This is a genomic window from Methylobacterium sp. E-066 (assembly GCF_022829635.1).
In the GTDB taxonomy this organism is placed as follows: Bacteria; Pseudomonadota; Alphaproteobacteria; order Rhizobiales; family Beijerinckiaceae; genus Methylobacterium.
Window position 1 is genome coordinate 1 of the sequence record NZ_JAKSYO010000042.1, and the last position, 103,889, is coordinate 103,889.

A 103,889-nucleotide genomic window follows, 5' to 3' on the forward strand; every position below is an offset into this window, starting at 1 on the left:
CGCATGCAGCGTCAGCGGAATGCGACCCGGGACCCAGCACACGACGGCGCGCAGCGTCCGTTTGATCAACCTGTGCCGCTGGCGCGGCACTTCATGTGCTGGGTCCCGGATCAGGTTCCGCTTCGCTTCACCTGTCCGGGACAGGGGCGCGCGTGATCTGCTCGGGAGCGCTGATTCCACGACGCGCACAGGGCCAAACACCTGAAAGGGCTGGGTCTCGACCATTTGCGGGTGCAGGGCAGAGCCCTGCAAGCCTCCGGGCTCCGCCCCGGAACCCCGCAAAAGGGCTGAGCCCTTTGGAGACCCGATGTCTCCTGCGCGCGATCAAGATCGCTCCTACACCGTCACCTGCGTCCCGACCTCGACCACGCGCCCGGTGGGGATCTGGAAGAAGTCCGTCGCGTCGTTGGCATTCTTGGCGAGGGTGATGAAAATCCGGTCCTGCCAGAGCGGCATGCCAGAATGGGTCGCCGGGCGGATCGAGCGGCGGGACAGGAAGAACGACGTCGCCATGATGTCGAACTTGAAGCCCTGGCGGCGCAGCAGCACCAGGGTTTTTGGGATGTTCGGCGTCTCCATGTAGCCGAACTTCATCACGACCTTGAAGAAATGCGGCCCCACCGGCTCCAGCCGGACCTTGTCGGCTTCGTTCGAGCGGGGGGTGTCCACCGTCTCGACGGTGAGGATCACGTTCTTCTCGTGCAGCACCTTGTTGTGCTTCAGGTTGTGCAGGAGCGCGGCCGGGGCGATCTCGGGGTCGCTCGTCAGGAACACCGCGGTGCCGCGCACGTGATGGGGCGGGCTCTTCTCCAGCATGCCGACCAGCTCGACCAGCGGCACGTCGGTCTTGCGGGTCTTGTTGAACAGGATCGTGACCCCGCGCACCCAGGTCCACATCAGCACGATGAGGGCCCCGGCCAGGATCAGGGGTACGTAGCCGCCCTCGACCACCTTGATCAGGTTGGAGAGCAGGAACAGGAACTCCAGCACGATGAAGGGCAGCATCACCAGGGCGGCTGCCACCGGCGACCAGCCCCACATCCGCCAGATCACCAGGAAGGTCATCGAGGCGGTGAGCAGCATCGTCCCGGTCACCGCGATGCCGTAGGCCGAGGCCAGCGACGACGAGGTCTTGAACAGCACCGCCAGCAGCACGACGCCGACCATCAGGAGGCCGTTGATCTGCGGCAGGTAGATCTGGCCGGCATGCGATTCGGAGGTGTGCCGGATCTCGAGGCGCGGCAGCAGGCCGAGCTGGATCGCCTGCCGGGACAATGAGAAGGCGCCGGTGATCACCGCCTGGCTCGCGACCACGGTGGCCAGCGTCGCCAGCACCACCATCGGCAGCAGGCCCCAGGCCGGGACGAGCTGGAAGAACGGGTCGGCGGTGTCGGGCTTCTCCAGCACCAGGGCCGCCTGGCCGAGATAATTCAAGGCGAGCGCCGGGAAGACCAGGCAGACCCAGGCGACCTGGATCGGCTTGCGGCCGAAATGCCCGAGATCGGCGAACAGGGCCTCGGCGCCGGTCACCGCCAGGAACACGGCGCCGAGCGCCACCAGCGCCCCGGTGCCGTGGCCGAGCAGGTAATGCACCGCGTACCAGGGGTTGGCGGCGCGAAAAACCTCCGGGTGCAGGCCGATATGCGGCAGGGCCGCGAGCGCCATGGCGACGAACCACACCACGGTCATCGGCCCGAAGAACGCCGCGACCTTGGCGGTGCCGCGATTCTGCACGAGGAACAGGACGATGATGATCGTCACCGTGATCGGCAGCACGTAGTCGTTCAGGGCCGGGGTGACGAGCTTCAGCCCCTCCACGGCCGAGAGCACCGAGATCGCCGGGGTGATCACCGCGTCGCCGTAGAACAGCGAGGCGCCGAGCAGCCCGAGCATGAACACGATGCGGGAGCCGCCGAGCGCCTTCCGGGCGAGCGCCATCAGCGAGAGGATGCCGCCCTCGCCGTTGTTGTCCATGCGCAGCAGGATCAGGACGTACTTGACCGTCACGATCAGGAACAGCGCCCAGAGGATCAGCGAGACGGTGCCGATCACCTCCTCGGGCAGCAGGATGCCGTCGGTGCGGGCCGGGACCAGCGCCTCGCGGAAGGCGTAGAGCGGGCTGGTGCCGATATCGCCGTAGACGACGCCGACCGAGCCGACCAGCAGCGTCCAGAAACCGGCATGGCCGTGCCGGGTCTCCGCCTTCTCGGGAGAATCGAGGGCGCCGCCGGGCGCAGGCCCCTGCGCCGGCCCGGTGCCGCCGGTCTCGCCCGCCGCCGCGGCGGAATCGGGCGCGGCGTCAGAGGCCGCGGGCACGGGCTGGGCTGCTACGCCGGGTGCGAAGGTTTGGCTCATGCGGAATGTCGGAGGCTCGGGCGTGGCCGGCGTTTCGCGGGTCGGCTCAGGGGCCTGGTGGGGCCGGGCAGGAGGACGCGAAAACTCCGCCGAACCACGCGGGCCGGCCACCGGGCCGACCGCTCACGGGATCGTGCGGCCTTGCTATCACGGCCTCAGGCGGCCGGGAACCGGGGGCACCGCGAAGATCAGGGCTTCGGTGGGAGCAGGGGCGCGCGGTGGTGGGGGCAACGTTCGCTTTGGGGGAGGCCCTACGCGTCCGATCACCCGCCTCGTCATTCCGGGGCGCCGCAGGCGAGCCCGGAATCCAGATCCGCCGACGACGCCAGACCTTGATCTGTCGGAGGCTATGGATCCCGGGTTCCGCTGCGCGGCCCCGGGATGACAAGGTGATTCTTCCGGCGCTGTTCCGCGACCCGGCCTATTCAGCCGCGGTGCGCGTGCCGCCGCCCTGCTGGCCGAAGCGGCGCTCGATGTACTCGATCACGACCGTCTCGAAATCCTTGGCGAGCGTCGCACCGCGCAGCGTCATGGCCTTCTTGCCGTCGATGAACACCGGCGCGGTCGGGGTCTCGCCGGTGCCCGGCAGGGAGATACCGATATCGGCATGCTTCGATTCGCCCGGGCCGTTGACGATGCAGCCCATCACGGCGACGTTCAGGCCCTCGACCCCCGGATAAGTCTTCTTCCACTCGGGCATGGAGGTGACGATCCAGTTCTGGATGTCGCGGGCCAGCTCCTGGAAGGTGGTCGAGGTGGTGCGGCCGCAGCCGGGGCAGGCCGCGACCATCGGCACGAAGGTGCGGAAGCCCATGGTCTGCAGCAGTTCCTGGCTCGCCTTGACCTCGACGCTGCGGTCGCCGCCCGGCTCGGGGGTGAGCGAGTAGCGGATCGTGTCGCCGATCCCCTCCTGCAACAGCACGCCGATCGCCGCCGAGGCCGCCACCAGGCCCTTGGAGCCCATGCCGGCCTCGGTGAGGCCGAGATGGATCGCGTAGTCCGAGCGGCGCGCCACCTCGCGGTAGACCGCGATCAGGTCCTGCACCGCCGAGACCTTGGCCGACAGGATGATCTTGTTCTGCGGCAGGCCGAGTTCCACCGCCCGGTCGGCCGAGCCGATCGCCGAGCGCACCATCGCCTCGCGCATCACCGCGCGGGCATCGATCGGCCGCGGCAGCTTGGCGTTCTCGTCCATCAGATGGGTGAGCAACTCGCCGTCGAGCGAGCCCCAGTTGGCACCGATCCGCACGGTCTTGCCGTACTTGATCGCCTGCTCGATGATCGAGGAGAACTGGGTATCCTTCTTGTCCTTGAACCCGACATTGCCGGGGTTGATCCGGTACTTCGCCAGGGCCTCGGCGCAGGCCGGATGGTCGGCGAGCAGCTTGTGGCCGATATAGTGGAAGTCGCCGACCAGCGGCACGTGCACGCCGATCCGGTCGAGGCGCTCGCGGATCTTCGGCACCGCGGCTGCGGCCTCGTCCCGGTCGACCGTGATGCGGACCAGCTCCGAGCCGACCCGGGCGAGCTGGGCCACCTGCGCCACCGTGCCGTCGATGTCGGCGGTGTCGGTGTTGGTCATCGACTGCACGACGATCGGGGCGCCGCCGCCGACCATGACCGCGCCTTCGCCTTCGCCGACCGTGACGCCGACGGTGCGGTGGCGCGGTGCCGGGCCGGCGACCTCCGGGCCCCCGTAGGCCAGGATGGTCTCGGGAGCGGGATTTTCGGAGCGGATGGCTTCCATGACTTCCATCGTGGACCTTCGCGTGCGCGCGCTTCGCGAAAAAGCGCCGGGGCCTTATCGGGCCGGCCGGGCGTTTCGCGGCGCGCGCCTCGCCGGAGCTTCAGGGCTGCGGGCCGCCCGCGGGTTAGCTGCGGACGACGCCGCGCAGCGTCAAGCCGACGCCGCGCATGACAGCATCGCGGCTGTCATGTCGTATCCGGATGCGGATGTCGAGTTTGCCGCGTGCGCAACATCGGTTTTCGTCCGGCCCTGTTGCCGAATCGCGCGTCGTGACCGGGGTCTCGGATGTGCCGTAAGCCCGGCGCATGGTTGATGTTGCACTGCACCATCCCATCTAGGGGATCCTGATTTTGGAGGCCGACATGAGCGAGCACCCCCACGGCGGTGAGCCGCACAACCCGGTGACCGTGGTTCCCGAAATTCCGCCCGAAGTCCCGGTCTCGGACGGGATCGAGCCCAATCCCGTGCATCCGCCCCGCCAGATCCTTGCGGGGCCCCGGGCCGAGAAGCCGGTCGCGCTGGCCTTGCAGGGCGGCGGTGCGCATGGCGCCTTCACCTGGGGCGTGCTCGACGCGCTGATCGAGGACGGACGTCTGGCCTTCGAGGCGGTGACCGGGGCCAGCGCCGGGGCCATGAACGGCGTCGTGATGGTGGACGGCTGGCTCAAGGGCGGCCCGGACGGCGCCCGGGAGGGACTGGAGCGGTTCTGGCGCGAGGTCAGCCTCGACGGCGATCTCGGGCCGGCGCAGCGCAACTTCGTGAGCGGGTTATTCAACCTGTGGAAGGGCAACCCGGTGGCCGAGTTCTGGTCCAAGCTGCTCTCGCCGAGCCCCTACGTGTCGAACCCGCTCAACATCAACCCGCTGCGCAAGGCGCTGGCCGAGCAGATCGATTTCGAGCGCCTGCGCGAGGCCGAGACCGCGGGCCTGTTCGTCTCGGCCACCAATGTCTGGACCGGCAAGCTCGCGGTGTTCGAGCGCGAGCGCCTCACCGTCGACCACCTGATGGCCTCGGCCTGTCTGCCCACGGTGTTCCAGGCGGTGGAGATCGACGGCGTGCCCTATTGGGACGGCGGCTATCTCGGCAACCCGCCGCTCTACCCGCTGCACCGGGGCGCCCGGACCCGCGACATCGTGCTGGTCCAGATCAACCCGGTCGAGCGGCGCGAGACCCCGCGCACGGAGAGCGAGATCCGCGACCGGCTCAACGAGATCACCTTCAACGCCAACCTGATGCGGGAATTGCGGGCGATCGACTTCCTCGACGGCCTGATCGAGGACGGCACCCTGGGCCAGGGCGGCTACCAGCGGGTCCTCGTGCACCGGATCGACGGCACCGACGCGCTGGAGGATTACAACGCCGCTTCCAAGCTCGACGCGCGCTGGACCGTGTTCAAGCGCCTGCGCGACAAGGGCCGTGCCGCCGCGCAGGTCTGGCTCGCCGAGACCTACGGGACGATCGGGCAGGCTTGTACACTCAACCTGCGGGATGCGTATCAGTAAAACGCCGTACGTCCGACGCGAGGATCGTCATCCGGCAAGATGTGATACGATCGATATCGCGTCGAAATCCGGATGATCGTGATGTTCTTTGTAAGATCAAGGCGTTTATCTCCGGCTAAAGACTGAATTTAAAGTAGAAAATCCCAGGCGTAAGATATCTTTCACGGGGCTCCGTTAGCTCGGCCCTTTCACCGAAGACCGAGCGGGCGCGGTGATTCTGATTCCTGGGAGGGCTGGCCATGAGATTTCGTCTGATCGACCTCAAGACCGGCGTGAAGATCGCGCTCATCATGGCGCTGATGCTGGCGATCACCGCCGGCGTCACGGCGATCTCGCTCCGCAATACCGGGCTGATCGAGGACGCCGAAGAGTGGACGGTCCATACCCACGAGGTGCTGGCCGAAGTCGGCCGGATGACCAACGCCATGGTCGACCGGGAGACCGCCCTGCGCGGCTACCTGATCTCCGCCGATCCGCGCTTCCTCGAACCCGAAGAGGCCGGGCGAAAAACCTTCGCGGCGTCCTGGGATGCGGCGCGGACCCTCACGGCCGGCAATCCCACGACGCAGGCCATGCTCGCGGACGTGAAGGTCCTCGCCGACCGCTGGAGCACGGAGGTCGCGGATCGTGAACGTGCCCTGATGAAGGAGCCCGCCACCCAGGAGGAGGCGCGCCGGCTCGAAAGCTCGGGCGCCGGCAAGGCGGCGATGGACGGCCTGCGCGCCAAGGCGGCCGAGATCACGCGGTTCGAACGGGGCCTCCTGAAGGAGCGGAGCGCCGCTTCGGCGGCGGCCATCGCGTCGTCGCGGGCGGCCAACCTGATCGGCCTCGGCTTGATCGTGCTCACGGCCCTGCTCGGGTCGCTGGCCCTGCATAAGGGCATCGGCAAGCCGATCCACCAAATGACCCAGGCCATGACCCGGCTCGCCGCCAACGACCTCTCCGTCGAGATCCCCGGAATCGGGCGCCGCGACGAGATCGGCGCCATGGCCGGCGCCGTGCAGGTGTTCCGGGACGGGCTCGCCCGGGCAAAGGCCCTCGAGGAGGAGGCCGCCCAGGCCCGGGCCGAGCTGGAGGCGCAGCGCAAGGCGGCGATGCACGAGATGGCCGTCAGCTTCGAGGGCGCCGTCGGCGGCATCATCCGCGCCGTCGCCACGGCCTCGGCGAATCTGAAATCCACGGCCGAGACCATGAGCGCCGCGGCGGCCGAGACCGCCAGCCAGTCGACCACGGTGGCGTCGGCGGCCGAGCAGGCGGCCTCGAACGTCAACACCGTGGCGGCGGCGGCCGAGGAACTCGGCGTCTCCGTCAACGAGATCGGCCGCCAGGTCCAGGCCTCGGCCGACCTCGCCGACGCCGCGGTGCTGGAGGCCGGGAAGTCCGCGGACCTCGTGCGCAACCTGCGCGACGGCGCCGTCAAGATCGGTGCCGTGGTCGACCTGATCAGCGGCATCGCCGGCCAGACCAACCTCCTGGCCTTGAACGCCACCATCGAGGCCGCCCGGGCCGGCGAGGCGGGGCGGGGCTTCGCGGTGGTCGCCACGGAGGTGAAGGAGCTGGCCGGCCAGACCGCCAAGGCCACCGACGAGATCGCCCGGCAGATCAGCGAGATCCAGTCCTGGACCGGGGAGACGGTGGACGCGATCGGAATTATCGTCGGCCGCATCACCGAGATGAGCGGGCTCTCCACCGGTATCGCCGCGGCGATCGAGGAGCAGGGCTCGGCGACCCAGGAGATCGTCCGGAATGTCGGGCAGGCGGCGGTCGGGGCCGGCGAGGTGACGGCTAACATCGCCGGGGTCGCCAACGCCGCCGAGGGCGCCGGGGCCGCTGCCGTGCAGGTGCTCGGCTCGGCCTCCGAACTCTCGGTCCAGGCGGAGCGGCTCGACGCGGAGGTCCATCGCTTCCTCGACACGGTGCGAGCGGCGTAAGCGAAGCGCGGGGCTGCGCGCCCCGAACCCCGCCAAAGGGCCGCAGGCCCTTTGGGATCCCGGTGTTGAGATCTCCGCGGCGGGCGCCCTAAATTCGGTTCGGGCGTGAGCGCCCGTGACCCTGCGAGGCCGCCATGACGTTGTTGCGCCGCGAGGCCCTGATCCTGCTCGGTGCCGGGATTGCCGGCGCTGCCCGGGCCGCGCCATCCGGGCGGGCCACCGATTTCGCCTTCGAGCATCCGGAGGGCGGCGCGATGCCGCTCTCGGCCTATGCCGGGCGGCCGATCCTCGTGGTCAACACCGCCACCGCCTGCGGCTACGCCGGGCAACTCGCCGGGCTCCAGACCCTGTGGACCCGCTTCGGCGACCGGGGGCTCACAGTGATCGGCGTGCCGTCGCCGGATTTCGGCAACCAGGAGCCGCTCGACGGCCCCGCCATCGCCGAGGCCGCGCGGAAGAACCACGGCGTGACCTTCCCGCTGACCGCCAAGACCCGGGTGAAGATGCCGGGCGCGCACCCGTTCTACCAATGGGCGGCGGCGGAGCGGCCGGGCGAGACGCCGCGCTGGAACTTCCACAAATACCTGATCGCCCGGGACGGCTCGCTCGCCGCCGCCTTCGCCACGCAGGTGGAGCCCACCGACCCCAGGATGGTCTCGGGCATCGCCGCCACCCTCGACCAGGCCTGACTGGCCGCGGGAATCCGGGCGCCGGGATTAAACCCCCGGCCTGCCGCGTTCACACCCCATGGCCTCAGACAAGCACACGCATCCGGACATCGTCGACCTGCTGGTGCCCCTGCGGCGCTACGCGCGGTCGCTGACCCGCGACGCCCTGCGGGCGGACGATCTGGTGCACGACACCTTGGTGCGCGCCCTGGAGATGCAGGGTTCCCTGCGCCCCAACACCAACCTGCGCACCTGGATGATGACGGTGCTGCACAACGCCTTCATCGACGAGCAGCGCCGCCGCCAGGTCGAGGCGCGTCACGCCGACGCGCTGGTGCGGATGAGCGAGGACATGGCGCCCCCCGCCCAGGAGGGACGGGTGCGCCTCGCCCAGATCCGGCAGGCCTTCCTGACCCTGCCGGAGGAGCAGCGCGCCGCCCTCCACCTCGTGACCCTGGAAGGCATGGCCTATGCCGACGCCGCCGCGGTGCTCGGCATCCCGATCGGCACCCTGATGTCGCGCCTCGGCCGCGGCCGGGCTGCGCTCCGGGCCTTCGAGGAGGGCAGCCGGGCCAAGACCGAGGCCGAGCCCGAGGCGAGCCGACCGGATCCCCGGCGCGGTACCTATACCGGCCTGCGCCTCGTCGCCTCCGACGAGACCCGGGACCGGCCGCCGATGAGACGCGCCTCAGGCGACGCCTGAGGCATCCGCCAACACCGCACAGATGATGATGACGACCGGCGGATCCGCCCCGGCGGCACGCTGGAATCGAGGACTTCACCGATGATGGATCCGATCACAGACGACGATCTCATCGCCTTCGTCGACGGGCAGATCGACCCGATGCGCCGCCTCGATGTCGAGGCGCACTTGGCCGCTCATCCCGGGGCCGCCGCCCAGGTGATGGCCGATCTGCACGATCGCGACGCCCTCCGGGCCGCTTTCGGGCGCCTGCCCGGCCCGGGACCCGACCGGACCCTCGTCCTGGCGCGCCGCTTCGACCGCAACCAGCGCTGGCGCCGGGTCGGGGCGCGGCTCAAGCGCGCCGCCGCGATCGCGGTGCTGGTCGGCGCGGGCTGGCTCGCCCATGACGAGATCGGCCGGTTCGGCGTGCCCGACACCCTGGCCGCGACCCCCGATCCGGCCCTGATCGCGGATGCCCGGCAGGCCCGCGCCGTGGCGCAGCTGCGCAAGAACATCGCCAACCAGGGCGACCACCCGGTCTACGACCGGGCCCGTCTCCAATCGGTCACCGGCATCGACCTGCCGCCGCTCCCGGCCGGCTGGCAGGTGCGCGACATCCAGATCTTCCCCGGGCGCCACGGCACCGGCATCGAGATCGCCTTCGAGGCCGGCCCCCTCGGCGAGGCCTCCCTGTTCGCCACGCGCGGCCTGCGCGGCGGCCCGGCGGCGCTCACCGGCTCGGACGACGGCACCCTCCTGTCCTGGAATGCGGGCGACACCGCCTACGCGCTGAGCGGCCCGCAGGACGATCGGGTCCTGCGACAGGCCGCGGGGATGCTGGGGGCGGGCGCGGCGACGCGCTGAGACAAACAGAACGCACGTCGCGGACAGCGTCTCAGTCCGCGCGGCCCTTTTCCCGGGCGCATGCAGCGACAGCGGAATGCGACCCGGGACCCAGCGCGAGACGACGCGAAGCGTCCGCCCGAAGCGACGTTGCCACGGATCGTGCCGCTGCGCGGCGCTTTCTCTGCTGGGTCCCGGATCACCGTCCACTGACGTTCCCGGTGTCCGGGAAAGGGGCCGTTCAACCGCCAAGCGCGATTTCAGCCGGCGCGCCGCAGCCGTTCTGGAGCGCTCGCGGAAACCGGTATCCGATCCGCGTGGGCGCCCCCCGCCCCTCGACAGGCCGCCCCGGCGGGTGCCAAAGATCGGCCATGCAGGCTGCCGATTCAGCGCAAGAGAATGATGGGCTCAGCGCCCTGTTCGAGGCCGCGCGGGCGGTGCGCGAGCGGGCGCATGCGCCCTATTCCCGGTTCCGGGTCGGGGCGGCGGTCCGCGACGAGCGGGGCGCGATCCATGCCGGCTGCAACGTCGAGAACGCGGCCTATCCGGTCGGCACCTGCGCGGAGGCCGGGGCGATCGCCGCGATGATCGCGGGCGGCGGCCGGCGCATCGCGGAGATCCTGGTCTGCGGCGACGGCGCGGGCCTGGTGACGCCCTGCGGCGCCTGCCGCCAGCGCATCCGCGAATTCGCCGGTCCCGACACGCCGATCCATGCCGCCGGGCCGGAGCGCGTCGCCAAAACCTTCACGCTGGCGGAGCTGCTGCCCGAATCGTTCGGGCCGGAGACGCTGGGTGACTGAGGCCGCCGCCCTCGACGCGCTCCGGGCCGCGGGCTTCGGCGGCGGCTATGCCTGCGCCATCGTCACCGGCACCGGGCTCGGCGGGATCGCGGCCGGGCTCACGGATGCGACCGCGCTGGATTACGCGGCGATCCCGGGTTTCCCCGGGGCCGGCGTCAGCGGCCATGGCGGCCGGCTGCATCGCGGGCGCCTCGACGGGGGGCCCGTGCTGGTGTTCGAGGGCCGGGCGCATGCCTATGAGCGGGGCGACGCGGCGGCGATGCGGGTGCCGCTCGCCTGCGCGGTCGGGCTCGGCGCGCGGCGCCTGCTCCTCACCAACGCCTCCGGGTCGCTGCGGCCGGAGACCGGCCCCGGCAGCCTCGTCCTGCTCGCGGACCACATCAACCTGTCGGGGATGAACCCGCTGATCGGCGAGGCGAGCGACGCCCGCTTCGTGCCGATGACCGAGGCCTACGATCCGGACCTGCGCGCGCGCCTCCGGGCGGCCGCGGGGGCCTGCGCCGTGCCGCTCACTGAGGGCGTCTACGCCTGGTTTTCCGGCCCGAGCTTCGAGACCCCCGCCGAGGTCCGGATGGCCGGCATCCTCGGGGCCGATCTCGTCGGCATGTCCACCGTGCCCGAGGTGATCCTGGCCCGCTTCCTCGGCCTGCCGGTGGCGGCCGTGTCGGTGGTGACCAACCTCGCCGCCGGGATCGCCGGGGGTGCCCCCCATCACGCCGAGACCAAGGCGGTGGCGGCCCGGGCCGCGGCGGATCTCGGCCGCCTGGTCCGGGCCTTCGTGGCCGGCCTGCCCGTCGAGGAGAGCCCTCATGGATGAACCCGATGCCGGTGCGGTCGCCCGCCGGGCGCTGCCGCTCCTCGATCTCACCGACCTCACCGAGACCTGCACCGAGCCGAAGATCGATGCGCTCTGCCGGGATGCGCGGAGCGGCGGCGTCGCGGCGATCTGCGTCTGGCCGCGTTTCGTGACGCAGGGCGCGCGGGCGCTCAAGGGCAGCGGCATCCGGGTCGCCACGGTGATCAACTTCCCGGCCGGCGGCGACGATTGCGCCCGGGCGCTCGACGACACCACGGAAGCCCTGCGCGACGGCGCCGACGAGATCGACCTCGTCCTGCCCTACCGCGCCTTCCTGCGTGGGGACGATGCCGCTGCCCGCGACATGGTCGAGGCCGTGCGCGATACATGCGGGTCCGCGACCCTCAAGGTCATCCTGGAGACCGGCGAGCTCGCCGATCCCGACGCGATCCGGCGCGCCAGCCGGCTGGCGCTGGAAGCGGGGGCCGACTTCCTGAAAACCTCCACGGGCAAAAGCCCGGTCTCGGCGACCCCGGAGGCTGCCGAGGCGATGCTGGTCGAGATCGGAGCGAGCGGGCGCCCCGCCGGCCTCAAGGTCTCGGGCGGCCTGCGCAGCGTCGCCGATGCCGGCGCCTATCTGGCGCTCGCCGACCGGATCATGGGGCCGGACTGGGTAAGCGCCAAAACATTCCGGCTCGGGGCGAGCAGCCTGTTCGGCGCCCTGATGCAGGCGCGGGAGTCGTGAAGAGCATGCGCCTGCCGCAGGAAACCATCCGGGCCAAGCGCGACGGCTTGACTCTCGACTCGGAGGAAATCGCGGCCTTCGTCCGCGGCCTCACCGACGGCGCGGTCGGGGAGGGGCAGGCGGCGGCCTTCGCCATGGCGGTGTTCTTCCGCGGCCTGGCCCTGCCCGAGCGCGTGGCGCTGACCCGGGCGATGGCGGAATCCGGCACGGTGCTCGCCTGGGACCTCCCGGGTCCGGTGCTCGACAAGCACTCCACCGGCGGCATCGGCGACACGGTGAGCCTGCCGCTTGCCCCGATGGTGGCGGCCTGCGGCGGCTACGTGCCGATGATCTCCGGCCGCGGCCTCGGCCATACCGGCGGGACGCTCGACAAGCTCGCCAGCATCCCCGGCTACGACGCCGCGCCGGGGCTCGACACCTTCCGCCGGGTGGTCGGGCAGGTCGGCTGCGCGATCATCGGCCAGACCGCCGAATTGGCCCCCGCCGACCGGCGCCTCTACGCGATCCGCGACGTCACCGGCACGGTCGAATCCCTCGACCTGATCACTGCCTCGATCCTGTCGAAGAAACTCGCCGCCGGCCTCGAGGGCCTGGTGATGGACGTCAAGCAGGGCTCCGGCGCCTTCATGACCGGGCTCGACGCGGCGCGGGCGTTGGCCGAAAGCATCGTCACGGTGGCCGAGGGCGCCGGCCTGCGCACCGCCGCGCTGATCACCGACATGGACGCGCCGCTCGCCAGCGCCGCCGGCAACGCCGTCGAGGTCGCCTACGCGATCGATTACCTGACCGGTGCGCGCCAGGAGCCGCGCTTCCACGCGGTCACCCTGGCGCTCGGGGCCGAGATGCTGGTCGCCGGCGGCCTCGCGCCGGATCGGGACGCCGCGACTGAGCGTCTGGAGGCGGCCCTCGCCTCCGGCCAAGCGGCCGAGATTTTTTCCAAGATGGTCGCGGCGCTCGGCGGCCCGGGCGATCTTTTGGAGGACCCGGCGCGATACCTGCCGGCGGCGCCGGTGCGACGGCCGGTCCGGCAGGACGGCACGGTCGCGGGCATCGACACGCGGGCGATCGGACTGGCGGTGATCGGGCTCGGCGGCGGCCGGACCCGGCCGGAAGACGCGATCGACCCGCGCGTCGGGTTCACCGACCTCGCGGGTCCCGGGGATGCGTCCGGCCAGCTCGGGATCGTCCACGCGGCCGACGAGGCCGCCGCCGACCGGGCGGAGGCGGCCCTGCGGGCGGCCTACCGGATGGGCGAAGCGCCCCCCGGCCGGCCGGCGATCATCGAGCGGGTGGGGGCCGGATAGGATCCGGCCCCGCTGCGGGCCTTACCAGCGGCCGTAGCCGTGACGGTGGTGGCCGCCGAAGCCGCGGTGATGACCCCAGCCGCGATGGTGGCCGTGGCCCCAGCCGTGGTGATGATGGTGGCCCCGGAAGCCCGGGCCGAAGCCGTGGCGCGGGCCGAATCCGTGATGCCGGTGGCCGTACCCATAGCCGTACTGGACATCCACGATGTCGCCGGCGCCCTGGTGCAGGCCGGTATCGAGGCCGAGCGGCGCGGCCATCGCGGGCGCCCCGAGGGTGAGCCCCCCGAGCGCCAGGGCGGCGGCTGCCAGGCGTAGGCGTGCGGTCTTGGTGAACATCGGCGTCCTCCTGTGCCTCGCCGATCGCGTTGCGGCGACCGGCCGTGACCCAGGTATGGCCCTTTTAAGTTGACGCGGACGTGAGTTCGTCTCTCAGGCGTTGTTCAGGTTTGGGTGGCATCCAAAAGCTGGAAGTCCTTGTTCGGATCCCTGCGCCCACGCCGTCATCGCGAGCGCAGCGAAGCGACCCAGGGATCCACCACGTTCGGGGATCGCGCGCTGCCCTGGGTTGCTTCGCTCCGCTCGCAATGACGGCGCGGGCGGTATGCGATCCGGTATCGCTGAGAGGTGCCCTAAGGCCGCCGATACACCCACACCCGTGCCGGCGGCAGGTTCAGCCAGACGCGGTTCGAGCGGTCGGCGGTGTAGCTGCCGGCTTCGCAGCGGGCCGGGATCGGCGGCACCACCGCGTAGGTGAACTGCACGAAGGGCGCGCCCGGCTGCATCAGGTCGTGGGCGGCGTTGAGCAGGTCGAGGCGCTGCTCCAGCGGCTTGGTGAACAGCGGCAGGCTCGAGATCGTCGCGGCCGCCGGCTGGGTCAGCGCCGTCTTGAGGGTCGCGCGCATGTCGTAGGCATCGCCCCGGATCACCGTCACGCCCGGGAAGCGGCGGGTCAGCAAGCGGCAGAAATCCGGATTGAACTCCACCAGGATCAGCCGCGACGGCGCGATGCCCCGGCGGATCAGCGCCTCCGTCACCGGGCCAGTGCCGGGGCCGAGCTCGACCACCGGGCCTTCGCGGCGCGGATCGACGTAGGACGCCATGGTCCGGGCCAGCATCTTGCCGGACGGCGTCACCGCGCCGGTGACGAGCGGCCGTTCGAACCAGGAGCGCAGGAACCGGGCCTCGTCCTCCAGGGGGTCGCGCCGCGGCCCAAGACTGTCACCCCTGGCGGCAGGGGCCTTCGCACTGGGACGGCGGAGCGGCGGCAAGTCCTGGATTCCTCGAAGCCGATGGGAATGGAAGGCTAAGGCGACGCGCCGTCTTACAGTCAAGCCGGTCCGGCGCCTAGGGTAAGCATGCCACGCTCGCCGGATGCATAACGGACGTGCACCGGTTCGGATCCGGTTTCAGCGCACGCCGCCGAAGTGGATACCGGTTCGGCCTCAGCGAGCGCGTTCAATCAACGCCTTACGGCCGGACGGCGCTCCCGAAGAAATCCCGCACCTTGGCGAAGAAGCCGGCCGATTCCGGGTGATTCTCCGGCGAGGCCGACTGGTCGAACTCCTGGAGCAGCTCGCGCTGGCGCTTGGTCAGGTTCTGCGGGGTCTCGACGAAGACCTGGATGTAGAGGTCGCCGACCTCGCGCGAGCGGAGCACCGGCATGCCCTTGCCCTTGATCCGGAACTGCTTGGCGGTCTGCGTCCCGGCCGGGATCCGAACCTGGGTCTGCGAGCCGTCGATCACCGGCACGGTGATCTCGCCCGCGAGCGCGGCGGTGACCATCGAGATCGGCACCCGGCAGAACAGGTCGGCGCCGTCGCGCTGGAAGAATTCGTGCTGCTTGATCGACAGGAAGACGTAGAGGTCGCCCGGCGGGCCGCCGCGCAACCCGCTCTCGCCCTCGCCGGCGAGCCGGATGCGCAACCCGTCATCGACGCCCGCCGGCACGTTGATCGAGAGCGTGCGCTCGCGATTGACCCGGCCGGCGCCCTGGCAGGTAGCGCAGGGATCGTCGACGATCTCGCCGCGGCCGTGGCAGTTCGGGCAGGTGCGCTCGATGGCGAAGAAGCCTTGCGCGGCCCGCACCCGGCCGTAGCCGGCGCAGGTCGGGCAGGTCCGCGGCTTCGAGCCGGGCTTGGCGCCCGAGCCGTCGCAGGCCTCGCAGGTCACCGAACTCGGGATCCGGATGGTCTCGGCCTTGCCGATGAAGGCTTCTTCGAGGGTGATTTCGAGGTTGTAGCGCAGGTCGGAGCCGCGCTCGCGCCCCGGCGCACCCCCGCGCCCGCGCTGGGCCGCGCCGCCGCGGCCGTCGCCGAAGAAATTGTCGAAGATGTCCGACATGAAGTCGCCGAACTCGTTGCCGAATCCGGGGCCGCCCGCACCCTGGCTGAAGGCGGCGTGGCCGAACTTGTCGTAGGCCGCGCGCTTCTGGCCGTCCGAGAGGCACTGATAGGCCTCGTTCAATTCCTTGAACTTGATCTCGGCTTCCTTGTCGCCGGGATTGCGGTCGGGGTGATAGGTCATCGCAAGCTTGCGGAACGCGACCTTCAACTCGCCTTCCGTGGCGGTCTTGGCGACCCCCAGGATCTCGTAATAGTCCCGCTTCGACATCCCACCCAGTCTCCGGACAATCAGAAGGCGCTGTGATCCCTGGAACCGCCCGGTCCGCCGCGGCGGGGCCTTCGGGGCAGATCTTGAGCAGGGTGAGCGGGCTGAGGCACCGTCGCGATCATGACGATCCCGCCGATCTAGCATGAGCCGGCCGGTCCGGGGCTGACATCGGACGATATCCGGTTCCTGCGGCGCCCGCGCAACAGCGTGTCACAAGCAGAGGCGGGGCCGGATCGCTCCGGCCCCGCTCGGTCCTGTCGAAACCGCGCCTCAGGCGCGCTTCTTCTGGTCTTTCTCGTCGACCTCCTGGAAGTCGGCGTCGATGACGTCGTCCTTCTTCTCGGAGGCCCCCGCCTCGGCACCGGCCTCGGGGCCGGCGCCCTGGTTGGCGCTGTACATCGCCTCGCCGAGCTTCATCGAAGCCTGCATCAGGTCCGTGGTGCGGGCCTTGATGGTCTCGACATCCTCGCCCTCGAGCGCGGTCTTGAGCGCGGTCATCGCGGTCTCGATCGCGCCCTTGTCGGCCGCCGGGACCTTGTCGCCGTACTCAGTCACCGACTTCTCGGTGGCGTGGATCAGGCTCTCGCCCTGGTTCTTCACCTCGACCAGCTCGCGGCGCTTCTTGTCCGCCTCGGCATTGGCCTCGGCGTCCTTCACCATCCGGTCGATATCGGCGTCCGAGAGGCCGCCCGAGGCCTGGATGCGGATCTGGTGCTCCTTGTTCGTCGCCTTGTCCTTGGCCGTCACGTTGACGATGCCGTTGGCGTCGATGTCGAAGGTCACCTCGATCTGCGGCATGCCGCGGGGTGCCGGCGGGATGCCGACGAGGTCGAACTGGCCGAGCAGCTTGTTGTCGGCCGCCATCTCGCGCTCGCCCTGGAAGACCCGGATCGTGACGGCGTTCTGGTTGTCTTCGGCCGTCGAGAAGGTCTGGGACTTCTTGGTCGGGATCGTGGTGTTGCGGTCGATGAGCCGGGTGAACACGCCGCCGAGCGTCTCGATGCCGAGCGACAGCGGGGTCACGTCGAGCAGCAGCACATCCTTGACGTCGCCCTGGAGCACGCCGGCCTGCACGGCGGCGCCGATCGCCACGACCTCATCGGGGTTGACGCCCTTGTGCGGCTCCTTGCCGAAGAAGGACTTCACCACCTCCTGGATCTTGGGCATGCGGATCATGCCGCCGACCAGCACCACCTCGTCGATCTCGGAGGCCGAGACGCCGGCATCCTTGAGCGCCTTGCGGCAGGGCTCGATCGTGCGCTGCACCAGGTCGTCCACCAGCGACTCGAACTTCGCCCGGCTGAGCTTCAGCGCGAGGTGCTTCGGGCCGGTCTGGTCGGCGGTGATGTAGGGCAGGTTGATCTCGGTCTGGGTGGCCGAGGACAGCTCGATCTTCGCCTTCTCGGCGGCCTCCTTGAGGCGCTGGAGGGCGAGCTTGTCCTTGGTCAGGTCGATGCCCTGTTCCTTCTTGAACTCGGCGGTCAGGTACTCGACCACGCGGTTGTCGAAGTCCTCGCCGCCCAGGAAGGTGTCGCCGTTGGTCGACTTCACCTCGAACACGCCGTCGCCGATCTCCAGGATCGAGACGTCGAAGGTGCCGCCGCCGAGGTCGTAGACCGCGATGGTGCCGGCCTTCTTCTTGTCGAGGCCGTAGGCGAGGGCGGCCGCGGTCGGCTCGTTGATGATGCGCAGCACCTCGAGGCCGGCGATCTTGCCGGCATCCTTGGTCGCCTGACGCTGAGCGTCGTTGAAGTAGGCCGGGACCGTGATGACCGCCTGCGTGACCGGCTGGCCGAGATGCGACTCCGCGGTCTCCTTCATCTTCTGCAGCGTGAAGGCGGAGATCTGCGAAGGCGAGTACTTCTTGCCGTCGGCCTCGACCCAGGCATCGCCGTTGTCGCCGCGGACGATCTTGTAGGGGACGAGGCCCTTGTCCTTCTGGGTCATCGGGTCGTCGTAGGTACGACCGACGAGACGCTTGATGGCGAAGAACGTGCGCTCGGGGTTCGTCACCGCCTGGCGCTTGGCCGGCTGGCCAACGAGCCGCTCGCCGTCATCCGTGAAGGCGACGATCGACGGCGTGGTGCGGGCGCCTTCCGAATTCTCGATGACCCGGGGCTGCGTGCCTTCCATGACGGCCACGCAGGAGTTCGTCGTGCCCAGATCGATGCCGATAACTTTACCCATGGTGGGATCCCTCTTTTCGTCGCGTTCAAGCAGACCGCCGAGCCCCGAAGCAGCTCGGCCCATGGCGGATTGAGTGTGATGTGAGTATGGGACCCGGGCCGGATCAAGGGCCGTGAACGGCTGAAATCCAGCGCATAATCCCGCGTCGAGAGCGATATAAGAACCCCCGGACGGGCTCGCAAGGCAAAGCCGGCGCGTTGGCCCCGGCCATCGCGTTTTTGGCCAAGGCTTTGTTCTGCCTGAAAAATCCTATCGCGGAGGCGCGGCAGCCCGGTTGGCGTCGATGCATTTTGTTGCTCCGCTGCCACGTCCAGGCCATCGATGGCGTGTTAACGCTTCGACAAGGGGTTGAGCGTGGCCCCGCCACCTCGTCTTCCCCGTCAGAGCCCGATGCCACGGACCCGCAGCCTCCTGCTCCCCCTTCTGGCCGCCGCCGTCGCGGCTCCCGTGATGCTCGCCGCCCCGCCGGCGCAGGCCCAGAATTTCTTCGAGCGCCTGTTCGGCATCAAGCCCGAACGCCCGCCGGTGCCGCCGCGCGGCGTGCCCGAGGCGCCGCCCGCCGCGCCGGCCGCTCCCGGGGAGCCTGGCGCGCCCGCGGCCCCCGAGGCGTCCCGGCCCGCGCCGGCTCCGGCCCGGCCCGTGGTGCTGAAGGTCCCCTCCGAGGACGGGGTGATCGGGCAGGAGCTTCAGCTCAACGGGACATCCGGGACCCTGAAGCTGGAGCGGTCCGGCACGACTGTGACGGCGCGGATCAAGCTGCCGGGCACCAAGATTTCGCAGCCGGCGGAATCCTGCACGGTGCCGCTCGCGAACGGCAACCCCATCACCCTGTCCGCCGAGGGCAAGCCCGAAGGCGCGCCCCGCTTCGAGGCCGCCGGGGCCGAGTGCCCGCTGCGCTTCGACGTGGTCGAGGGCGGCGTGCTGGTCTCGTCCCTGGGCCAGGGGCCGGTCTGCACCTTCTCGAACGCCGATTGCGCCACGACCCCCGTGGGCCTGTGGGGGCCGGCCGGCGCCAGCCTGATCCCCCGGGCCGGGGAGTTCGACACCGCCCGGGGCGTCGCCGACAAGGCGGTGCGCGACAATTACAAGCTCATGACCCAGCGCGCCCGGCGCGAGGATGTCCGGCCGGTGGTGAGCGAGCAGGCGGCGTTCTCGGCCGACCGGGAGCAGCTCTGCCGCGGCTACGCCCGCGAAGGCACCCACGGCTTCTGCCACCTGCGGGTCACCGAGAACCGGGCCCTGGCCCTCGCCACCCGGCTCGGCGCCAACACGGCCGTGCCGACGGCTGCCGCGGCACCACGCCGGTCCCGGCCCAAGCCGGCCGTGGAACCCGCCGTGGACGGGATGAACCCGGACGCGGCCGGCGAGATGCCGCCCGAATAGGTTGGGTGTTCAGGCCCGCCCGGCGGTCATCGACAGCATGGCCGGGTCGATGCCGTTGGTCCGCAGGGCCAGCTCGTACTTGGCGTCGAGGTCGGTGTCGAAGATCAGCGCCGGGTCGGCCGGGCAGTTGAGCCAGCCATTGGCCATGATCTCGCTCTCGAGCTGGCCGGCCTGCCAGCCGGCATAGCCCAGGGCCAGCACGGCGCTCGCCGGCCCCTCGCCGCTGGCGATGGCGCGCAGGATCTCGACGGTGGCGGTCAGGCAGATGCCGTCGTCGATGATCAGCGTCGATTGCTGGATGTGGAAATCGTCGGTGTGCAGCACGAAGCCGCGCCGACCCTCCACCGGGCCGCCCATCAGCACCGGCATGTGCCCGACCCGCTCGCGCAGCCGGATCGCGTCCGCCTCCGGGCAGACATCGAGCTGCACCAGCAGGTCCGGCATGCTGATGTCGGTGGCCGCCTTGTTGACGATGATGCCCATCGCGCCGTCCGCCGAATGGGCGCAGACGTAGATCACCGAGCGCGCGAAACGCTCGTCGGCCATCCCGGGCATCGCCACGAGGAACTGGCCGTCGAGGAAGCTCGGGCCGGTGAGCGTGGACTGCACGGGCGACGCTGGGTTCGACATGCGCGTATGCTACGCGGCCCCCTCGCCTTGTCCAGCGGACAAAGCGCGCGGCCCACCGCCGGGGTCGGCCCCGAAGGCGCTGTCGAATCTACGGGCGGATCGCTATATGTCCTCTCCCTCGGGCATGGGACTGCGCGCAGGCCCGATCTGGCCGTGAAAGGAAGCTCCTGTGGCGGACGCTGCATCACCGGCTGCCTTCGACATCGAGGCGCAGCGCGCCCAGATCCAGCGGGCGCTGGAGGAGACGAACAAGTTCGTCGCCGAGCAGCACAAGCTCATGGCCGAGGCGGCCAAGCTGGCCGCCGAGCAACTCAAGATGTCGGCCGAAGCGGCCAAGCTCAGCCGCGACCGGACCCTTGCACCCTGGCAGGTCGCCCTCTCGGGCATGGCCGCGGGCGCAGCCTTCTTCGGCGCGGGGGCCGCCTTCATCAAGCTGCTCGGAGCGTGACGAACTCCGCCGCCCCCGTCCTCGACAGGCCCGTCCCGCCACGCTAGGTCAGGCGCGATTGTCCAGCGCGCGATCCGAGCGTGCAGCAACGGAGGGACCCGCGATGATCCAGGTCGGCGACCACCTGCCCCAGGCGACCTTCCGGGTGACCGGCCCCGAGGGCCCGATCGCCCGCACCACCGACGACGTGTTCAAGGGCCGGCGCGTGGTGCTGATCGGCGTGCCCGGCGCCTTCACGCCGAGCTGCCACCGCAACCACCTGCCCGGTTTCGTCACCAAGAAGGACGAGATCCTGGCCCGCGGCGTCGACGCCATCGCGGTCACCAGCGTCAACGACGTGTTCGTGCTCGATGCCTGGTCGAAGGCCAGCGGCGCCGAGGGCATCGAGTTCCTGGCCGACGGCAATGCCGATTTCGCCAAGGCCATCGGCCTGGAGATGGACGGCACCGGCTTCGGCCTCGGGATACGCTCGAAGCGCTACTCGATGCTGGTCGAGGACGGCGTGGTGAAGATTCTCAACGTCGAGGAGACCCCCTCGAAGGCCGAGGCGTCCGGCGCCGAAGCCCTGCTCAAGGTCCTCTGAGGTCATCGGGGCTTCGCGCCCCGAACCCCCGCCAAAGGGCCTCGGCCCTTTGGGATCCCGGGACCTGATTGCGCTAGCTTCGATGCGCCCCGGCGAGGTCGATGTCGTCCAGCGCGTCGTGGTGCAGGAGCAGCACGCCGGTCGCCGCCGCCAGGCGGCGGGCCGCCGGGGTGAAGCCGGCATTCGACACCACCGCGGCCCGGTCGCCCGCCCAGTAGCGCAGGGCGGCCGCCGCCTCCTGCACGGCGGCGTTGCCCACGGGCTTCGCCAGCCGCTTGCACTGGACGATCAGGCGTAAACCATCGCGCACCGCGACGATGTCGGCCCCCTGGTCGCCGCTCGGCGGGGTCCGGTGCGCCCGCCAGCCCGCCTGGGCCAGGCGCTCGGCGCAGTAGCGCTCGTAGTCGAGCCCGTCGCCCGGCGCCTCGTCCTCCTCGGGCAGCGCGACGGCGGCGGCCTCCGCCTCGACGATCGCCAGCATCCGGGCGCGTTCCGACTCGGCCAGATCGGCGAAGCGCGGCCCGATCTGCGGCAGCACCGTCCGGTCGAGGAAATAGGCCCGCTCCCGCAGCCAGCCATCCTCGATCCGGTTGCCGTAGGCGTCGCAAAAGCTCTCCTGCCGCCGCCGCAGCGCCAGGGTCTCGCCGTGGGCCCGGGCGATCCGGCGCACCCGCGCCCGGAACCGGCGGGGCCGTCCGAGATGGCGCCCGAGCACCAGCACGAGGGCCGCCCCCGTGGCCGCGAAGGCCGGCGGTCCGTACCAGAGCCCGAGCGGGCAGCCGAGCGCGGCCGTCCAGAACAGGCGGGCGACGGGGTTGGGCTTGCCGGGCATCGGATCTCGGGTCGCTTGTGAGCCCGTCGAACCTCGCAAGCGCCCCTTGCCCGATGCTGAATCCCGCTCGGAAAGCTGTGGACGCGCGCCGGCCGGCTTTAAGCCTTCTGGCCTTTCCGCCGCTGGTGGCCGAGGCCCATGCTCTTGGCGAGGTTGGAGCGGGCGGCGGCGTAGTTCGGCGCCACCATCGGGTAGTCGGGGGCGAGGCCCCATTTCTCGCGGTAGGCGTCCGGCGTCAGGTTGTAATGCGTGCGCAGGTGCCGCTTGAGCGACTTGAACTTCTTCCCGTCCTCCAGGCACACGATGAAGTCGGGCTGGACCGAGCGCCGGACCGACACGGCGGGCCGGAGCTCCTCCGCCGGCGGGGCCGGCGGCTGGCTCAGCCCGTGCAGGGTCGCGTGGACCGCGGCGATCAGCCCGGGCAGTTCCGGCACGGGCACCGGATTGTTGCTCACGAAGGCCGACACGATGTCGACGGACAGCGTGAGATAATCCAGGTCCTCTCCGACCATGGCATCCATTCCGAAACCTCCCGTCCGTTGCTCTCGGCCGCCATCATTCGAGGGCGGGCGGCCGGAATCTGTGTCTGCGCTGCCAGATACAGCGCTATAATGGCGCCGGTACTATGATGTGATCAATTTAAGGGCAAGACCAATTTATAGCTGACCACAACAGCCAGACTGATAGCAGTCTGCATTGTCGTATACTGTACAAAGCCCGATCGTTCCGTGCGCCTCCGGCAGGGGCGACGCGGGGATCGCGATCGCCTCCGAACCTTCGGGCGTTGCACACGCGGGAGATTGTGCCATCTGGTAGGGGGGCTGGCGCCGCGCCGTACGCGTCACCCAGGCGAGGGGCACCACCATGCGCGCGCGCAGAACCGAGCCGTCGGCGCCGTGAGCACCTACCGCTTCGACAAGCTCCTGGCACCGCGCTCGATCGCCCTGGTCGGAGCCGTGGCGCGCGAAGGCTCCCTCGGGCGCAGCGTGCTCGACAATCTGCGCCGGGCGGGGTTTCCCGGCGCGATCCTGCCGGTCCAGCCCGATCACGACACCGTGGACGGCCTGCCCTGCGTGCCGCGAGTCGCCGACCTCACCGTCGTGCCGGACCTCGTGCTGATCGCGGTGCCGCCGCCGAGCGTGCCCGAGGTGGTCGCCCAGGCCGCCGCGATCGGCGCCGGGGCGGCCGTGATCCTCACCGCCCGGCTCGGCCGTGGGCCGGACGATCCCGGGCCGGTGGCGCACCGGATCGCCCGCGCGCAAGGGCTGCGCCTGCTCGGACCCGACAGCGCCGGCCTCGTGGTGCCCGCCGCCAAGCTCGATGCCAGCCTGTTCGCCCACGCCCCCGCGACCGGGGATCTCGCCCTGGTCTCGCAATCCGGCACGGTGGCGGCCGCGATCGTCGAATGGGCCGCCCGGCATGGCACCGGCTTCTCCGCGGTGCTGTCCCTCGGCAGCGTGCTCGATATCGGCGTGGCCGATTGCCTCGACTATTTCGCCGCCGACCATCGGACCCGGGCGATCCTGCTCTGTCTCGATCGCGTGGCCGATGCCCGACGGTTCATGTCGGCGGCCCGGGCCGCCGCCCGCGCCAAGCCCGTGGTGGTGCTCCGCGCCGGCCGGCACCGGCCGGACACGCGGGCCGCCGTGACCCATACCGGCGCGCTGGCCCGGCCCGACGCGGTCTACGCCGCGGCCTTCCGGCGGGCCGGCCTGCTCGCCGTGCCGGACCTCGACGCCATGTTCTCCGCCGTCGAGGCCCTGGGGCGCCAGCGCCCGTTCCCGGGGGACCGGCTGGCGATCCTCACCAACGGCCGCGGCATCGGCCTTCTCGCCGCCGACAAGCTCACCGACCGCGCGGGCATCCTGGCGGAGATCCCCGAGGCCGAGGGCCGGCCGGCGGGCAACCCGATCGACCTCGGCATCGATGCCGACGGCCCGGCCTTCTCGGACGCCCTGGCGCCGCTGCTGGCCGACCGAACCAGCGACGCGGTGCTGGCGATCCACGTCCCCACGGTCCGGTCGCAGGTCGGTGCGGTGGCCGGGGCGATCGCCGAGACGGTCAAGCGCGCCCGCACCGGCCAGACCCGCAAGAAGCCGGTCTTCGCGGTCTCCCTGGGCGATGCCGAGGCGGCGCGCGCGGCCTTCGCGGGGGCCGGGATCCCGCACTTCGCCACCGATTCCGAGGCGATCGAGGGGTTTTTGCACCTCGTGCGCTACCGCGAGGCGCAGGACGACCTGATGCGCACGCCGGATTCGCTGCCGCGGGATTTTTCCCCCGACATGGCGAGGGCGCGCTCGATCATCGCCGCTGCGCTCCGCCAGGGGGCGGCCTGGCTCGATCCGATCGCGGTGAACGGCCTGCTGGAGGCCTACGGCATCCCGACCGTGCCGATCACCCTCGCCCCCGACAAGGACGCTGCCGCGGCCGCCGCCTGGCCGATCATCGCGGCGGGCGGCACCGTGGCGCTCAAGGTCGTCTCGCCGGACGTGGTGCACAAGTCCGATATCGGCGGCGTCCAGCTCGACCTGACCAGCGAGGCCGATGTCCGCGAGGCCGCGCGCAGCATCCTGGCCCGCGCCCGGCGGGAGCGGCCGGATGCCCGGGTCACCGGTTTCGCGGTGCAGCCGATGGTCCGCCGGGGCCAGCGCCGGGAGCTGATCGCCGGCCTCGCCGAGGATGCGGTGTTCGGCCCCGTGGTGGTGTTCGGCCGGGGCGGCACGGCGGTCGAGGTGATCGACGACCGCGCGCTGAGCCTGCCGCCCCTCGACCTCGCCCTCGCCCGCGACCTGATCGGCCGCACCCGGGTCGCCCGGCGTCTCGAAGGCTATCGCGACGTGCCGGCCGCCGATCTCGGGGCGATCGCCCTGACCCTGGTGAAGCTCTCCCAGCTCGCCGCCGACCTGCCGCAGGTGCGCGAGCTCGACATCAACCCCCTGCTCGCCGACGAGACCGGCGTGCTGGCGCTGGACGCCCGGGTGCGGATCGGGCGCTCGGAGCGGGGCCGCCACGGCCGCGGCCACCCGCGCTTCGCGATCCGCCCCTATCCGGCCGAATGGGTCCGCACCCTCAAGCTCAAGGACCGGACGATCCGGGTGCGCCCGGTGCGGCCCGAGGACGAGGGCCTGTTCCTCACCTTCTTCGAGGGCCTCGACCCGGAGGACCTGCGGCTGCGCTTCTTCGGCCCGGTGCGCGCCTTCAGCCACGCCTTCCTGGCCCGGCTGACCCAGCTCGACTACGCCCGAGCGATCGCCTTCGTGGCGACCGAAGTCGACCCGGAAGGGCGCGAGCGCATGCTGGGCGCCGTCCGCCTGCACGCCGACGCCAACCACGAGAGCGGCGAATACGCGATCGCGGTCGGCCGGGACGCCCGGGGCACCGGCCTCGCCTTCGCGCTGATGCGCCTGATGATCGACTGGGCCCGCTCCGAGGGGATCGGCCGGGTCGAGGGCATGGTGCTGGCCGAGAACCGCCCGATGCTGGCGGTCTGCCGCCGGCTCGGGTTCACGCAGGCGCGGGACCCGGAGGATCCGGGGCTGGTGAACGTGAAGCTGGAGCTTGGGGGCTCACCGACGGCCGCCAATAGCCTCGGGCAGGCCTCGCCTTCTCGGATGCTATTCTAGCGGATGATCCTGACAGTCAGCCCGAGATCAGCAGGCAGCCGGCTCCAGGCACGATCCGTCGTCACGGCAACCGATTGGCGTTGCTTTGCCAGAGCGAGGCAGGCTCGATCGCCTAGCGAGAGCCCGAGCGACCGCGTTGGAAGGCGCAGGATCCCCGCAATCCGGGCCTGTTCGTCATCGAACGGTTCGATCGCGAGGCGGAGGACGCCGACTGCCTGCGTGATTTGCGCTTCCGATCCGCCGGCTTCGGCCAACTTGGCATAGACTTCGGACAGGTTCACCGCACTGATCACGGATTGCGGAAGGACCTCGGCAACCTCCTCGGACCCTGTCTCCGCGCGAAGCAGGCACAGCAGCGCCGACGCGTCGAGGACGAAGGCCTCACTCACGCTCCGCCTCGGCCCGACGCTCCGCGATCAGCTCGTCGGCCAAGTTCCGATCGGCCGGTGCGAAGCTGCGGACGATGGCCTGCGCCGCCCGGACTGCGGCAGACAAGGAGCGGACCCGCAGACCGTCCTCGGCCAGTTCGACCATGACGGTGTCGCCGGCCGCGAGCCCGAGTTCTCGCCGGAAATCGGCCGGGATGAGGAGCGTGCCGCCAGCCTCGATCTTTGCCAACTGTGAAGCCATGCCGAATTCCGGATCGCGGCCCGATACAATCCTCGCCGTCCGCACCAACGGACGCTCGCCGCACCGGCGTATGATGCCCGATGACAGATCAAAAAGAAAAGTCCTGCGCCGTTACTCCGCGGAGAGGCGGACGGGTCGTCGGGACACGTCCCGGCTCAGCCGAGCCTGGAGGGCCGGCCCGGGCTTAGCGGGGCGGCAGAGGTGCATCCGGGTTAAGCCCCTCCGTTGCCGGCTTCACGGACGTCACCTTGTTCGCCACCGGTTTGGCAGAAGCGGGCTTCACCGCAGCTGGCTTCGCCGCAGCCGGCTTGACTGCCGCGGGCTTCGGCGCCGCAGGCTGCGCCGCGCCGGCCGGCGGGATCGCCCCCGTGGCCGCGGGCTCCGGCGCCGGGGGCGGCGTGTCGAGGTTGTAGATGTCGTCGCGAAAATGGGCCGTCCCGTCCGGGGTGGCGTAGCCGGTGAGATACACGAAGGTCACCGGCACCGGCTTGACCAGCTTGATGTCGCGGCGCTCCCCGTCGGCGATGCCGGTCTCGATCTCGATCGGCCCCCAGCTGGTGCCGGGCCCGTTCGGGCCGTCGGTGCCCTGCAGCAGCCAGCCGACCAGCTCCTTGACCTGGCCGACCCGGACGCAGCCGTGGCTGTGGAAGCGGACATTCGCCGCGAACAGCGATTTGGCCGGCGTGTCGTGCATGTAGACGGCAAAGCGGTTCGGCATGTCGATCCGCACCTGGCCGAGCGAATTGTCGAAGCCGGAATCCTGGCGCAGCGTGTAGGCTGCGGCCTTGTTGCCCGCCCAGTCGATCTTGGTCGGGTCGACCTCGCCGGTGGGGCCGAGGATGCGGATGTGGTTCCGGGCGAGGTAGCCCGGGTTCTTGCGCATCTGCGGGATGATCTCGTTCTTCACCACCGAGGCCGGCACGGTCCAAGTCGGGTTGAAGTTGATGTCGGTGATCCGGGTCTCCACCGGGGGCGTCGCCTTGTCGGGGGAGCCGACCACCGCGACGTAGCGGCGGGCCACCGCGCCGTTCTCCACCGCCTCGACATTCGCCGAGGGGATGTTGACCACGACGTAGCGCTCGCCGAACGGGAATTTCGAGCCCATCAGCCGGGCCGCGGAGGCCGCCAGCTGGCGCTGGCGAGTGGCGGCCGGCACGTTCAGCGCGTTGATCGTGAGCCGGCCAAGGATCCCGCTGTCGGGCAGGCCGTGGCGACCCTGGAACGCCGCGATCGCCGCCACCAGCGGCGGGTCGAGCCGGTCGCTCGGCGGCGCGTCCACCGGCAGGTCGCCGGTGAGCGTCAGGTGGTGGCGCAGGGACGGGATCGCCGGGCTGCGCTCCCCGGGCTTCAGGCGGATGAGATCGTCGGGCAGCCGTTCCCAGCCGCCGGCCTCCGCGAAGGCGGCGTAGCGGTCGGCGACCTTCAGCGTGTCCAGGAAGGTGCGGGCGGTGAGCGTCGGGGTCGGATCGGTGGAGACCTTGGCGTAGACCAGGGGCGCCGGCTCGCGCGACTTTTTCGGAGGCTCCGGCGGCTTGGCCTCGGCACTCTTCGCCTCATTCGGACGGGGTTCCGAATTCTTCGCCGAATCCTGGGGCTTGGGCTCGGGAGTCTTCGAAGGCTCCGGGGCTGCCGCCGGCGGCACCTGGACCGGGACGGCGAGCGGCGGAACCGGGGCCGCGGCGGGGCCGGTCGGCACCACCGGAACACCCTGCGCCAGCGCGCCGACGGGGCCGCCGAGCAGCGCCAGCACCGAGAGACCCGCGCCGAGGCGGGCGGACAGGCGGAATCGGGCCGGGACCATACGCAACACTCCCGACGGCGCCCGGGGCGGCGCGGTCGGGCGGGATGATGGGGCGGTACGGTTACCAATCTCCTCCGGTTGATCGGGCCGGCCGGTGGCGCTCTTCACCATCCGGCGAGGGGCTCGTCCTCCGGTGCCACCTGCGGATATCGGTTCGCGCGGAAAAGGCGCACCCTGCCGGGCCGTGCCGTGAAGGACGATCAGCCGCCGCCATGCCGGATTCCGGATCCCAGCGCACCGGGGACATGCCCAGCACGATGCCGTACCTGCCGCAGCTCGACGGGGTGCGGGCGCTCGCGATCCTGATCGTGTTCGCGGCCCATTGCGGCTTCAGCCACGTGGTGCCGGGGGGTTTTGGCGTCACGGTGTTCTTCTTCCTCAGCGGCTACCTGATCACGACGCTGCTGCGGATCGAGCGCGGGCGCACCGGCACGGTCTCGCTGTCGGCCTTCTACCTGCGTCGGAGCCTGCGCATCCTGCCGCCGCTCTACCTGACCCTGGCCGCCACCGGGGCGCTCTACGCGGCGGGGCTCCTCGACTGGATGCCGGTCGAGCCGGCGGCTGTGCTCGGCCAGGTGCTGTTCCTGACCAACTATCCCGGCCTGTTCGGCACCGAGGCGGTGCTGCCGGTGCCGCTCTGGAGCCTCGCCATCGAGGAGCATTTCTATCTGGTCTTCCCCCTGGCCTACATCCTGTGGCTCGGGCGTCTGCGACCGCGCCGGGCGGCGCTGGCCTGCCTGGGGCTTTGCGCCCTGGTGCTCGGGATCCGATGCGTCAACGTCTGGCAGCTTCCTGATTATAGCCTGAACTATTCCTGGACCCACACCCGTATCGACGCGATCCTGTTCGGCTGCGGCCTCGGCCTGTGGAACAACCCGGTGATCCCGGGCGACCGGGCCTGGCGCCCGCGCCCCTGGCACGTCGCGGCCAGCCTCGCTGTGATCCTGCTGACCCTGGCTTTGCGCGAACCCGCCTTCCGCGAGACCCTGCGCTACACAATCCAGAGCGCGGCCCTGTTCGTGCCCTTCGCCTACCTGCTGCACGGGGAAGGCTGGGCGGTGCGGCTGCTCGCCGCCCGGCCGATGCGCCAGCTCGGCCTCTGGTCCTACAGTTTTTATCTCGCCCACATGGCCGTGGTGGCGCTGGTGCTGCACCAGGCGCCAGGCCTGCACGGGCTGACGCTGATGCTGGCGGCCTGCCCGGTGACCCTCCTCTGGTGCTGGGGCATGTTCACGCTGGTCGAGCGCCCCTGCGCCCGCCTGCGCCGCCGGCTGCTGGCGGATCACCCGCCTGAGCCTGCACTCGGTGCCGCCGGGCGCTCACACCGTCCCATGCCGACCGCGACGCAGCCCCCTCTCCCGAGCGGGAGAGGATTGGGGTGAGGGGTCAGGTCTCTCCGGAGAAGTCGCATCCCTCACCCTGTCCCTCTCCCGCACGGGAGAGGGGACCCGAGCCTCGTCCGGCGCCGCCGCTGGCTCCTGACGACAGGCAAAGCCGAACCGGCATCACCCCCGCCTGAGTTTTTCGCGCGCGGCCGTATGGTCCGGCGCCGCCCGGAAGCAGGCCAGCATCGCGTGCCAGAGCGGCTTGCGCCGGAACTGCACGTCGAGCGGCAGCGCCCGCTGGGGCAGCCCGTCCGGCCGCTTGCGGTAGGGGTGGTCGTTGAGCCACGTGTCGGGGTCGTAGATGTCCCAGGTGAGCACGTCGAGCAAAGCGGGCTCGGCCAGGACCACGTCGAGGTAGCGCCGGGCGAAATCGGCCACCATCCGGTCGCGCGTCGCCACGTCGGACGGGAAGGCCCGGTCGTCGATGTCGAGCTCGGTCACCGCGATCCCCAGCCCCATCTGGCCGATCTCGTGCAGGAAGCGGCGCAGCTGGCCCTGGTCGATCGGGACCGTGCTGGTCAGGTGCGATTGCAGCCCGAACCGCCGGATCGGCACGCCGCGCGATCGCATCGCCTCTAGGTGGCGCAACACCTTGGTGCGCTTGGCCTCCATCCAGAGGGCGCCCTGCTCGACCGCGTCCTCGTTCCAGGTGCCGGCGGCCGCCGGGTCGGTCTCGTGCAGGATCCGGAAGGCGCGGTCGACGTAGCCGGGCCCCATCGCGGTGAGCCAGGGGGACTCGCGCAGGCCCCCGCCCCGGTCGGGATCGGCCTCGTTGCCCAAAATCTCGTTGACCACGTCCCAGGCGACGATCTGCCCCCGGTAATGCCCGGCCACGGTCTCGATCCAGCGCCGCATGAAGTCCTCGGCCTGGACCGGACTCGCCCGGCCGAGCAGCGGCCCGACCCAGGGCGGCAGCGCCGCGTGCCAGACCAGGGTGTGCCCGCGCATCCGCTGGCCGTTGCTCCGCGCGAAGCGCAGGATCGCGTCGCCCCGGGCGAACTCGGTGCGGCCGGGGGCGGGCAGCACCTCCTCCATCTTCATCTCGGTGCCGCAGACCAGGATCCCGCATTCCCGCGCCACCGCCTGCCGATAGGCGGGGGTCGAGTCGAAGCGGTGGAACGGCACCTCGCAGCCGTAGAGCAGCCCCTTGGCGGCGGCGACGGCCTGGAGGCTGTCGGCGGACCAGGACGGCTTGCCGAGGGGGCCGAACCCGGAGGGCGCAGCCCCCGCAGCCGTGGCGAGGCCGGCGCAGGCCGCCCCGGCGAGGAGCGTGCGGCGGCTCGGCAGGCCGGGGGGTGGGGTCATGCCGGGTTCTCGGTTCGAGGGATACGTCACCCCGTCATTCCGGGGCGCCGCAGGCGAGCCTGGAATCCAGAACCGCCGACGGAGCAAGATCTTGCTCGGCTTGAGGTTCTGGATTCCGGGCTCCGCTTCGCGGCCCCGGAATGACACGGTGGGTGAGCGTGCGCCGCGGGAGTTATCAACTTCCGGAGGGATAACATCTCCTCATGCGATCGCCCTAGTCGGCAAGGGCGCTTGGCAGCGGACCGAACGCACCGGTTCCAACTCGCCTTCGGCCCCGACTCGCCCCATCTTCGGGACGCCATCCAGCCGAGGACCGACCCATGAGCCAGCATCCCGCCATCAGCCCAGGCCGCAGCGCGGTCGTCACCGGGGCGGCGAGCGGCATCGGGCTTGCGGCGGCCAAAACCTTCGCACGGGCCGGCATGAATGTCTGGCTCGCCGACCTGCCCGGCCCGGCCCTCGAGGAGGCCCATCGCGCCGTGGCCGAGCTCGCCGCCGTCGAGGTCCGGGCGGTGCCCACCGACGTCTCGGACCGGGAGGCCGTGGAGGCCCTGGCGGCCCATGTCGCCAAGGCCGGTCCTCCGGCCGTGGTCATGCTGAATGCCGGGATCGAGGCCGGCGGCAAGCTGTTCTCCGACGCCGAGACCTGGACCCGGATCCTCGCCACCAATCTCGGCGGCGTGGTCAACGGCATCCACGCCTTCGCGCCCGGCATGATCGCGGGGGGCAAGCCCGGCGCGGTGATCGTCACCGGCTCGAAGCAGGGCATCACCACGCCGCCCGGCAACGCGCCCTACAACGTCTCGAAGGCGGCCGTGAAGGCGGCGACCGAAGCGCTGGCTCACGAGCTGCGCACCCGCGAGGGCTGCCGGACCACCGCGCACCTGCTGATCCCGGGCTTCGTCTATACCGGCCTGACCAAGGCCCGGGGCGTCGCCGAGAAGCCGGCCGGCGCCTGGACGCCGGAGGAGACCGTCGCCTTCATGCTGGAGCGGCTGGAGGCGGGCGATTTCTACATCCTCTGTCCCGACAACGAGACCACCCGGGCGCAGGACGAGAAGCGCATCGCCTGGGCGGCCGGCGACATCATCGAGAACCGGCCGGCCCTGTCGCGCTGGCACCCGGACTTTTCCGAGGCGTTCAAGCGGTTCATGGCAGGGTGATCTCCGCCGTCATTGCGAGCAGAGCGAAGCAACCCAGGGCTCCGCGACGCGAAGGGTCTTCACGCGAGGCCGAGATACAGATCGCGCCAATCCGGGTTCATCGCCTCGATCAGGGCGAGCTTCTTCTTCCGGGAGCCGGCCTTGATCTGCTTCTCGCGGGCGATGGCCTCGCTCATCGTCGGGTAGCCCTCGTACCAGACCAGGAGCTTGCATCCGTAGCGGCGCGTGAAGCCGGGATGGAGGGCTTCGCGGTGCTCGTAGACGCGCCGGGTCAGGTTCGCGGTGACGCCGGTATAGAGCGTCCCGTTGCGGCGGCTCGCCATGATGTAGACGGCCGGCGCGCGCATGGTGGCTGTCCCATCGAGCAGAGCGATCGGCCGCGCGGTACCCTGGGTTGCTTCGCTGCGCTCGCAATGACGGAATGGGCGTCATCACGCGTTGCGAGAGGCGTTTCGGGCCTGCGCTGCCTGCGCGAGCTTGCCGCCGCTGGATTGCGCCACGCTGGTGGGTCGGGTTCTGCGCCGGGGCGTTCAGGGAATTCATGGTGGGGCAAGAGCTTCCCCCCGTCATTGCGAGCGGAGCGAAGCAACCCAGGGAACCGCGCGGCCCATCGTTCCGCTCGACGGAACGGACGAGAGGGGTCGCAGGTGAGACGCGAGGCGAAGCGCTCTCACCAACAGTGACGCTGCCTCAGAGCGGGATTTCGGCACGACCCGTTTTCCGTCCGCGCTCGAAAACGTCCTCCGTCACGGTACCCTGGGTTGCTTCGCTGCGCTCGCAATGACGGGGCGCGGTTCGCGGCTGTGCATCAAGCCGCGATCGTCCTCCCCTGGAGGCATGCGCCGCGGACCTTCCTGACGGCCGCCCCTCGTCTGGCGAAGGGTTTGCACCCAGGTTAGGTCAGTGCGGCGCGGTCGCCGCACTGCAACCGCGCACGACACCAGGGAGCCGCACTCTTGGCCACGATCATCCCCGTCGCCTCGTTCGACTGCGTCGTGTTCGGCGCCACCGGCGATCTCACGGCGCGCAAGCTGCTGCCGGCCCTGTTCTACCGGTTCCGGGACGGGCAGATCCCGCTGACCAGCCGAATCATCGGCGCCTCGCGCTCGGACCTGTCGACGGACGCGTTCCGCGAGCATGCCCGGGACGCCCTCAAGCGCTTCGTGCCCGCCACCGACCTGACCGAGGACGTGCTCCATAAGTTCCTCGACCACGTGGATTACGTGGCGGTGGACGGGGCCGGCGAGAGCGGCTGGGCCGATCTCGTGGCCAAGCTCGACGAGCGGCCCGACCAGGTGCGGCCCTACTACCTCGCCACCTCCCCCGACCTCTACGGCTCGATCTGCCGCAACCTCGCCTCGCACGGGCTCGTCGGCGAGAAGTCCCGGGTCGTGCTGGAGAAGCCGATCGGCAAGGATCTGAAATCGGCCCGCGCGATCAACGACGCGGTCGGCGAGGTCTTCCCCGAATCGCAGATCTTCCGGATCGACCACTACCTCGGCAAGGAGACGGTGCAGAACCTGCTGTCCCTGCGGTTTGCCAACACCATCTTCGAGCGGCTCTGGACCTCGGACGTGATCGACCACGTCCAGATCACCGTGGCCGAGACGGTCGGGGTCGAGGGCCGGGCCGGCTACTACGACACGTCGGGCGCCATGCGCGACATGCTGCAGAACCACATGCTGCAGCTCCTGTGCCTCACCGCCATGGAGAGCCCGCTCAACCTCGAAGCCAATTCCGTGCGCGACGAGAAGCTGAAGGTGCTGCGCGCCCTCAAGCCGATCACCGCCCACGACATCCAGGCCGTGACCGTGCGCGGCCAGTACGTGGCCGGCGCCGTCGACGGCAAGCCGGTGGAGGGCTACCTGACCGAGCTCGGCCACGAGAGCCGCACCGAGACCTTCGTGGCGATGAAGCTCGAAGTGCAGTCCGGGCGCTGGGCCGGGGTGCCGTTCTACCTGCGCACCGGCAAGCGCCTGCCGCAGAAGCTGTCCGAGATCGTGGTGCAGTTCCGCGCCTCGCCGTTCTCGATCTTCCCCGAGGAGGCGTTCGGCCGCGAGCCCAACCGCCTGGTGATCCGCCTGCAGCCGCAGGAGGGCATGAAGCTCGAGGTGATGACCAAGGATCCGGGCCCCGGCGGCCTGCGCCTGCGCCCGACCGATCTCGACATCTCCTTCGAGGAGACCTTCAAGCAGCGCTATCCGGACGCCTACGAGCGCCTGCTGATGGACGTGGTCCGGGGCAACGCCACCCTGTTCATGCGCCGCGACGAGGTCGAGGCCGCCTGGGCCTGGGCCGACGGCGTGCTCAAGGCCTGGGCCGACCGCCCGGAGGCGCCGCGGCCCTACCCGGCCGGGAGCTGGGGCCCCACCGCCGCCATCGCGCTGATCGAGCGCGACGGCCGGACCTGGCACGAGGAATTGCGGTAACGCCGCTTCGTCGCTTACGGCCAAGCTGCCTTGATACCGTCAAGCCGGATGTGGAAGCTGCCGCATGCCGCCGGTCACCGCCCCGCGAGAGGGTGGGCCCGGCCACGCACGAGGGATCATCGCATGCAGGACTCGAAGCAGGATTTCGCCGTCTCGGCCGAACGCCGCCTGGAGCGCTCGGTCGATTCGGCACTGCGCGTCATCGCGGCCGCCCATGTCGAGCGGCAGGCGCCGCCGGTCTACGCCGCGCGGCGCCGCCTGAGCGAGGTCTACGGCGCGACCCGCCTGGCAAAGCGCCTGGAGCGCGAGCGGCGCAGCGCCTGAGGGGGCGTTAGGCCGCCCCCCAGCCACAATCCGTTTGCCGGACGGGCGCGGGTCCCCTCTCCCGCGCGGGAGGGGGGGTTCGTCGCGACCTGCATGGAAAGATATGCGAACGCCGCAGATCAGACGGCCGCGTCCCAGGTCTCGCTCAACGGGGTCGCCCCGCGCACCAGCCGCGCCCGCAGGATGACATCGCCCGCCGGCATCGGCTGGGGCGGCCGCCACTCCACGTAGATGCGCCAGCCGCCGGTCTGCGGCACGACGTTCGCCACCGGCTCGTGCAGGGTGCCGGCGCTGGCCGAGACCTCCGCGGCGATCGTCGCGTCCGCGCCCTTCGGCAGCGACGGCCCCTCGAAATCGATCACGCAAAGCCGCCGCTCCGGGTTCGGCGGGTTGGTCGGGCGCAGACGCTCGGCCGAGCCGAACCGGGTCTCGGTGACCCGGGCGAGGGCGGGTTGCGGGATCGCATCCACCGGCTCCGCCCCCACGGTGGTCAGACCGTAGGCGAGATGCAGGGCGGTACCGGGCTGCACAGGCACCGCCGGCACGAAGGCGGCCACGATGTTGTCCATGTACTCTTCCGCCGAGGGGATCTCGTAGAGCTGCACGGCGCCCTCCGCGAAGGCCCCCTCCGGACCGGGCGCGACCCACAGGCCGGGCCGGGCCTCCTGGCGTGCCTCCACGTCGAGATAGGCGGCAAAGTTCCGCTCGCGCTGGAGCAACCCGAATCCCGCAAGGGGCTTGGCCGCAAACGCCGAGATCTGCGGCTGCTTGCGGCCGTTGACCAGCGGCCGCCACAGCCGATCGGCCGCGGTGGCGACGCAGAGCCCGTCGGAATCGTGCACCTGCGGGCGGAAGTCGTCGAACGGCTTCGCGCCCCGGGCGCCGGGCCCGTTCTGGCCGTACAGGAACATGCTGGTGAGTGGCGCCAGCCCGAGCCGCGGGATCGGCTGGCGCGGAAAGAGCGCCGCCGTGACGGCGATCCGGGCCGGATCCCCGGGGGTGATCACGAACCGGTAGGCGCCGGCCACGCTCGGGCTGTCGAGGAGCGACAGCACGGTCAGGCTGCGGGCCTCCGGCTCCGGCTCGCACAGCCAGTGGGCGATGAAGTCGGGAAACTCTTCCCCTTCTGGGGCGCCGGTGCCGATGGCGAGCCCCCTTGCCGAGAGCCCGTATTCCTGGCCGGCGGCGCGCAGCCGGAAATAAGACGCTCCGAGAAAGACCAGAAACTCTTCCTGGAAGCCCTTGGGCCGCCAGGCCGGCGTGTCCGGGAAGGCGTAGTGCAGGCGGAAGCCCGCGAAGCCGAGATCGGCCGGAAAACTCTGGCCCGCGAGCCGCCGCCCGAGATCGAACAGCCGGCTTTCGTAGGCGATCGGCCGCGCCGGCCCGTTCCGCGGCTGCAGGTAGAGCGCCACGCGCTTGCGCTGCAGGAAGCCCCGGTGGAACAGCTGCGCGCTGAAATGCCGGCCGAGAGGCAGGCTCTCGGACGGCTGGAAGACGATGCTGCGATAGCCGTCATAATCGAGCCCGGAGAGCGCCGGCGGTAGCTCCGTGGCCGGCCCCGCGTAGGGCGCGGCCGCGCGGCGCTGGGCCTCGGCCGACAGGGTCTCGAAGGTCATCGCACCGTCCTGCGGCCCCCCGGAGACCGGCATCTGCGGCTGAAGCGCCGCCCCGGCCCATGTTCGGGCGTCATTCAGATCTATAGCGCTAGGTACAATACTGCCGGCAGCCGCGGTCAGGACGGTTCTGAGAACGCGGCGCCGGGAGGGGGGATCGATCCGTTCGGCCTCCGGCTGCCTGTGCGGCCGGGTCGGCTGCGTGTCCTCACCCCGGCTATCGGTGTCCACGCTCATCGGTCCCCGCCCTCACGCGGTGGGGCAGCCGGCAGGCTTCCACGGTCGAGTTCTTCGCGCCATGCCCTTCCCTCGCGCCATGTCCTCCCCCCACACCGTGTCCTCACGGGTCACCTCCTCGGCCGAACAGCCGCACCGGAACGCCCATCCGGGCGCTCCCGATCCCCAGCGCGTGGATTCCCCGGCCGTGGCGTGCGCGCCCGAGGCCTGGACCGGTGGCGGCCGGACCTTGCTGGCCCGGCGCCTCGCCCTGGCGATCCCGAGCCTCGCCGCTGCCGGCGGTCTCGCATGGCTGGCGGCCAGCGCCTACCCGGCCGGCGGCAGCCCACTTGCCTGGGCCATCCTGATCCTGTTCGGCCTGGTGATGGGCTGGCAGGCTTTTGTGGCCTGCCAATACGTCTACGGGCTCGTCGCTGCCATCCTGGGCGACCGGGCGAAATCGGTTCTGGAGCGCCGCTCCGAGGCCGCCGAGGCGCCTGCCGCAGGCTCCGGCCGTACCGCCGCCGTGGTGGCGATCCACGCCGAGGACGCGGTGGCGGTGTTCGCCCGGCTGCGGGTGATGGCCCGATCGCTGGCGCGCGAGCAGGCGCAGGGCTCGGGGAAAGCCATCGACATCTTCGTCCTCTCGGACACCCGGGACGGCGCGATCGCGGCCGTCGAGGAGCACGAATTCGCCCGCATCCAGGCCTGGGCCGAGGCCGACCCGGCCCTGCCGCGGATCCGATACCGGCGCCGGACGGAAAACATCGGCCGCAAGGCGGGCAATATCGGCGAATTCTGCCGCAGCTACGGCGCGGACTACGCCTTCATGATCGTGCTGGACGCCGACAGCCTCATGACCGGCGCCGCCATGACCCGGCTCGTGCGCCTGATGGACGAGAGCCCCCGCACCGGCCTGATCCAGACCGTCTCCTACGCGGCCGGCCGGGACACCCTGTTCGCCCGCATCCAGCAATTCGCCGTGCGCCTCTACGCGCCCCTGGCTTTGCGCTGCCTGGAGACCTGGCAGGGGCCGGAGGGCAGCTACTGGGGCCACAACGCCATCCTGCGGATCGAGGCTTTTGCCGAGAACGCGCAGCTCCCGGTCCTGCCGGGGCGGGCGCCGCTCGGCGGCGAGATCCTGTGCCACGACATCGTCGAGGGCGCCCTGATGGTCCGCGCCGGCTGGGAGGTGCGCCTGCTGCCCGAGATGGGCGGCACCTGGGAGGAGATGCCCACCAACCTCATCGACCTGCTCGGCCGCGAGCGCCGCTGGTGCCAGGGCAACCTCCAGCACCTGCGGGTGCTGCCCTGGGCGGGCCTGCACGCCGCCAGCCGCTGGCACCTCGCGGTCGGCATCCTGGCCTACGGCATGCTGCCGCTGTGGATCGCCTTCCTGGGGCTGGCCGCCTGGCAGGCGGCCCGGACCGGCGATCTCGGCCTGCTGGCCTACGGGCTGACCGGGCACAGCGCGGCGGCCCACGCGCTCGCCGCCCTCAGCCTCGCCGTGCTGGCCCTGCCCAAGGTCCTGAGCCTCGGCCACGTCCTGGTCTCGCCGGCCCGCCGGGCGGCGTTCGGCGGCCCGAAGGCGCTCCTGGCGAGCGCCGCCCTGGAACAGGTCGTCTGGGTGTTCCTGTGGCCGGTGCTGACCCTGTTCACCGCCGGCGCCGTGGTCTCGACCTTCCTGGGCCGGGTGGTGCGCTGGGAGACCCAGGACCGCGACGACCGGCAGGTCTCCTGGGCCGAGGCGTTCCGGCTCCAGGCCGATGCCGTGGTGGTCGGGGCGCTGATCGTCTTCGCCCTGGTCTGGATCGGCAATGCCTGGCTCGGCCTGTGGCTGGTGCCCCTGGCCCTCGCGCTACTGGCGAGCCCGGCCCAGAGCGTCTGGACCAGCCGAGCCGATCTCGGCCGGGCCGCTAGAGCCCGGGGCCTGTTCCTCACCGCCGACGACACCGCGCAGGCGCCGGAGCTGGCCGAGCTGACCCAGATCCGCGGCCTGCCGGCCGCCCCGGTCCCGGTCCGCACGGCGCCCCTGGAGCCCGCCATCTGGCTCGCCGCCGACGAGGCGTGAGTTTTTGGGGGCCGGGCGGGTCGGGACACGCCAAACCGCCCATTCCTCATCCCGGCCTTACGGCCAAGCTGCCACAGTGTTGCCATCGAGTCACGGAGGGGCGGAACCGGCTAAGCATGGCGGTTTGAGGGTTGGATTTGGGGCGCGAGCGTTTACCCCTTGGCGAGGATCGGCACGGCATCGTGCCCCGGTAATTCGCCGCGTTCCCACCTGATTTCGCGCCTGCCCCGAGAGGCTTTGATGCGTCGTTTCCTTCCCGCCCTCGTAGGGCTCTTCGGCGCGGCCGCCTGCGCCGCGCCGGCGCTCGCCTACGAGATCGACCCGCTGACCCGCCAGCCGCTGAACGACGCGCTCACCGTGCGGGTCCGCCCGCAGGCCGTCGAGACCGTCGCGGTGCCGGTGGCCAACGCCTCCCTCAACCCCGCCGACCCGCTCGACGCGGCCGTGCCGCAGATGTCGGCGATCCCGCGCGAGACCGTGGCCTATAACGGCCCCTACGGCGCCGGCACGATCGTGGTCTCCACCGCCGAGCGGCGGCTCTACTACGTGATGGGCGGCGGCCAGGCCCTGCGCTACGGCGTCGGCGTCGGCCGTCCGGGCTTCACCTGGGGCGGCGTGCAGACCATCACGATGAAGCGCGAGTGGCCGGATTGGCGTCCGCCGTCGACCATGCTGCGCCGCCGGCCCGACCTGCCACGCTACATGAAGGGCGGCATCGAGAACCCGCTCGGCGCCCGCGCCATGTATCTCGGCGGCTCGATCTACCGGATCCACGGCTCGAATGAGCCGGAGACCATCGGCACCGCCGTGTCCTCGGGCTGCATTCGCATGACCAACGACGACGTCACCGATCTCTACACCCGCGCCAAGGTCGGCACGAAGGTCGTCGTCCAGCGCTGATTGTTTGGGACTTTTTCGGATGGGGCCGGCCGCGAGGCTGGCCCTTTTGCGTTCAGGCTTCGGGCAGCGTCACCAGCGCGTCGGGGCGCTTCACCTCGATCTCGATGAACGCGATCGGATGCGCCGACCCGTTCATCACGTCGTGCCGGATGCCGGCGGGCCGCATGTAGGATTGCCCGGCCGCGAGCGCCGTCTCGCTGACCGCCGCTCCGTCATGGACGCGCAGCACGCCGTCCATCAGCATCACCACGAAATACGGCCAGCCATGCTCGTGCCAGCCGGTCACCGCCCCGGGCGAAAAATCCCAGCGGGTGATGCGCACCGTGGCATCGTCCTGCTGGATCGTGGGCAATGCGGGGATCGTGCAGGTGAAGGCCATGGGGGCTCCGGGGCTGGCGGGACGTCCAGCTCGCGCCGGCATTCCGAAAATTAGGATGCTATCAACGACTGAGAGCCGGTCAGATTTGGACGCCCGATCGTCCCAACCTTGTGTCAGGATGCTCCCGGCATTGAGGAGGGGGCACGGGCACCATGGCGGATGCCAATGATGACGACTCCGTCTTCAGAGACCTCGTAGAAAATTATATATGGATAGGGTTGCACTGGGATCCGCCGCAAATTCCCCAGGCTCGTCAGCCGGCCGCTTCTCGGCTGATCCAGCAGGAAATCGAGGACGGCCTGGATCCGGCCTTGAACGCGTCGTGCCCCTTGAGGCGATGCCTGCGCGATCTCCGAGAGCACGCGCTCGAGTTCCGCCGCCGCATCCGCGGTAAAGCGCAGTCTCAAAGCCCGTGCTTCGCCCAGATCGCCCGGATCTGCTCATCCGACGCGAAATCACGCCGCGCCGCCTGAGCGCGCGAGTTCGCGAAGGACGCCTCTTCCTCGGGACTGAGGCGAAGGACAGACTCGTCCTCGCCAGCGAGGCGCAAGAGGACGCTGGCCAGCTCGTCCTGCGTTTCGGAGGGCAGCGTGCGCACGCGCGCGATGGCTCGGTCGAGAAGCTCGGTCATGCCGTCATCGTGCGTCAGAATCGATGTCGAGAGAAGTCGCCTTAGCGCGGAAGCTGCTGATCCTCCGACCCGACGGCCTCAATGGCAGCCGCACGAGCCCGAGCCGCAGCCCCCGGTCTGCTTCACTGGGGCGGTGCGCGCGGTCTCGCGGTCGAGGCCGCGCTCGGCGAGTTCGGACAAGTAGGTCTGCCAGCGGGATTCGTATTCGCGGCCCAGCGTGTGCAGGTAGCCCCAGCCGTAGAGGCCGGTGTCGTGCATGTCGTCGAAGCCGAGCTTGACCGCGTAGTTGCCGATCGGCTCCACGGCCAGGATCGCCACGGCGCGCTTGCCGCCGATCACCTTGCGCTCCAGGGGCGAATGGCCCTGCACTTCGGCCGATGGGCTCGACACGCGCAGATACTCCGCCGGCAGGGCGAAACGCGACCCGTCCTCGAAGGCGACGTTGAGCACCCGCCGGTCGGCCGACAGGCGGATCTCGGTCGGCCACAGATCCTCGTTCACGGGTCACACTCCTCAAGCATTCCGGGGTTGCGGCCCGGGGTCGGCTTGCCCACGACCGTATCGGGCATCATATGCTCAATCATGCTCGATGACATCTCCAGCACGCCGCAGGGGTTTATGGCCGACGCGCCCCGCGCGCCGTCGCCCGCGCCGCTGATCGATCCGTTCCAGCGGGCGATCTCGTATCTGCGCATCTCGGTGACGGATCGCTGCGATCTGCGCTGTGCCTACTGCATGTCGGAGACCATGCAGTTCCTGCCCAAGCGCGACCTGCTGACCCTGGAGGAGCTGGACCGGCTCTGCGGGGTGTTCATCGCCCGGGGCGTGCGCAAGCTGCGGATCACCGGCGGCGAGCCGCTGGTGCGCCGGGACATCATGCACCTGTTCCGCCGCCTGTCGCGCCATCTCGATTCGGGCGCGCTGGAAGAGCTGACGCTCACCACCAACGGCACCCAGCTCGCACGATACGCGAACGAGCTGGCGAGCTTCGGCGTGCGCCGGATCAATGTGTCCCTGGATACGCTGGACCCCCAAAAGTTCCGGGCGATCACCCGGCGGGGCGACCTGCCGGTGGTGCTCGACGGCATCGCGGCCGCGCGGGCGGCCGGCATGAAGGTCAAGATCAACGCGGTGGCGCTGCGCGACGTCAACGCCGACGAGATCCCCGACATGATCGCCTGGGCCCACGGCCTCGGGATGGACATGACGCTGATCGAGGTGATGCCGCTCGGCGAGATCGAGGCCGACCGCACCGACCAGTTCCTGCCCCTGTCGGTGGCCCGGCAGCGCCTGGAGAGCCGCTACACCCTGACGCCGCTGCCCGATCGCACCGGCGGCCCGGCGCGCTACGTCCGGGTCGAGGAGACCGGCGGCAAGCTCGGCTTCATCACGCCGCTGACCCACAATTTCTGCGAGAGCTGCAACCGGGTGCGCCTGACCTGTACCGGCCAGCTCTACCTGTGCCTCGGCCAGGAGGATTCCGCGGACCTGCGGGCGGTGCTGCGCGCCTCCCCAGATGACGCCGTGCTGGCGGCGGCGGTGGTCGAGGCGATCACCCGCAAGCCCAAGGGCCACGACTTCATCATCGAGCGCCAGCGCCCGGCCGCCGTACCGCGCCACATGAGCGTGACGGGGGGATAGCCCACGGACACTCCGCCCCGCAGGGCGACGATGGTCCCACATCGGCCGGTACAGGCCGCGACGCGCGCCCTCTCCCGTGCGGGAGAGGGTTGGGGTGAGTGATACGCTCTATCCGGAGGAACCTGACCCCTCACCCTGTCCCTCTCCCGCACGGGAGAGGGGACCCGCGCCTCATCCTGCGCCCGTGCTCCCCAGCCCAATGGGTAGATCCCAAGGTAGGGGTAAGTCCGCTCACATCTCCTCGTCAGCGTAGCGCGATTGCGCCCGTCCGCGCTGCCCGCCACCGCGCCGCGGCGCGCCGGCACTGATTCCCGCCACCAGGTCGGCGATGTGGCGCAGGGTCTCCACCGCCAGCGCCTTGTCGCCTTCGCCGCGGCCCTGCGGGATCAAAGCCTTGGCGAAGCCGAGCTTCTGGGCCTCCTTCAACCGGGCGCCGGCCTGGGCCACCGGCCGGATCGCCCCGGACAGGCCGATCTCCCCGAAATACACGGTCTCCGGCGGCAGCACCGCCCCCGACAGGGACGAGACCAGGGCGGCCGCCACCGCGAGGTCCGCCGCCGGCTCGGTGATGCGCAAGCCTCCGGCCACATTCAAATACACGTCGTGGGTGCCGAGCCGGATGCCGCCATGGGCCTCCAGCACGGCCAGCACCATGGACAGCCGGTTCGGGTCCCAGCCGACCACCGCCCGGCGGGGCATGCCGAGCGAGGACGGCGCCACCAGCGCCTGGATCTCCACCAGCAGGGGCCGCGTGCCCTCCATCCCGGCGAAGACCGCGGTGCCGGCGGCTTGGTGGTCGCGCCCGGCCAGGAACAGGGCCGAGGGGTTGGGCACCTCGGCGAGCCCGGCATCGGTCATCTCGAACACGCCGATCTCGTCGGTGGGGCCGAAGCGGTTCTTCACCGCGCGCAGGATGCGGAAATGGTGGCCCTGGTCGCCCTCGAACGAGGCGACCGCGTCGACCATGTGCTCCACCACCCGGGGGCCGGCGATCTGCCCGTCCTTGGTGACGTGGCCGACCAGGATCACCGCGGTGCCGGTGGTCTTGGCGAAGCGGATCAGCGCTTGGGCCGAGGAGCGCACCTGCGTGACCGTCCCGGGGGCCGATTCCACCGTCTCGGTCCACATGGTCTGGATCGAGTCGATGATCGCGAGCGCCGGCGGGCGGCCCTGGCTGAGAGTCTCGATGATGTCCTCGACATTGGTCTCGGCGGCCAGATCCACCGGATGGGAACTCAGCCCCAGCCGCTCGGCCCGCAGCCGCACCTGCCCCACCGCCTCCTCGCCGGAGATGTAGGCGACCCGCTCGCCCGTGCCCGCCATGGCGGCGGAGGCCTGCATCAGCAGGGTCGACTTGCCGATGCCGGGATCGCCGCCGAGCAGGATCACCGAGCCGCGCACGAAGCCGCCGCCGGTCACCCGGTCGAGCTCACCGATTCCCGAGGGGATGCGCGGCGCCTCCTTGGTCTCGCCGGTCAGGCCCTCCAGCGGAAAAACCCGGCCGCGGGCGCGGGACGGCCGGGTCGCGACCGGACCGGACTGGCCCGGCGCGGCGGCCGCCTCCTCGACGATCGTGTTCCAGCCGTTGCACGCCTCGCAGCGCCCGCGCCAGCGGTTGTAGACCGCCCCGCAGGATTGGCACACGAAGGTCTGGTGGATCTTGGCCATTCGGGTCCGCGCGCCGCCGGTCCGGCATTCGAAGAGATGGGTCGGATCACCCTACATAAGTTCGAACATAACGCGAACCCAGCCCCGTCAGGATCTCGTAGCCGATCGTCCCGGCGGCGCGGCCGACCGTGTCGATGTCCAAGCTGTCGCCGATCAGCACGGCCGTCGCGCCGCGCCGAGCCGCGGGGGCCGCGGTGACGTCGAGGATGATCAGATCCATGGAGACGAGGCCCAGGATCGGGCAGGGCACGCCGCCGACCAGGGCCTGGCCGCGCCCGCTGATCGCCCGCGGGAAGCCGTCGGCATAGCCGAGGGACAGGGTGGCGAGCCGGCTCGGCGCCGGGGCGGTCCAGCGGCCGTTATAGCCGACGCTGGCGCCGGCCTCGACCTGCCGCACCTGGGCGATCAAGGCTTCGAGCCGCACCACCGGGCGCATCGGGTTTGCGGAATCCGGCGTCGGGTTGCCGCCGAACAGGGCGTAGCCCGGGCGCAGCAGATCGTGCCCCGCGCCGTCAAGGAACACGCCCGAGGAATTCGCTAGCGACGCAAGCAGGCCCGGATAGGCGGCTTTGACCCGGGCGAAATCGGCGATCTGCCGGGCGTTGACGGGATCCTCCGGCTTCTCGGCGCTGACGAAGTGGCTCAGCAGCAGGTCGATGCCGGCGGCCGCGATGCGCGGATCGCCGGAGAGTTCCAGCGCCTCCGGCACCGGCAGCCCCAGGCGGTTCATGCCGGTATCGACGTGGAGCGCCGCCGGCCGGCCTCCGCCCGAGAACGCTGCCCATTCGGCGATCTCCTCGCGGCTGCCGAGCACCGGGCGCAGGTCGTGCGCCGCGAAAGGCTCGCAGGCGCCGGGCGGCAAGCCGTTCAGGACGTAGATCGCGGCCTCCGGCAGGGCGGCCCGGGCGGCGATGCCCTCAGCGAGGTGAGCGACGAAGAAGGTCCGGCACCCGGCCGACCACAGGGCCGGCCCGACCCGCGCAACGCCGCAGCCATAGGCATCGGCCTTCACCACGGCGGCGCACTCGGCGCCCCGGGCGGCCAGCATCCGCCAGTTTGCCACGATCGCCCCGAGATCGATCGTCAGCCGTGCGCCGTGGGCGCCGGTCTCCCCGGTCTCCGTCACACGTCCGGCATCGGCCACGCTGACCACCTCCACCCGCTCGCCTCCGCGCCCCGGAAGCACAAGCCGGACCCATAGCATCCGGATTGTGACGTGGTGGAGCCCGATGGGCTCTCACCCCCGCAAGTGGAACGGGTTGAAATCCGTGTCCGTATCGAAGGCATCGCGCCCCTCGGCGCGTTTCAAGAAGCCGATCAGCGGCACGCTGAGAGGAAGCGCAACGATCTCCCAGGCGACCTTCAGAGCCCAGATCGACAGCGCGAGGCGGACGAGATCCGCGGCAGGATAGAGTCCGCCGAAGCCGAGCCCGATGAACAGGGCCGAATCGATGCCCTGGCCGACGAGCGTCGAGGCGACGAGCCGCGCGGCCAGCCCCCGGCCGCGAAAGCGCAGCTTCAGCTTGGCGAGCAGGTAGGCGTTCAGGAATTCGCCGGTGAGATAGGCCGCAAGGCCCGCGAGCGCGAGCCGCGGGGTGGCGCCGAGCACCGCCTCGAACGCCGCCTGGTGCGGCCAGAACGGTGCAGGCGGCAGCGCCGCCGCGATCCCGTAGGCCAGGATCCAGAGCGCCTGCGCCAGGAAGCCGGTCCAGACCACCGTTCGGGTGCTGGAATAGCCGTAGACCTCGGTCAGCACGTCGCCGAACAGGTAGGAGGCGGGAAACACGATCACCGCCGCCGTGAAGGTCAGGCCGCCCACCGAGACGATCTTGCCCGCCAGCACCAGCGAGATCATCAGCACCGCGCCGAACAGGCCGGCGATCGGAACGAGGTAAACGGGGCCGGCCACCGCCCGGTCCGCGCTCACGAGCGGCACGGGCTGATGCATGGACGGCACAGGCCTCGGCCGAGGCCCGTCCCTGAGGGTGACGGCCGAGGTTCGGCTTGGTATACTTCGGCCCCGGTCCCGGGGAGCCGCATGGCCGCCGCGGCATCCCCTCTGGTTCCTAAAAGTTCACAGATGCCGTTTACCGTTCTGGATCTCGTCGTGCTCGGCATCGTCGCGGTCTCCGCGCTGCTCGCGGCCGTGCGTGGCGTCACCCGTGAGGTGCTGGCGATCATCGCCTGGGTGGCCGCCGCCGCCGTCGCGTGGTCGTTCTATCCGATGCTGCTTCCGCTGGTGAAGCAGCACGTCAACAGCGATACCGTGGCGCTGGTCGCCTCGATCGCGGCGATCTTCCTCGGCACGCTGATCGTCGTCTCGATCATCACCGTGAAGATCTCCGACGTGGTGCTCGATTCGCGCATCGGCGCGGTCGACCGCTCGCTGGGCTTCCTGTTCGGGGCGGGGCGCGGCTTCCTGATCTGCGTGATCGGCTGGGTGTTCCTGTCCTGGCTGGTGCAGGGCAAGGTGCCGGATTGGGCCGCGCAGGCGCGCACCCGCCCGATGCTGGAAAAATCCGGCGACGCCCTGGTGGCCCAGCTCCCCGAGAATCCGGAGGGCTTCCTGAAGCAGTTCAAGAAGCCGAAGGCCGTCACGCCGCCCAACGAGGCGGCCGACGCCCCCGCCGAGACCGACGTGGTGCCTCAGCGCCGCACCGAGACCGCGCCGAATGCGACGCCTGCGCCAAGCCCGGCGCGACGCTGATCTGCGGCGCGCGCCGTTGGCCTGTCTGCGCAGAGCGCCTAGATAGCGTCTCCGGAGACGATCGGATGATATCCGCGACGACCGGCGCGCCGGCCCGTCGCCGCCGGGACTCGTGAAGTGATCGATCGCAGCATGTCCCAATCCGACGCTTATTCCGCCGATTTCGATCTCGACGGCGACACGCTGCGCGAGGAGTGCGGCGTCTTCGGCATCTTCGGGCACCCGGAGGCTTCGGCCATCGTGGCGCTCGGCCTGCACGCCCTGCAGCATCGCGGGCAGGAAGCGGCCGGGATCGTCTCCTTCGACGGCTCGGTGTTCCATTCCGAGCGGCGCCCCGGCCTCGTCGGCGATTCCTTCTCGGACGGCGACACCATCGCCCGGCTCAAGGGTCGCGCCGCCATCGGGCATGTGCGCTACTCGACCACCGGCGGGACGATCCTGCGCAACGTGCAGCCGCTCTTCGCCGAGCTCGCCAGCGGCGGCCTCGCGGTCGCCCATAACGGCAACCTCACCAACGCCCTGTCGATCCGCCGCGACCTCGTGCGCGACGGCGCGATCACGCAGTCGACCTCCGACACCGAGGTGATCCTCCACCTCGCGGCCCGCTCGCGGAAGCCCCGGATCGTCGAGCGCTTCATCGACGCCCTGCAGGCGATCCAGGGCGCCTACGCGATCGTGGCGCTCACCAACAAGAAGCTGATCGGCGCCCGCGACCCGCTGGGCATCCGCCCGCTGGTGCTCGGCGAGCTCGACGGCCGCTACCTCCTGGCCTCCGAGACCTGCGCCCTCGACATCATCGGCGCCCGCTACGTTCGGGACGTCGAGAACGGCGAGGTCGTGGTGATCTCCGAGGAGGGGGTCGAGTCGATCCGCTTCGCCGACGCGGTGCCGATGCGGCCCTGCATCTTCGAGTACATCTACTTCGCCCGGCCGGATTCGGTGGTGAACGGCAAGAGCGTCTACGCGGTGCGCAAGGCCATCGGCCGCGAGCTCGCCCGCGAGGCCGCCGCCCCCGCCGACATCGTCGTGCCGGTGCCGGATTCCGGCGTGCCCGCGGCGCTCGGCTTCGCGCAGGAGACCGGCCTCCCCTTCGAGATGGGGATCATCCGCAACCACTATGTTGGCCGTACCTTCATCCAGCCGACGCAGTCGGTGCGCGAACTCGGCGTGCGGATGAAGCACTCGGCCAACCGCGCGGCGATCGAAGGCAAGAGCATCGTTCTGGTCGACGACAGCTTGGTGCGCGGCACGACCTCGGTGAAGATCGTCCGGATGATGCGCGAGGCCGGCGCCGCCGAGGTGCATTTCCGGATCGCCTCGCCGCCGATCACCTATCCCGACTTCTACGGGATCGACACGCCGGAGCGGGAGAAGCTGCTGGCTGCGACCCACGACCTCGAGGCGATGCGCAAGTATATCGGCGCGGACTCGCTCGCGTTCCTGTCGATCCCCGGCCTCTACCGGGCGATGGGCGAGGAGGAGCGCAATGCGGCCTGCCCGCAATACACCGACCATTGCTTCACGGGCGACTACCCGACCGGCCTGACCGACCTCTCCATCGCCGGTCCGAAGCGCTTCGCGATGCTCGCCGAAGCGGACTGACACGGGGTTCCCAAAGGGCGAGCCCTTTGGCGGGGTCCAGGGGCGGCGGCACTGGGTCTTCGCAGGGCTTTGCCCTGCACCCGCAAAAGGTCACGGGCCTTTTGAATCCGGAATTTTTCGATCCCCCTGGCGCGGAAATGCGCTAGGTCCCGCGCATGGCTGAGTCTCAAAGAATCCTCGAAGGCCGCGTCGCGGTGGTCACCGGGGCGTCCCGCGGCATCGGGCGCGCCGCCGCCCTGGCCCTGGCCGAGGCCGGCGCCCACGTGGTCGCGGTGGCCCGCACGGTCGGTGCCCTGGAGGAGCTGGACGACGCCATCCGGGCGGCCGGGTCCAGCGCCACCCTCGTGCCGTTCGACCTCGCCGATTACGACGCCATCGACCGGCTGGGCGCGGCGATCAACGAGCGCTGGAAGCGCCTCGACATCCTGGTCGGCAATGCCGGCATCCTGGGCGCGCTCATGCCGATCGGCCACATCACCCCGAAGGTCTGGGGCCAGGTGATGGACGTGAACGTCACCGCCAACTGGCGCCTGATCCGTTCGCTGGACCCGCTGCTGCGCATGTCCGACGCCGGCCGGGTGGTGTTCGTCTCGTCGGGGGCCGCCTCGAAATGCCGGGCCTATTGGGGGCCGTACTCGGTCTCGAAGGCGGCGCTCGAAGCGCTGGTGCGCACCTACGCGGCCGAGACCGAGACCACCTCTATCCGGGCGATGCTGCTCAACCCGGGGCCGCTGCGCACCGGCATGCGCCGCTCGGCCATGCCGGGGGAGGATCCCGAGACCCTCAAGACCCCCGAGGACCTCGCCCCCCACTTCGTGCGGCTCGCCGCGCCGGACTGGACCGAGACCGGCAAGCTGTACGATTTCCCCACCGACCGGGTACTGCAGTTCCGCGCGCCCGAGTGACCTGACCTGTTGTTGCGCAACACCGGATCCCACCCAACACCCTCATCCTGAGGCGCCCGCGCCAGCGGGCCTCGAAGGAGCCCTCCAGGTGGCGCGCGATCCCTGGAGCCCTCCTTCGAGGCTGCTGCGCAGCACCTCAGGATGAGGGTGTTGGGTGGGATCCGCGTGGTGCGGTGGCTGAGCGAACCGGACCAAACACATGATCGACGTCCGCTGCATCTGTGCGATCGGCCTGCGCGGCCAGCTCGGCCTGAACGGGCATCTGCCCTGGGAGGGCAACACCGACCCGTTGTTCGTGGAGGACGTGACGCGCTTCTTCGCGTTGACCATGGGCCACGTGCTGATCGCCGGTCCGAAGACCGTGGCCTCGGTCCCCGAATTTGCCTTCAAGGACCGCACCATCGACGTGATCCGCAGCCACGAGGATCCGGAGCAGGTGCTCAAGCGCTATCCGGGCCGGCGGATTTTTGTCGGCGGCGGCATCGCGGTGTGGAACGTCTACGCCCAGTACATCCAGAACTGGGACATCACGCGCCTGCCCTATGACGGCGAGGCCGATCGTTGGTTCGACCCGGCCTGGCTGGTGGGCGGGGCGCTGCGGGCCTGAACCGCTGGACAGGTCGCCGGCGCACTTCCTATCATCGGGTATGACCGAGCACAGCGTCCAGGACGCGCAGCGAAACCTCACCGACCTGATCGACCGCGCCCTCGCGGGCGAGGGCGTCGTGATCACGCGCGACGGGCGACCGGTGGCGACGCTGAACCCGATCCGTCGGGCCGGACGCCCGATCACCGCCGAGGATCTCGATTGGCTCGCCTTGCGGCGCGTGCCGATGCGCGCGCCCGCGCAGGATGCCGGCCAGTTGGTCCGCGCCCTCCGCGATGACGAGTGGTGAGGACCTACCTCGACGCAAGCGTCCTGGTCGCTCTGCTGACGGACGATCCGCTGACGGCGCGCGCCGACGCGCTGTTCCGGGCCTTGGCGCCCATCCCCGTCGTCAGCGATTTCGCGGCGGCGGAATTCGCCTCGGCGCTCGGGCGCCGGGTGCGAACGGGCGAGATCGCGGCCGAGCATGCGAGAATGGCCTTCGCTGATCTCGACCGCTGGAGTGAGGCGGTTGCCGAGCGTGTCGACCTCGGCTCCGCGGATGTCGCCGCCGCCGCAGGCTTCCTGCGCCGGCTCGACATCACGCTTCGAACGCCCGACGCCCTCAACATCGCCCTGTGCTGGCGTGTGTCGGCAACCTTGGCGACCTTCGACGACAAGATGGCTGCCGTCGCCGGCACCCTCGGACTTCCGGTCGTCACCGGATAGGTCGTCGCGCCACCGTCGAAACCATTCCCGCCGCTGCTATGTGGTGCCGATGGCCCGCCGGAGACGCAGATGAGCGCCCACAGCTACCGCTTCGGCATCGAGGAAGAGTATTTCCTCGCCGATGCCGAGACCCGCGGCACGCCCCGGGGCGACCTCGCCGGCTTCCATGCTCGGGTGAAGGCGGAACTGCCCGAGACGGGACGCGAGCTGGTCGCCGCGCAGGTCGAGGTCTGCACGCCGCCCCTCGACGATGCGCAGGCCGCGCGAAACAATCTCGGCGGCCAGCGGGTGCAACTCGCCGGCATCGCGGCCGAAAACGGGCTCAGCCTGCTCGCCTGCGGCACCCATCCGCTCGCGCGCTGGTCCCGCCAGACCGCCACCGATGGCGAGCGCTACAAGGGCATCTTGTCGGATGTCGGCATCGCGGCCAGACGGGCGTTGATCTGCGGCATGCATGTCCACGTCGAGGTGCCCGACCCGGACGCGCGGGTCGACCTGATGAACCGGCTGCTGCCGTTCCAGCCGCTGCTGCTGGCGCTCTCGGCCTCCTCACCGTTCTGGCAGGGCGAGGCGACCGGGCTGATGGCCTATCGGCTCAGCGTCTTCGGCGAATTGCCCCGCACCGGCCTGCCCGAGATTTTTTCCGATTCAGCCGCGCATGCGCGGTTCGTAGACATCATGACCCGCTCCGGCGCCATCGCGGATGCGAGCTTCCTGTGGTGGTCCCTGCGGCCTTCCATCAAGTTCCCGACCCTGGAGCTGCGCATCGCCGATGCCTGCACCCGGCTCGACGATTCGCTGTGCGTCGCCGCCCTGTACCGCTGCCTGGTGCGCCTATGCGTGCGCCGGCCGGATCTCAATGCCGGGCTCGACGGCGTCTCGCGGGCGCTCGCCTCGGAGAACCTGTGGCGGGCCCAGCATAGCGGCGTGCGCGCGACGCTGATCGACGAGGCGAAGGCCGAGGCGGTGCCGTTCGCCGAGGCGCTCGAGGCGATCCTCGCTCTGGTGGAGGAGGATGCGGATGCGCTGGGCTGCGCGGCGGACGTCGCCCGCGCCCGGGCGATCGTCACTGAGGGCACCAGCGCGGACGGGCAGGTCGGGGCGTTCGAGGCGGCACTCGCCGACGGAAAGGACGAGCGCGCCGCCTTGGCCTCTGCCGTGGACTGGATCGCAGACGCGTCCCGGTGACCGCTCTGCTCGCGCCTCATTTCGTCATCGCGAGCGTAGCGACGCGACCCAGGGATGCACCACATCCGGTGATCGCGCGCTGCCCTGGGTCGCGTCGCTGCGCTCGCAATGACGGCGCGATCGTTTGGCCGGAAACGCCTCAGCCCTTGTCGAACGGGTTCTGCGAGGTCCGCAAGCTCAGCCGGATCGGCGTGCCCGGCAGCTCGAACGCCTCGCGCAGGGCGTTCACCAGGTAGCGGGTGTAGGATTTCGGCAGCGCGTTGAGCTGGTTGCCGAACAGCGCGAAATGCGGCGGCCGGCTCTTCACCTGGGTGGCGTAGCGGATCTTGATCCGCCGGCCCGACACCGCCGGGGGCGGGTTGCGCGAGGTCGCCTCGTTCAGCCAGTCGTTGATGCGCGAGGTCGAGATCCGCTTGTCCCAGACCTCAGAGGCCTGCACCACCGCCTGCATGAGCTTGTCGAGGCCCTCGCCGGCGAGCCCCGAGAGCGGCACCACCGCGACGCCGCGCACCTGCGGCAGCAGGCGGGTGCAATCCTCGCGCAGCTGCTTGAGCAGGCCCGGCTGGTCGGCCACGAGGTCCCACTTGTTGAGGCCGATCACCACGGCCCGGCCCTCGCTCTCGACCAGATCGATGATGGTCAGGTCCTGCTTCTCAAACGGGATCGTGGCGTCGAGCAGCACCACCACCACCTCGGCGAAGCGCACAGCGCGCAACCCGTCCGAGACCGCGAGTTTTTCCAGCTTGTCGTCGATCCGGGCGCGGCGGCGCATCCCGGCGGTGTCGTGGAGCTTGATCTTCCGGCCCCGCCACTCCCAATCCAGGGAAATCGAATCGCGGGTGATGCCGGCCTCGGGGCCGACGAGCAGCCGATCCTCGCCGAGCATGCGGTTGATCAGCGTGGACTTGCCGGCATTCGGGCGGCCCACGATGGCGACCTTCAGGGAGCGGCCGCCGGGGGCGTCCTCGTCCTCGTCGTCGTCATCCGGATCGGACTTGGGCAGGACGCCTTTCAGCGCCTCGTGCAGCTCGCCCAGGCCCTCGCCGTGCTCGGCCGAGAACGGGATCGGGTCGCCGAGCCCGAGGGTGAAGGCCTCGTAGGCGCCGGCGAGCCCCGTGCCGCCCTCGGCCTTGTTGGCGATCAGGATGACCGGGCATCCGGCCCGGCGCACCAGTTCCGCGAAGGGCTGGTCGGCCGGCAGCACGCCGGCGCGGGCGTCGATCACGAACAGCACCACGTCGGCGGCGAGGATGGCCGCCTCCGTCTGCATCCGCATCCGGCCCATGAGGGTCGCAGCGTCCGATTCCTCCAGCCCGGCGGTGTCGATCACCCGGAAGTGGAGGCCGCCGAACGCGACATCGCCCTCGCGCCGGTCGCGGGTCACCCCCGGCCGATCGTCCACGAGCGCGAGCTTCTTGCCCACGAGGCGGTTGAACAGGGTCGACTTGCCGACGTTCGGCCTCCCGACGATCGCGACGGTCGGCATATCCATGATGTGTCTCGAAAAGTCAGAAAAGAAATCAGCGCGTGATCGGCGGGGGCGGGGCGGCGACCTCGGGCTTGGCCTCGGTCACGGTGACCGGGCCGCCCGCCACGAGGGCCGCGTAGACCTCGATCCGCTCACGCAGGTTCCGGGGCGTCTCGGGATCGGCGACCAGCTGGTCGAACCAGCGGCCGGCCTCCTCGAAATCACCCTTCTTGAGGGCGGCCAGGCCCAGCATCTCGCGGGCGGTGTGGCGGAACGGCGTGCCGGCGGCGAGCCCCTGGAGGTTGGCGAGCGCCGGGTCCGGGTTCGCGCTGTTGAGGCGCAGCAGGGCGGCACGCAGGCGCGCGAGGTCGCGCAGGCCGTCGCCGAGGCCGGTGTCACCGGCCAGCGTGTCGAAGTCCTTCGCGCCGGCCTCCGGGTCGCGCTTGCCGGCCTCCGCGGCCGAGCGGAACCGGGCGAGCAGGCGGTAGCCGGCCGGGCCCTGAACCTCTAGGGCGTCGAACACCTTGTCGGCCTCCGCGACCTTGCCTTCGCGGGTGAGGCGGTTGGCCTCGTCGAACTGCACCGAAGCGGTCTCAGCGGCCACGCGCTGCTGGTTCTGCCAGTAGCGCCAGCCGGCCACGCCCACCACCAGCAGCACGGCGAGCGCGATGATCACGCCGCTGTAGCGCTTCCAGATCTGGAGGATCCGGTCGCGGCGATAATCCTCGTCGACCTCGCGGATGAACTCGTTATTTTCGGCCATCATGTCCCGGCCCGCGCGTGTCCGCGGGCCACCTTGCACAACTATCGAGCCCCGCGCCTAACACACGGGCGCCGGGTTGGCGACAGCGGGCGTGGTGGGGCGGGTGTGCGGGGGCCTCAGGCGGTGCCGGGCCAGACCGAGACGCCGATCAGCGGGTAGTGCAGGTAGCGCGAGAACACGAACCAGACGGCCGTCCCGATCACCACGGCCAGGATGTCGTTGCGCCAGCCATGGGGGGCCGCGACGGCGCCGCCATGCTGGGCGACCACCGCCCCCGGGGCGAGCGCCCGGCGCTTGGCGCTGATCCGCGCCGCCACCGCCCAGGCCAGGAAGCCGCCGAACAGCAGGATCGAGCCGAGATCGCCATTCGCGAGCAGGTGGGCGGTCGCCCAGATCTTCACGGCGAGCAGCATCGGGTGCTTGGCCTTGGCCCGGATATGACCCGGCAGGTAGGCGGCGGCGAGGCAGATGAAGGCGAGCCACACGAGGGTCAGGGCGAGGTGGCGCGTCCAGACCGGCGGGTCCCAGACCGGGATGTAGCCGCTCAGACGGTAATCGTGGAAGCCGATCCCGATCAGCACCAGACCGAGCAGCGACAGGGCGGTGTAGCCGAGCTTGTACCGGCCCTCGCCGATCCGGCCGACGATGTCGGCACGCTTCGCGCGCACCATCGAGAAGGCATGCGTGCCGAGGAACAGCACGAGCCCGAGAATCAGGAGAAGCATGAAGGTCTTTCGGACGGCGGCCGGGCGGCAAGTACTCTGTAACGGTTCTCAAGCGAATCTGGCGCGCTTTGTCCAGGCGTAGCCGGGACGCACCCGGATTTCAGCGATGGGCGTGGCGTACGGGATGGCTGGTGCGGGTGGCGGGGCGCCGTTTCTCCCTCCCCCCTGTGCGGGCTATCGGATTCACATATCGGGCTGGGCAACACGGTTGCAGGATCAGGCGCAGGTCCCCTCTCCCGTGCGGGAGAGGGACAGGGTGAGGGACCAGGTCTTTCCGGAGATGTCGCATCCCTCACCCCAACCCTCTCCCGCACGGGAGAGGGGGTTCGTCGCGCCCTATGAGGGCCGATGTGTGAACGCCGTAGCCTCTGCGGGGGAGGGTGGCCCCCGAAGGGAGTCGGGAGAGGGGCAGCGCGACGCTGCGGGCTTCGGCTCCCGACGCGACCTTTCCGGATGCGGCGCTCCCCTCTCCCGACCCCTGCTGACGCAGGGGCCACCCTCCCCCGCAAAGGGGGGAGGGAAGGGCGCGCGCCTTGGAGCCGTCGCCACCCTCCTGGCATTCGCTCACCTCATCCCCCCGCCGGCCCGGGCGGCAGCCGAGCCGCCGCTATCCGCCCTGACCCTGGTCGGGCCGCCATCAATCGTCTTCAAGGCCGGGCGCGATGCCTGCGACGGCGCCGATGTGCCGGATGCGCCGGCCCGGGCGTTCCGGGATGCGGCCGGGGCGGTGGCCCTGTTCGGCATGCATTACCGCAACCGCGCCCTGCGCGGGCCGGATCTCGACCACCTCAAGCTCGACTGCACTTTGGTGCTCGATTCGGGCGAGAAGGCCGACCCGGCGGCCTATGACGACCGGTCCTGGATCACCGCCACCTGGACCGAGGACGGCAAACACGTCGCCGCGCTGCTGCACCACGAATACCAGGCCAACGAGCATCCCGGCCGCTGCCCGGCCGGCTCCTACATGGCGTGCTGGTACAACACGATCACGGCCGCGGCTTCCGCGGATGGCGGCCGCAGCTTCCTGCGCCGGAACCCGCCCGTGGTGGTGGCCGGCGCGCCGTTCCGGCAGGAAATCGACCAGGGCCGGCACCGGGGCTTCTTCAACCCGTCGAACATCGTCGCGGACGGGCGCTGGCGCTACGTCCTGGCCTCGACCACGGGCTGGGACCGGCCCGGCAGCGCCCAGGAAGCGGGTGTCTGCCTGTTCCGCAGCGACGACCCCGCCGACCCGACCCGCTGGCGCGCCTGGACCGGCACCGGCTTCACCGCCGCCTTCCCGGACCCGTACCGCAAAGCTGGCAAGCCGCCCGCCACCTGCCGGCCGGTGGGGCCGTTCCCCGGTCCGGTCGGGGCCGTGGTCCGCCACCGGGACACCGGCGCCTGGATCGCGGTGTTCATGGCCAAGGCCGGGGAGGGCTTCGCGAAATCCGGCTTCTACTGGACGAGCTCGCGCGACCTGATCGCCTGGGACACGCCGCGCCTGCTCCTCGAAGGCGCGACCCTGTACGACGATCCGTGCAGAGCGACCGCGCCGCTGATCGCCTACCCATCGCTCCTCGATCCGGCGGCGAAGGGGCGCAATTTCGACGATGTCGGCGACGGCGCCCTGCTCACCTACGCGAGCCTGCGCGTGGACGGCTGCACCATCACCTCCGACCGGGACCTGCTGCGCCGCCCGGTGGCGATCCGCGTCTGGCCCTGACGGGCTCGGCCCCGTTCCGAAAGCCCCAGGCCATCGTTAAGGTCGAAGCAGCGATCGGCCATCGGCGGTTTTCACGAGGGTCTCATGGACAGCGAAACCCGGGATCCCGCGACGATCCGCGACGCGGCGGATCTGCGCGCCCAGTTCGGCGCCGTCGGCCCGCTCGCCGCCGGCAAGGTGCTCGACCACATCGACGGTTACGCCCGCCGGTTCATCGCGCTCGCGCCGTTCCTGGTGCTGGCGAGCGCCGACGCGGCCGGCCAGGCCGATGCGAGCCCCCGGGGCGACGCGCCGGGCTTCGTGGCCGTTCCCGATGCCCGCACCCTGGTGATCCCCGATCGGCGCGGCAACAACCGCATCGACAGTTTTCGCAATATCATCGAGAGCCCCGGAATCGGGGTGATCTTCTTCGTGCCGGGCATCGACGAGACCCTGCGGGTGAACGGCACCGCCGCGGTGACGCGGGATCGCGCGCTGCTCGAACCGATGCGCGCCCAGGGCACGGTGCCGACGGTCGGCCTGGTCGTGCGGGTGCGGGAGGCGTTCTTCCATTGCGGCAAGGCGCTGATGCGGGCGCAGCTCTGGGATCCGGCGCGCCACGTCGCGCGCGACACCTTTCCCAGCCTCGGGCGCATCCTGGCCGACCAGACCGCCGCCTCCGATATCCCGGAGGCCGAGGCGCGGATCGCCGAATCCTACCGCACGCGGCTCTACTGAAGGCGCTGATCCGTCTTGAGAGCCCGGCCTTGCCGCGCTCCGAAGGGAGGGCGATACCCGAGGGGGTGCCGCGAGAGGATCTCTGATGCCCGAGGACATGATGCGCCGCCCGGTCCAGGCCGGAGCCGCCCCGTCCCGCGACGCCGCCGCGCTCGGGGCAGGGGCCGTCGGGGCAGGGGCCGTCGGGGCCGGGGCCGTCGGGGCCTCCGCACTGGGCGCCCTCGCGATCGGGGTTGCGGCCTTCGGGGCGGTGGCGCTCGGCGCCTTCGCGATCGGCCGCCTCTCGGTCGGCCGCGCCCGGGTCGGGGCGCTGGAGGTGGGATCCCTGAAGGTCGGCGCGCTGGAGATCGACAGCCTGACGGTCCGGTCGCTGCGCGTGCTCGATTGCGAGGGTGGGGCCGGGCCCTGAGGATTCGTCCACAGGCTGGCCGGGCGCCACCCGATGGCGTAGCCTCCGCCCCGTCATACCGGACATGCCCGCGAGGTCGGCCCGCGATGAACGAAAAGACCAAGCCCTTTCGCCCCGGCGACGCCGTCGATGCCCTCGGCGAGACGGAGGGCGATTTCGTCCTGCCGCTCTGTCTTCCGAAGCCCAGCCTGCTGATCGGCGAGGATCTCGCCATGATCGTCCTCGATACGATCCACGGCCAGCGGGTCGGCCTGCCGCTCAGCCCGCAGGGGGCGGCGGATCTGCACGCTGTGCTGGAAGAAGCTCTACGGCTGCTGCAGGCGCGGGACGGCGGCTCGATCCAGTAAGCCGCGCGAACCGGTTTTACGTTTCAGGCTCCGCATCCGTCTCGGGGCCGTCCGCGCGCTCGCCCCGGGCGACCTCGCGCATCGCCGAATCCGGCAGCGGGCGCTGCAGCTTGAGCGCGTCCGGGGTCGGAGCCTCGAGCCAGGCCGCCCATTCCTCCGGCTCGGTCAGCAGGACCGGCATCGCCTTCGGGTGGACCGGGCCGACGATGCCGTTGGCTTCCGTGGTCAGGAAGGAGAACAGGCGGTGCTCTTCCGCGACGCGGTCCGGGTTCTCGCGCTTGGTTCCGCGCACGCCGGTCCAGGGCCGCCAGATGCCCGCGAAGGCGAAGAGCGGCCGATCCTCATTGAGGGCGAACCATACGGGCGTCTTGCGCGGCTTGGTGTCAGCGTATTCGCTGAATGCGGTCACCGGCACGAGGCAGCGATGGGCCGGTCCGAGCCAGGGTCGCCAATGCGGGCTCGCCGCGTTGCGGACATTGGTGACGGGATGCTCGCCGAACGCCTTCGGGCCCGGGATGCCCCAGCGCATCATGGCGAGTTCCCGGCCCTCCGCCCCGTTCCAGACCACCGGCGCCATCTGGTCGGGAAAGATCGCCGGCAGCGGCGGCAGGTTGCCGGTGCGGTCGTGGGCGAGCCCGAAGGCGCGGCGCAGCTCGGCGGGGCCGGTGCGCAGGCTGTAGAGGTTGCACATGGGGCTCTCGGGCCGTCCGGGGCGTCGGGAACCGCGCCGCGAACCTGTCGGCCCCGCACGCTCCTCGCACGCGGCCGGGCCGCCCGCAATCAGGCGGCGTTCTGCGCGGCCGCGCGCAATTGCTGTGTGGCACCGTTCGCCTGCTCGGCGGATTGGGCGATGACCCCGAGACTCGCGGTGATCGCGCCGACGCCGCTGGCGGCCGTCTGCATGCTGGCCGACATCTCGCGGGTGACGGCGGATTGCTGCTCGACGGCGGTCGAGATCGCGGTCGCGACCTCGTTGAGCTTCACGATCGTGCCCTGGATCGAGCCGATCGCCTCCACGGCCCCCCGGGTCGCCTCCTGGCTCCCGGCGATCTGCGTGCCGATCTGTTCCGTGGCCCGGGCGGTCTGGTTGGCGAGTTCCTTCACCTCGGAGGCCACCACCGCGAAGCCCCGGCCGGCCTCGCCGGCGCGCGCGGCCTCGATCGTGGCGTTGAGCGCCAGCAGGTTGGTCTGCGCCGCGATGCTCTGGATCAGCGCGACGACCTCGCCGATCTGGGCCGCCGACTGGCTGAGGCCGGCGATGATCCGATGCGTCTCGCGAGCCTGGCCCACGGCCTGCCCGGAAATCTCCGAGGCCTGGACCACCTGCGCGCTGATCTCGGCGACCGAGGCCGCCAGTTCCTCGGCGCCCGAGGCGACCGTCTGGATGTCGCCGGAGACATGCGTCGATGACTGGGCCGCCTGGCCGGCCTGATGCGAGACGCCGGAGGCGGCCTCCGCGATGGCAGCCAGGTCACGCGCGATGGCGCTCTGCAACTCGGCCCGACGCCGGCGCTCCATCACCGCGGCGGTGACGTCGGTGGCGAACTTGACGATCTTGAGCGGACGCCCGTCGCGATCGAAGATCGGGTTGTAGCTGCCTTGAATGAAGACTTCGCGGCCGCCCTTGGCGAGGCGGCAATATTCGTCCGCCTGATACTCACCGCGCCCCAGGCTCTCCCAGAACTGCCGGTACGCGGCGCCCGCCTGGGCCTCCGGGGCGATGAACAGGCTGTGGTGGCGGCCCTGGACCTCGTCCAGCCGATACCCCATCGCAGCGAGGAAATTGTCGTTCGCGGTCAGGATCGTGCCATCGAGTGCGAACTCGATCACCGCCTGCGACCGGTTGATCGCGGCGATCTGGCCCTCGTATCCGATGGTGCGCATCACCTGTTCGGTCACGTCGCTGGCGAACTTGACGACCTTGATCGGCTTGCCGCCCCGGCCCAGGATCGGGTTGTAGGTCGCCTGCAGCCAGATTTCGCGGCCGCCCTTGCCGATGCGCTTGAATTCGCCGGCCTGGAATTCACCGCGCCGGAGCGCCGCCCAGAAATCGCCATAGGCCTGGCTCTCGCGGAAGGCCGGCGCGACCAGCATCCCGTGGGCCTGGCCGCGAATCTCGTCGAGGCTATAGCCGACCGCATCGAGGAAATTCTTGTTGGCCGTCAGGATCGTACCGTCGAGGGCAAATTCGATGACCGCCTGGGACCGGTCGAGTGCTTCCACACGGGCGTGAATATCTCTATTGAATAGTATGCTCATCGGTCGTCAAATCCTCGTAGAATATCTCAACCGCTATGAAACTGATCCCGGACGAACCGAACGTCTGAGGAGAGAAGATGAAATTTTTGCCCTTAATAAAGATTTAAAACCAAGATGCAAATTTAGCACATTTGTTTCATTCTGTTTCCGGGGCCCTGAAATAACGGCGCCATATTGTATTCGTTGAAACGATCGATTGTCAAAATTTGAAGACATCGAGTGGGTGTAAATGGCGGTTACACGCCCTCGATCTGCCCATGTTCAGGCAATGAGCCTTGCCGAGACTGATATTCGCCCCGTCGGCTCGGGGAGACGAACACGTTCAAGCTCCGGGCCGCACCGACAAGCGGCCCGGATTCTTTGCTTATCTCAGCGCGGCGCAGCCGTCGGCTTGAAGCTCCACAGCTCGGTCGGCAGGGCGATCGGAGCGCCCTCCTTGTAGAAGGCGGAATCCTGAATGTGTGAGGTCGTGACGTAGACCGTCCCGTCCGGGCCCTGGCTGAACGTGTCCGGCCAGCGCAGCCGCGGATCCTGCACCAGCGTGGTCAGGCCGGACTCCTTGGCCGCGAGGTCGCGGACCTTGATCGAATCGTCCTGCGGCGAGGTCACGTACATGCGGCCGCCGTCGCGGTCGATGAGCAGCCCGTCGGCCGGTCCGTTCTCGCCCACCGAGGCGATCTTGCCGGTCAGGCTCTTGTCGGCCAGCGTCTCCGGCACGAGGGCCGCCGTGACCCAGCCGGTGAGCGCGTCGGTGGGCAGGCTGTAGAGCGTCTTGCCCTTGATCGCCTGCCAGTAGAGCGTCTTGCCGTCCGGCGCGAGGGCGATGCCGTCGGCCGAGAACTCGACGCCGCGCCCGTCCGGCCGCCGCAGGGGCTTGCCATCATAGGTCACCGTCACGGCGGTGTCGGGCATGGTCGCGGGCACGCCCGCCAGCAGCCTCTTGGCCTTGCCCGAATCGATGTCGACCACCACCAGCGCGCCCTCGGCGCCGGAATCGGTAAGGTAGGCGGTCTTGCCGTCGGGCGAGATTCGCACGTCGTTCAGGTAGGAGCCCTGTGGGGCGACCAGAGGATCGAACGCGATCGTCTTCGCCACCGTGTTGGTCTTCAGGTCGATCGCCACGAGCTTCGGGCCGTCCTTGACGACGGCCGCCATGGCGGGGGCGGCGGCATCGACCACCCAGAGCCGACCGTGCCGGTCGGCGACCACGCTCTGCACGCAGACGAAATGGGTCTTGGGGTCGACCTCGTCCTTGCGGGCGTTGCGCCAGGCATTCCACTCCGCATCGGGGTAGGGGACCGGCTTGCCGTCCTTCAGCTCCGCCACCGAGACCGGGGCATCCTCGGTCCAGCGCGGGAAGTTCACGAAGATCCGGCCGTCCTGCGCCACGGTCACGCCGGTGACCTGATGCTGGAAGCGCGCGACCTGGGTCAGCGCCGCGGATCCGGCCGGCGGCGGCGATGTCGCGGCCACGGGCTCCTGCGCCAGGGCCGGCCCGGCGAGCGTTGAAAGGAGGAGAGGCAGCAGAGTACGGGCGGCCGGCATCGTCATACGGGATCAATCCTGGGCTACAGCGACAGCAGTCAAAGCCCCGGTCCTCGAAGACCGGGGCATCGGAAGTGGCGTCAAACGCACCGCACGCGAACTCAGTTCGGGTGGAAGACGACCTTCACGCAGCCATCGGCCTTGTCGCGGAACGTCTTGTAGAGATCCGGGCCGTCCGCGAGGTTGGTCGAGCGGTGGGTGATCATCGACGTCATGTCGAACTTGCCCTCCTGGATCAGCTTGGTCAGCGTCTCCAGGTAGCGCTTCACGTGGGTCTGCCCGCTCTTGAGGGTTAGGCCCTTCTGGACGATCGAGCCCATGTTGACCGGCACCGGGCCGCCATAGACGCCCGGCACCGAGACGATGCCGCACGGCCGCACCGCCTTGATCGCCTCGGCCAGCGCGTAGGGCCGCTCGGTGGAGGTCAGCTTCTCCTGCAGGGTCGAGAGCACGCCGGTGAGGCCGCCATGGCCGGCGCTGGCCTCCATGCCGACGCAGTCGATCACGCCGTCGGCGCCCTGGCCCTTGCTGATCTCCTTGATCCGCTCGAACACGTCCTCGTTCATGAAGTCGATGACGTCGGTGGCGCCGGATTTTTTGGCGAGGGCCAAGCGCTCGGGCACCGTGTCGATGGCGATGATGCGCCCGGCACCCATGATCTTGGCCGACTGGATCGCGAACAGGCCGACCGGTCCCGCACCCCAGATCGCGATGATCTCTCCGCCCTGGATCTCGCAATGCTCGGCGCCCTGCCAGCCGGTGGGCAGGATGTCGGTGAGGAACAGGACCGACTCGTCGTCCATGCCGTCCGGCACCTTCATGGGCGCCACGTCGGCCATGGGGACGCGCACGTACTCGGCCTGGCCACCGGCATAGCCGCCGGTGAGGTGCGAGTAGCCGAACAGGCCCGCGGTCGGGTAGCCGAACTGCGCGGCTGCCATCGCGCCGTTGCGGTTCGAGCGCTCGCAGACCGAGTAATTGCCGAGCTTGCACTGCCGACAGGCGCCGCAATTGATGTTGAACGGGACGACGATGCGGTCGCCCTTCCGGAACTTGGTGAAGCCCTGGCCGACCTCGATCACCTCGCCCATGAACTCGTGGCCGAGCACGTCGCCGGATTCCATGGTCGGCATCTGGCCGTCCATCAGGTGGAGATCCGAGCCGCAGATGGCGCAGCTCGTCACCTTGATGATCACGTCGCGGGCATCCTCGATCACCGGATCCGGGACCGTGTCGCAGCGGATGTCGTTCTTGCCGTGCCAGCAGAGTGCCTTCATGGCGTCGGTTCTCCAGATGGGGGAAGCAGAGCCGCGGGACGCGGCCTCGCCAGGGCAAGTCCCCGGCCGTCCAGTCAAGTTCCGGTGAGGCGATGCGCGGGGCCAAGCCGCTCGCGACGTCACCTGTCAGGCAAGACCTGCCTCGCGATCCGGTTCCCGCGGCATTCCGAACCGCCGGTCTGCGCCGGCAACGGGCAAGGGCAGTCGAAACGCGGGGGGAACCGAGGCCCGACCTCGGCGGGTTATCGACCACCCATCCCGAGCATGCCGGCGCCGCGATGGCAGCCTTTCGACGGCCGGCGACAGCCGACGCTGCTCGTCCTTCCGAATGTTCCGTATCCGAGGTTTCATGCCGACCAGCCCGATCCTTCAGCCCGTCACCATCGGCGACCTGACCCTCAAGAACCGGGTGGTGATGGCGCCGCTCACCCGCAGCCGCTCCAACACCGAGGGCGTGCCGCCGGATTTCGCCGCCGATTATTACGGGCAGCGGGCCAATGCCGGCCTGATCATTTCAGAGGCGACCAACATCTCACCCCAAGGGGTCGGCTACGCCTACACGCCGGGGATCTGGTCCGATGCGCAGGTCGAGAGCTGGTCGCGGATCGTGAAGACGATCCATGCCAATGACGGGCTGATCTTCCTGCAGCTCTGGCATACCGGCCGGATCTCGCATCCCGAGCTTCAGCCCGGCGGCGCGCTCCCGGTCTCGGCCTCCGCGATCAAGCCCGAGGGGACCGCGTTCACGCAGGACGGCATGAAGCCCCACGTGACGCCCCGGGCGCTCGAGACCGACGAGATCCCGGGGATCGTCGCCGATTACCGGCGCGCGGCCGAGAACGCCAAGCGGGCGGGTTTCGACGGCGTCGAGATCCACTCGGCCAACAATTACCTGCTGGAGCAGTTCGTCCGCGATTCCACCAATAGGCGCACCGACCGCTATGGCGGTTCGATCGAGAACCGACTGCGCTTTCCCCTGGAGGTGGTCCGCGCGGTCACCGAGGTCTGGGGCGGAGGCGCCCGGGTCGGCATTCGTCTGTCTCCCGCGACCACCCAGCCCGGCGAGACGCCGCTCGATTCCGATCCGCACGCCACCTACGGCGCCTATGTCGATGCTTTGAACGGCTTCAACCTGCTCTACGTCCACACGATCGAGGGCGTGACCCAGCAGACCCGCGACGTGCCGGACGGCGTCGACTTCCTCGACCTGCGCCGCCGGTTCAAGGGCGCCTATATCGGCAACAACCAGCTCACCCTGGATCTCGCCGAGACGGAACTGGCCGAAGGCCGGGCCGACCTGTTCAGCTTCGGCCGGCCCTACATCGCCAACCCCGACCTCGTCGGCCGCCTCGCCAGCGGCGCGCCCTTGGCCGAGGCGCCGAAGCCCTATTGGTACGGCGGCGGCGCCAACGGCTATTCCGACTGGCCGGGGATGAACGGGCCGGTGGCGGTTCGGCGTTGACGGGGCGGGATGTGCGATCCGGCGGGGCGCTGCGCTTCGCCGGGCGTGCGCGTTAAACCTGTGAATGTTTCACGGGAAACATTTTCGTCTTCACCCCTTGGCAATCAATTTGGTCGCCCGGAAACCGGATTTCGGCGTCTCCCACAAGTCCGCGCCGCAACGCGTCGCGTGAGATCACTTGGCAATCAGACGACCTTCAGTGACAGCGTCCCGCGGCGTTCGTCCGTCGCGGGACGCAGGGTGATCTCCACGTCATCGCCGAGCGCGCGCATGAATTCCAGCATGCGTTCGAGGGAGAAGCCCAGGACCCGCCCCCGGAGCAGGTTCGACACGTCCGGTTGCTTGGCCCCAATGACAGCGGCGAGTTCGCCCTGAGTCAGCTTCCGCCGCTCCATTTCCGCCCGCAGACGCATGACGATGCGGGCCTTCAGCGCCTCGTCTTCAGGTGCCGGAAGGTCGAGATCCGCGAAGACGTTGCCGCTGCTGATCTCGAACGTCATCGCCTCATCCTGCCCGTGCGGATTGGAGGAGCCACCGGACTTCTCGGCCGCTCTGCCCGTCGAGCCGACCTTGGAGGATCTTGCGATGCGCGTGAGCGAGTCAGGCATGGTGGGTGGCTCCTCTTTAGTATTGGACGACGAAGATGTTTGGCCGAAGGGGCATCCTTCCCCGCACAGCCTACGCCGATGATTCAGCCGGCATTCTCGATCGTCGTCCTCTTCCTGTGATCTTCCCTGGCGGCGGCGAGCCGTTTCCGGATCCGGTCCAAGTCCACCTGTGCCGTCTTTCGACCGGTGATCGACTTCTTCTGGAAGACGTCCAGCACGTACACGAAGCCTGCCAGCTTGACCGTGTAGACGGCTCGAAAGGTATCGCCGTCGAAATTGGTCACGACCTCGACGGCTTCGATCCCCTTCAGCGGTTTCGCGTTGGGATGCTTGCCGCCCTGCTCAGCGTCGGCGATCGCCTGACCGAATTCACGCCGTACCGCGGCCGGCATTTCACGAATGTCGCGCCGCGATGAGGCGACCCAGATAACGATGCGCTGCGGAGCACCAGCATCCGGCATGGCGTTTCCTATAGTCAAACGACTATAGGAAATTCGGTTCCGCTTGACAAGCTCGTTTCGGTCTCACGCCGACTGCGCCAAAGGCACCGCTGCGCCCGTACCATCGCGGCGTACCAAGCCGGAGCGGCCGAGATCATCGATCGCGCCCAAAATCCCGGCCATCGCATCCCGCGCCGTGAATGCCTCCTGCAACGCACCGGCTCGTTGCCGGAAGCTCGGCTCGTCGAGCACCCGTGTCACCGCCGTCCGTAGAGCGTCGGGACTCGGTGTGTTGGTGGCGAGGTTGAGGCCGGCGCCCGACCAGCCGATGCGGGCGTTCACCTCCGCCTTGTCCTCGGTCAGACCGGCCGAGACGATCGGCACGCCGTTCGCCAGGGCCTGAGAGACGCTGCCGTAGCCGCCATTGGTGACGAGCACGCTGACGCGAGGCAGCAATTCGCGGAACGGCAGGAACCTCGCCGCCCGGGTGTTGGCCGGGATCGGCCCCCGCAGCGCCTCGACCGCCCGCCCACCCGTGGTGGCCAGGACCAGCAGATCGTCCCGGTCGGCAAGGGCGGTGAGCGTCGGCTCGACCAGATCGCCGAAATCCGCGTTGGCAAGGGTGCCTTGCGTGACCAGGACGACGGGCTTGCCCAGGGCGTTGGCCTGTTCGAGCTCGGGCCACCAATCCGGCAGGGGCGCGGGCGGGGCCGGGGGCTGGAGCAGCCCGATGAAGCGGACGCCCGGGGGCAGAGCACCGTAATCGTACTCGAAGCCCGGCACGGTCGGCTGGAGGAACAGGTCCGGCAGCACCACGATCGAGTGCGGCAGGGAGGCCGGTAACGGCGGCACGCCCAGCCGGGCGAGCTGAGCGTCGGCATAGGCCCGAACCGGGTTGGTGAAGCCCGCATCCATCCCGGCCTTCAAGGCGGCGTAGCGGGCGAGCTCGGCCTGGTCGCGGGCCGGGGGCAGGCCGAGACCGATCGGGGCATGGTCCGGCCGATCGAGGAACAGGAAGCTGATATTGGCAGTCACGATCGGGGGCCGCGGCGCGGAATCGAGGAGCAGCGGCAGCACCCCGAGGAACATGCTGCCGGCGACGATCACGTCCGGCGCATCCGCGGCGATCAGGGCCCGCAGGGCGGCGGTCTGAACCGGCATCGGATCGATGAAGCGCCGCTCGAACTCGCGCCGGAAGCGTTCCGGGCCGGCCGGCAGCGTCGTCTCGAGAAATCCGGCGGACTCGTTGTCCGCGTAGGGCGCGAAGCGCAGGCCCGCCGCCTCGACCTTCGCCTGGAACGCCGGATCGGTGAGCACGATCACGTCGTCACCCCGGGCGGCGGCGGCGCGACCGATGGCGAGCATCGGGTTCACGTGGCCAGTGAGCGGCGTCGCGGCGATCAGGATCTTCATGGCGGTCTCCTCGGACGATGCCGGCCGTGCTCCGTCGTCTGGAGCCGGCATCCCGCGGGCGGACGTGGTCCGGCCCAAGCGGTCTATGAAGGAGAATCGCCTGTGGACCGGCCGAGTTACCGCAAGGCGCCCGGCTTCGTGCGGCAGCACACAAATCCGGCTCCTCCTGCGTCCCGGCGGAGGAGGTGAGACGGGTCTGCGCCGTCTCACCCGTCGCGTCCCAGACCTTGGCTGTCAGCGCCCACAAGTCGCTTTAATAGTTAATAGCGCTGAACACGCAATAATTCAGTAGAAACCCGAAGTTGACCTGCGCGTCGACGCGCCAACATATCAGTTTCTATTGATGGCCCCAATAACTTGGTTAGCGCCATTCAATGCCGAGCTGCCTATTCAGGATCCGCGTGCCGTGACGTCAAGAATCGGGGTGGAGGGGGCAATGATGGAACGCCTATCGCGTGCTGCCGCTCTCGCCGCCCTGGTCCTGTTCGATCAGATCAGTCCTGCCCAGGCAGAACCCCTCGATGTGATCCGTGACTTCATCTGCCAGCCCCTCAGGTCTCGCAATGCCGGCTCGACGCCGCCCATCTCCGCCTTCGGGCCGCCCCGTCCCAGACACTTCGCGAGCCTGGATGCCCTGCTCAGAGGAGATCCGTTCGCCCGCACGGTGACCTGTTTTGGAGGAGGGTCGGCCTTCCCGGGGTTGCTGTCGCCGCCGTCCATCGCCTCGGCCACGGCCGGCGCGTCCTATGTGGTCAAGAGCGCCACGTTCGGCGGGGCGGGCGGCGGCTCGCGGGCAGGCGGGCACACGGTGACCGGCCCCGTTGCAGCGGCCTCGTACGGGGCTGACGGCGCCTTTGCCGGCCTCTTCTCCCTTGAAGCCGGTTCCGGCGGCCATTCCGGCGGTGCGCCGGCTCCTGAGATCAACGCGGTGCTGGGTCTCGCCCTGGCGGGAGGCACCGTGGCCTTCCTCCGGCGCAGGCGCCGCGCCCCGGCCGCCTTTTGAGCGCCCGGATGGCCGGGGTGCTGACACGACCTGGCATGGGCTGGCCGATCGAGGCGGCGCGCGCCGCGAACTGGCCCGTCCAGGCCGCGAGCTGGAACCTGCTGATCTTCGGCTGCGGCACGGCTGCTTCAGCCGCGTTGCAGCGCCTGCTGCTCGAACCCGACCCGGGCCTCCAGCGCCTCGTCGAACTCAAGTTTGGCGAGGTGTTCGCCACCCTCGCGACCGCGGCGATCCTCTTCGCGGCGCGGCACCGTAGGCCGGCGCTGACCCGGACCGACCTTGCTATCCTGATCGCCTGTGCGCTGAGCTGGTTCCTGCCCGAGCCCCACGCGGTCTATGCCGGCATGACGCTGGCCGCGGCCTGGCTCCTCGCCCGGCGCGCCCGGGACTGCGTGCTGGCCGATATCGGGCAGATCTGGCTCGCCCTGTCGCTCTGCGAATTGTGGAGCAAGCTCGTCTTCAAGATGTTCTACCACGCCATCGAGCCGTTCGAGGTCGCCGTGATGGCCTGGGTCGGGCGCGTCGTCTTCCCTGGGCTGCAGGCGAGCGGTGTCTATCTCAGCGCCCGCCCGGACTGGTCGATCGTCATGCTGGAGGGCTGTTCGGCCTTCCACAACCTGTCGCTGGCGGCGCTGATCTGGCTGTGCGTGCTCAAGATCGCCGGCCGGGCGGTCACCCGAGGGACGCTCGGCGCCCTGGCGGTGAGCGCCGTCCTGGTGGTGGCGATCAACATTGCCCGGATCCTGGCGATGCTCCCCTCCGCGGAGGCCTACCGCTACTGGCACGACGGGGCCGGCTCGGTCACCGTGGCGCTGGTGTCCGTGGCGGCGTCGCTGCTGCCGATCGTGCTCCAAGTCGAGAGGACGTCGTGCCCACTCGCGCGACCCGCCTGATCAACGCCGACCGGGCGGGGCTGGCCGCCCTGTGCCTGCTGCTCGCCCTCTCGGTGTCGGTGCGGGTCCAGGCCTACGGGAACCCGGCGCCCCCGGAGCCGGCCGACGCGGTCGCGGTCGATCTCGGGGACGGTGTGGTTCTGCCGCGCGCCGAGGCCGTGCGCCGGCTGGTCTGGACCGGCACCTGCCGGCTGCCGGTGACGGCCGACTTCGTCGAGCCTTCGCCCCATGGCGCCGACACGTCGCTGGCGGCGCCCCGCGATCCGAATGACCGCGTCGCCTACGTCTATCGGGGCTGGACCCTCGAAGGTCCCCGGGCCGCGATGCAGCTGAGCGTCCTGTATTTCATGCGCCGGACGGGCGCAGTTCTGGGAATGAACGGGGCCGCAGCGCGGCACGAATGGGCCGTGAAGCTGGTCGTGCCGGCGGGTTGCGACGCCTCGCCCGAGGAGGCCATGGCCGCACTGCGGCGCATCCGGGGCTAGAGTCACTCTCCAGACGCGATCCTAATCCGCGACGATCACCCGGTTCGGCAATTCGTCCGGATCGTGCGGGCCGGCCGGCAGATGCTCGGCCAGGCAGGCGCCGATGCGCTGCACCGCCTCGGTCAGGCCGCCCTCGATGTCGCCCCGCGCCAGGGCGCGGGTGAGGTCGGCCAGGATCCCGTCCCAGGATTGCGCCGGGATGCGCTGGAGCACGCCGAGATCCGTGACGATCTCGGCATGGCGCTCGGCCAGCGACAGGTAGAGCAGCACGCCGGTGCGGGACCGGGTCCGGCTCAGGCCCCGGGACCAGAACGCCCGCTGCCCGGCCTCGCGGGCCCGGGCGCTGCGCAGCCGGCGCGGCACCAGGGCGAGGCGCAGCCGCTCGATCTGGCTCAGCCCCAGGATTGCGGCGACCAGGGCCGCCTGCGCCAGCAGGATCGCGGTGGCGCTCCAGCCGGTCAGCGCGATCAGCGGCCAGGGCAGGATCAGCGCGGCGATCAGGGCCGTGAGCAGCACCACCGAGCGGTAGGCGCCCGCCCGCCGGCTGACCATCACGACGATCTCGCCGGACGTGCCGGCTTCGGCCCGGGACACCGCCGCGGCGAGGCGCTCGCGCGCCTCCGGAGTGAGCACGTCCGCGATCCTACCAGTCACCCGAGGCTCCCCCGCCGCCCGACGAGCCGCCCCCGCCGGAGAAGCCGCCGCCGGACGATCCGCCATCCGAGAAGCCGCCGCTCCAGCCACCCGAGCCGGGACCGGGCAGGAACACGATGCCGCCGCCGCGTCCGGCCCGGCCGGTGCCGCCGCGGTTCATGCGCCAGGCCACGAACAGCACGATCAGGAACAGGATGACGAAGACCGCGACCTGCGTGGGATCGACTTCGTCGGCGCGGACCTGCGGCTTGCGCTGCCAGTCCTGCGCGTCCCCCGACAGGATGCCCAGGATCCCGTCGATCCCGGCATCGATCCCGCCGTAATAATCGCCGGTCTTGAACCGCGGCGTGATCGCGCTGGCGATGATCACCCGGGAGAGCGCGTCGGTGAGCGCGCCTTCGAGGCCGTAACCGACCTCGATCCGCACCTTGCGCTCGCTCGGCGCCACCAGCAGCAGGGCGCCGTTGTTGGTCTTGGCCTGCCCGAGCTTCCAGTCCCGGAACAGGCGGTTGGCGAAGTCCTCGATGGTCGTGCCCTGGAGGTTGGGCACGGTCGCCACCACGACCTGATCCGAGGTCTTGTCCTCGTGCGCCTTCAGCTTGGCCTCCAGCGCCTGGCGCTGGTCCGGCGTCAGGATGCCCGCGCCGTCGACCACGCGCCCGGTGAGCGGCGGGAAGGTCAGGTCGGCGGCCAGCGCCCCGACCGCGTAGACCGCCAGGCACGCGAACAGGACGACCAGGGCGAGGAAGAGCCGCACCAGCGTCCCGGTGCTCAGGCCCATGAGTCGCATCTACAGGAGCCGCATTGAAACGCGCCGCCTCTAGAACTTCACGTTCGGCGGCCGGTCGGCATTCGGGGTCGCCGAGAACGTCTCCATCGGCTTGGCCTCGGGATAGAGGATCGCGGCGATCCAGCGGCCCGGGATGGTGCGCAGCTCAGTGTTGTAGGCCTGGACCGTGCCGATATAGTCGCGCCGCGCCACGGCGATGCGGTTCTCGGTGCCTTCGAGCTGCGATTGCAGAGCCAGGAAGTTCTGGTTCGACTTCAGGTCGGGGTATTTTTCCACCGTGACCAGCAGCCGCCCGAGCGCGCCCGAAAGCTGGTTCTGGGCGTCCTGGAATTCCTTGAACTTCTGCGGGTCGCTCACCGTCGAGGCGTCGACCTTCACGCTCGACGCCTTGGCGCGGGCCTCGGTGACGCCGATCAGCACGTCCTTCTCCTGCTGGGCATAGCCCTTCACGGTCTCGACCAGGTTCGGGATCAGGTCGGCCCGGCGCTGGTACTGGTTCTGCACCTCGCTCCAGGACGACTTGGCCTGCTCCTCCAGGGTCGGCACGCGGTTGATCGCGCCGCAGCCGGAGAGCCCGGTGGCGACCAGCAGGATCGTGAGCGCGCCGAGAAGGCGCGCCGCCGCGGATGTCGGGCGCAGGGCGCCGGCGTTCAGCATCGAGACCATTCAGGCTAACTCCCGTCCGGGCCAGGCCCGGTACACCGATCACAGTTCCGAGAGATAAGGGCGCGCCTTGTCAAGGTAAGGGCCTCGGCAACGGGCGGGACAGGTGCGCGTTCGAGACAGCAGCGTCCCGAACGGTGGTCGGCCTTCGGAAAAGGACGACGCCCGATCCAGGCTTGAAATCACACGGAGACCGGGGATGGATGCAGAACTCGCCGACCACGTCAGGGCCGCCGCGGCGGCGGCGCGGCGCCACGCCCTCGCCTTCCGGGCGCCGGCCGACAAGGACGCGCTGCCCTGGTCGGTGATCGAGGCCTTCGACGCGAAAGTCCGCGGCCATGTCGAGCGCGACAGGCGGATCGAGGAGGAGCGCGACCGGGTGCTGATCGCGGCCGTGAACCTCGCCGAGACCCCCGTCGAGGAGGGCGAGGACGCGGTCGCGGCGGCCCGGACGCATCTCATCGACGCCATCGACTTTCTGGAGCAGGCGGTCCTGCGCTTCGGCCTGGTCAACCGGCAGGGGGCGAAGCTCGGTCACGGCACGCACGGCCAGCCGGTCGGCGCCCGGGACTGGCGCGGCCCTTAGAGCGCTCTCCGCCGAAGTGGACACCGGTTCGGCGTTAGAGAGCGCGGCTAGACAAGGACTGAGAGCCGTTCCCTGTCGCAACGCGATCGGGAACGGCTCGAAGAGGCCGCGAAGAAAGGATCCTGAGCATTCGCGAGACGCTTCCCACCGCGGCGACCGTCAGCCGCCTCGACCTCAAGACGCTGCGCCTGTTCGCGGCGATCTGTGAGGCGGGGACGCTCAACGGCGCGGCGCGTCGAGCGGCGATCGCCCCCTCGGCGGTGAGCAAGCGGCTGGCCGAGCTGGAGCACGCCCTGGGCTGCGCGCTGCTCACCCGCGAGCCGCGGGGCATGCGCCTGACGCCGGCCGGCGAGACCCTGCTGCATCACACCCGCCGGATGCTGGCGAGCGCCGAGCAGATGGCGCTCGAACTCGCTGAGCACGCGCACGGGGTGCGCGGCTTCGTGCGGATGCTCGCCAATCTCTCGGCCATCGTCCAGTTCCTGCCCGAGGACCTTCAGGTCTTCCTGGCCGCGCAGGAGCGGATCCGCGTGGACTTGGCGGAGCGGCCGAGCGGCGGCGTGGTGCTCGGCGTCGAGGAGGGCGTGGCCGATCTCGGGATCTGCGCCGGCGGCACCGATACCCGCTCGCTCACCGCCTATCCATATCGCGGCGACCGCCTAGTCCTGGTGATGCCGGCCGACCATCCCTTGAGCGGGCGCGGCGCAATCGCCCTCGCCGACACCCTCGACTACGATCATGTCGGCCTGCACGTCGAGAGCTCGATCTACGCGGCCCTGCGGGACGAGGCCCGGCGCCTCGGGCGCCCGCTGCGCCTGCGGATCCACGTGCCGAGCTTCGACGGGATCTGCCGGATGGCCCAGGCCGGGATGGGCCTCGGCACGATCCCCGAGGGGGTCTACGCCCTGCTCGGTCCGCAGATGCGGCTCGCCGCGGTGCCGCTGACCGACCCGTGGGCCACGCGGACGCTGACCCTGGTGGTCCGGCCCGGCGCCCTGCCGCCTGCCGCGGCCCTGCTCCTCGACCATCTGCGCACGGCCGGAGGCTGAACGTCACCTGCGTTCGCATTCGGAGAACGCAGGCTGGCGCATGACGTTTGGACATCGCCCAACCGCTGGTCGTATCCTTCATGCAAAGACAGGGAGAGAACGACGGTGTCAGGTCCGCTCAGCGGGATCCGTGTGCTGGAACTCGGCCAGCTCATCGCCGCACCCTTCGCTACCAAGCTCCTGGCCGAGTTCGGTGCCGAGGTGATCAAGGTCGAGTCGCCCGAGGGCGGCGACCCCCTGCGCACCTGGCGCAAGATGCACGGCGACACCTCGCTGTGGTGGTATCTCCAGTCGCGCAACAAGAAGTCGATCGCCGTCAACCTCAAGACGCCGGAGGGGCTCGACATCGTCAAGCGCCTCGCTAGCAGCGCCGACGTGGTGGTCGAGAACTTTAGGCCCGGCGGCCTGGAGAAGCTGGGTCTCGGCTGGGACGTGCTCTCGGTCCTCAACCCCAACCTCACGATGGTCCGCATCTCCGGCTACGGCCAGACCGGGCCGTACCGCGACCGGCCGGGCTTCGGCGCCATCGGCGAGGCCATGGGCGGGCTGCGCTACACCACCGGCTCCCCCGACAGCCCCCCGGCCCGGGTCGGGGTCAGCATCGGCGATACCCTGGCCTCGCTCCACGGCGTGATCGGCGCGCTGATGTCGATCCTCAACGTCAAGGTCAACGGCGGCGCCGGGCAGGTGGTGGACGTCTCGCTGGTCGAGAGCGTGTTCAACGTCATGGAGAGCCTGGTCCCCGAATACGACCTGCTCGGCGAGATCCGCACCCGCACCGGCGGCGCGCTGCCCGGCATCACCCCGTCCAACACCTATCCGACCCAGGATGGCGGCTTCGTCGTGATCGCGGGCAACAGCGACCCGATCTTCCGCCGGCTGATGAAGGCCATCGGCCGTCCCGACCTCGCCGAGGACCCGCGGATGCGCTCGAACGACGGCCGCTCGCAGCACGCCGCCATGCTCGACGGCGTCATCGGCGACTGGTCGAAAGCGCGGAGCGTCGACGACGCCCTGGCTGCCCTCGACGCCGCGGACGTGCCGGCCGGCCGGATCTACTCGGTGGCCGACATCGTCGCCGATCCGCACTACCAGGCCCGCGACATGATCCTCCAGGCGGAGCTGCCCGGCGGCACGCAGGTGAAGATGCCCGGCATCGTCCCGAAGCTCTCGGGCACCCCCGGGACGGTGCGCTGGCAAGGGCCGGCGCTCGGCGCCCATACCGATGCGGTGCTGGCCGATCTCGGCCTCGACGCGAACGCGATCCAGACGCTGCGCGATGCGGGAGCCGTCAAATGAGCGACGACACGATGCTGGTCCAGGAGGTCGCCCCCCGCGACGGCCTCCAGATCGAGGCGGCCTGGATCGAGACCGCCGAGAAAATCGCCCTGGTGAACGCGCTCTCGGATGCGGGTTTTTCCCGGATCGAGGTCTCGTCCTTCGTCTCGCCCAAGGCGGTGCCGGCCCTGCGCGACGCCTCCGAGGTCTTTTCGGGGATCCGCCGCCGGCCCGGCACGGTCTATGTGGCGCTGGTCCCGAACCCGAAGGGGGCCGAGCGGGCCCTCGCCGCCGGGGTCGACGAGATCAACCTCGTCGCCTCGGTGAGCGAGACCCACAACCGCGCCAATATGGGCATGAGCCCGGACGACTCGATCGCCGGGTTCTCCCGGATCATGGAGACCGTGAAGGGCGCGTCGGTCCTGACCAACGCCACGGTGGCGACCGCCTTCGGCTGTCCGTTCGAGGGCGACCAGCCGGTCGACAAGGTGGTCGCGCAGGTGGAGCGCTATCGCGCGCTCGGCATCACCGGCGTGACGCTGGCCGACACCACCGGCATGGCCAATCCGCGCCAGGTCGAGCGGCTTGTCGCCCGTGTGCTCGCCATCGTCCCGGCCGAGCACCTGACGCTGCACTTCCACAACACCCGCGGGGTCGGCCTCGCCAACGTGCTGGCGGCCTGGCAGGCCGGGGCGCGCCGCTTCGATGCGGCGCTCGGCGGCCTCGGCGGCTGCCCGTTCGCCCCAGGCGCCACCGGCAACATCTGCACCGAGGATCTGGTCAGCATGGCCCACGAGATGGGCATCCGCACCGGCCTCGACCTGTCGGCCTTGATCGCCCTGTCCCGGGACCTGCCGCGGCTCGTCGGCCACGCGGTGCCCGGCCAGGTCGCCAAGGCCGGCCGTCCCTGCGATCTCCACCCGGTTCCCCGGGCCGCCTGAGCGAAGGGCGGGCTTAGCCCGATGCATCGGGGGCTCCGCCCCCGAACCCCGCCAAAGGGCTGAGCCCTTTGGAAACCCGTGACTTGAGACACCGCGTGATGAAACCGCCCACCTGAAGGCGGTCCCACGCAGCTGCCCCCCGTCTTCGACGGGCGGACCTATCGAGGGAGGAACACGATGGCCATCGCGGTGACCGGCGCGTCCGCGCGCCCAGAGGACGTGACCGAGGCCGGGATCGTCCGGAAGGTGGCGTGGCGGCTGATGCCGCTGATCATGGTCTGCTACCTGTTCGCGTTCTTCGACCGGATCAACATCAGCTTCGCCAAGTTCCAGCTGCAGAGCGACCTCGGCTTCAGCAACGTCGCCTACGGGCTCGGCGCCAGCATGTTCGTGGTCGGCTACGTCATCTTCGAGGTGCCGTCGAACCTGTTCCTCTACCGGGTCGGCGCGCGCCGCTGGATCGCCCGGATCATGATCTCCTGGGGGATCGCCACGGCGCTGATGATCTTCATCCGCACCGAGTGGCACTTCTACACCCTGCGCTTCATCATCGGCGCCATGGAGGCGGGTTTCGCGCCCGGCATCCTGTACTACCTGACCTTGTGGTTCCCGGCCTCGCATCGCGGGCGGATCACCTCGTTCCTGTTCGTCGCCTCGGCCTTCTCGGGGATCGTCGGGGCGCCGGTGGCGGGCCTGATCCTCGGCGGGCTCAACGGCGTCGCCGGGCTCGCCGGCTGGCAATGGCTGTTCCTGGCCGGCGGCCTGCCCTGCCTCGTGCTCGGCGCCCTGGTGCTGATGCGCCTCGACGACCGGATCTCCGATGCGCGCTGGCTCTCTGAGCCGGAGAAGGAGCTGCTGTCCGCCCGGATCGCCCACCACAACCGCGAGATCGGCGACCATTCGCTCCTCGGGGCGCTGCGCCAGCCGGGCTTCCTGATGATCGGGCTGGTCTACTTCCTCCTCCAGATCGGCTCCTACGGGCTGAACTTCTGGGGGCCGGACCTGATCAAGACCGCCAGCGGCAGCAGCGCGGCCTATGTCGGCTTGCTGACCGCAATCCCCTACATCTGCGGGGCGATCAGCATGGTGGTGGTCGGGCGCCTGTCCGACGCCTCCGGCGAGCGCCCGAAATTCGTCGCCGCGCTGGCGATCGCCGCAGCCATCGGGTTCTTCTCCGCCGGCTTGTTCGACCGGCAGATCGTGCCGCTGATGATCGCGCTGGCGCTGCTGGGATCCGGGATCGTCGCCTCGATCCCGACCTTCTGGACCCTGCCGGCCAAGCTCGTCACCGGCGTCGGTGCGGCTGGAGGCATCGCGCTGATCAACACCCTGGGGCAGTTCGGCGGCATCGTCAGCCCGGTGATGGTCGGCTGGGTCAAGGACCTGACCGGATCCACGACCCCGGCCCTCTACGTCATCGGCTCGCTTTGCCTCGTGGCGGCCGCCCTGCTGTTGTTCGCCATGCCGGCGAGCCTGCGCCGGAGCGATCGCGGCCCTGAATAGGTGCGGCGGACCGCTATCGCCCGCCCAGCCCCACGGCGTGCCGGAACTCGCTGGGTGCCAGGCCGAACCGGTCCTTGAATCGGCGGGAGAACTGGGCGCGGTTGCTGAAGCCGCAGCCGCCGGCCAGGGTGCCGAGCGTCAGGTGGGTGCAGGCCGGGTCGGCCAGGCGATCGGCCGCCACCTCCAGCCGGCGCTGCCAGATCCAGTCGGAGACCTGCTGGTCGCGCTCCTCGAAGAGTTCTTCCAGCCGACGCAGCGATACGCCGACGGCCGCCGCGAGGTGCCGCGGGTCCAGATTCGGGTCGCCGAGGTTGGCCTCGATATGCGCCTTGGCCCGCTGGACCAGGACGGAGCCGCTGAGCGGAAGCGGCACGTCCTGGGCCATCCGCTCGGCGATGCTGGCCACGATCAGGTCCACGCCGATCGACCCCATGCGGGCGACCGTCACAGGGTCGAGCTGGTGATGCATGCGGGTCAGCTCCTCGAAGAAGCTCGTCGCCAGGATCGCGGTGGCAAGGTCCGCCCCTATGGTCAGGGCCGCGTAGCGCCGGGCCGGCCCGAGCACGCTCTCCAGGCGTTCGCGGGGCATCTTCAGGTACAGGGACCGATTGCCTGGGCTCGTCGTCATCACGGTCGGCTGATGTTCGATCACCACCAGGTCGCCCTGCCGTTGGGTCGATGCTCGATCTCGCTGATGCACCGTCCTCTCGCCGGCGAGGGTGAAGCCCACGCTGATGCAGCCCTCGTCACCCAGACGGCGGATGGCGCTCGGCGTCGCCTCGCTGCGCAGAGGGCCCTCCGAGACCCGGGTCATCGTGAGGGGGCCCAGCGTGGCGATCTCCAGCTTGGCCTCGAAGGGAGCGGCGTCGAGTTGCTTTTGCTCGAGCGGCAGACGTTGCTCCTCCAGCAACTCCAGCCATCGATTGAATCTCGTATGAATAGGAAGTTTTTCGGATAGAAACAATAATTTCATACATATAATTCCGTTTTCGCCAATCGGTTTTGCGGGATGAATTTGCGATGCGCTTCCGCAGTATGATCTCAGGCCATCGATTGTCTATCGAGATCTTTTGGAGCAAAAACAAAATATTTGCGCGGGGACGGGGTGCCTTTATCTAGATGTTGCTGCAATCGTATATCAAAACTGCGCCGGCTTAGGCAAATACGGCACCCCATTGCGCCTGCGGCCCCCTGTCTCTCAGGTGGGCCTGGCAGTCCGGCTTTCGCTCTGCCTGGCATGCAGGCGCGGCGGATGCATGGGAGCGGGCGTCCCGCTTTCGGCACCGGGTTTGGCACCATCAGGCCGCAGCACACCCCTACGCGGTGCTCAGGAAGGCCGCGTGTCGGTACTCGCTGGGCGGCATGCCGTAGCGTTCTTTGAAGCGGCGGGCGAAGTGGGCCTGGCTGGCGAAACCGCAGCCGAAAGCCACGGCACCGATCTGCACATGGGTGCCGCTCGGGTCGGCCAGCCGTTTGGCGGCCGCCTCCAGCCGACGCTGCCAGATCCAGTCGGAGATGTGCTGGCCGCGCTCGTGGAACAACTCCTGGAGCCGGCGCAGCGACACACCGACCGCGGCCGCGAGCTGCGGCGGGTCGAGGGTCGGGTCGCCGAGATTGGCCTCGACGAACGCCTTCGCCCGCTGGACCACGACGGTGCCGTGCAGCGGCCGCGGGATCTCCCGGGCCAGGCGCTCGGCGATGCTGGCCACGATCAGGTCGATTCCGATCGATGCCATGCGGACGGCCGAATCGGGAGTGAGCTTATGGCCAAGGCTGATCAACTCGTTGATGAAGGTCGTCGCCAAGGCGGTGGATGCGAGATCCGCCCCGGCCGGGAGCGCCGTGTAGAGCTGGATCGGGCCCAGTACGCTTTCGAAGCGCTCGCGGGGCAGTTCCAGAAACATGGCTTGGGCACCTGCGCTCGTCGTCAGCACGGCTGGCCGGTGGTCCAGGATGTAGAGATCGCCGGCCCTCACCGAAGCGTCTCGACCGTCCTGGAAGCTGCTCGATGTGCCCGCGAGTTTGAAGGTCGCGGTGACCATTCCCTCACGCCCCTGAACCGAGGCTGCGGGTTTCCGGATCTCGGTGCGCAGGGCGCTTTGCGACAAGCGCTTTATATGGAGCGCGCCGACCGTGCCACTCTCCACTTTGGCTGTGAATGGCGCATCATCGAGCTGCCGCAGGTTGACGTTCGAGCCCTCCGCGTCGAGCGCGTCACGCCAGCGCTTGAAGCTGTCCCGGGGATGCAGCCCTCCGGTCGAAAACACTGTTTGCATGGGTCGCCTTCTGGCCGCTCCATGGCCGCGATGGGATCTCGCGGGTCCAGACAAGTCCGGGTGTTCGTGACGGGGTGTTTCGGGTCGCTAAGATGCCGGCTGCTCCGGCGATCGGGTCCATGCCGAGACCGAACATCCTCGTCTTGACGCGCTGTCCGCCGAACGAGATCGATTTCGGCGGACAGCGCTCAGGCCGCCCCCATGAGAGCTGCGATCCGGTACTCCCGCGGGGACATGCCGTGCCGCTCCTTGAAGCGGCGCGAGAAGTGCGCCTGGCTGGCGAAGCCGCAGCCGAAAGCCACGGCGCCGATCTGCATATGAACGCCGGTCGGATCGGCCAGACGCTTGGCGGCGGTTTCGAGCCGGCGCTGCCAGATCCAATCGGAGATGTGCTGGCCGCGCTCGTGGAACAATTCCTGGAGCCGGCGCAGCGACACGCCGACCGCGGCCGCGAGCTGGGGCGGGTCGAGGGTCGGGTCGCCGAGATTGGCCTCGACGAACGCCTTCGCCCGCTGGACCACGACGGTGCCGTGCAAGGGCTGCGGCACCTCCTTGGCCATCCGCTCGGCGATGCAGGCTACGATCAGGTCCACGCCGATCGTCGCCATCCGTTCCGCCGCGTCGGGGTCGAGCCGGTGGCGCACCTGGATCAACTCGCGGAAGAAGGTCGAGGCCAGGCTGCTCGAGGCCAGGTCCGCGCCCATCGACAGCGCCGTATAGAGCCGGGTCGGACCGAGCATGCTCTCCAGGCGCTCGCGCGGCAGTTCCAGGAACAGGGACTGGCTGCCCGGGCCCGTCGTCACCACGGCCGGCCGATGATCGAGCACGACGATGTCGCCGGGCCGCTGCACGGAGTCCCGGCCGTCCTGAAGGCAGGACGACGCGCCGGCGAGCTTGAACAGCACGACGGCCATACCCGCCCTGTCGTGCTGGCGCGCGGCCTGGGGCGTCGTTTCGCTGCGCAGGGCGCCCTGCGTGACGCGGGACATATGGAGGGAGCCGACACTGGCGACCTCCATCTTGCCGGCGAACGGCCTGTCGTCGAGCCGCTCCATCTTGATCGGCACGAGCCGCTCGAACAGCACGTCCCGCCAGATCTGGAAGCTGTTCTTCGGGTGGAGGCCGTCGGTCGAAAAAACGGGCTGCACGGGTCCTGTTCCCTGGGGATGCCGGGTGGCGCGGTGGCCTGGATCTCTCGGCGCCGAAGCGGATGCCGGTTCGGCGTCGGCGAGCGTTTCAAATCAAAGACTTACAAGCGCGGCATGGCGATACTCGCGGGGCGTACTGCCGTAGCGCTCTTTGAAGCGGCGGGAGAAATGGGCCTGGCTGGCGAAGCCGCAGCCGAAGGCCACGGCGCCGATCGGCTGGTGGGCGCAGCCCGGGTCGGCCAGCCGCTTGGCCGCGACCTCCAGCCGGCGCTGCCAGATCCAGTCGGAAATGTGCTGGCCGCGCTCGTGGAACAATTCCTGGAGCCGGCGCAGCGACACGCCGACGGCCCCGGCGAGGTACGGCGGATCGAGGGTCGGGTCGCCGAGATGGGCCTCGACGAACGCCTTTGCCCGTTGGACCACGACGGTGCCGTGAAGCGGTCGGGATACCTCTTGGGCCAGCCGCTCCGCGATGCTGGCCACGATCAGGTCGACGCCGACCGACGCCATGCGGGCTGCGGAATCGGGATCGAGCCGGTCACGCACGCGGACCAAGTCGTGGAAGAATTTGACTGTCAGCGCCGCGGAGGCGACGTCCCCGCCCATCGTCAGGGACGTGTAGAGCTTCGTGGAGCCGAGCACGCTCTCAAGCCGCTCCCGGGGCAGTTCGAGGAACAGGGACTGGCTGCCCGTGGTCGACTCGTGCGCGGCCGGGCGATGGTCCACCACCACGAAATCGCCGCGCCGCTGCACCGAGCTCCGGTCATCCTGGCTGCGCGTCGATACGCCCGCGAGCTTGAAGATCACCACGGCGGTGCCGTCCTTGCCGTTGCGCTGGATCAGCGCGCGCGTCGCCTCGCTGCGGACGGCGCCGTGCGAGACGCGGGTCAGCAGGAGGGGACCGACGCTGGCGGCCTCCAGCTTGGCGGCGAAGGGGCCGTCGTCGAGGCGCGCTTGCTCCAGGGGCACGCCCCGGCCGACCAGCGTCTCCCGCCAGCGCCGAAAGCTGTGCTGCGGGTTAACCCCCTCGGTCGAAAACAGTGCTTCCATAAGTAAATTTTTTCATCGACCGGCATTCCGCGCGACCGGGACAACGGATCCGCGTCTTCAGACAAGCGCTGCCGGACACATATTGTATATTGTTTCCAGCCTCAAGGGATGCATTTGAGCAACTTGAGGTTTCCGTCGCAACTCACCGCCGGTGAGACGCACTGCGGATCCCGATCACTGGGGCGGACCTTCGGGCCGTCGATCGGCGACCGTGGGGTATTGGCAACGACCTATTGAACAGCGGCATCTGACATGATCAACCGACCCGAACCCCGCTCCTCCTTCCTGCTCGAGAAAGTCGGCGCCATCGTCGCTGCCTATGTGTCGCGGAATCCCGTGGGGGCGGGTGACCTGCCGGTGCTGATCGACCAGGTTCACGCGGCGATCGCGGTGCTTCAGAAGAACCCCGCCGGTTCCGCCGCGGGCTGGACCGGCCCGTCCGCCACGCAGATCGAAGCCTCGATCACCCAGGACGGCCTGATCAGCTTCATCGACGGCCGGTCCTACAAGACGCTCAAGCGCCACCTCACCGCCAACGGCCTGACGCCCGAGCGCTACCGGACCAAGTTCGGCCTGCCCGCCGACTATCCGATGGTCGCCCCCGGCTACGCCGCCCGGCGCTCGGAAATCGCCCGGGCGATCCAGCTCGGCCATCAGGTGGGTTGAGCAATGGCGCAGGTCATGACCCCGCCGGTTCACGGGCTTGCCGAGGCGGATCGCTCCGTGGCGCTTCTGGACCGCATCGCCGACACGCTGCGCCTGCCGGTCGCCGCGTTTTTTCCCGACGAAATCGAACCGGGCGAGACCGTCGCCCAGGCGGCGGACCTCGTGACGGCCTTCATGGCGATCGAGACCGTCGCCGCGCGTCGCACCTGCCTGGCCTACGTGCGCGCCATGGCGCGCCCATAGGTCCCGACAAGCTGGGACCGAAAACGACAGGGCCGCTTCCGCCGATCGCGGAAACGGCCCTGCCTGTTGTCCGAACGTCCGCCCGTGCGTCGCGGGCCTGACCGCGTCAGAAGACGTGGCGCAGGAGGAAGAACAACCCCGCCGCCAGGGTGATGGCCGCCGGCAGGGTCAGCACCCAGGCGAGCGCCATGTTGCGTACCGTGGCCATCTGCAGGCCGGAGCCGTTGGCCGCCATCGTCCCGGCCACGCCCGACGACAGGATATGGGTGGTCGAGACCGGCAGGCCGTAGAGCTCGGCCAGCCCGATCGTGCCCGCGGCCACGATCTCGGCCGACGCGCCCTGGGCATAGGTGAGGTGGGTCTTGCCGATCCGCTCGCCCACCGTCACGACGATGCGCTTCCAGCCGACCATGGTGCCGAGCCCGAGCGCCAGCGCGACGCAGACCTTCACCCAGCCCGGGATGTAGCGGGTGCCGCTGTTGAGCAGCCCGGTGTAGCTCTTCAGGGTCGCCTTGTCGGCCTCCGAGAAGTCCGCCCCCGCGTTCGGCAGCAGCCGCACCGCGTCGGCGGTGAGGTACATGTCGCTGCGCAGGTTCTCGGTCTGGGCGGCCGGCACGGTTCGGATCGCGCCGTAATTCTTCACGCTGGCGGCGATGTCGGTCGCCAGCGCGGAGAGCGCGGCGTAGACCGGCGGCTGGTTCAGAGCCTTGCCCTTCAGCGCGTCCGTCACCGTCCGGCGCGCCTGCGCGGCCTCCGGCTCGGGGATGCCGCCGGCGCGGGTGGCGAAGACCTGGCTCGCCGCCGCGGAGGTCTGGACGAAGGCGGGGGTCGTGTCGTCCGACATGGTCCGGTTCAGCGCGTAGGCGGTGGGCGCGGCGCCGATCAAGATCAGCATGATCAGGCCCATGCCCTTCTGGCCGTCATTGCCGCCGTGGAAGAACGATACCAGCGTGCAGGTCAGGATCAGGAGGCTGCGGATCCAGAGAGGCGGGGGCGCCTCGCCCTTGGGCGCCTCGTAGAGGTCCTTGCGCCGCACCGCGAATTTCAGGGCCAGCAGCAGCACAGCCGCGAGCACGAAGCCGCACAGGGGCGAGAACAGCAGCGCCTTGAACACGTTGAGCGCCTGGCCCCAGTCGACCCCCGCGGTGCCGTCGCCGCCGCTCATGAGCTGATTGGCGAGGCCGACGCCCAGCACCGAGCCGATCAGCGCGTGCGACGAGGAATTCGGCAGCCCAAAGGCCCAGGTCCCGAGGTTCCAGATGATGGCGGCGAGCAGCAGCGCGAAGATCATCGCATAGCCGGCCCCCGAGCCGACATGCAGGATCAGCTCCACCGGCAGCAGGGTGACGATGGCGTAGGCCACCGCGCCGGAGGACAACATGACGCCGAGGAAGTTGAAGAAGCCCGACCAGACCACCGCCACCAGCGGCGGCAGCGAGTGGGTGTAGATCACGGTCGCCACCGCGTTGGCGGTGTCGTGGAACCCGTTCACGAACTCGAAGGCGAGAGCGATCAGCAGGGCGAGACCCAGCAGCGCGAAGGCCCCGTAGGCCAGCGGCGCTTCGCCGACCGCGTTGATGTCGGTGACGAGGCTCACCACCGCGTAGCCGAGCCCGGCGACCAGGATCGCCAGGAAAGCGACGACGCCGCCCAGATGAATCCCATGATCCAGGCGCGGGCCGCCCGCGGGCCTGCCTCCCGCCACCGGCGGCGACATTACGGCGGAATCAGACATGGGCCCTCGCGGTGACTCGTCTTTGGACGCAAGGCGGGATTAAGATTGCGGGATGACAGTTCAGTGACGTTTTGCCTGCCGGATCCGAGGAAGCATTATATTCGCGCGTCTACGGCCAAGGATCCGAAGATATTAATCGGGTCGAAGTCTAGTCGGACTTCCTCAAGCCCTGGGCGGGGGTGTTTACTGATACGGCACCGCCCCGTCCGGGGGCCGAAATCTGACATCCGTCCGCGGATAGTTCGAGCCAATGATTAGGCTTCGCGGCGCGCTCGGCGCGCCGTGGAAAGGTTTTGTGGCCGGATTCCAGCCACGTCCTGAGCAACGCACAAGCAACATCCAAGACAGATTTGCGCCGGCTAAGATATAGGGCTGTTGCAGTCAGGATACACGCGATGATTCAGAGTTTTGTGAATGGATTATGACGCATTCGCGCGTGGAGATTTCGCTAAAACCCCCGGCGCAGGCCGAATGGCCGCAGGCTTGGGGGCCGGGAATGACGTTTCGCTATGGAGTCTCGATCGCGGCCTTGATAGTCGCTGCATACAGTTCGGGTGTGCAGGCGCAGACCGTCAACACGACGGCCTCGGACGTGAACGTCCTCAACCTGCTGGCGCCGTTCCTGTCGCTGAACGCGACCGCGGCCGGCCAGGCGACGCTGGGCTTGAACCTGGGGCAGACGATCGCGCTCAACAACGGCGCCGGGCTCGCGCGGCAGCAATTGGCGATCAGCGATAAGAATCTGCTGAGCTCGGCCGGCAACAACCTGTCCTCGGTCGGGCTCGGCAGTTACGGCGTCGCCGCCAACATCGCCGGCGGCCTGCCCGGCCAGACGCCGATCAACGGCATCGTTCCGCAACAAATCGTCGGCGGCCTTGGCTCGCAGCTCGGGCCGATCTACCAGCGCGGCGTCGCCCCCGGCGCCAGCGGTCCGCTCGGTAACGTCGTCAACCTGCTGGTCAACGCCAACACCTTCACGGGCAACAACCTGGGCGTCGCCAAGAACTACTTCGCCAACGGCGCGGCCAACAACCCGAGCGTGACCCCGGCCAACTACGTGGCAACGCCCGCCGTGGCGCCGGCGGGCTACAGCCTGCCCAGAGCCAACGGCCTGCCCAATACCACCAACAGCGTCTACGACCTCGGCTACGGCGTCACGAACACACAGGCAGGACAGGACGTCTATGGATCTTCCCGCCCCGTCCAGGTCGCGCCGAACCGCTTCAACGCCTTCGACCCGACGGCGCTCAACGGCATCGCCACCAACCCGTCCTTCCCGAGTGGGCACACCACCTACGCGTATACGAGCGGCTATCTGCTGGCGATGCTGGTGCCGCAGCAATACCAGAGCGCGCTGCTGCGCGCCTCCGAGTACGGCGAGAACCGCATCGTGCTCGGCGTCCACTACCCGCTCGACATCATCGGCAGCCGGGCGCTGGCGGCCTATGACCTGGCCCAAGCCTTCACCAACCCGGCCTATATCAATAATGCCGCGGTGACCGGCGTCGCGATCAACCTGCCGAACCAGTTCGTGAAGGCCCAGGCCGAACTCCAGGCCTACCTCGCCGCGCAATGCGGCAACACTGTCGCGGCCTGCGCCGGCAGCAGCGCGAATACCACCGGCAATCCCTACGTCCCGTCCGCGGCCAACCAGGCCGCCTACCAGGCCCGCCTGACCTACGGCCTGCCGACCCTGACCTTCGCCCAGGCGCCGCGCGAGGCCGCCCCCGCCGGCGGGCCCGACGCCTCGATCCTGCTCGCGCCCCTCTACGGCGGATCGACCACCGCCGCCCGCACGCTCGCGCCCAACGGCGGCCTCTACGGGCAGCTCTCGACCGACACGATCAACCAGATCGTGGTCAACACGCAGACCAACGCGCTCGCCGCCTTCTACGGCAGCCCGCTGAGCTACTGGAGCCGCATCGACCTGTATTCCGCCGCCAGCTACTTCGGCAACGTCACCGGCACCCTGCGGATGGACACCACCGACCGCCTCGGCATCGATGTCGGCATCGGCCAGGGCGGCGCGCTCTACGCCAACGGCACCATCGCCGGCACGGTCTCGGTCAATGCCGGAGGCCTGCTCGGCGGCGCGGGCTCCGTCGGCGGGATCGCGGCGCTGTCGGGCGGCACCGTCTCGCCGGGCAACTCGATCGGTACGCTGAACGTGACCGGCGCGGTCGCCTTCGCGCCGGGCTCGGTCTACCGGGTCGAGGCCAACGCCGCCGGCCAGGCCGACAGGATCGCCGCCGGCGGCGGCGCCACGCTCGCCGGCGGCACCGTGCAGGTGCTGGCGGCCTCGGGCGCCTACAGCCCGCGCACCAGCTACGCGATCCTGAATGCGGCGGGCGGCGTCTCCGGCCGGTTCGACGGCGTGACCGCCAACCTCGCCTTCCTGTCCCCGGGCCTGCGCTACCTGCCCAACGAAGTCGACCTGACGCTCACCCGCAACGACGTGCCGCTCGCCGCCAGCGCAACGGGCCGCAACGGCATCGCCGCCGCCAACGCGCTCCAGGCGGCGGGCCGCGGTCGCGCCTACGACGCCGCCCTGGCGTTCACCACGAGCGAGGCCGTCGACGGCTTCCGGGCGCTGGCCGGCGACATCCATGCCGGCACGGTCTCGGCGGCCTACGAGACCGCGTTCTTCGTGCGCGAGGCGGTGCTCGACCGGCTGCGCTGGAGCGGATCGGCCGCGAGCCTGGATTACGGCACCCTGCCGGCGGCCTACACTTCCGACCTGCCCGGCCGGGCGCCGGTGGTGGCGCATGTCCCGGCGCGGATCCTCGACCCGCAGGTGTTCGGCCTCTGGGGCTAGGGGTTCGGCGCCTTCGGCACGGCGGGCGGGGGCGGCAACGCCTTCGACCTCGACCGGCAGATCGCCGGCTTCGCGCTGGGCGCCGACATCCGGCTGCCGAGCGGGTTCAAGGTCGGCGTGGTCGGCGGCTACACCGAGGCCAACCTCGACAGCGCCGGCCGGCAGGGCGGCGGCGCCCGGCAAGGCGCCGCCAGCCCATCAGAGAGCGCGACGCTCAAGAGCGGCTTCGGCGGCGTCTATGGCGGCTACGAGTTCGGCCCGGTCTCGGTCCGGCTCGGCGCGCTCTACGCCGACACCGACACCCGCACCCGGCGCAGCGTGCTCTACGGCCTGTCGGACAGCCCGACCGGCCATGGCGGCGGCCACACCGTCCAGGGGTTCGGCGAGATTGGCTACCGCTTCACCCTGAGCGCGCCGGCCGCGCTCGTGTCGAAGGACGGCCCGGCGCTGCAGGTCGCGTCCACCTCCATCGAGCCGTTCGTGGGCGCGGCCTATATCGGCATCCGGCGGGACGGGTTCGCGGAGGCGGGCGGCGCGGCGGCTCTGGTGAGCTACGCGCGCGACTACGACCTCGGCGCGGTGACCGCGGGGGTTCGGGCGCAGACCAGCCTGGATCTGGGCCTCGGGCTTCCGGTCACGGCGCACGGCCTGCTCGGCTACCGGCGGGCGTTCGGGGACGTGGTCCCGACGGCGCTGCTGAGCTTCGGCACCGGCCCGGCCTTCCTGAGCGCGGGCGTGCCGATCGACCGGGACGCGCTGGTGGCGAGTGCGGGGCTCGACCTGCGGGTGGCGCCGAACGCGACCCTCGGCGTGGCCTATACCGGCCAGGTCGGCGCCCGGGCGCAGGACCAGGCCGTGAAGGGCAACCTCACCCTCCGGTTCTGATGGAAGCGTTGTCACACGACTGACGCTGTCCGGCCGCTAGAGCCGCGCCCGACCGGGTGCGGCTCTAAGTCTTTGATGCGACGTGTGCTGGCCGGCGAGCCGGGCCGATCACGAGCGTACACGAGGGATCCGCATGATTGACCCCACGGTGCTGGCCCTGTCCCTCGGCGCGCTCCTGGCCCTGGTCCAGATCGCCAGCATCGCGATCGCGGGCCGGCGTATCGGCAAGGTCCACGGCGCGTCCACCTTCCCGGCCGGCGCCCCCGTCTCCCTGGTCCGTCCGCTCCACGGGATCGAGGCGTTCAGCGACGAGATGCTGGCCCGCGGCTTCCGCCTCGCCTATCCGGCCTACGAGCTGATCTTCTGCGTGGCCGACCCGGCCGATCCGATCGTGCCGCGGGTGCAGCGCCTGATCGCCGAGCACCCGCAGGTGCCGGCCCGGCTGATCCTGGGCGACGAGCGCATCAGCGACAATCCGAAGCTCAACAACTGCCTGCGCGGCTGGCGCGCCGCCGCGCATGACTGGGTCGTGCTCGCCGATTCCAACGTCGCTATGCCGCCGGACTATCTCCAGCGATTGCAGGCCGCCTGGCGGGACGAGACCGGCCTCGTCTGCTCGACTCCGGCGGGCGCCCGGCCGGGCAGTTTCATGGCCGAGGTCGAATGCGCCTTCCTCAACACCCTGCAGGCGCGCTGGCAATACGCCGCCGAGGCGTTCGGCCTGGGCTTCGCGCAGGGCAAGAGCATGCTCTGGCACAAACCCTTCCTGGAAGCCCGGGGCGGCCTGCAGGCGCTGGCCTCTGAGATCGCCGAGGATGCCGCCGCCACCAAGCTGGTGCGCGCCGCCGGCAAGCGTGTTCACCTGGTCGCGAGCCCGTTCGAGCAGCCGCTCGGGCCGCGGGGTTTTCGCGAGGTCTGGGCGCGGCAGCTCCGCTGGGCCCGGCTGCGGCGGGTGACCTTCCCGCTGTTCTTCGCACCCGAGATCGGCAGCGGCGTCCTGCTGCCGGCGCTTCTCCTGGCGCTCTGGTCCGGCAGCCTCGCGGGGCTCGCGGGCGCTGCCGCCCTCGCGGCCCTGTGCTATCTAGCTGAAGACCGGCTCGCGGCCCGCGCGGGCTGGCATCGCGGGCCGCGCATGCTGGCCGCCTTCCTGGTGCGGGACGCCCTGATCCCGGCGATCTGGCTGGGCGCCTGGGTGCAGAGCGCCATCGTCTGGCGCGGCAACGCCATGGATGTGCGCCCGCACCGGGCGAGCATCGACCGCGCCAGCGCGCCGACGGCGTGACCGGGCGGGAGCCGGAGGTCGGGACATGACGCGCCGCTACGCCCTCTACTGGCTTCCCGCGCCCGGCTCACGCCTCGCGGCCTTCGGCAATGCCGTGCTCGGCTACGACAACGCCGTCGGCGCCCCGGTCCCGCATCCGGACGGGTTCGGCGACCTCGCCGCCGTCACGGCGGGCGCCCGGGTCTACGGTTTCCACGCGACCCTGAAGGCACCACTGCGTCTCGCGCCGGCGGCCGAGGAGGCCGACCTTCTCGCCATGGCCCGGGACCTCGCGGCCGGGCACCCGCCGGTGGCGCTCGGTTCTCTGACGGTCGCCGCACTCGGGCCGTTCCTCGCCCTGGTGCCCGAAGCCCCGCCGCAAGAACTCGGCCTGCTCGCCGCAGAATGCGTCGCCGCCCTCGACCTGCTGCGGGCACCGCTCTCGGAGGCCGAGCGCGCCAAGCGACGCCCGGAGCGCCTCGATCCCCGCGGCCGCGCGCTGCTCGCCCGCTGGGGCTACCCGTATGTCTTCGAGGCCTTCCGGTTCCACATGACGCTGACCGACGCCCTGCCGGAGCCCGACCGCGCCGCCTGGCTGCGCCGGCTGACCGACGCCTACACCGCCTCCGGGGCGGAGCCCGCGGTGATCGACGCCGTGTGTCTGCTATCCCAGGACGGGTCCGAGCCGTTCCGGCTCCTGGCGCGCCTGCCCTTCGGGGCCGCCCATGGCTGAGCAACGCCTCGGCCTCAATCCGGCGGTCGATCCGAGCGCCCGGATCGTCGAGTGCCATCTCGGCCGCTACACCGAGATCGGCGCCCGCACGCGCCTGACCGAGACCGTCCTCGACGATTATTCCTACATCGCCCAGGACGGTGAGGTGATCTACACCACTATCGGCAAGTTCTGCTCGATCGCGTCCCACGTGCGGATCAACCCGGGCAACCATCCGATGGAGCGCGCGAGCCAGGCGCACTTCACCTACCGGGCCCAGGCCTACTGGCCCGAGGAATCGGACGAGGAAGCCTTCTTCGAGCGCCGCCGGGCCAGCCCGGTGACCATCGGCCACGACGTCTGGATCGGCCACGGTGCGGTGATCCTGCCCGGCCGCACCATCGGCACCGGGGCGGTGATCGGGGCGGGGGCGATCGTCACCCGGGATGTCCCGGCCTACACGATCGTCGTCGGCAATCCGGCCCAGCCGGTGCGGCGCCGCTTTCCCGAGCCGATCGCCGAGCGCCTGGAGCGCCTCGCCTGGTGGGACTGGGACCACGAGCGCCTGCGCCGGGCGCTGCCGGATTTCCGCGCCCTCGCGGTCGAAGATTTTCTGGAGCGGTACACGAGCTGGGCCGGGACCTAAACAGAAAACGGCCGCAAAGATGTCGATGTGCTGCGCCGACTAAAGAATTTGAATCGTATTCGTCATCCAATCGTCGTGGAACGGGCGTTTAGCTGCGGCCATTCCGCAGCGGATGGTTGTTTATGCTCGTCGTCGAGGATCTCACGCGTCAGTACAGCGGTCGCCGTGCCGTGGATGGTGTCTCGTTGCAGATCGAGCGCGGCAGCTTCGTCGGCGTGATCGGCCGCTCTGGAGCCGGAAAATCGACGCTTCTGCGCCTCATCAACCGTCTCGCCGACCCGAGCTCGGGCCGCATCCTCTATGACGGGCGCGATGTCACCAGCCTGACGGGCCGGCCCTTACGGGAATGGCGCACCCGCTGCGCCATGATCTTCCAGCAGTTCAATCTGGTCGGCCGCCTCGACGTGATGACCAACGTGCTGATGGGCCGCCTCAGCCACGTGCCGACCCACCGCGCCCTGCTCCGGATGTGGTCCGACGAGGACCGGGCCATGGCGCTCGCCGCCCTGGAGAGCTTCGATATGGGCGAGTTCGCCGGCCAGCGGGCCGACGGCCTGTCGGGCGGGCAGCAGCAGCGCGTCGCCATCGCCCGGGCGCTCGTGCAGGAGCCGGAGATCCTGCTGGCCGATGAGCCGGTGGCGTCCCTGGACCCGCGCAACACCCGCTTGGTGATGGATGCCCTGGCGGCCGTGAACCGGCGCTACGGCATCACGGTCCTGTGCAACCTGCACTCCTTGGACCTCGCCCGCGCCTATTGCGACCGCCTCGTCGGGCTCGCTGCCGGCCGGGTGGTGTTCGAGGGCGGCCCGTTCGACCTCACCGAGGACGTGGCGCGCCGCCTCTACGGCCTGGAGGCCGGCGAGGTGCTGGACGATTCCGCGGAGCGCGAGGCGGAGCAGCGGGCGGCCATGCCGGGACTGCCCGGCTTCGTGCCGGCGGAGCCCATCCGCGAGGCCGCCATCGGTGCGTGAGTTGAGATGGCCGTCCCGCGGTCCGACATTGCTCTAAGGACGACCCAATGACTACCCGACGTACGGTTGTCGCCGCCGCCATTTCGCTTGCCCTGTTCGGCTGGCCGGCTGCCGCTCTCGATTGGAAGGCGCAAGTCCCCGAGCTGACCCTGGCCGTTGTCCCGGTGGAGAATGCCACCCCCACGACCGAGCGCCATGCGCCGTTGGTGGATTACTTGACCCGAAAGCTCGGCGTGCCGGTGAAACTGCGGGTCGCCAAAGATTACGCCGCCGTCATCGAGGGCCAGCGGGCCGGTGCCGTCCACATCGCGTGGTATGGACCGGCCTCCTACGCCCAAGCCGTCCTGAATGGCGTGAAGATCCAGCCGCTGGTCACGCAGAGGCACGAGAACGGCTCGACGGGCTACAACGCGGTGATCTACGTGCTGGCCACCAGCCTGTACCAGTCCGTCGAGGATCTCAAGGGCAAGACTCTCGCCCTGGTCGATCCGGACTCGACCTCGGGCAACCAGGCGCCGCGCTACTTCTTAAAGCGGGCGGGCTTCGATCTGGACAAGCATTTCGGCAAGACTTTCTTCGCCGGCAGTCACGAGAACGCGGTCGTGGCTCTGGCCGAAAGCAAGGCCGATGCGGCGGCGAATTACTGGACCTCGGATTCCGAGACGATGGTCACCCGCCTGGCCGGAAAGGGCCTGCTGAAGGCGCCGGACGGCAAGCCGATGTCGCAGTCGGATTTCCGGATTGTCTTCAAGTCGGACTTCCTGCCGTACGGGCCGTTCGCCGTGCTCGCCAGCTTGCCGATCGACCTGAAGGCAGAGATCCGAGCCGCCTTCATGGGCCTGCCGCAAGAGGACAAGGCTGCCTTCGACCGGCTCTCCGACGGGAAGGATATCGGCTTCGCGGCCGTGAAACTCGCGGACTACGAGCCGATCGTCGAGATGCTGCGATTCAATCGAGAGCAGCACTGAGCAACATGCGCCGGTGCCGCGAGGTCGGGCTTTGCCCGATCGGCGATGCCGGCGGCGGCGCCAAGCGATCCTGAAGTCTCATATCACCGAGAAGGACCACACCATGATCACCCGCCGCACCCTCGCCGCCGCTGCGGCAGCGCTCGCTCTCCTCGGCCTGCCGGCCGCCGCCCAGGAGTGGAAAGCCAAGTATCCCGAGCTGACCCTGGCGGTCATTCCGATGGAGAATGCCAGCGGCACCAACGACCGCTACGCGCCCCTGGCGAACTACCTGACCAAGACGGTCGGCGTGCCGGTGAAGCTGCGGGTCGCCAGCGACTATGCGGCGGTGATCGAGGGCCAGCGGGCCGGCAACATCCACATCGCGTTCTACGGGCCGGCCTCCTTGGCCCGCGCCGTGATGACCGGCGTGAAGATCGAGCCGCTCGTGAGCCCGCAGCACGAGACCGGCGCCGCAGGCTATTACTCGGTGATCTACACCCTCGCCTCCAGCCCCTATAAGACCGTCGAGGACCTCAAGGGCAAGAACCTCGCCCTGGTCGACCCGAACTCCACCTCCGGCAACCAGGCGCCGCGCTTCTTCCTGAAGCGGGCCGGCTTCGACGTGGACAAGCATTTCGCCAAGGTCGTCTTCGCCGGCAGCCACGAGAACGCTGTGCTGGCGCTGACCCAGGGCACCGTGGACGCCGCCGCCAACCTGTGGAACTCCGAGACCGACTCGATCGTCACCCGCATGATCACGAAGGGCATGTTGAAGAAGCCCGACGGCACGCCGATGCAGAAGTCGGACTTCCGGGTGGTGTTCAAGTCCGACTTCCTGCCGGAAGGACCCTACGCCGTGCTGGCGAGCCTGCCGGACGACCTCAAGGACAAGATCCGCCAGGCCTTCATCGACCTGCCGAAGGCGGACAAGGTGGCCTTCGACAAGCTGTCCGATGGCAAGGATCTGGGCCTCACCCCGGTGACGCTCAAGGATTACCAGCCGATCATCGACATGCTGAAGTTCAACGACGAGCAACGGAAGAAATCCTGATCGGAAGCCTGATCGGGCGCCGGCCTTGCGCGGCCTGACACCCCTGCCGCCGGAGCGGGCCGCCGCCCTCTCCGGCCTGTACGCGGCGGCGAGTGGCGCCACGCGCCGCCGCACGCTCGCGAGCTTCGCCGTGGTCGCGGTGCTGGCGCTGCTCGCAGGGCTCGCCGCCGAGGTGCGGCCGCTGATCTTCGCGGAGAATATCGGCAAGTTCACCGCTTACATCGCGCAGATCTGGCCGCCGATCGGCCTCGATCACCCGCTGGAGGATGTACGCGCCTGGTACTGGGGCCTGCCCGGCTGGCTCGCCCTGCTCGGCGAGACCCTGCTGATGGCCTATCTCGGCACCCTGCTCGGGGCGGTCGCAGGCTTCGCCCTCAGCTTCGTCGCCGCGGCGAACCTGGTGCGGTCGCCCACGGTGCGCTTCCTCGCCAAGCGCTTCCTGGAGGTGTGCCGCACGATTCCCGACGTGGTGTTCGCGCTGCTGTTCGTGATCGCCTTCGGCCTCGGCCCGATGGTCGGCGTGCTCGCCCTGGCGGTCCACACGACGGGCGCGCTCGGCAAGCTGTTCTCCGAGGTGGTCGAGAATATCGACATGCGCCCGGTCGAGGGCCTGTCGGCCTCGGGCGCCAGCTGGATCGAGACCGTGCGCTTCGGCGTGCTGCCGCAGGTCCTGTCGAACTTCGTCTCGTACGCGCTGCTGCGCTTCGAGATCAATGTGCGCGGGGCGGCGGTGCTGGGCTTCGTCGGCGCCGGCGGCATCGGGCAGGAGTTTCTGGCCGCGATCCGCAACTTCTACTACGCGGATGTCAGCGCGATCCTCGGGCTGATCATCATCACCGTCGTCTGTATCGACCTCGCCACCGAGCAGGTCCGCCACCGGCTGACCGGCGCCGAGGAGGCCCGATGAGCAGCGCTCGCTCCGAGACCCTGCGGGCGGAGGCCCGGGCCGATCTCGCCCGCCTGCGCGCCCGCTACCCGGCGCAGTTCCGGACGGATGCCGGCGCGCGGCTGCGCGTGGTGGTGATCCTCGGCGGCCTGATCGGGCTCGCCGGCTTCGGCGCCTGGCAGTTCGAGATGTCGCCGGCGCGCATCCTCTTCGGCCTCGGGCGGCTCGGCTCCTTTGCGGTGCTGATGCTGCCGCCGTCGCCCGAGGGCCATCTCGGCACCTTCCTGCACGCGTTGGGCGAGACGCTCGGCATCGCCTTCCTGGGTACCCTGACGGCGGCGATCCTGGCCTTTCCGGTGGCGCTGCTGGCCGCCCGCAACGTCGTGCCCAACCCGTTCGCGCATTTCGCCGTGCGCCGGGGCCTCGACGTGATACGCTCCGTGGACACGCTGATCTGGGCGCTGATCTGGATCAACGTCGTCGGCCTCGGCCCGTTCGCGGGCATGCTCGCCATCGCGTGCTCGGATTTCGGGGCGTTCGGCAAGCTGTTCTCGGAGGCGATCGAGACCTGCGACCGGCGGCCCGGGGAGGGCGTCGTCGCCTCGGGCGGCTCGGCCCTGCACCGCATCCGCTTCGGGCTGATCCCCGGGGTGCTGCCGGTCCTGGCGAGCCAGGTGCTGTATTTCTTCGAATCGAACACCCGCTCGGCCACGATCATCGGCATCGTCGGGGCGGGCGGCATCGGCCAGTACCTCACCGAGCTGATCCGCGTGCTGGAGCTGAAGCAGGTCGCCTTCCTGGTGCTGATGATCCTCGCCACCGTGGCGGCGATCGACTGGGTCTCGACCCGCCTGCGCCGGGCGATCATCGGGCCGGCGGCGCGCTAATCAGCGTCAACCGCCGATCACCAGCTCGACCCGGTCGGCGGCGAACAGGGTGCGGTTCGCTTGGATCGGCAGGCCCGCGGAGTCGATGTTGACGCTCGACACCACCATGACGACCCGCCCGGGGGCGATGTCGAGGCGCTCCGCCTCCTGGGCGTCGGCCGGCCGGGCGCGGATCCGCGTCGAGAGCCGGGTGTAGTCGTGGACCCCGCAGGCCGCGAACGCCCGGGTGATCGAGCCGCGCTCGGCATAGGCCGCGGCGAAGCCGGAGAAGCGCGGCAGGGGCAGCCAGGTCTGGGCGGTCGAGATCGGGGCATCGTCCGCCCGGTGGATCGTCAGCAGTTCGAGGATCGGCGCGCCGGGCTGGATCGCCAGTGCCGCCGCCTGCTTGGGGCCGGCCGGGACGGTGGCGGCGGCGAGCAGGTCGCCCCAGGCCTCGCGCCCCGCCCCGGTGACGATCTCGGAGAAGCGGGTTCGCGGGCCGATCGGATAGGCCAGCGGCGCCTCCTCGACGAAGGTGCCGCGTCCCTGGCTGGCACGCACCAGGCCGCCCTCCGCCAGGGCGGCCAGCGCCCGCCGCACCGTGTGCCGGTTGACGGCGAAGCGCGCGGCCAGCGCCGCCTCGGTCGGCATCTGCTGGCCCGGGGCGTAACGCCCGGCCGCGATGTCGGCCGTCAGCGCGTCGGCGATCTGCCGCCACGCCGTCAGCCCCTCGCCCCGGACGAGGCCGGGCGCCTGCTCCTGTGCATCCATGCTGTCATCCAAACTTCATTTGCGCCCGGCACGCTAGTTGTCTACACGACTAGACAACTGACCGACAGAGGGATTCGCGATGGCGACGAGCCCACTTCAACCGGACCCCGAGGAGATCGCGGCCCGGCAGGCCGTGATGGCGCTTTGCGCCGATGTCAGCCGAGACGACCTCGACGCCGCCCTGCGGGCCCTCGAAGCGCCCGCCGTGGAGGATCTGCGTCCGCCGGAAACCGGTCTGGTGATGGCCACGGGCCGCATCGGCGGCGACGGGCGGCCGTTCAACCTCGGTGAGGTCAGCGTGACCCGGGCGGCGATCCGGTTGCCGGACGGGGCTACCGGCTTCGCCTACCATCTCGGCCGCGACCGCACGAAGGCGCGGCTCGCCGCGACCCTCGACGCGCTCTGGCAGGATCCGGCCCGGCGCGCCCGGGTCGAAGCGGCGCTGGAACCCGCAGCCCGGCGGGCCGACGCCAACCGTCGGCAGGCGGCACGGCGCACCGCCGCCACCCGGGTCGAGTTTCTGACCGTCGCCCGCGGGGAGGATTGACCATGCTCGCACCCGGCTTCGCCGATCCGGTCCACGACGCGCAGGGCACGTTCCGCGCCGTGATGGACGCGCTCGCCCGCCCCGGCCTGCTCCAGCGGCTCGACGCCGGGCTGGAACCCCCCACGCCACTGACCCCGGAACTCGCCGCCATCGCGCTGGCGCTCACCGATGCCGACACGCCGGTCTGGCTCGATGCCGGCCTCGCGGCCGCGCCCGAGGTCGCGGCCTATCTGCGCTTCCACACCGGGGCGCCGCTCACCGACGACCCGGCCCGGGCGGCCTTCGCGCTCATCCGCGATCCGGCGCGCTGCCCGCCGCTCGCCCGGTTCGCGCAAGGCACCCCGGCCTATCCCGACACGTCGACCACCCTGGTGTTCGCCCACGACGCGATCACGAGCGGGGAGGGGCTGAACCTCGCCGGCCCCGGCATCAACGGTATGACGCGGATCGCGCTCACGCCCCTGCCGGACAGCTTCGTCGCGCAGCGCGCCGAGAACCGGGCGGGCTTCCCGCTCGGGGTCGACCTGATTCTCGCCGCCCCCGGCTTGGTGGCCGGGCTCCCGCGCTCCACCGCCGTTACGGAAAGCTGACCGATGTATGTGGCCGTGAAGGGCGGCGAGGCCGCCATCGACAATGCCCACCGGCTGCTCGCCGAAGCCCGCCGGGGCGACCCGGCCGTGCCGGAGCTCACCGTCGCGCAGATCCGCGAGCAGATGGCGCTGCTGGTCGACCGGGTGATGGCCGAGGGCTCGCTCTACGATCCCGACCTCGCCGCGCTGGCCCTCAAGCAGGCCCGCGGCGACGTGGTCGAGGCGGTCTTCCTGGTCCGCGCCTACCGGACGACGCTGCCCCGGTTCGGCGCCTCCAATCCGGTCGATACCGGCGCCATGACGGTGGCGCGCCGGGTCTCGGCGACCTTCAAGGATCTGCCGGGCGGCCAGGTGCTCGGCCCGACCTTCGACTACACCCACCGGCTGATCGACTTCGCCCTCGCCGCCGAGGGCACGGTCGAGCCCGCCGCCGAGGCCGAGCCCCGCGCGGATGCCGGCACCTGCCCGCGGGTCACCGACCTGCTGGCCCAGGACGGCCTGATCGAGCTCTCGCCCCCGGATGACGGCGCCCCCGTGGGCGACCTCACCCGGGAGCCGGTGGATTACCCGGCCGACCGGGCCCTGCGCCTCCAGGCCCTGGCCCGGGGCGACGAGGGCTTCGTCCTCGGCCTCGGCTACTCGACCCAGCGCGGTTACGGCCGCACCCACCCGTTCGTGGGCGAGATCCGGGTCGGCGAGGTGGCGGTGGCGTTCGTCCCCGAGGAGCTCGGCTTCCCGGTGCCGCTGGGCCGGATCCGGCTCACCGAGTGCCAGATGGTCAACCAGTTCAAGGGCTCGGGCGCGGCGCCGCCCCAGTTCACCCGGGGCTACGGGCTCACCTTCGGGCAGAGCGAACGCAAGGCGATGGCCATGGCCCTGGTCGACCGGGCGCTGCGGGCGGAAGAGCTCGGTGAGCCGGTGGCGAGCCCGGCCCAGGACCAGGAATTCGTGCTCGCCCATTGCGACAGCCTCCAGGCGACCGGCTTCGTCGAGCACCTGAAGCTGCCCCACTACGTCGACTTCCAGGCGGAGCTGGAACTGGTCCGGCGCCTGCGCGCCGAGTTTTTTCGAGACTCAGACAGCATGCAGGAGGCGGCCGAATGAGCGCGATAGGGATGCTTCCGCTTGAAGGCGGCGCTCCGGAAGTGGCGCAGGTCCCCTCTCCCGTTCGGGGGAGGGACAGGGTGAGGGATACGCCTTATCCGGAAAGACCTGATCCCTCACCCCAACCCTCTCCCGAACGGGAGAGGGGGCCCGGTGCGTCGGAGGCTGGCGAAGCCGGCTACAACTTCGCCTATCTCGACGAGGGCACGAAGCGGATGATCCGCCGGGCCATCCTCAAAGCCATCGCGGTTCCGGGCTATCAGGTGCCGTTCGCTTCCCGGGAGATGCCGATGCCCTACGGCTGGGGCACCGGCGGCGTGCAGGTCACGGCGGCGATCCTGGGGCGCTCGGACGTGCTCAAGGTCATCGACCAGGGCGCCGACGACACCACCAACGCGGTCTCGATCCGGCGCTTCTTCGCCCGCACCTCTGGGGTCGCCACAACCACCCGGACCACCGAGGCGACGATCATCCAGACCCGCCACCGCATCCCGGAGACGCCGCTGCGGGAGGGCCAGACCCTGGTCTACCAGGTGCCGATCCCCGAGCCCCTGCGCTTCCTCGAACCGCGCGAGACCGAGACGCGCCAACTCCACGCGCTCGCCGAGTACGGCGCCATGCACGTCAAGCTCTACGAGGATATCAGCCGCCACGGCCACATCGCCACCACCTACGCCTACCCGGTGGAGGTCGCGGGCCGCTACGTGATGGACCCGTCGCCGACGCCGAAATTCGACAACCCCAAGATGGACCAGAGCCCGGCGCTCCAGCTGTTCGGGGCCGGGCGCGAGCGGCGCATCTACGCGGTGCCGCCCTACACGTCGGTGCGCAGCCTCGACTTCGAGGACCATCCATTCCGGATCCAGGAATTTACCGACCCCTGCGCGCTGTGCGGCGCCGAGGGCGTCTATCTCGACGAGATGCTGCTCGACGATGCCGGCCGGCGGATGTTCGTCTGCTCGGACACCGACCATTGCGAGGGTCGCCGCGCGGACGGCCATGTCGGCACGGGAGACGCGGTATGATCGGCCTCAGGGTCCGCCGGGCCGAAAAGCCCGATCTTCCCGCGATCCTCCCCCTCTACGCCGAGCTGAACGGCGGGCGGGTGGCGACCCTCGATCAGGCCGAGGCGCTCCTCGACCGGATCGTCACGGCCTACCCGGATTACGGGGTCTACGCGGCCGAGGTCGACGGCGCGATCGTCGGCACCTTCTGTCTCGTCATCCTCGACAACATTGCCCATTGGGGCATGCCGTCGGCCCTCGTCGAGAGCGTCGTGGTCTCGTCCGGGCATCGCGGCGGCGGTCTCGGCCGGGCGATGATGCGGGAGGCGTTCCGCATCGCCCAGGCCCGGGGCTGCTACAAGCTCGCCCTGTCCTCGAATGTCGACGCCAAGCCGGCGCACGCCTTCTACGAGAGCCTCGGCTTCGAGCGCTACGGCTACAGCTTCCGTCTCGATCCGCCCTTCGTGCCAGACGCCGCAGAGATGACCCGATGAGCGCGCCCCTGCTTCAGGTTCGCGGCCTGACCAAGCGCTACGGCGCCCGCCTCGGCTGCGCTGACGTGTCGTTCGACATCGATCCCGGCGAAGTGCTGGCGATCGTGGGCGAGTCCGGCTCGGGCAAGTCGACGCTGCTGTCCCTCGTCGCCACCGAGCTCGCCCCGGATGCCGGGACGGTCTCCTACCGGATGCGCGACGGCGTGCTGCGGGACCTCGCCGACCTGAGCGAGGCTGAGCGCCGGGCGTTGATGCGCACCGACTGGGGCTTCGTGCGCCAGGACGCGGCCCAGGGCCTGCGCATGGCGGTCTCGGCCGGTGGCAATGTCGGCGAGCGGCTGATGGGGCTCGGCGAGCGCCATTACGGCCGCATCCGCGGGACGGCGCTCGACTGGCTCGGCCGGGTCGAGATCGCCGCCGACCGGATCGACGATCCGCCTACGCGCTTCTCCGGCGGCATGCGCCAGCGCCTGCAGATCGCCCGCAACCTCGTCACCAGCCCGCGCCTCGTGCTGATGGACGAGCCGACCTCGGGCCTCGACGTCTCGGTCCAGGCCCGCCTGCTCGACCTGATCCGGCGGCTCTCGGCCGAGCTCGGGCTCGCCGTGATCATCGTCACCCACGACCTCGCGGTGGCCCGCCTGCTCTCGCACCGGATCATGGTCATGCGCGCCGGCCGGGTGATCGAGACCGGCCTGACCGACCGGGTGCTCGACGACCCCGAGCACGCCTACACCCAGCTCCTCGTCTCCTCGGTGCTCGCCGCATGACCGCGCTTCTGACCTTCCAGGATGTCTCCAAGAGCTTCACCCTGCACCTGCGCGGCGGCGTCGTGCTTCCGGTGGTGGGGGGCGTCAGTCTCTCGGTGGCGCCGGGCGAATGCGTGGTGCTGGGCGGCCCCTCGGGGGCGGGCAAGTCCTCGCTCCTCAAGATGGCCTACGGCAACTATCGCTGCGATGCCGGCGCGATCCTGGTCCGCGACGGAGACGCCGTGGTGGACGTGGTGCGGGCCGACCCGCGGGTCATGCTGTCCCTGCGGGCGCGGGTCATCGCCTACGTGTCGCAGTTCCTGCGGGTGATCCCCCGGGTCTCGGCCCTCGACGTGGTCGAGGCCGCCGGCCGCGAGGGCGGCCTGTCCGAGGATGAGGCCCGGGCACGGGCAAAAAATCTGCTCGCCCGGCTCAACCTACCCGAACGGCTCTGGAGCCTGCCGCCGGCAACCTTCTCCGGCGGCGAGCAGCAGCGGGTGAACATCGCCCGGGGGCTGATCGCCGACCGGCCGCTGCTGCTGCTCGACGAGCCCACCGCGTCGCTCGATGCCAGCAACCGCGCCGTGGTGGCCGAGCTTGTCCGCGAGAAGCTGGCCGCCGGGGCCGGCGTGCTCGGCATCTTCCACGACAGCGAGATGCGCGACGCTGTGGCGACCCGAATCATCGACGTGACGCGCTTCGCGCAAGCGCGGGCAGCCTGAGGAGTTCCGATGAGCGACCTGATCCTCGAGAACGCGATCCTGGTCCTGCCGGATCGAGTCGAGCACGGCTGGCTCGCCGTGACCGACGGCCTCATCGCGGAGATCGGCACCGGGCGCGCACCCGGGCGCGGCCTCGACCTCGGCGGCGACCACCTGATCCCCGGGCTGATCGAGCTGCACACCGACCATCTCGAAAGCCATTTCGCGCCCCGGCCCAAGGTCCGCTGGCATCCCCTCGGCGCGGTGCTGGCCTACGACGCGCAGATCACCGCCTCGGGCATCACCACGGTGTTCGATTCCCTGCGCGCCGGCAGCGATCCAGACGGCAGCGGCCTCGGCTCCGAGCTGAAGCAGCTCGCCGCGGCGATCGACACCGCGCGCGCCGGCAACCTGTTCCGGGCCGAGCACTTCACGCATCTGCGCTGCGAACTGCCCTCGGCGGACGTGCTCGACACGGTGGCGGAGTTCAACGCGCGCTACCCGATCGGCCTGATCTCGCTGATGGACCACACGCCGGGCCAGCGCCAGTTCCGCGACATGGAGAAATACTTCACCTATGCCACGCGGGGCGGCCGCACCCTGGAGGAGATCCGGCTCAACACCGAGCGCAAGATCCGGGAGGGGCAGGCGCTGAACGGCCGCAACCGTCCGGCCCTGGTCCAGTTCGCGCAGGAGATGGGCATCCCCCTGGCGAGCCACGACGACACCACCCTGGCCGATGTCGAGCTCGCCGCCGGGGAGGGGGTGGCGCTGGCCGAGTTCCCGACCACCCTGGAGGCCGCCGAAGCCGCCCATGGCCGCGGGATCACCGTGATGATGGGGGCGCCGAACCTGATCCGCGGCGGCTCGCATTCCGGCAACGTCGCCGCCCTGGCGCTGGCCGAGGCCGGCCATCTCGACATCCTGTCGTCGGATTACGTGCCGGCGAGCCTGCTGATGGCGGCCTTCCTGCTGCCCGAGCAGGCGCCCGCAATCACGCTGCCGCAGGCGCTGGCCACCGTCACGGCCAATCCCGCCCGCGCCACCGGCCTGACCGACCGCGGCGCCCTGCAGCCCGGCCTGAGGGCCGACCTCGTGCGGGTCCAGCGCGCCGAAGGGGTGCCGGTGGTCCGGGAGGTCTGGCGCGCCGGCCTGCGGGTCGCCTGATGGCGGGCTGCCTGGTCCTGGTGGTCGGCCCGAGCGGGGCCGGCAAGGACACGCTGATAAGGTTCGCCCGTGCGGCGCTCGCGGGTGATCCGCGCTACGTCTTTCCCCGCCGGCTCGTGACCCGGCCGCCCTCCGGCGACGAGGATAACGACGAGATCGACGAGGCCGCCTTCGCGCGTGGCTGCGCCGATGGGGCCTTCACCCTGAGCTGGCGTGCGCACGGCCTCGGCTACGCCATTCCGGCGCGGGCCACCGATCTCGTCGCCACCGGGCATGTCGTGGTCTGCAACGTGTCCCGCCGGATCGTCGAGGAGGTCCGGGGGAAGGGCCTGCGCGTCAGCGTCGTCGAGATCACGGCCCCCCCCGAGATCCTGGCCAGCCGGATCGCGGCCCGGGGCCGGCCGGAGGACGGCGACCTCGCCGCGCGCCTGGCCCGGGAGGCCCGGGTTCGTGCCGATCTCACCATCCTCAACACCGGCGCACCGGACGAGGGAGCGGCCCGGCTGATCGCGCATCTGCGCGCCTGTTAGAGCGCACGCCGCCGAAGGGGATACCGGCTCGGCATAAGCGAGCGCGTCGAATCACAGATTGAGAGCCGGGCCGTTGGCGCGACGATGGCTGCGCACCGAAACATGTGTCGCAGGACAAAGAAAAAGGGCGTGCGCCGATGACGGCACACGCCCTCGAAAGACAGCCCGGGAGGATCGCTCCCGGGCTGTGTCGTCCGGCTAGATCCTAGAAGCCGCCGAACTTGTAGTTGAATCCGGCGCGGACGATGCTGCCCTCGGTCCGGAAGCGCGAGATGTACGAGCCGGTGCCGACGCCCGGGAGCGCGGCGACGAGCACGCTCTGACTGCCGAGGTCGTAGTGCAGGTACTCGGCCTTGATGGTCACGGCGTCGTACTTGATGCCGAAATACTTGCCGACCGCGAAGGTGTTCAGGAAGCTGTCGGTCGGGATGGCGAACTCGATACCGCCGCCATAGGCGAAGCCGGTCTTGAAGTCGTCGTAGCGGCCGGCGAACTGCAGGGCGCCATCGGGCCGGTAGAAGTTCGCATCGTGGAACACGTTGCCGTAGGCGAGACCGCCCGTGCCGTACACCAGGACCCGGTCGAACGCGTAGCCGACGCGGCCGGTGAGGGTGCCGAGCCAGTCGAGGCTCTGGCGGAACTGGCTGATGTTGGGGATCGTGCCGCCGGCGTTCGGCGCGCCGACAACCACCCGGTTCTTAGTGATGTCGGTCCAGTCGATGCTGTTGGCGATACCGACGACGATGCCGGAGCCGGGCGTGAACTGATAGTTGTAGCCGGCGGTGCCGCCGATGTTGGCGATGCCGTCCTGCGAGGTCGAGGTCAGGAACGGGCGGCGGTTGAGCTGCACGTTGGTGGCATTGACCGGGAGGACGCCGACCGTGGTGATGGGCTGACGATCCGTGAAGGTGTAGGCCGACTCGAGACCTGCGTAGAAGCCCGTCCAGGTGAAGACCGGCACCGGGGTGAAGACCGGCGGCGGCGCAGCGCGGCGCGGCAGGTCGGCCGCGACGGCGGCCGTCGAGACCAGGGCCGTGGCGGCGCTGGCGAGGAGGAACTTCTTCATCATGTTCGCGGGACCCAGGTGACCAGTGGTTGTCCCCACTTAAGCTCGGCCGCGTCGGGTCCGCTATGCCCTGCAAGCCACACTGTGTCTCGAAAGTGTCCACCGAAATTGCCGATCATCAATATCCACGGCGTGCAAAGTGGTCGGCCGGCGCTTGACAGGCTGCGCCGCGCGGGGGTGCCCATGCGCACCGGACCTTGATCGCGAGCGGCCGACCCTCTAAGCGGACCGCGTTTTTCGCCCCTCTTTACGCGTTCGGGGGCGGCCGACCAGGATCCGGGGAACAGCGTGGTCCCCGCCGCAGGAATGGGAATCATGGGCAAGGAAAAGTTCTCCCGCACCAAGCCGCACTGCAACATCGGCACGATCGGTCACGTCGACCACGGCAAGACGTCGCTGACGGCGGCGATCACGAAGGTCCTGGCGGAGACGGGCGGGGCGACGTTCACGGCCTACGACCAGATCGACAAGGCGCCG

Annotated in this window: 103 protein-coding genes and 1 pseudogene; 62 read left to right on the top strand and 42 right to left on the bottom strand. The window is 70.1% G+C overall.

Annotated features, from left to right (window positions below; genetic code table 11):
- Positions 1-336: 336 nt before the first annotated feature.
- Positions 337-2,355: a potassium transporter Kup gene (locus MKL20_RS04175; protein WP_244035626.1), complete on the bottom strand. Its 2,019-nt coding sequence runs from the start codon at positions 2,353-2,355 to the stop codon at positions 337-339.
- A 421-nt stretch (positions 2,356-2,776) separates the two neighbouring features.
- Positions 2,777-4,111 (bottom strand): flavodoxin-dependent (E)-4-hydroxy-3-methylbut-2-enyl-diphosphate synthase, encoded by a 1,335-nt coding sequence (gene ispG, locus MKL20_RS04180; RefSeq protein WP_409568109.1) that lies wholly within the window; start codon positions 4,109-4,111, stop codon positions 2,777-2,779.
- A 353-nt stretch (positions 4,112-4,464) separates the two neighbouring features.
- Here ispG and MKL20_RS04185 point away from each other — a divergent pair, with 353 nt between their 5' ends.
- The 9 genes from MKL20_RS04185 (at position 4,465) to deoA (ending at position 13,376) form a co-directional block, all read left to right on the top strand.
- Positions 4,465-5,604 (top strand): patatin-like phospholipase family protein, encoded by a 1,140-nt coding sequence (locus tag MKL20_RS04185; protein WP_244035628.1) that lies wholly within the window; start codon positions 4,465-4,467, stop codon positions 5,602-5,604.
- A 239-nt stretch (positions 5,605-5,843) separates the two neighbouring features.
- On the top strand, positions 5,844-7,535 hold the full coding sequence (locus MKL20_RS04190) for a methyl-accepting chemotaxis protein (RefSeq protein ID WP_244035629.1): 1,692 nt from the start codon (positions 5,844-5,846) through the stop codon (positions 7,533-7,535).
- Between the two features lie 134 nt (positions 7,536-7,669).
- Positions 7,670-8,224: a glutathione peroxidase gene (locus MKL20_RS04195; protein ID WP_243969958.1), complete on the top strand. Its 555-nt coding sequence runs from the start codon at positions 7,670-7,672 to the stop codon at positions 8,222-8,224.
- A gap of 58 nt (positions 8,225-8,282) precedes the next feature.
- Positions 8,283-8,906 carry a sigma-70 family RNA polymerase sigma factor gene (locus tag MKL20_RS04200; protein ID WP_244035630.1) on the top strand — a complete coding sequence of 208 codons (624 nt, stop codon included), beginning with the start codon at positions 8,283-8,285 and terminating at the stop codon, positions 8,904-8,906.
- An 81-nt stretch (positions 8,907-8,987) separates the two neighbouring features.
- Positions 8,988-9,752 (top strand): anti-sigma factor family protein, encoded by a 765-nt coding sequence (locus MKL20_RS04205; protein WP_244035631.1) that lies wholly within the window; start codon positions 8,988-8,990, stop codon positions 9,750-9,752.
- Between the two features lie 350 nt (positions 9,753-10,102).
- Positions 10,103-10,531, top strand: a complete 429-nt coding sequence (locus MKL20_RS04210; protein WP_244035632.1) for a cytidine deaminase — start codon at positions 10,103-10,105, stop codon at positions 10,529-10,531.
- Positions 10,524-11,348, top strand: a complete 825-nt coding sequence (locus MKL20_RS04215; RefSeq protein ID WP_244035633.1) for a purine-nucleoside phosphorylase — start codon at positions 10,524-10,526, stop codon at positions 11,346-11,348. Before MKL20_RS04210 ends, MKL20_RS04215 begins: the two co-directional genes overlap by 8 nt.
- Entirely contained in the window at positions 11,341-12,072 is a 732-nt protein-coding gene (deoC, locus tag MKL20_RS04220; protein WP_244035634.1) for a deoxyribose-phosphate aldolase, read from the top strand. Before MKL20_RS04215 ends, deoC begins: the two co-directional genes overlap by 8 nt.
- Before the next feature lie 5 nt (positions 12,073-12,077).
- Positions 12,078-13,376 carry a thymidine phosphorylase gene (gene deoA / locus MKL20_RS04225; protein WP_244035635.1) on the top strand — a complete coding sequence of 433 codons (1,299 nt, stop codon included), beginning with the start codon at positions 12,078-12,080 and terminating at the stop codon, positions 13,374-13,376.
- Positions 13,377-13,397: 21 nt separating this feature from the next.
- Here the strand turns inward: deoA and MKL20_RS04230 are convergent, their stop codons facing one another.
- The 4 genes from MKL20_RS04230 to dnaK all read right to left on the bottom strand — a co-directional run bounded on the left by MKL20_RS04230 (position 13,398) and on the right by dnaK (position 18,173).
- Positions 13,398-13,712 (bottom strand): hypothetical protein, encoded by a 315-nt coding sequence (locus tag MKL20_RS04230; protein ID WP_244035636.1) that lies wholly within the window; start codon positions 13,710-13,712, stop codon positions 13,398-13,400.
- A 293-nt stretch (positions 13,713-14,005) separates the two neighbouring features.
- Positions 14,006-14,644 carry a class I SAM-dependent methyltransferase gene (locus MKL20_RS04235; protein WP_243969976.1) on the bottom strand — a complete coding sequence of 213 codons (639 nt, stop codon included), beginning with the start codon at positions 14,642-14,644 and terminating at the stop codon, positions 14,006-14,008.
- Between the two features lie 199 nt (positions 14,645-14,843).
- The gene (gene dnaJ, locus MKL20_RS04240) at positions 14,844-15,986 is read right to left on the bottom strand and encodes a molecular chaperone DnaJ (protein ID WP_244035637.1); all 1,143 of its coding nucleotides are present in this window, start codon (positions 15,984-15,986) and stop codon (positions 14,844-14,846) included.
- A gap of 270 nt (positions 15,987-16,256) precedes the next feature.
- On the bottom strand, positions 16,257-18,173 hold the full coding sequence (gene dnaK, locus MKL20_RS04245; RefSeq protein ID WP_244035638.1) for a molecular chaperone DnaK: 1,917 nt from the start codon (positions 18,171-18,173) through the stop codon (positions 16,257-16,259).
- Between the two features lie 390 nt (positions 18,174-18,563).
- Here dnaK and MKL20_RS04250 point away from each other — a divergent pair, with 390 nt between their 5' ends.
- Positions 18,564-19,556 (top strand): hypothetical protein, encoded by a 993-nt coding sequence (locus tag MKL20_RS04250; protein WP_244035639.1) that lies wholly within the window; start codon positions 18,564-18,566, stop codon positions 19,554-19,556.
- 9 nt (positions 19,557-19,565) lie between these two features.
- Here MKL20_RS04250 and MKL20_RS04255 read toward each other — a convergent pair whose 3' ends face one another.
- Positions 19,566-20,186 (bottom strand): YqgE/AlgH family protein, encoded by a 621-nt coding sequence (locus MKL20_RS04255; protein ID WP_243969984.1) that lies wholly within the window; start codon positions 20,184-20,186, stop codon positions 19,566-19,568.
- 169 nt (positions 20,187-20,355) lie between these two features.
- Here MKL20_RS04255 and MKL20_RS04260 point away from each other — a divergent pair, with 169 nt between their 5' ends.
- Together MKL20_RS04260 and MKL20_RS04265 are read left to right on the top strand one after the other, a co-directional pair.
- The gene (locus MKL20_RS04260; protein WP_243969986.1) at positions 20,356-20,634 is read left to right on the top strand and encodes a hypothetical protein; all 279 of its coding nucleotides are present in this window, start codon (positions 20,356-20,358) and stop codon (positions 20,632-20,634) included.
- A gap of 103 nt (positions 20,635-20,737) precedes the next feature.
- A complete protein-coding gene (locus MKL20_RS04265) occupies positions 20,738-21,217 on the top strand; it encodes a peroxiredoxin (RefSeq protein ID WP_243969988.1) in 480 nt (159 codons plus the stop codon).
- A gap of 73 nt (positions 21,218-21,290) precedes the next feature.
- Here MKL20_RS04265 and MKL20_RS04270 read toward each other — a convergent pair whose 3' ends face one another.
- The gene (locus MKL20_RS04270; RefSeq protein ID WP_244035640.1) at positions 21,291-22,049 is read right to left on the bottom strand and encodes a restriction endonuclease; all 759 of its coding nucleotides are present in this window, start codon (positions 22,047-22,049) and stop codon (positions 21,291-21,293) included.
- A gap of 98 nt (positions 22,050-22,147) precedes the next feature.
- Positions 22,148-22,570 (bottom strand): MucR family transcriptional regulator, encoded by a 423-nt coding sequence (locus MKL20_RS04275; RefSeq protein ID WP_243969992.1) that lies wholly within the window; start codon positions 22,568-22,570, stop codon positions 22,148-22,150.
- 375 nt (positions 22,571-22,945) lie between these two features.
- Between MKL20_RS04275 and MKL20_RS04280 the strand changes: the two genes are divergently transcribed.
- Entirely contained in the window at positions 22,946-25,672 is a 2,727-nt protein-coding gene (locus MKL20_RS04280; RefSeq protein ID WP_244035641.1) for a bifunctional acetate--CoA ligase family protein/GNAT family N-acetyltransferase, read from the top strand.
- On the opposite strand, the gene MKL20_RS04285 is transcribed toward MKL20_RS04280, so the two are convergent.
- The 3 genes from MKL20_RS04285 to MKL20_RS04295 form a co-directional block, all read right to left on the bottom strand.
- Positions 25,669-26,061, bottom strand: coding sequence for a type II toxin-antitoxin system VapC family toxin (locus MKL20_RS04285; RefSeq protein ID WP_243969997.1), 393 nt, complete (start codon positions 26,059-26,061; stop codon positions 25,669-25,671). The two genes, MKL20_RS04280 and MKL20_RS04285, sit on opposite strands and share 4 nt — an antisense overlap.
- On the bottom strand, positions 26,054-26,302 hold the full coding sequence (locus tag MKL20_RS04290) for an AbrB/MazE/SpoVT family DNA-binding domain-containing protein (protein ID WP_244035642.1): 249 nt from the start codon (positions 26,300-26,302) through the stop codon (positions 26,054-26,056). Before MKL20_RS04290 ends, MKL20_RS04285 begins: the two co-directional genes overlap by 8 nt.
- Before the next feature lie 184 nt (positions 26,303-26,486).
- Positions 26,487-28,103 (bottom strand): L,D-transpeptidase family protein, encoded by a 1,617-nt coding sequence (locus MKL20_RS04295; protein WP_244035643.1) that lies wholly within the window; start codon positions 28,101-28,103, stop codon positions 26,487-26,489.
- Between the two features lie 245 nt (positions 28,104-28,348).
- Between MKL20_RS04295 and MKL20_RS04300 the strand changes: the two genes are divergently transcribed.
- Positions 28,349-29,485 carry an acyltransferase family protein gene (locus MKL20_RS04300; RefSeq protein ID WP_244035644.1) on the top strand — a complete coding sequence of 379 codons (1,137 nt, stop codon included), beginning with the start codon at positions 28,349-28,351 and terminating at the stop codon, positions 29,483-29,485.
- A gap of 123 nt (positions 29,486-29,608) precedes the next feature.
- Here the strand turns inward: MKL20_RS04300 and MKL20_RS04305 are convergent, their stop codons facing one another.
- Positions 29,609-30,793: an endo-1,4-beta-xylanase gene (locus MKL20_RS04305; RefSeq protein ID WP_244035645.1), complete on the bottom strand. Its 1,185-nt coding sequence runs from the start codon at positions 30,791-30,793 to the stop codon at positions 29,609-29,611.
- A gap of 320 nt (positions 30,794-31,113) precedes the next feature.
- Between MKL20_RS04305 and MKL20_RS04310 the strand changes: the two genes are divergently transcribed.
- Positions 31,114-31,956, top strand: a complete 843-nt coding sequence (locus MKL20_RS04310) for an SDR family NAD(P)-dependent oxidoreductase (protein ID WP_244035646.1) — start codon at positions 31,114-31,116, stop codon at positions 31,954-31,956.
- 59 nt (positions 31,957-32,015) lie between these two features.
- Here the strand turns inward: MKL20_RS04310 and MKL20_RS04315 are convergent, their stop codons facing one another.
- Positions 32,016-32,303 (bottom strand): GIY-YIG nuclease family protein, encoded by a 288-nt coding sequence (locus MKL20_RS04315; protein ID WP_244035647.1) that lies wholly within the window; start codon positions 32,301-32,303, stop codon positions 32,016-32,018.
- 609 nt (positions 32,304-32,912) lie between these two features.
- Here MKL20_RS04315 and zwf point away from each other — a divergent pair.
- On the top strand, positions 32,913-34,385 hold the full coding sequence (gene zwf, locus MKL20_RS04320) for a glucose-6-phosphate dehydrogenase (protein ID WP_244035648.1): 1,473 nt from the start codon (positions 32,913-32,915) through the stop codon (positions 34,383-34,385).
- Positions 34,386-34,508: 123 nt separating this feature from the next.
- The gene (locus tag MKL20_RS04325; protein WP_243965677.1) at positions 34,509-34,709 is read left to right on the top strand and encodes a hypothetical protein; all 201 of its coding nucleotides are present in this window, start codon (positions 34,509-34,511) and stop codon (positions 34,707-34,709) included.
- 119 nt (positions 34,710-34,828) lie between these two features.
- On the opposite strand, the gene MKL20_RS04330 is transcribed toward MKL20_RS04325, so the two are convergent.
- Positions 34,829-36,325: a glucan biosynthesis protein gene (locus MKL20_RS04330; RefSeq protein ID WP_244035649.1), complete on the bottom strand. Its 1,497-nt coding sequence runs from the start codon at positions 36,323-36,325 to the stop codon at positions 34,829-34,831.
- A gap of 331 nt (positions 36,326-36,656) precedes the next feature.
- Between MKL20_RS04330 and mdoH the strand changes: the two genes are divergently transcribed.
- The gene (gene mdoH, locus MKL20_RS04335; protein ID WP_244035708.1) at positions 36,657-38,609 is read left to right on the top strand and encodes a glucans biosynthesis glucosyltransferase MdoH; all 1,953 of its coding nucleotides are present in this window, start codon (positions 36,657-36,659) and stop codon (positions 38,607-38,609) included.
- Positions 38,610-38,849: 240 nt separating this feature from the next.
- On the top strand, positions 38,850-39,509 hold the full coding sequence (locus MKL20_RS04340) for a L,D-transpeptidase (RefSeq protein WP_243965679.1): 660 nt from the start codon (positions 38,850-38,852) through the stop codon (positions 39,507-39,509).
- A gap of 52 nt (positions 39,510-39,561) precedes the next feature.
- On the opposite strand, the gene MKL20_RS04345 is transcribed toward MKL20_RS04340, so the two are convergent.
- The 4 genes from MKL20_RS04345 to MKL20_RS04360 form a co-directional block, all read right to left on the bottom strand.
- A complete protein-coding gene (locus MKL20_RS04345) occupies positions 39,562-39,888 on the bottom strand; it encodes a cupin domain-containing protein (protein ID WP_244035650.1) in 327 nt (108 codons plus the stop codon).
- Between the two features lie 113 nt (positions 39,889-40,001).
- On the bottom strand, positions 40,002-40,295 hold the full coding sequence (locus MKL20_RS04350) for a type II toxin-antitoxin system RelE/ParE family toxin (protein WP_279594522.1): 294 nt from the start codon (positions 40,293-40,295) through the stop codon (positions 40,002-40,004).
- Positions 40,292-40,519, bottom strand: coding sequence for a hypothetical protein (locus MKL20_RS04355; RefSeq protein WP_244035651.1), 228 nt, complete (start codon positions 40,517-40,519; stop codon positions 40,292-40,294). The genes MKL20_RS04350 and MKL20_RS04355 overlap by 4 nt, the downstream gene beginning before the upstream one ends.
- Positions 40,520-40,597: 78 nt before the next feature.
- The gene (locus tag MKL20_RS04360) at positions 40,598-41,020 is read right to left on the bottom strand and encodes a gamma-butyrobetaine hydroxylase-like domain-containing protein (RefSeq protein WP_244035652.1); all 423 of its coding nucleotides are present in this window, start codon (positions 41,018-41,020) and stop codon (positions 40,598-40,600) included.
- An 81-nt stretch (positions 41,021-41,101) separates the two neighbouring features.
- Here MKL20_RS04360 and moaA point away from each other — a divergent pair, with 81 nt between their 5' ends.
- Complete coding sequence (gene moaA / locus MKL20_RS04365; RefSeq protein ID WP_409568110.1) at positions 41,102-42,160, top strand: GTP 3',8-cyclase MoaA; 1,059 nt, start codon at positions 41,102-41,104, stop codon at positions 42,158-42,160.
- Positions 42,161-42,391: 231 nt separating this feature from the next.
- On the opposite strand, the gene radA is transcribed toward moaA, so the two are convergent.
- From radA to MKL20_RS04380, 3 genes are all read right to left on the bottom strand, one after another.
- Entirely contained in the window at positions 42,392-43,828 is a 1,437-nt protein-coding gene (radA, locus tag MKL20_RS04370) for a DNA repair protein RadA (RefSeq protein WP_244035653.1), read from the bottom strand.
- Positions 43,829-43,874: 46 nt separating this feature from the next.
- Positions 43,875-44,954: an alanine racemase gene (gene alr, locus MKL20_RS04375; RefSeq protein ID WP_409568111.1), complete on the bottom strand. Its 1,080-nt coding sequence runs from the start codon at positions 44,952-44,954 to the stop codon at positions 43,875-43,877.
- Positions 44,955-45,065: 111 nt separating this feature from the next.
- Positions 45,066-45,737, bottom strand: coding sequence for a queuosine precursor transporter (locus MKL20_RS04380; RefSeq protein WP_244035655.1), 672 nt, complete (start codon positions 45,735-45,737; stop codon positions 45,066-45,068).
- Between the two features lie 171 nt (positions 45,738-45,908).
- On the opposite strand from MKL20_RS04380, the gene MKL20_RS04385 reads away from it, so the two are divergent.
- The 7 genes from MKL20_RS04385 to MKL20_RS04415 all read left to right on the top strand — a co-directional run bounded on the left by MKL20_RS04385 (position 45,909) and on the right by MKL20_RS04415 (position 51,545).
- Positions 45,909-46,535, top strand: coding sequence for a CvpA family protein (locus MKL20_RS04385; protein ID WP_244035656.1), 627 nt, complete (start codon positions 45,909-45,911; stop codon positions 46,533-46,535).
- A 132-nt stretch (positions 46,536-46,667) separates the two neighbouring features.
- Positions 46,668-48,137, top strand: a complete 1,470-nt coding sequence (gene purF / locus MKL20_RS04390; protein WP_243965689.1) for an amidophosphoribosyltransferase — start codon at positions 46,668-46,670, stop codon at positions 48,135-48,137.
- Between the two features lie 155 nt (positions 48,138-48,292).
- Positions 48,293-49,042: an SDR family NAD(P)-dependent oxidoreductase gene (locus tag MKL20_RS04395; RefSeq protein ID WP_244035657.1), complete on the top strand. Its 750-nt coding sequence runs from the start codon at positions 48,293-48,295 to the stop codon at positions 49,040-49,042.
- A gap of 199 nt (positions 49,043-49,241) precedes the next feature.
- Entirely contained in the window at positions 49,242-49,649 is a 408-nt protein-coding gene (locus MKL20_RS04400; RefSeq protein ID WP_244035658.1) for a dihydrofolate reductase, read from the top strand.
- Positions 49,650-49,689: 40 nt separating this feature from the next.
- Entirely contained in the window at positions 49,690-49,938 is a 249-nt protein-coding gene (locus MKL20_RS04405; protein WP_244035659.1) for a type II toxin-antitoxin system Phd/YefM family antitoxin, read from the top strand.
- A complete protein-coding gene (locus MKL20_RS04410; RefSeq protein ID WP_244035660.1) occupies positions 49,935-50,357 on the top strand; it encodes a type II toxin-antitoxin system VapC family toxin in 423 nt (140 codons plus the stop codon). The genes MKL20_RS04405 and MKL20_RS04410 overlap by 4 nt, the downstream gene beginning before the upstream one ends.
- Before the next feature lie 69 nt (positions 50,358-50,426).
- Complete coding sequence (locus tag MKL20_RS04415; protein WP_244035661.1) at positions 50,427-51,545, top strand: carboxylate-amine ligase; 1,119 nt, start codon at positions 50,427-50,429, stop codon at positions 51,543-51,545.
- Between the two features lie 139 nt (positions 51,546-51,684).
- Here MKL20_RS04415 and der read toward each other — a convergent pair whose 3' ends face one another.
- The 3 genes from der to MKL20_RS04430 form a co-directional block, all read right to left on the bottom strand.
- A complete protein-coding gene (der, locus tag MKL20_RS04420; RefSeq protein ID WP_244035662.1) occupies positions 51,685-53,037 on the bottom strand; it encodes a ribosome biogenesis GTPase Der in 1,353 nt (450 codons plus the stop codon).
- A 28-nt stretch (positions 53,038-53,065) separates the two neighbouring features.
- Entirely contained in the window at positions 53,066-53,776 is a 711-nt protein-coding gene (locus tag MKL20_RS04425; protein WP_244035711.1) for a tetratricopeptide repeat protein, read from the bottom strand.
- Between the two features lie 116 nt (positions 53,777-53,892).
- Positions 53,893-54,501: an NnrU family protein gene (locus MKL20_RS04430; protein WP_244035663.1), complete on the bottom strand. Its 609-nt coding sequence runs from the start codon at positions 54,499-54,501 to the stop codon at positions 53,893-53,895.
- Positions 54,502-55,054: 553 nt separating this feature from the next.
- Here MKL20_RS04430 and MKL20_RS04435 point away from each other — a divergent pair.
- The 4 genes from MKL20_RS04435 to MKL20_RS04450 all read left to right on the top strand — a co-directional run bounded on the left by MKL20_RS04435 (position 55,055) and on the right by MKL20_RS04450 (position 57,679).
- Entirely contained in the window at positions 55,055-56,206 is a 1,152-nt protein-coding gene (locus MKL20_RS04435; RefSeq protein WP_244035712.1) for a hypothetical protein, read from the top strand.
- Between the two features lie 84 nt (positions 56,207-56,290).
- A complete protein-coding gene (locus tag MKL20_RS04440; RefSeq protein ID WP_244035664.1) occupies positions 56,291-56,923 on the top strand; it encodes a pyridoxamine 5'-phosphate oxidase family protein in 633 nt (210 codons plus the stop codon).
- An 85-nt stretch (positions 56,924-57,008) separates the two neighbouring features.
- On the top strand, positions 57,009-57,332 hold the full coding sequence (locus MKL20_RS04445) for a hypothetical protein (RefSeq protein WP_244035665.1): 324 nt from the start codon (positions 57,009-57,011) through the stop codon (positions 57,330-57,332).
- Between the two features lie 86 nt (positions 57,333-57,418).
- Positions 57,419-57,679, top strand: a complete 261-nt coding sequence (locus MKL20_RS04450; RefSeq protein WP_243971134.1) for a hypothetical protein — start codon at positions 57,419-57,421, stop codon at positions 57,677-57,679.
- 16 nt (positions 57,680-57,695) lie between these two features.
- Here the strand turns inward: MKL20_RS04450 and MKL20_RS04455 are convergent, their stop codons facing one another.
- From MKL20_RS04455 to MKL20_RS04470, 4 genes are all read right to left on the bottom strand, one after another.
- Positions 57,696-58,370 carry an SOS response-associated peptidase gene (locus tag MKL20_RS04455; RefSeq protein WP_244035666.1) on the bottom strand — a complete coding sequence of 225 codons (675 nt, stop codon included), beginning with the start codon at positions 58,368-58,370 and terminating at the stop codon, positions 57,696-57,698.
- Between the two features lie 89 nt (positions 58,371-58,459).
- On the bottom strand, positions 58,460-59,938 hold the full coding sequence (locus MKL20_RS04460; protein ID WP_244035667.1) for a PAS domain S-box protein: 1,479 nt from the start codon (positions 59,936-59,938) through the stop codon (positions 58,460-58,462).
- A 369-nt stretch (positions 59,939-60,307) separates the two neighbouring features.
- Complete coding sequence (locus MKL20_RS04465; RefSeq protein WP_244035668.1) at positions 60,308-61,489, bottom strand: major royal jelly family protein; 1,182 nt, start codon at positions 61,487-61,489, stop codon at positions 60,308-60,310.
- Between the two features lie 95 nt (positions 61,490-61,584).
- Positions 61,585-62,760, bottom strand: coding sequence for a zinc-dependent alcohol dehydrogenase (locus tag MKL20_RS04470; protein ID WP_243971125.1), 1,176 nt, complete (start codon positions 62,758-62,760; stop codon positions 61,585-61,587).
- 349 nt (positions 62,761-63,109) lie between these two features.
- On the opposite strand from MKL20_RS04470, the gene MKL20_RS04475 reads away from it, so the two are divergent.
- Positions 63,110-64,222: an alkene reductase gene (locus MKL20_RS04475; RefSeq protein ID WP_244035669.1), complete on the top strand. Its 1,113-nt coding sequence runs from the start codon at positions 63,110-63,112 to the stop codon at positions 64,220-64,222.
- A 185-nt stretch (positions 64,223-64,407) separates the two neighbouring features.
- On the opposite strand, the gene MKL20_RS04480 is transcribed toward MKL20_RS04475, so the two are convergent.
- The 3 genes from MKL20_RS04480 to MKL20_RS04490 all read right to left on the bottom strand — a co-directional run bounded on the left by MKL20_RS04480 (position 64,408) and on the right by MKL20_RS04490 (position 66,683).
- Complete coding sequence (locus MKL20_RS04480) at positions 64,408-64,830, bottom strand: helix-turn-helix domain-containing protein (RefSeq protein ID WP_244035670.1); 423 nt, start codon at positions 64,828-64,830, stop codon at positions 64,408-64,410.
- Positions 64,831-64,913: 83 nt separating this feature from the next.
- Positions 64,914-65,291 carry a type II toxin-antitoxin system RelE/ParE family toxin gene (locus MKL20_RS04485; protein WP_244035671.1) on the bottom strand — a complete coding sequence of 126 codons (378 nt, stop codon included), beginning with the start codon at positions 65,289-65,291 and terminating at the stop codon, positions 64,914-64,916.
- 63 nt (positions 65,292-65,354) lie between these two features.
- Positions 65,355-66,683, bottom strand: a complete 1,329-nt coding sequence (locus MKL20_RS04490) for a nucleotide disphospho-sugar-binding domain-containing protein (RefSeq protein WP_244035672.1) — start codon at positions 66,681-66,683, stop codon at positions 65,355-65,357.
- Positions 66,684-67,119: 436 nt separating this feature from the next.
- On the opposite strand from MKL20_RS04490, the gene MKL20_RS04495 reads away from it, so the two are divergent.
- From MKL20_RS04495 to MKL20_RS04505, 3 genes are read left to right on the top strand one after another with little or no spacing between them, the layout of a single operon-like run.
- The gene (locus tag MKL20_RS04495; RefSeq protein ID WP_244035673.1) at positions 67,120-67,686 is read left to right on the top strand and encodes a hypothetical protein; all 567 of its coding nucleotides are present in this window, start codon (positions 67,120-67,122) and stop codon (positions 67,684-67,686) included.
- A 17-nt stretch (positions 67,687-67,703) separates the two neighbouring features.
- Entirely contained in the window at positions 67,704-68,579 is an 876-nt protein-coding gene (locus tag MKL20_RS04500; RefSeq protein WP_244035674.1) for a hypothetical protein, read from the top strand.
- Entirely contained in the window at positions 68,555-69,064 is a 510-nt protein-coding gene (locus MKL20_RS04505; RefSeq protein WP_244035675.1) for a hypothetical protein, read from the top strand. Before MKL20_RS04500 ends, MKL20_RS04505 begins: the two co-directional genes overlap by 25 nt.
- A 21-nt stretch (positions 69,065-69,085) precedes the next feature.
- Here MKL20_RS04505 and MKL20_RS04510 read toward each other — a convergent pair whose 3' ends face one another.
- From MKL20_RS04510 to MKL20_RS04520, 3 genes are read right to left on the bottom strand one after another with little or no spacing between them, the layout of a single operon-like run.
- A complete protein-coding gene (locus tag MKL20_RS04510) occupies positions 69,086-69,718 on the bottom strand; it encodes a TPM domain-containing protein (protein WP_244035676.1) in 633 nt (210 codons plus the stop codon).
- Complete coding sequence (locus MKL20_RS04515) at positions 69,708-70,508, bottom strand: TPM domain-containing protein (RefSeq protein ID WP_244035677.1); 801 nt, start codon at positions 70,506-70,508, stop codon at positions 69,708-69,710. Before MKL20_RS04515 ends, MKL20_RS04510 begins: the two co-directional genes overlap by 11 nt.
- Positions 70,509-70,538: 30 nt before the next feature.
- Positions 70,539-71,165 (bottom strand): LemA family protein, encoded by a 627-nt coding sequence (locus tag MKL20_RS04520; protein ID WP_409568112.1) that lies wholly within the window; start codon positions 71,163-71,165, stop codon positions 70,539-70,541.
- A 205-nt stretch (positions 71,166-71,370) separates the two neighbouring features.
- Between MKL20_RS04520 and MKL20_RS04525 the strand changes: the two genes are divergently transcribed.
- The 5 genes from MKL20_RS04525 to MKL20_RS04545 all read left to right on the top strand — a co-directional run bounded on the left by MKL20_RS04525 (position 71,371) and on the right by MKL20_RS04545 (position 76,528).
- Positions 71,371-71,757 (top strand): hypothetical protein, encoded by a 387-nt coding sequence (locus MKL20_RS04525; RefSeq protein WP_244035679.1) that lies wholly within the window; start codon positions 71,371-71,373, stop codon positions 71,755-71,757.
- A gap of 128 nt (positions 71,758-71,885) precedes the next feature.
- Positions 71,886-72,806, top strand: coding sequence for a LysR family transcriptional regulator (locus tag MKL20_RS04530; protein WP_244035713.1), 921 nt, complete (start codon positions 71,886-71,888; stop codon positions 72,804-72,806).
- 105 nt (positions 72,807-72,911) lie between these two features.
- Positions 72,912-74,105 (top strand): CaiB/BaiF CoA transferase family protein, encoded by a 1,194-nt coding sequence (locus MKL20_RS04535; RefSeq protein ID WP_244035680.1) that lies wholly within the window; start codon positions 72,912-72,914, stop codon positions 74,103-74,105.
- Positions 74,102-75,025 carry a hydroxymethylglutaryl-CoA lyase gene (locus tag MKL20_RS04540; protein WP_244035681.1) on the top strand — a complete coding sequence of 308 codons (924 nt, stop codon included), beginning with the start codon at positions 74,102-74,104 and terminating at the stop codon, positions 75,023-75,025. The genes MKL20_RS04535 and MKL20_RS04540 overlap by 4 nt, the downstream gene beginning before the upstream one ends.
- A gap of 177 nt (positions 75,026-75,202) precedes the next feature.
- Positions 75,203-76,528, top strand: coding sequence for an MFS transporter (locus MKL20_RS04545; RefSeq protein ID WP_244035682.1), 1,326 nt, complete (start codon positions 75,203-75,205; stop codon positions 76,526-76,528).
- Between the two features lie 13 nt (positions 76,529-76,541).
- Here MKL20_RS04545 and MKL20_RS04550 read toward each other — a convergent pair whose 3' ends face one another.
- The 4 genes from MKL20_RS04550 to MKL20_RS04565 form a co-directional block, all read right to left on the bottom strand.
- On the bottom strand, positions 76,542-77,501 hold the full coding sequence (locus tag MKL20_RS04550) for a helix-turn-helix domain-containing protein (RefSeq protein ID WP_244035683.1): 960 nt from the start codon (positions 77,499-77,501) through the stop codon (positions 76,542-76,544).
- A gap of 343 nt (positions 77,502-77,844) precedes the next feature.
- The gene (locus MKL20_RS04555) at positions 77,845-78,804 is read right to left on the bottom strand and encodes a helix-turn-helix domain-containing protein (protein ID WP_244035684.1); all 960 of its coding nucleotides are present in this window, start codon (positions 78,802-78,804) and stop codon (positions 77,845-77,847) included.
- A gap of 188 nt (positions 78,805-78,992) precedes the next feature.
- Positions 78,993-79,952 carry a helix-turn-helix domain-containing protein gene (locus tag MKL20_RS04560; protein ID WP_244035685.1) on the bottom strand — a complete coding sequence of 320 codons (960 nt, stop codon included), beginning with the start codon at positions 79,950-79,952 and terminating at the stop codon, positions 78,993-78,995.
- 93 nt (positions 79,953-80,045) lie between these two features.
- A complete protein-coding gene (locus MKL20_RS04565; RefSeq protein ID WP_244035686.1) occupies positions 80,046-81,002 on the bottom strand; it encodes a helix-turn-helix domain-containing protein in 957 nt (318 codons plus the stop codon).
- Between the two features lie 252 nt (positions 81,003-81,254).
- Between MKL20_RS04565 and MKL20_RS04570 the strand changes: the two genes are divergently transcribed.
- Positions 81,255-81,668 carry a MucR family transcriptional regulator gene (locus tag MKL20_RS04570; RefSeq protein ID WP_243961382.1) on the top strand — a complete coding sequence of 138 codons (414 nt, stop codon included), beginning with the start codon at positions 81,255-81,257 and terminating at the stop codon, positions 81,666-81,668.
- 15 nt (positions 81,669-81,683) lie between these two features.
- The gene (locus tag MKL20_RS04575) at positions 81,684-81,911 is read left to right on the top strand and encodes a hypothetical protein (protein WP_244035687.1); all 228 of its coding nucleotides are present in this window, start codon (positions 81,684-81,686) and stop codon (positions 81,909-81,911) included.
- A gap of 106 nt (positions 81,912-82,017) precedes the next feature.
- On the opposite strand, the gene MKL20_RS04580 is transcribed toward MKL20_RS04575, so the two are convergent.
- Positions 82,018-83,646 (bottom strand): inorganic phosphate transporter, encoded by a 1,629-nt coding sequence (locus MKL20_RS04580; protein ID WP_244035688.1) that lies wholly within the window; start codon positions 83,644-83,646, stop codon positions 82,018-82,020.
- A 529-nt stretch (positions 83,647-84,175) separates the two neighbouring features.
- On the opposite strand from MKL20_RS04580, the gene MKL20_RS04585 reads away from it, so the two are divergent.
- The 10 genes and pseudogenes from MKL20_RS04585 (at position 84,176) to phnE (MKL20_RS04630) (ending at position 94,710) form a co-directional block, all read left to right on the top strand.
- Positions 84,176-86,461 carry a phosphatase PAP2 family protein gene (locus MKL20_RS04585; RefSeq protein ID WP_244035689.1) on the top strand — a complete coding sequence of 762 codons (2,286 nt, stop codon included), beginning with the start codon at positions 84,176-84,178 and terminating at the stop codon, positions 86,459-86,461.
- Between the two features lie 12 nt (positions 86,462-86,473).
- Positions 86,474-87,346: pseudogene (locus MKL20_RS04590) on the top strand (autotransporter outer membrane beta-barrel domain-containing protein); the annotation flags it as partial.
- A 133-nt stretch (positions 87,347-87,479) separates the two neighbouring features.
- A complete protein-coding gene (locus MKL20_RS04595) occupies positions 87,480-88,628 on the top strand; it encodes a ceramide glucosyltransferase (RefSeq protein ID WP_244035690.1) in 1,149 nt (382 codons plus the stop codon).
- Between the two features lie 25 nt (positions 88,629-88,653).
- Positions 88,654-89,340: a DUF1045 domain-containing protein gene (locus tag MKL20_RS04600; protein ID WP_244035691.1), complete on the top strand. Its 687-nt coding sequence runs from the start codon at positions 88,654-88,656 to the stop codon at positions 89,338-89,340.
- The gene (locus MKL20_RS04605) at positions 89,333-89,965 is read left to right on the top strand and encodes a DapH/DapD/GlmU-related protein (protein WP_244035692.1); all 633 of its coding nucleotides are present in this window, start codon (positions 89,333-89,335) and stop codon (positions 89,963-89,965) included. Before MKL20_RS04600 ends, MKL20_RS04605 begins: the two co-directional genes overlap by 8 nt.
- A 122-nt stretch (positions 89,966-90,087) precedes the next feature.
- Positions 90,088-90,936, top strand: coding sequence for a phosphonate ABC transporter ATP-binding protein (gene phnC / locus MKL20_RS04610; RefSeq protein WP_244035693.1), 849 nt, complete (start codon positions 90,088-90,090; stop codon positions 90,934-90,936).
- 47 nt (positions 90,937-90,983) lie between these two features.
- On the top strand, positions 90,984-91,904 hold the full coding sequence (phnD, locus tag MKL20_RS04615; RefSeq protein ID WP_244035694.1) for a phosphonate ABC transporter substrate-binding protein: 921 nt from the start codon (positions 90,984-90,986) through the stop codon (positions 91,902-91,904).
- 103 nt (positions 91,905-92,007) lie between these two features.
- A complete protein-coding gene (gene phnD / locus MKL20_RS04620; protein WP_244035695.1) occupies positions 92,008-92,937 on the top strand; it encodes a phosphonate ABC transporter substrate-binding protein in 930 nt (309 codons plus the stop codon).
- Positions 92,938-92,962: 25 nt separating this feature from the next.
- Positions 92,963-93,844, top strand: a complete 882-nt coding sequence (gene phnE, locus MKL20_RS04625; RefSeq protein ID WP_244035696.1) for a phosphonate ABC transporter, permease protein PhnE — start codon at positions 92,963-92,965, stop codon at positions 93,842-93,844.
- Complete coding sequence (gene phnE / locus MKL20_RS04630; protein ID WP_244035697.1) at positions 93,841-94,710, top strand: phosphonate ABC transporter, permease protein PhnE; 870 nt, start codon at positions 93,841-93,843, stop codon at positions 94,708-94,710. Before phnE (MKL20_RS04625) ends, phnE (MKL20_RS04630) begins: the two co-directional genes overlap by 4 nt.
- Before the next feature lie 6 nt (positions 94,711-94,716).
- Here the strand turns inward: phnE (MKL20_RS04630) and phnF are convergent, their stop codons facing one another.
- Entirely contained in the window at positions 94,717-95,460 is a 744-nt protein-coding gene (gene phnF, locus MKL20_RS04635) for a phosphonate metabolism transcriptional regulator PhnF (RefSeq protein WP_244035698.1), read from the bottom strand.
- Positions 95,461-95,539: 79 nt separating this feature from the next.
- Here phnF and phnG point away from each other — a divergent pair, with 79 nt between their 5' ends.
- The 9 genes from phnG to phnN all read left to right on the top strand — a co-directional run bounded on the left by phnG (position 95,540) and on the right by phnN (position 102,346).
- Positions 95,540-96,007: a phosphonate C-P lyase system protein PhnG gene (gene phnG, locus MKL20_RS04640; protein ID WP_244035699.1), complete on the top strand. Its 468-nt coding sequence runs from the start codon at positions 95,540-95,542 to the stop codon at positions 96,005-96,007.
- A 2-nt stretch (positions 96,008-96,009) separates the two neighbouring features.
- Positions 96,010-96,597: a phosphonate C-P lyase system protein PhnH gene (phnH, locus tag MKL20_RS04645; RefSeq protein ID WP_244035700.1), complete on the top strand. Its 588-nt coding sequence runs from the start codon at positions 96,010-96,012 to the stop codon at positions 96,595-96,597.
- Positions 96,598-96,600: 3 nt separating this feature from the next.
- Positions 96,601-97,701: a carbon-phosphorus lyase complex subunit PhnI gene (locus MKL20_RS04650; protein ID WP_244035701.1), complete on the top strand. Its 1,101-nt coding sequence runs from the start codon at positions 96,601-96,603 to the stop codon at positions 97,699-97,701.
- Positions 97,702-97,781: 80 nt separating this feature from the next.
- Positions 97,782-98,726 carry an alpha-D-ribose 1-methylphosphonate 5-phosphate C-P-lyase PhnJ gene (locus tag MKL20_RS04655; RefSeq protein ID WP_313902705.1) on the top strand — a complete coding sequence of 315 codons (945 nt, stop codon included), beginning with the start codon at positions 97,782-97,784 and terminating at the stop codon, positions 98,724-98,726.
- The gene (locus MKL20_RS04660) at positions 98,723-99,199 is read left to right on the top strand and encodes a GNAT family N-acetyltransferase (protein WP_244035702.1); all 477 of its coding nucleotides are present in this window, start codon (positions 98,723-98,725) and stop codon (positions 99,197-99,199) included. The genes MKL20_RS04655 and MKL20_RS04660 overlap by 4 nt, the downstream gene beginning before the upstream one ends.
- Positions 99,196-99,969 (top strand): phosphonate C-P lyase system protein PhnK, encoded by a 774-nt coding sequence (gene phnK, locus MKL20_RS04665; protein WP_244035703.1) that lies wholly within the window; start codon positions 99,196-99,198, stop codon positions 99,967-99,969. Before MKL20_RS04660 ends, phnK begins: the two co-directional genes overlap by 4 nt.
- A complete protein-coding gene (gene phnL, locus MKL20_RS04670; RefSeq protein ID WP_244035704.1) occupies positions 99,966-100,670 on the top strand; it encodes a phosphonate C-P lyase system protein PhnL in 705 nt (234 codons plus the stop codon). The genes phnK and phnL overlap by 4 nt, the downstream gene beginning before the upstream one ends.
- A 9-nt stretch (positions 100,671-100,679) precedes the next feature.
- Positions 100,680-101,816: an alpha-D-ribose 1-methylphosphonate 5-triphosphate diphosphatase gene (locus MKL20_RS04675; RefSeq protein WP_244035705.1), complete on the top strand. Its 1,137-nt coding sequence runs from the start codon at positions 100,680-100,682 to the stop codon at positions 101,814-101,816.
- Positions 101,816-102,346, top strand: a complete 531-nt coding sequence (gene phnN / locus MKL20_RS04680; RefSeq protein ID WP_244035706.1) for a phosphonate metabolism protein/1,5-bisphosphokinase (PRPP-forming) PhnN — start codon at positions 101,816-101,818, stop codon at positions 102,344-102,346. Before MKL20_RS04675 ends, phnN begins: the two co-directional genes overlap by 1 nt.
- 205 nt (positions 102,347-102,551) lie before the next feature.
- On the opposite strand, the gene MKL20_RS04685 is transcribed toward phnN, so the two are convergent.
- Positions 102,552-103,415 (bottom strand): outer membrane protein, encoded by an 864-nt coding sequence (locus MKL20_RS04685; RefSeq protein ID WP_244035707.1) that lies wholly within the window; start codon positions 103,413-103,415, stop codon positions 102,552-102,554.
- A 312-nt stretch (positions 103,416-103,727) separates the two neighbouring features.
- On the opposite strand from MKL20_RS04685, the gene MKL20_RS04690 reads away from it, so the two are divergent.
- The coding region (locus tag MKL20_RS04690) for a GTP-binding protein (protein ID WP_243961449.1) at positions 103,728-103,889 on the top strand (162 nt) is incomplete at its 3' end.

Excerpts from the sequence above, each read along its gene's own strand:
- MKL20_RS04425 (WP_244035711.1), bottom strand. The coding sequence starts at position 53,776 with ATGGCCGAAAATAACGAGTTCATCCGCGAGGTCGACGAGGATTATCGC.
- moaA (WP_409568110.1), top strand. The coding sequence starts at position 41,102 with ATGCTCGATGACATCTCCAGCACGCCGCAGGGGTTTATGGCCGACGCG.
- MKL20_RS04175 (WP_244035626.1), bottom strand. The coding sequence starts at position 2,355 with ATGAGCCAAACCTTCGCACCCGGCGTAGCAGCCCAGCCCGTGCCCGCG.
- MKL20_RS04205 (WP_244035631.1), top strand. The coding sequence starts at position 8,988 with ATGATGGATCCGATCACAGACGACGATCTCATCGCCTTCGTCGACGGG.
- MKL20_RS04490 (WP_244035672.1), bottom strand. The coding sequence starts at position 66,683 with ATGAAGATCCTGATCGCCGCGACGCCGCTCACTGGCCACGTGAACCCG.
- MKL20_RS04565 (WP_244035686.1), bottom strand. The coding sequence starts at position 81,002 with ATGGAAGCACTGTTTTCGACCGAGGGGGTTAACCCGCAGCACAGCTTT.
- MKL20_RS04520 (WP_409568112.1), bottom strand. The coding sequence starts at position 71,165 with ATGCTGAACGCCGGCGCCCTGCGCCCGACATCCGCGGCGGCGCGCCTT.
- MKL20_RS04650 (WP_244035701.1), top strand. The coding sequence starts at position 96,601 with ATGTATGTGGCCGTGAAGGGCGGCGAGGCCGCCATCGACAATGCCCAC.
- deoA (WP_244035635.1), top strand. The coding sequence starts at position 12,078 with ATGCGCCTGCCGCAGGAAACCATCCGGGCCAAGCGCGACGGCTTGACT.
- MKL20_RS04430 (WP_244035663.1), bottom strand. The coding sequence starts at position 54,501 with ATGCTTCTCCTGATTCTCGGGCTCGTGCTGTTCCTCGGCACGCATGCC.
- phnH (WP_244035700.1), top strand. The coding sequence starts at position 96,010 with ATGCTCGCACCCGGCTTCGCCGATCCGGTCCACGACGCGCAGGGCACG.
- phnG (WP_244035699.1), top strand. The coding sequence starts at position 95,540 with ATGGCGACGAGCCCACTTCAACCGGACCCCGAGGAGATCGCGGCCCGG.
- MKL20_RS04325 (WP_243965677.1), top strand. The coding sequence starts at position 34,509 with ATGCAGGACTCGAAGCAGGATTTCGCCGTCTCGGCCGAACGCCGCCTG.
- MKL20_RS04480 (WP_244035670.1), bottom strand. The coding sequence starts at position 64,830 with ATGCCTGACTCGCTCACGCGCATCGCAAGATCCTCCAAGGTCGGCTCG.
- phnL (WP_244035704.1), top strand. The coding sequence starts at position 99,966 with ATGACCGCGCTTCTGACCTTCCAGGATGTCTCCAAGAGCTTCACCCTG.
- MKL20_RS04265 (WP_243969988.1), top strand. The coding sequence starts at position 20,738 with ATGATCCAGGTCGGCGACCACCTGCCCCAGGCGACCTTCCGGGTGACC.
- MKL20_RS04440 (WP_244035664.1), top strand. The coding sequence starts at position 56,291 with ATGGACAGCGAAACCCGGGATCCCGCGACGATCCGCGACGCGGCGGAT.
- phnD (WP_244035695.1), top strand. The coding sequence starts at position 92,008 with ATGATCACCCGCCGCACCCTCGCCGCCGCTGCGGCAGCGCTCGCTCTC.
- phnK (WP_244035703.1), top strand. The coding sequence starts at position 99,196 with ATGAGCGCGCCCCTGCTTCAGGTTCGCGGCCTGACCAAGCGCTACGGC.
- purF (WP_243965689.1), top strand. The coding sequence starts at position 46,668 with ATGTCCCAATCCGACGCTTATTCCGCCGATTTCGATCTCGACGGCGAC.
- MKL20_RS04570 (WP_243961382.1), top strand. The coding sequence starts at position 81,255 with ATGATCAACCGACCCGAACCCCGCTCCTCCTTCCTGCTCGAGAAAGTC.
- phnC (WP_244035693.1), top strand. The coding sequence starts at position 90,088 with ATGCTCGTCGTCGAGGATCTCACGCGTCAGTACAGCGGTCGCCGTGCC.
- MKL20_RS04340 (WP_243965679.1), top strand. The coding sequence starts at position 38,850 with ATGCGTCGTTTCCTTCCCGCCCTCGTAGGGCTCTTCGGCGCGGCCGCC.
- MKL20_RS04550 (WP_244035683.1), bottom strand. The coding sequence starts at position 77,501 with ATGAAATTATTGTTTCTATCCGAAAAACTTCCTATTCATACGAGATTC.
- MKL20_RS04470 (WP_243971125.1), bottom strand. The coding sequence starts at position 62,760 with ATGAAGGCACTCTGCTGGCACGGCAAGAACGACATCCGCTGCGACACG.
- MKL20_RS04460 (WP_244035667.1), bottom strand. The coding sequence starts at position 59,938 with ATGAGCATACTATTCAATAGAGATATTCACGCCCGTGTGGAAGCACTC.
- MKL20_RS04355 (WP_244035651.1), bottom strand. The coding sequence starts at position 40,519 with ATGACCGAGCTTCTCGACCGAGCCATCGCGCGCGTGCGCACGCTGCCC.
- MKL20_RS04230 (WP_244035636.1), bottom strand. The coding sequence starts at position 13,712 with ATGTTCACCAAGACCGCACGCCTACGCCTGGCAGCCGCCGCCCTGGCG.
- MKL20_RS04525 (WP_244035679.1), top strand. The coding sequence starts at position 71,371 with ATGGATGCAGAACTCGCCGACCACGTCAGGGCCGCCGCGGCGGCGGCG.
- MKL20_RS04385 (WP_244035656.1), top strand. The coding sequence starts at position 45,909 with ATGCCGTTTACCGTTCTGGATCTCGTCGTGCTCGGCATCGTCGCGGTC.
- MKL20_RS04555 (WP_244035684.1), bottom strand. The coding sequence starts at position 78,804 with ATGCAAACAGTGTTTTCGACCGGAGGGCTGCATCCCCGGGACAGCTTC.
- MKL20_RS04295 (WP_244035643.1), bottom strand. The coding sequence starts at position 28,103 with ATGGTCCCGGCCCGATTCCGCCTGTCCGCCCGCCTCGGCGCGGGTCTC.
- MKL20_RS04195 (WP_243969958.1), top strand. The coding sequence starts at position 7,670 with ATGACGTTGTTGCGCCGCGAGGCCCTGATCCTGCTCGGTGCCGGGATT.
- MKL20_RS04495 (WP_244035673.1), top strand. The coding sequence starts at position 67,120 with ATGATGGAACGCCTATCGCGTGCTGCCGCTCTCGCCGCCCTGGTCCTG.
- MKL20_RS04455 (WP_244035666.1), bottom strand. The coding sequence starts at position 58,370 with ATGTGCAACCTCTACAGCCTGCGCACCGGCCCCGCCGAGCTGCGCCGC.
- radA (WP_244035653.1), bottom strand. The coding sequence starts at position 43,828 with ATGGCCAAGATCCACCAGACCTTCGTGTGCCAATCCTGCGGGGCGGTC.
- MKL20_RS04515 (WP_244035677.1), bottom strand. The coding sequence starts at position 70,508 with ATGCGACTCATGGGCCTGAGCACCGGGACGCTGGTGCGGCTCTTCCTC.
- MKL20_RS04395 (WP_244035657.1), top strand. The coding sequence starts at position 48,293 with ATGGCTGAGTCTCAAAGAATCCTCGAAGGCCGCGTCGCGGTGGTCACC.
- phnF (WP_244035698.1), bottom strand. The coding sequence starts at position 95,460 with ATGGATGCACAGGAGCAGGCGCCCGGCCTCGTCCGGGGCGAGGGGCTG.
- MKL20_RS04270 (WP_244035640.1), bottom strand. The coding sequence starts at position 22,049 with ATGCCCGGCAAGCCCAACCCCGTCGCCCGCCTGTTCTGGACGGCCGCG.
- MKL20_RS04540 (WP_244035681.1), top strand. The coding sequence starts at position 74,102 with ATGAGCGACGACACGATGCTGGTCCAGGAGGTCGCCCCCCGCGACGGC.
- phnN (WP_244035706.1), top strand. The coding sequence starts at position 101,816 with ATGGCGGGCTGCCTGGTCCTGGTGGTCGGCCCGAGCGGGGCCGGCAAG.
- ispG (WP_409568109.1), bottom strand. The coding sequence starts at position 4,111 with ATGGAAGTCATGGAAGCCATCCGCTCCGAAAATCCCGCTCCCGAGACC.
- deoC (WP_244035634.1), top strand. The coding sequence starts at position 11,341 with ATGGATGAACCCGATGCCGGTGCGGTCGCCCGCCGGGCGCTGCCGCTC.
- phnD (WP_244035694.1), top strand. The coding sequence starts at position 90,984 with ATGACTACCCGACGTACGGTTGTCGCCGCCGCCATTTCGCTTGCCCTG.
- MKL20_RS04255 (WP_243969984.1), bottom strand. The coding sequence starts at position 20,186 with ATGTCGAACCCAGCGTCGCCCGTGCAGTCCACGCTCACCGGCCCGAGC.
- MKL20_RS04250 (WP_244035639.1), top strand. The coding sequence starts at position 18,564 with ATGCCACGGACCCGCAGCCTCCTGCTCCCCCTTCTGGCCGCCGCCGTC.
- dnaJ (WP_244035637.1), bottom strand. The coding sequence starts at position 15,986 with ATGTCGAAGCGGGACTATTACGAGATCCTGGGGGTCGCCAAGACCGCC.
- phnE (WP_244035697.1), top strand. The coding sequence starts at position 93,841 with ATGAGCAGCGCTCGCTCCGAGACCCTGCGGGCGGAGGCCCGGGCCGAT.
- MKL20_RS04575 (WP_244035687.1), top strand. The coding sequence starts at position 81,684 with ATGACCCCGCCGGTTCACGGGCTTGCCGAGGCGGATCGCTCCGTGGCG.
- MKL20_RS04185 (WP_244035628.1), top strand. The coding sequence starts at position 4,465 with ATGAGCGAGCACCCCCACGGCGGTGAGCCGCACAACCCGGTGACCGTG.
- MKL20_RS04685 (WP_244035707.1), bottom strand. The coding sequence starts at position 103,415 with ATGATGAAGAAGTTCCTCCTCGCCAGCGCCGCCACGGCCCTGGTCTCG.
- MKL20_RS04400 (WP_244035658.1), top strand. The coding sequence starts at position 49,242 with ATGATCGACGTCCGCTGCATCTGTGCGATCGGCCTGCGCGGCCAGCTC.
- MKL20_RS04465 (WP_244035668.1), bottom strand. The coding sequence starts at position 61,489 with ATGACGATGCCGGCCGCCCGTACTCTGCTGCCTCTCCTCCTTTCAACG.
- der (WP_244035662.1), bottom strand. The coding sequence starts at position 53,037 with ATGGATATGCCGACCGTCGCGATCGTCGGGAGGCCGAACGTCGGCAAG.
- MKL20_RS04675 (WP_244035705.1), top strand. The coding sequence starts at position 100,680 with ATGAGCGACCTGATCCTCGAGAACGCGATCCTGGTCCTGCCGGATCGA.
- MKL20_RS04475 (WP_244035669.1), top strand. The coding sequence starts at position 63,110 with ATGCCGACCAGCCCGATCCTTCAGCCCGTCACCATCGGCGACCTGACC.
- MKL20_RS04315 (WP_244035647.1), bottom strand. The coding sequence starts at position 32,303 with ATGCGCGCGCCGGCCGTCTACATCATGGCGAGCCGCCGCAACGGGACG.
- MKL20_RS04210 (WP_244035632.1), top strand. The coding sequence starts at position 10,103 with ATGCAGGCTGCCGATTCAGCGCAAGAGAATGATGGGCTCAGCGCCCTG.
- MKL20_RS04485 (WP_244035671.1), bottom strand. The coding sequence starts at position 65,291 with ATGCCGGATGCTGGTGCTCCGCAGCGCATCGTTATCTGGGTCGCCTCA.
- MKL20_RS04605 (WP_244035692.1), top strand. The coding sequence starts at position 89,333 with ATGGCTGAGCAACGCCTCGGCCTCAATCCGGCGGTCGATCCGAGCGCC.
- MKL20_RS04450 (WP_243971134.1), top strand. The coding sequence starts at position 57,419 with ATGAACGAAAAGACCAAGCCCTTTCGCCCCGGCGACGCCGTCGATGCC.
- MKL20_RS04305 (WP_244035645.1), bottom strand. The coding sequence starts at position 30,793 with ATGACCCCACCCCCCGGCCTGCCGAGCCGCCGCACGCTCCTCGCCGGG.
- MKL20_RS04345 (WP_244035650.1), bottom strand. The coding sequence starts at position 39,888 with ATGGCCTTCACCTGCACGATCCCCGCATTGCCCACGATCCAGCAGGAC.
- MKL20_RS04200 (WP_244035630.1), top strand. The coding sequence starts at position 8,283 with ATGGCCTCAGACAAGCACACGCATCCGGACATCGTCGACCTGCTGGTG.
- MKL20_RS04545 (WP_244035682.1), top strand. The coding sequence starts at position 75,203 with ATGGCCATCGCGGTGACCGGCGCGTCCGCGCGCCCAGAGGACGTGACC.
- MKL20_RS04190 (WP_244035629.1), top strand. The coding sequence starts at position 5,844 with ATGAGATTTCGTCTGATCGACCTCAAGACCGGCGTGAAGATCGCGCTC.
- MKL20_RS04660 (WP_244035702.1), top strand. The coding sequence starts at position 98,723 with ATGATCGGCCTCAGGGTCCGCCGGGCCGAAAAGCCCGATCTTCCCGCG.
- MKL20_RS04445 (WP_244035665.1), top strand. The coding sequence starts at position 57,009 with ATGCCCGAGGACATGATGCGCCGCCCGGTCCAGGCCGGAGCCGCCCCG.
- dnaK (WP_244035638.1), bottom strand. The coding sequence starts at position 18,173 with ATGGGTAAAGTTATCGGCATCGATCTGGGCACGACGAACTCCTGCGTG.
- MKL20_RS04580 (WP_244035688.1), bottom strand. The coding sequence starts at position 83,646 with ATGTCTGATTCCGCCGTAATGTCGCCGCCGGTGGCGGGAGGCAGGCCC.
- MKL20_RS04330 (WP_244035649.1), bottom strand. The coding sequence starts at position 36,325 with ATGACCTTCGAGACCCTGTCGGCCGAGGCCCAGCGCCGCGCGGCCGCG.
- MKL20_RS04595 (WP_244035690.1), top strand. The coding sequence starts at position 87,480 with ATGATTGACCCCACGGTGCTGGCCCTGTCCCTCGGCGCGCTCCTGGCC.
- MKL20_RS04310 (WP_244035646.1), top strand. The coding sequence starts at position 31,114 with ATGAGCCAGCATCCCGCCATCAGCCCAGGCCGCAGCGCGGTCGTCACC.
- MKL20_RS04415 (WP_244035661.1), top strand. The coding sequence starts at position 50,427 with ATGAGCGCCCACAGCTACCGCTTCGGCATCGAGGAAGAGTATTTCCTC.
- MKL20_RS04275 (WP_243969992.1), bottom strand. The coding sequence starts at position 22,570 with ATGGATGCCATGGTCGGAGAGGACCTGGATTATCTCACGCTGTCCGTC.
- MKL20_RS04405 (WP_244035659.1), top strand. The coding sequence starts at position 49,690 with ATGACCGAGCACAGCGTCCAGGACGCGCAGCGAAACCTCACCGACCTG.
- MKL20_RS04290 (WP_244035642.1), bottom strand. The coding sequence starts at position 26,302 with ATGGCTTCACAGTTGGCAAAGATCGAGGCTGGCGGCACGCTCCTCATC.
- MKL20_RS04600 (WP_244035691.1), top strand. The coding sequence starts at position 88,654 with ATGACGCGCCGCTACGCCCTCTACTGGCTTCCCGCGCCCGGCTCACGC.
- MKL20_RS04300 (WP_244035644.1), top strand. The coding sequence starts at position 28,349 with ATGCCCAGCACGATGCCGTACCTGCCGCAGCTCGACGGGGTGCGGGCG.